This is a genomic window from Klebsiella sp. w6 (assembly GCF_033100215.1).
GTDB lineage: Bacteria > Pseudomonadota > Gammaproteobacteria > Enterobacterales > Enterobacteriaceae > Klebsiella > Klebsiella variicola.
This window is the reverse complement of record NZ_CP136907.1, coordinates 1,890,115-2,005,457: the sequence shown is the minus strand read 5'-3', so window position 1 is coordinate 2,005,457 and position 115,343 is coordinate 1,890,115. Positions and strand designations below refer to the sequence as shown.

Genomic DNA, 115,343 nt, shown 5'->3' with positions numbered 1-115,343 from the left:
GATGGTGACAAACTGGCTCGAGCCGAACGGCGTGGTCATGTCGCAGGGGATCACCGTCAGAAAATCGGCATTGAGTACCAGGTTATAGATCGTCACCACCGAATCGGTATTGACGATATTTTCGCGGCGGATGCCGCTGCGCTGCAGGGTGGCCAGCAGTTCGCTGTAATAGCCCATATTGGTCTCCGGCAGCACCCACTGCTCATGCTGGAGCGAGGCCAGACGGACGGTGCCGTTGCCGATCCGCGCCCGGTTCGCCACCAGCACAAACTCAGACTCAAACAGCGGCTCGACGTGCAGGTCCTGCAGTTTCATCTCATCGCTCAGCGTCCCGATGGCGAAGTCGAGACGCCCGTCGCGGATCGCCGGTAAAAAAGCGGAGAGCTGCGCTTCATACATCGATACCCGCGCCTTCGGGAAGGTCATTTTAAACTGATGCACCATCTCCGACATAAAGGTAAACCCGACCAGCGAAGGGAAACCAAAGGAGACATCCACCACCGCGCTGTTGGTCAGAGCATTCATTTCATTGACCATATTTTTCATTTCACGGGTGATCGCTTCTGACCAGTTGAGAAATACCTGCCCGGCCTCGGTGAGCGAGACGCCGGTATTTCGCCGGACGATTAATTCGCTGCCAAAATAACTTTCCATGTCACCAATGATTTTACTAACCGCCGGCTGAGTGAGTCCTAACGCTTTTGCTCCGGCCCCGATTGACCCACTGCGGATCACTTCCTGGAAAACCACCAGATGCTGTGTTTTAGGCAGAGAAAAAGTATTCATCGCGTCTCACTTTCATTCCTTTGTTGACGGCGGAAAGTGTAACAAATCGCGATCACCGGGTTATGTGAGAGCTCTCACAAAGGCTCCGCCGCGGAGGATAAGCAGGAGCCACGAGTCAGAATAAGTAAATTAAAATCAACAAATTACAAGCATCATAAACGCTATTTGCGCGCCTTTTACTGTGGTCGAATGCGGGGATAAAAATAATTGATGGCGATAACATCGACAGCGAAATGGCGATAAAAAATACGCCTTTTGTACGTTATTCGACCCGCGCTATCAGGGTGAGAAGAAAGCCGAAAATTAAATTAATGCTGTAAACAATAAAAAGCAGACGTAATAAACGCCGTTATTTAACGACAAGCCGGTCGGGCATCACATTTTATCCCCGGCGGTTGGGCAAAATGCGCGGTCATTATTTACACGATAGAAACATTAAATTCACAATCTTGTTTTTGTTTTGCGGCGGACGGCGCTGCTTTTTCCGCCATATCGCAGGCGGTCATACTTTGATTAAAATCAACCCTGGTAATTTATCTTTTACGGTGGCCGCTTGAGAGTCATTTGTGTTGCCGATCACAAATCCATAAAACAACTTCCCGGCCTCTCTTCCATAGCAACTGATTAACCAGCTTTTCACTATGCAAATGCAAATAACGTATTTGCCCTCCCCGCAGGCGCTCTGTAGTTTGAGCCAGGATCCCGGCGCCACTTTATCCGGGTCAGGACTTTATTATTCAGAGTGTTGAATTCCGCCATGATTAAATTAACGCATCTTTTTAAAACCTATCCAGGCAGCGCCCAGCCGGCCATTCGCGACCTCAGTCTGGATATTGATCATGGCGAATTCTGCACCTTCGTCGGCCCGAGCGGCTGCGGAAAAACGACTATCCTGCGGATGATTAACCAGCTGGATATTCCCGACAGCGGCGACGTCTATATTCAGGGGGTCCGCCTCGCTGACGCTGATATTATCCAGATCCGCCGCCAGATCGGCTTCGTGATGCAAAGCGCTGCGCTCTTTCCCCATCGTACCGTGGCGCAAAATATCGCGACCGTGCCGCGGCTGGCGGGCTGGAGCAAAGCGCGGATCCGCGCGCGGATTGACGAACTGGTGGCGCTGATGTCGCTCGATAGTCATCTGCTGCACCGCTATCCGCATCAGCTCTCCGGCGGCCAGCAGGGTCGCGTGGCCATCGCCCGAGCCATCGCCGCCGATCCGCCCATTTTACTGATGGATGAGCCTTTCGCCGCCATCGACCCGGTGGTCCGCGAACGCCTCCAGGATGAGCTCTTGCTCCTGCAGCAGCGGCTGCAGAAAACCATTGTATTAGTGACCCACGATATCAATGAAGCGATCCGTCTCGGCGATAAAATCGCCATTTTCCAGGAAGGCGGCGTGCTGGCGCAGTTTGATACTCCCGACCGTATTCTGGCCCACCCGGCGAGCGAGTTCGTGCGCCGCTTTATCGGCCCGGAACCCAATCTGAAGCGGCTGGGCATGATACAGGTCGGCCAGTTGCCGCGTCACGATGTCCCCCTGCTCGACGAAGCGCTGACGCCGCTCGCCAGCGCCCATCCACCGCTGGCCAGCCCGTTGCGTCTGGTGCTTGACCGCCAGCGACGCCCGCTACACTGGTTCGATCCGCAGCGGGGCCTCACCCTGCCGGTGGAGCGCCCGCTCGCCAGCAGCCACAGCCTGCATTTTGCCTATAGCGCGCTGCTCGACGTGGCGACCGGCGTGCTGGTGCATGTGGATGACGAAGGACAATACCAGGGGGCGGTATCCCACACCCTGCTGCAGCAGGTGCTCGACGGCGCGGTGGGGGTGCGATCTCATGATTGACTGGAGCTGGGTTATCGATAACCGCGCGATGATCGGCGATCTGCTCTGGCAGCATGCGCGGATGGTCCTGCTGGCCCTGCTGTTCGGCTCCCTGCTCACCGGCGGCCTGTTAGCGGTGACCTTACGCTGGCCCGCAACGGCGCAGCCGCTCATCACCCTGTGCGGCGTGCTCTTTACCATTCCCTCGCTGGCGCTGTTTATTTTATTGCTGCCTTTTACCGGGCTGTCGCTGACCACCTCGCTAATTGGCCTGACGCTGTACTCGCTGCTGATCCTGCTGCGCAACGTGCTGGCCGGCATGGAGAAGCTGCCGCAGGCGGCGCTGGAGTCCGCGCGGGCGCTCGGCTATACCCGCGGGTTCCGCTTCTTCGATATCGAGCTGTGGCTGCTACTGCCCTCTCTGTTTGCCGGGCTGCGCATTGCCTCGGTGACGCTGGTCGGCCTGGTCACCGTCACTGCGCTGATCGGCCAGGGCGGGCTGGGGCAGCTGCTGCTGGCGGGTTTTAATCAGGACTTTCTGACGCCGATTGTCGTTAGCCTGGTCCTGAGCCTGCTCCTGTCGCTGGTCTTTGACGGGCTGATTGCCCGTCTTGGCGACTGGCTAACGCCGTGGACCGAATGATGACGCTGCTTCTCGCCACCTTTCACTGGCTAACCCAGCCGGAGCACTGGCTGGGCGACGAGGGCATCTTGCTGCGCCTCGGCCAACACCTTTATTACGTGCTGGTCAGTATGGCCGTGGCCTGCGCCATTGCCCTGCCGCTCGGCATCGCGCTGGGCTACTGGCGCAAAGGCGCCTTCGTGGTGATTAACCTGTTTAATCTTGGCCGCGCCATCCCTTCGTTAGGGCTGATTTTATTATGCATCATCGTTTTTGGCTTTAACGATATCCCGGTGCTGGCGGCGCTTATTGCGCTCTCGATCCCGCCCATCCTCACTAACACCTGGGTGGGGATTTATCACGCCGATCGCCCGCTGTGCGATGCGGCCATCGCGCTGGGCATGACCCCCTGGCAAAGCCTGTGGCAGGTGCGGATCCCCCTGGCGGCGCCGCTGATCCTCGCCGGTGTGCGCACGGCGCTGGTTCAGCTTATCGCCACGGCGGTGGTCGCGGCCTATGCCGGTCTGGGCGGGCTGGGACGTTTTCTGATCGACGGCCTCGGGCAGCGGGATATCCCGCAGGTGATCGGCGGCTCGCTGGTGGTTTCCCTGCTGGCGATAGGCGGTGAACTGCTTTTCGCCCGCTGCGCCGGCCGCCTGGTTCATCGCCGTATTGCCGCGCCTTATTAGCGTGAAACTGACATGACCCCTGCGCCTGGGTCTGATTAACCTGAAAATAAAAGAGGTATTATGAAGCAATTATTTTGCAAGGCCGTCACCGCCCGTCGATTTCGTCTCTCGCTGCTGGCCGCCGGGCTCTTCAGCCTGAGCGTTAGCAGCCTTGCCGCCAGCGTCACGGTGGGCGGGGCCAACTTTACCGAAAGCTCCATTCTCGCCAACATCTACGCCAGCGCGTTAAAGAAAAATCATATCGAGGCCAACACCCGTCTCAACCTTGGCAACCGGGAAATTATTATTCCGGCGCTGCAGAGCGGTGAGATCGATATCGTCCCGGAATATCTTGGCGCCCTGCTCAATTTCTATAACGGCAAGACGGAGGCCACCAGCCAGCAGGCCGTTAGCGCTGAGCTGGCCCAGGCCCTGCCCGCCGATTTCACCCTGTTGACCCCGGCCCCGGCCACCTCGATCACCGCCTGGGCGGTACGTGCCGAGACCGCGGAGAAATACCATCTGCGCACCCTCTCCGACCTGAAGCCCGTCGCCCCGCAGTTGGTGATCGGCGGACCACCGGAGCTGGCGGTACGCGCCCTGGGCCTGCCGGGGCTGAAGCGCGTCTATGGCCTTGAGTTCAAAGCGGTGAAATCGCTGGACATGGGCGGGCCGCTGACCCGGCTGGCGCTCAATTCGGGCAAAATCGACGTCGCGACGGTCGTCTCCACCCAGGGCAACCTGGCGAAGGAGAAATGGGTGGTTCTGGAAGATGATAAACATGAACAACCGAGTCAGAATGTGGTGCCGCTGGTGCGCAAAGCCAGTCTGACGCCGGAGATCAGCGCCGTGCTCAATGAGGTTTCCGGCAAGCTGGACAATGCCACGCTGATTGCCCTCAACCAGCAGGTGGATCTCCAGCATAAAGATCCGGCAGCCGTCGCCGAGCAATGGGTTAATGCTAACCTCCCCCAACACTGACCGTCACCCCGCCACGGATGGCGTTCAGCCGCGAGTCCACGCTATGTCTACCCGACACATGATCCTGAACCTGTTCTTTTATAACCCGCAGGGGGATTACCGTTTCTCCTGGCGTCACCCTGACGCACCAGAAGCGGAAATATTTACCCTCAACTATTACGCCAGTCTGGCGCGCAAGGCCGAAGCGGCGACCCTCGACGCTATCTTTGTCGCCGACCATATCGCGGTGTGGGATACGGTGCCCAGCGGCCTGACCCACTATGCCAACGCCCGGCTTGAACCCCTGACGCTGCTCTCCGCCCTCGCCGCGGTGACGGAGCATATCGGTCTGATGGCCACCGCGTCGACCTCCTATAACGAACCCTATAACCTGGCGCGCTACTTTGCCTCGCTGGATTTCCTCAGCAATGGCCGGGCCAGCTGGAATGTGGTGACGTCGTGGCTGGAAGAAGAGGCGGCAAACTTCGGTCTGGAGCAGCTTCCCCGCCACGGCACCCGCTACCAGCGGGCCAATGAATTCATCGACGTGGTCACTCGCCTGTGGGATTCCTGGGAAGATGGCGCGGCGATCTTCGATAAAGCGCACGGATTATTCGCCGATGCCGGCAAGGTGCATCACCTCGACTATCAGGGCGAGTACTTTCGCGTGCGCGGCCCGCTCAACGTCCCTCGCCCGCCGCAGGGCCATCCGCTGCTGGTGCAGGCCGGCTCTTCAGAGGCGGGAAAAGCGCTGGCCGCCGCCTGGTCTGATATGCACTTCGTGTTTATTCACTCGATCGCCGAAGGGCTGGCCTATCGCGAAGAGATGAACCAGCGGCTGCGCCAGCACGGGCGCGATCCGGCCCATTTCAAAATTATCGCCGGGGTCCTGCCGGTGGTGGTGAACTCCAGCGAGGAAAAGGCGGCCCGCCAGCAGCTTAACGAGCAGCTGATGAGCGACCAGATGGCTATCGACCTGCTCTCCTCTTATCTTCGGATGGATCTCAGCACCCTGCCACGGGACCAACCCCTGCCGCCGCTCCCCGATGAAGAGAGCTTTGATGGCATCCGCACGGCGCTGAAGCTTATCCGCCAGTACGATCCGCGGCTCACCCTGCTGGAGTTGGGGAAATTGTTATTACAGAGTTCCGATAGCTGGCTGCTGCTGGGCAGCGCCGAGGAGATTGCCGCCGCCTTAACGGAGACCTGGCAGGCGGGCGCCGCCGATGGGTTCAACCTGATGTTCCCGCTGCTGCCGGGAGACTTTGACCGCTTTGTTGACCAGGTGGTGCCGATTCTGCAGCGTAACGGCGTCATGCGCGATCGCTACCCGCCCGGCACCCTGCGTGAAAAGCTCGGTCTGCCCGCGGTGGAAAACCGCTTCACCGCGCCGTAGCCCGACGTGGCCCGCCCCGGCACAGACCGCTGGCCGGGGCATTTTACCTATAGCTGGCTGACTCCCAGCGCCGCGGCCTCATCCCGCCACGCCAGCAGCGGCGCATAGGCCTCCCGCGGCATATCGCTATAGCCGCAGATCAGCAAGGCATCGCACAGGGGACGATAGCGCGCATCGCTCACTAACTGCTGGAGCGCCTCGCGCAGGCTATTCAGCGTCGCCGCCGGAGTGGCGCCGGCGGTGATCAGCGGCAGCCCTGGCGCGGCCGGGCTCCAGCCGATCGCCACCAGGCCTGCCAGGGCCTGCGGCTGATGGCGCTGCAGCAGCGCGTAGGTCACGCAGTCGATGGCGGCGATATCGGCGTTTTCCTGCTGCAGCTCGCGCAGCGACTGCCGATGGCTGCCGCTGAACACCACCTCCGAAAAAAATCGCCCCTCCCGGGAGAGCGGCGCGACCATTTTACGCAGCACGTTGTAGCCGGACTGCGAGTGCTCGGCATTGCACGCGGCCCGACGGCCAAAAAAGTCCCCCAGCATCCGATGACTATCCGCTTCGCGGGCCACCAACAGGCTGCGGTAGCGGCGCCCTTCACAACCGGGCGCGGCGTAGTGGAAACAGCCCACCGTCTGCACCTCCGGCAGCTGGGTCACCAGCGGGTAGCCGCAGGTCTGGCTCAGCAACAGCGTCGGCTGGCGCCAGTGGTCCAGCAGATCCTCGGGGTCAGCCGCCGGAGGATCTCCCGTCACGGTCACGCCGCGTTCGGCCAGCAGCGACTGCACCGCCTGCCACAGGGCCTGGGTCTGTTGACGGTGGATGGCATACATCGGAAAGGTCATGCGTTCAGCCATGTTCTCCTCCCGCTTGCGCCTGCTCGCCAAAGCCCGGATGGGCGTTCACCGCCACCGCCCGGCGGCCAAAATGGCGTCGCCACTCGCCGTACCCACGCACCAGGAACCCCTGATTACGCTGCAGATAAGCCGTCTGGCGATGCAGATACAGCTGACGTAAAGCGTACCAGGGGACCCCTGGCAGGTCATGATGCACCGCATGGTAGTTGAGATTGAGGAACAGCACCCGCCAGGGGAGCCCGGCCTCGTTGATCACCGAGCGGGCCAGCGGGTCATCCGCGGCGCGGTGTTCGAGAAAAGAGCGTACTTTGGTCAGGGCCAGCGCCGGGTAGCTCACCGCCAGCACAAACCACAGTGGGGAAAAACCCTGCGCCGCCATCCAGGTCAGCAGGCCCGTCAGCAGCAACAGATGCAGACTCCACATGGCGATAGCGCGGCGGTCACCCTCGCGGAAAGCCCGCAGCGCGCGGTTCAGGGTGTGAATAATATCCATCAGCGGCGCCAGCAGCAGACGCCCCCAGAAGGTGTTGCGCAGGTGGATAAGACGGCGCTGCCAGGCTGAGAAGCGCTGCCAGCTTTCCGCCGTCACATAGTACGATTCGGGGTCGTCCTCGGGGTGCGTCAGCAGATGGTTGCGATGGTGCGCCAGGTGGCTGTCGCGGTAGATGCCATAGGGATACCAGACCGCCAGCGGCAGCGTCCCCAACAGCTGGTTAAACCATGCCAGCCGGGTGGGATGCCCATGGATAAGCTCGTGCTGTAAGGACATATACCAGGTGGTAAACCAGATCAGCAGCAGCGTGGCCGGCATCAAACCCAGCGTCTGCCAGCCCGCCACGCAGGCAAACCAGCCGCCGTAAACCGTCACAATCAGCAGCCATGTCGGCAGCTCGCTGCGCCACAGCCAGCTGCGCGCCAGCTGGCGGATCAGGATGCGCTGTTGATCATCCACATAGACAGCCGTCTTCTTTTCCGTCACTTCCGATACCTTGCCGTGTTGCCTCATTCCCTCCGAAGATGTGAGATAACACGTTAAATAACAAAGTATTTAATTTACTTAGCTTTGCCAAAAAGCGCGTTTGTATTCACCGCTTTCATCAACACCTGAAACTGCGGATTAAATTCATCAAAGATTGGCAGCGCAGCGGCGCCCAGCGCGGCGGTATCGGTGCCGGTCATCCCCATTTTGACACGCTGCGCCGGCAGGTAACGCCCGCGCACAGACTGATACAGCGGCGGCAGCCGCGCCAGCACTTTCTCCAGCAAGGGGGCGGGCATCATACCGCCCACCACAACCGTCTCGGCATCGAAGACGCACTCCAGCAAATTGATCGCCTGACGCAACGGCGCCAGGATGCTGGTGATCCACTGGTCGAAAAGCGCAGCGTCCACCGACAGCAGATCTTCCGGCAGCGCGCGATAGGGGTCGAGGCCGCAAAACTCATAGGCCGCCTGCAGCGAAACATAGCGCTCAAGGCATCCCTCATTCCCGCAATAGCAAGGGCGACCGTTCGGCGCGACCACAATATGCCCGACCTCACCGGCGTTATGGGCATGGCCGGTATACACATGACCATCGGTAAAAATACCGGCGCCCAGACCGGTGCCAATATAGAGATAGACAAAAGAGTTGAGCTGCCGCGCCACGCCGTGAAAGCGTTCGCCAATGGCGGCCACCGTGGCGTCGTTTTCGAGAGTCACCGGCAGGCCGCTGAGTCGCCCGAGCTCCGCCGCTACATCGACCCCTTCCCAGCCGTTGAGCGTCGTGGGCCCCGTCGACGAGATCCCTTCCACGCCAAAGGGCCCCGGCATCACGACCCCCATCCCCAGCACCCGCGACCAGTCCAGCGTCGGCAGCGCACGGATCTCATTCAGCACCTCAGCGAGGCGGGCAAAGGTGGCACCAGGCTGGGGCTTTTGCACCAGAATGAGTCGGCGAAAATGGACCTCGCCGGCCAGATCCACCAGCACCACAATCAGCGTCTGATGATCAAGATGGATGCCAATTGACCAGGCGCTGGCGGGATTGAGGCTCACCGGCACCGCTGGCTGTCCACGGCCGCTGGCGCGCCGCGGTTGGTGGCTGGTCAGGAGATCCATCTGCTCCAGCTCCGCCACAATATTCGACACGGTCTGCGGGGTCAGCGCGGTCAGCCGCGCCAGCTCGGCGCGGGTCAGCTCGCCATGTAAACGCACCGCCTCAATGATCACCCGGCGGTTATGCACCCGGGCATGTTCAAGGTTTGTACCTGATGTTTTCATCGTTTCCCTTCCAGGCTGGACTGGTGAAATTTTAGCCGGCATCACAGATCTGACAACGACCCGCGCAGGCGGGTCTTCGCGATGGCATACCCTTTGCTACGCTTAGTGCTGGGACCACTCGGGAGATGTCGCCGATATTGTCGCCCTGATTAAATCAATCAAATTGATTTAATAAATCATAACCCCTTTCAGTACAGCACAGCGGAGAGCAAAGATGAAATACCACAGCGCACTACGGGTCAACGCCTGTCTGCTGGCGATGCTCGTTATCAGCGGGAGCGTCAGCGCAGCGACCCAGATTAATGCCCTGTTCATGACCCAGGCGGCCTATAGCGAAAACGACATTCGCGCGATGACCAGTGACTTCGAAAAGCAACACCCTGACGTGAAGGTCAATCTCGAATTCGTCCCCTATGAAGCGCTGCACGACAAGATCGTCGCCGCCCGCGGCGCAGGGGGTAACGGCTACGACGTGGTGCTGTTCGACGCGATCTGGCCGGCGGAGTTTAGCCGCTTCGATCTGCTGCAGGATGTCTCCTCACGGATTGCCGCCGACGAGCGCGAGAAGATTTTCCCCGGGGCGATGAATACCGTGGTGTATCAAGGCAAAACCCTCGGCATGCCGTGGATCCTCGACACCAAATATCTGTATTACAACAAAGCCATGCTGGACAAAGCGGGGATCAAAACGCCGCCTGCCAGCTGGCAGCAGGTAATGGACGACGCCAAAGTGCTTAAGGACAAAGGGATTGTTAAATATCCTCTGGTCTGGAGCTGGTCGCAAGCGGAAGCGCTGGTCTGCGATTACACCACCCTCGTCTCCGGCTTCGGCGGGAGCTTCTACCAGAACGGCAAGCTCGATTTTTCGACGCCCGCCTCGCTGAAAGCGGTCACGCTGATGAAAACCTCGCTCGATCAGGGGCTGAGCAACCCGGCATCACGTGAATATCTTGAGGAGGATGTGCGTAAGGCTTTCTCCAATGGCGACGCCGCCTTTGCGCTCAACTGGACCTATATGTACAACATGGCCAACGATCCGAAACAGAGTAAAGTCGCAGGTGATGTTGGCATTGTCCCCGCCCCAGGCGATACCCCGGATAAACCCGGCGCCGTCAACGGTTCTATGGGGCTGGGCATCGCCAAAGCCAGTCAGCATCCGGAAGAGGCCTGGCAGTATATTCACTATCTGACCTCCCAGCCGGTACAGGACAAGTATGCCAAACTGAGCTTGCCGGTGTGGAAAGCCTCGTACCAGGATCCTGCCGTTGCCAAAGGCCAGGAGAGCCTGATCGCCGCCGCCGACAAGTCGTTGAACGTGATGCTCTCTCGTCCCGAAACGGCAGATTACTCGCGCCTGTCAAACACCCTGCAACAGCAGCTTCAGTCGGTACTGCAGGGTAAAGCCACGCCCGACGTCGCCCTCAAGGCGGTCGACACCAGCGCGGCCCGTCTGCGTTAAGGAGGCATGATGCTGAGTCTGCAACGACGCGAGCATCGTCAGGCATGGGTGCTGTTAGCGCCCATGCTTATCGCGATGTTTATCCTCACCGCATGGCCGCTGGCGCGCACGCTGTGGCTGAGTTTTACCGATACCGCGCTGGCGGGAAGCGGCGAGGCGACCCACTACGTCTGGCTGGATAATTATCTTTATGCCCTGACCGACCCGGACTTTCGTGCGGCCTTCGCGCGAACGCTCTATTTCACCGTGGTCTCGGTGGCGATTGAGGGGGCGATCGGCGTACTGGTGGCGCTGTTGTTGAATCAGCGTTTTGTCGGGCGAAATGTCCTGCGGGTGCTGGTGATCCTGCCGTGGGCGTTGCCAACTATCGTCAACGCCATGATGTGGCGGCTTAACTTTAATCCCGACTACGGCAGCGTTAATGCTCTGCTCAGCCAGCTGGGGCTGATTGACAGCTATCGCAGCTGGCTGGGCTCGCCGGATTCTGCCCTGCACGCGGTGATGCTGGCGGATATCTGGAAAAACTACCCGCTGGTCACCCTGCTGGTGCTGGCCGCCCTGCAGTCTGTTCCCGACGATCTGTACGAGGCGGCGCGGCTCGACGGCGCCTCGGCCTGGCGGCGTTTTCGCGCCATTACCTTTCCGGCCATTGTGGGTCCCCTTGGCGTCGCGCTGGTGCTACGCACCATCGATGCCTTCAAAGTGTTCGACATTATCTATGTTATGACCCGCGGCGGCCCGCTCGACAGTACCAAAACGTTGAGCTTTTTTGTCTATCAGGAGTCCTTCAGCTACCTGCGCGCCGGCAGCGGCGCGGCCTACGCCATGCTGATGAGCCTGATGTGCGCCGTACTGATAGCCCTGTATCTGTTTTTGCTGCTGCGTCAGCGGCGCCGGAGTGTTGATGATGAAGCGTAAAGGGTACATCGTACTGCGTTACCTGGCGGCGCTGGCGGTGGCGATCTCGATCCTCGCCCCGATGCTGTGGCTGTTTTTGATGAGCGTCAGCACCACCGCGGACCTCACCCGCGTCCCGCTGGAGTGGCTCCCGCGGCAGTGGGACTTCAGCCGCTATGGCCATCTGCTGTCGCTGGCCCCTGGCGAACCCGGGGCGCTGTTTCTTCCCGCGCTGGGCAACAGCCTGCTGGTGGCCGCCGGGGCGACGCTGGTGTCGTTGTTGCTGGCGATCCCCGCCGCCTTCAGCTTTTCGCGTTATCCCGGCCGCGACGGCTGGCTGTACGCCGGCCTCGGCATCTATATGGTGCCGCCCGTGGCCTTTGTGCTGCCGCTCTATTTTATTCTTGAACACTTTGGCCTGCTCAACACCCGCAGCGGGCTGGTGCTGGTCTACTGCTCGCTGATCGTGCCGTTTCTGACGTGGATGGTCAAAAACCAGTTCGATACCCTGCCGCAGGATATCGAACAGGCGGCCCGGCTTGACGGTCTGCGCATCTGGCAGGTCCTGCTGCGCATCACTCTGCCGCTGGCGAAACCGATGCTTGGCGCCGCCGCGCTGTTCGGCTGGCTGCTGGCGTGGGACGAGTTTTTCTATGCGCTACTGTTCACCAGCAACCTCGCCGCCCAAACGCTGCCGGTGACCATCGCCGGCTTCACCGCCGGCCGCGCCACCGATGACGGGCTGGTGGCGGCGGTGGGCATACTGGCCTCAGTCCCTCCGCTGTTGATTGCTATCTGGCTGCAAAAAACGCTGGTCAGCGGCCTCACTAACGGGGGAAGTAAAGGATAACTATGGATAACACCAGGACACCTGTGCTCTATATCGTGGGCAATTACAATATTGATTTAGTGATGGGAACCCTGACCCACTGGCCTGCCCAGGGGACTGAGATGATGCTCGAGCACAGCGCGCTGCGGCCCGGCGGCTCTGCCGGCAACTGCGCGCTGGCCGCCGCCGCCATGCAGCTTCCGCACTGCACGGTCGGCTGTCAGGGCGACGACGCGTTTACTCCGTGGCTGGCGGCACAGTTTCCCGGCGGCAGCGCACGCTGGCCGCAGTATCCCTGTGAAACTTCGCTGACGGTGGCGATCACCCATCCCAACAAAGAGCGCTCCTTCCTCAGCAACCGCGGACATATTACCCGCCTGACCGCCGGGGATGTGTTGAGCCAGCTGCCGGCCGCCGCTGGCGAGGGCGATATCGTGTTGCTCTGCGGTACCTTTCTCTGTACCGGGCTGCTATCCGACTATCCGCAGCTGCTCTCCACGCTCCGCCAGCGCGGGTTTACCCTTGCCGTCGATACCGGCTGGCCGCCTCAGGGCTGGAGCGACCCGCTGCGTCATGAGGTCGACCGCTGGCTGGGCGACTGCGACTGGCTGTTGCTCAACGACGTTGAAACCCTGCAGCTGGCCGGCCACCCGACCCTCGCCGAAGCCGCCGCAGCCCTGGCGGCACGGCTCAGCGGCCGCGGCGGGTGCGTGGTAAAGCGCGGCGCCGACGGCGCGGACTGCTGGACGACCGACGGCCATCACCATGCGCCGACCCGGCCGGTCACCGTGATCGATACCATCGGCGCTGGCGACAGCTTTAACGCAGGATTCCTTGCCGCGCTGCTGAGCGGTAAACCTGCGGCAGCCGCGCTGCGCTGGGGAAATACCGTCGCCGCGCAGGCGATCGGCACCTCCCCGCGCCGCTATCCCGACTGGCATACCCTGCAACATCACCTTGAGGAGGCCACCGATGGCCAGTGTTGAACTGATCGATGTCGCCAAGCGCTACGGCAAACAGACGGTGCTCCAGCCGCTGGACCTCACCATCCCCGACGGCAGCTTTACCGTACTGGTGGGCCCTTCCGGCTGCGGCAAGTCGACCCTGCTGCGCCTGCTGGCCGGTCTCGAAACGCTTTCCGGCGGCACCATTCTGATGAACAAGCGGCCGGTCAACGATCTGGATCCGGCCGACCGCGATGTGGCGATGGTCTTTCAGAGCTACGCGCTCTACCCCCACCTGACGGTGGCGGAAAATCTCGCCTTTCATATGCAGGTCAAAAAGGTGGATAAGCAGTTACAGAAAAGCAAAGTGCAGCAGGTCGCCAGCCTGCTGGGGATTGATAAACTGCTGGCTCGCTATCCGCGAGCGCTCTCCGGCGGCCAGCGCCAGCGGGTGGCGATGGGCCGGGCCATGGTCAGAAACCCCCAGGTTTTCCTGTTCGATGAGCCGCTGTCGAACCTTGACGCCCAGCTGCGGATGGAGCTGCGCGCAGAGATCAAATCCCTTCACCAGCGCATCAATACCACCATGATCTATGTCACCCATGACCAGGTGGAGGCGATGACCCTGGCCGATCAGATTGTGGTGATGCGCGACGGGCAGATCGTCCAGCAGGGGGCGCCGCTGGCCATTTACGACCAGCCCTGCAATACCTTCGTCGCCCGCTTTATCGGCTCCCCGCCGATGAATCTCCTGCCCGGTCAGCGCGCCGTGCGCGACGGCCAGCCCGGCGTCGCCTGCGGCGCGCTGTGGTTTCCGCTGGCCGAACGCTGGCATCAGGCCGTGGCGCAGCAGGGCGATGCCCCGCTGATTGTCGGTCTGCGCCCGCAGGATATTCTGCCGGATGCGCATGGCGCGCCGGCAACGGTAAACATCATGGAGGTGACGGGGGAATCCACCCTGCTGCATCTCGACTGGCAGGGTTTTCCGGTGCATGTGCAGGTTGCCGGCAGGGTGGCGGTCGCGGCGCAGCAGACGCTGGGGCTGACTCTCCGCCGCGAAAACCTGCATCTGTTTGATGCCGCCAGCGGCGAGCGGCTGGCGGAGACGCGCTAAGGGCGAAGGGAGCCGGTCATCATCCGTGTGGCCGGGCTCCGGGCGAGCTCGTGTTCCAGGGCTACTCCTCTTCCCGCTCCGCTGGGGTCCAGGTCGGCAGCGTCTGGAAGGTGTGCAACAGCCCTTCGGACCACGCCTTGCGGATGCGGTTGAAGTAGGGATCGCTGTCGGTGATGCGATGCTGCCCGGCACTGCTCAGGCTGCCGCTGCGGTAGAGCAGCGTATCCAGCGGCAGGCCGACGGACAGATTACTGCGCAGCGTCGAGTCAATGGAGATCAACGCGCAGCACATCGCCTGCTCCAGCGGCGTATCGATGGTCAGCACCCGATCGATGATCGGCTTGCCGTACTTGCTTTCGCCGATCTGGAAATAAGGTGTGTCGCGGGTGGCTTCAATAAAGTTGCCCTCCGGATAAATATGGAACAGACGATGGGTTTCGCCGGCGATCTGGCCGCCAAGCAGCAGGTTGCAGTTGAAGTTGGTGTTACTGCAGTTCTGCTGGTTGCTGCTGTCGCGCTGGATCACCTCCAGCAGCGTTTTACCGATCAGCATCGCGGCGTCGTAGAGGGAGGTGACCTGCATCAGATTCGGCTCCTGCTGGGTGCGGATGCGCGCGCTGAGCAGGCTTATCACGCTCTGGGTGGTGGCCAGGTTGCCAGCGGATTGCAGCACCAGTACCCGTTCCCCCTCCTGATGGAAAACGTGCAGCTTTTTAAAAGTGGCAATATGGTCGACGCCCGCGTTGGTGCGGGAGTCGGAAGCAAACACCAGTCCATCCGCCAGGCACATGGCCACACAGTAGGTCATTGCGGTTTTTCCCGTATTATTGCTGCTGCGCCTGCTGGCTGTGTTCGCGCACTTCAGCGTTGGTTAACATAATCTCCCCGCCGCCGCCCAGCCGGGTGCCCCGTACCGGGCAGGCGTCGAGATAATCCAGCCCGGTCGCCAGCCGCAAATGCTGATTCAGGCGACGGGTATTATTGGTGATATCAAACGACAGCCAGCGGCCGTCGAGCCAGACTTCCGCCCAGGCGTGCATCGCCACATGCTGAGCGTTATCGCTGTAAACATAGCCGCTGACGTAGCGCGCCGGGATCTCCAGTGCGCGGCAGCAGGCCAGAAAAACATGGGTATGATCCTGGCACACTCCCTTCGCGCGGGCGAAGGCGTCGGCGGCGGAGTCCTGCACCTGGGTCGCGCCGGGGGAGTATGGCATTCTTAACAGCAGATCCGCCATCAGTTGATTCAGACTTTCTTCCGCCGCATCGGGACGATAGAGGCGCTGGGCAAACTCACGGATCGCCGTATCGGCGCGGGTTAGCGGCGTACAGCGCAGAAAAACCAGCGGCGACAGCAGCTCGGCCTCTTCATCACGCGTCTCCTCCCCTTCATCGGCGATATCGACAATCCCGCTGGCGCGGATAGTGATCTCCTTGTGCGGGTTATCCAGCGTCAGCACATGCAGCACATTTCCCCAGCCGTCGGTAGTGGTCACCGCCGCCCCGTCCGGCAGGGTCAGCGTCCAGGCGGTGATGGTCTGCCGGCCGGTACTGCGCGGCGTCAGGCGCAGATACTGGGTGGAAAACTTCACTTCTTCATCGTAGCCATAGCGGGTGAGATGATCGATGACCAGTTTCATAAGGCCTCCAGATAGGTTTGTCTGATGCTGTCGGACAGCGCGTTAATTCTCGCCAGCAGGCCGTTAAGGGTGGTCTGCAGGTCCGCCTGCGCCAGGTCGTCGCGGGTGCTGAAGCGCAGGTCAACGTTGAGCTGATGGGCCAGGCGCAGCGGTTGATAGGAGCGATCGTTGGCGATCTTCTCCAGCTCGCCGACCAGATCGGCAATGCTGGCGCGCAGCGAACGCGGAATATCGTTACGCAGGATCAGCAGCTCCATCACCGTTTCGCGACTGACTGGCTGGCGATAGAGGCTGTTGTAGGCTTCGCGGGCGCTGACCGCATTGAGCAAGGTATCCAGTCGATAGTATTCCCGCACCGGATCCGGGTCGTTGGTCAGTTGTTGATCCTTAATCAGCAGCAGCTGGGTGGTGGCGAAGGCACGCTCTATCAGCGTGCCGATGCCGATAAAGCTCAGCGCGTCGTTGCGCAGCAGCGTGCCAATCACCGCCCCGCGAAACAGATGCACCCGCTCTTTCACCCACTCGAAAAAGCCGTCGCTGCCGAGTTCACCCAGCCCCTGCTGGCGCAGGGTTCGCAGCTCGATTCGGGTGGCGTTGATGCTCTCCCACACCTCGGCCGACAGACTGCCGCGCACCGCGTGCGCATTGTTCCACGCCATCTCCACGCAGCTGTAAATACTGCAGGGGTTGTTGCCATCGAGGGCAAAGAAGTTGAGCAGGTTGCTCATGGTAAAGCGGGCGTGGCGCGCCTGAAACAGCTCGTGGGTCATCGACAAATTCAGCGGCAGCGCCAGATCCCGCGACTGCTGGCTGTGCCGGGGGATCATCGATAATTTCCAGGTCACGTCCAGTACCCGGGCGTAGCTTTCCGCCCGCTCGAGATAGCGGGCCATCCAGAACAATTCACTCGCCGTACGACTTAGCATGATGCGTCATCCTCCATCACCCAGGTATCCTTGGTTCCGCCGCCCTGCGACGAATTGACCACCAGCGACCCTTCGGTCAGCGCCACGCGGGTCAGGCCGCCGGGCACCAGCCGCATCTCCTGCCCGGACAGCACGTAGGGCCGTAAATCGATATGTCGCGGCGACAGACCTTCATCAACGAAGGTGGGGCAGGTCGACAGCGCGAGGGTGTCCTGGGCGATATAGTTGGCCGGATTGGCCAGCAGGCGCTGGCGGAAGGCCTCTCGCTCCTCTTTAGTCGAACGCGGGCCAACCAGCATGCCGTAGCCCCCGGCGCCATGGACCTCCTTGACCACCATCAGCTCAAGGTTACTCAGCACATAGCGCAGGTCCTCTGCTTTCCGGCACTGCCAGGTGGGGATATTGCTGAGGATCGGCTGTTCGCCGAGGTAAAAGCGGATCATTTCCGGAACGTACGGGTAGATTGATTTGTCGTCGGCGACGCCGGTGCCGATAGCGTTGGCCAGCACCACGCCGCCGGCGCGATAGACTGACAGCAGCCCCGGTACGCCGAGCATGGAATCGGCGCGGAAGGCCAGCGGGTCGAGCCAGGCGTCGTCGATGCGGCGATAAATCACATCCACTCGCCGCGGCCCCTCGGTGGTCCGCATATACACCGCGCCGTTCTTAATGAACAGGTCGGCGCTCTCCACCAGCTCGACCCCCATCTGCTGCGCCAGGAAGCTGTGCTCAAAGTAGGCGCTGTTGAAGCGCCCCGGGGTCATCACCACGACGCAAGGGTCATCCACCAGCGAGCTTTCGCGCAGGGTCTGCAGGAGGTAGCTCGGGTAACGCTCCACTGGCGCAATGTGATGCTGCTCGAACATCTCCGGATAGAGGCGCATCATCATCTTACGGTTTTCGAGCATGTAGGAGACGCCGGACGGCGTACGCAGGTTATCCTCCAGCACGTAGTATTGACCGTCGTTATTGCGCACCATATCGACGCCGGTGATATGGGCATAGGTGTTGTTTGGCAGGTTGATGCCCTGCATGCATGGCTGATACTGCTCGTTGGCCAGCACCTGCTCGGCCGGGATCAGCCCCGCGCGCAGAATATTCTGCTCATGATAGATGTCATAGAGGAAGGCGTTGAGCGCTTTCACCCGCTGGCGAATGCCGCGGTCAATGCGCTGCCACTCCCCGGCGGGTATGATCCGCGGCACGCTATCAAACGGGATCAGCCGCTCGGTTCCCTCATCCTCGCCGTACACGTTAAAGGTGATGCCGATACGGTGAAAAAGCAGTTCCGCTTGCGCTTTTTTCTGCCGGATAGAGAATTGATCGGTGTTGCGAAACCATTGCCACCAGGCATTATAGTGCGGCCGCTGTTCACCCTGCGCGGTCAGCATCTCGTCATAATAATGCCCGTCAGGTAGCGTAATTTTAATCATGGCTATCCCCTCCGGTTGTACTCACTTTGTGGTAATCCCGGTAAGAGATAAGCATTAATTATGCCAGGTCATCTACCGCCGCGGCGTTGTGCAAATCTGTTCTGACCCGCCGTCTGATTGTGCAAAAAATCGCCAGAACAGCCGCCCGCGCCCGGCTGCGGTTGCACCGTCGTGAGGCAGCGCTACGATTTTTGCGCCATCGTGGACGCCAGCGCCTTCAGCCAGGCGGCATAGGCCGTGGGCCAGGCGGTCGTCGGCGTTCCCGGGCGCCCCATACCAAAGCCATGGCCACCGCGGGTATAGCGGAAAAGCTGCACAGGAACCTGATGCTGGCGGCAGGCGTCAGCCATCAACAGCGTATTGTGCGGATCGGAAATCGGATCGTCCTGCGCCTGTACCAGAAAACAGGGCGGTGTGGCCGTTGTCACCCAGGTTTGTACCGACCAGGCGCGGTCGGCCGCCTCGCTCGCCTGCGGCCCCACCAGCAGACGATGGGTCGCCGTATGGCTCCAGGGCGGCAGGAGCGTGATCACCGGATAGATCAGCGCGGCGCCGTCGGCGGTGGCGGGCTGGTGGTCCAGCGCATCCTCCGGCGGGTAGCTGGTAAACGCCGGCCGACAGGCGGCCATCCCCAGCAGATGTCCCCCCGCCGAAAAACCGAGCACGCTGACCTGCGATTCCCGGGCGCGGATCAGCCGCAGGGCCCGCTGCGCATCCTGCAGCGGCGCCAGCGCACCGGCCTGCCAGCCCTCCCCCGGCAAGCGGTAGCTCAGGACATAGGCGGTATAGCCGTGCGCCGTCAGCCAGTGCGCCGCAGGCCAGGCCTCACTGCCCATCTCGATCCGCTGGTATCCGCCGCCGGCCGCCACCAGCACTCCGTGGCCAGTGGCCCGGGCGGGTTGCCAGACCGTCAGCACAGGACGAGGGATATGGCTCAGCGCGCCGCGGGCGGATAACCGAGCCTCGCCCCCCGGCCCGCCTCCCCCCGGCGGTTGATCCGGCCACAGCGGCAGCGTCAGCGCCGGAGCAGTGGCCGCCGCGCCCCGCACCGCAGACAGCGCAGCGGCGCTAAACAGCAGAAATTGACGTCGATTCATGACTGGCTCCCGGGCGCGTTGGCTTGCCTGTAAACCTAACCGCTTTGCTGGTGGTTATATCAGAAAACCTGGCAGGTAAATCCTCTGTTTTCGCGCAAAATGTTACCCCTGACACGCGCAGCGGCAGATATTCGTCTAAGGTTTCTGGATGGCCAAACGTCGTGGCCCGCAGTCGATAATGATAAGGAGAACTCCCCATGACGAGTACTGATGCACATCGTCCCGCTGCTTTGCCCTGTACCCTGCGCCTGGCGATCGGCGGCGCCCTGCTCGCCCTGATGAGCCTGAATGTCCAGGCGGAAGACGGCAAAACCGCGCCCCCCCCCTCGCCGGATATTCTGCTGGGCCCGTTGTTCAATGATGTCCAGAGCGCGAAGCTCTTTGCCGATCAAAAAACCTTCGCCGACGCGATCCCTAACAGCGATCCGCTGATGATCCTTGCTGATTACCGGATGCAGAAAAACCAGGCCAGCTTTGACCTGCGCCACTTCGTCGAGCTGAACTTCACGCTGCCGAAAGAAAATGACACCTATGTGCCGCCTAAAGGGCAAACCCTGCGTCAACATATCGATGGCCTGTGGCCGGTCCTGACCCGCAGCACCGTCGAGGTGGAAAAATGGGACTCGCTGCTGCCGCTGCCTAAGCCCTACGTGGTCCCCGGCGGACGCTTTCGCGAAGTCTATTACTGGGACAGCTATTTCACCATGCTGGGTCTTGCCGAAAGCGGTCACTGGGATAAAGTCGAAGATATGGTCGCCAACTTCGCCGCGGAAATTGACACCTGGGGCCATATCCCCAACGGCAACCGCACCTATTACCTCAGCCGTTCGCAGCCCCCCTTCTTCTCCTTTATGGTGAGCCTGCTGGCGACGCACGATGGCGACCAGGTACTGAAAACCTACCAGCCGCAGCTGGAGAAGGAGTATCGCTACTGGATGGCCGGAGCGGACGCGCTGGCCCCCGGCAGCGCTGACAAACGGGCGGTGCGGATGGCGGACGGCGCGCTGCTCAACCGCTACTGGGACGATAACGACACCCCGCGCCCCGAGTCCTGGCTTGACGACGTCAAAACCGCCAAAAGCAACCCGAATCGTCCGGCAACCGAGATCTATCGCGACCTGCGCTCCGCCGCCGCCTCCGGCTGGGATTTCAGCTCCCGCTGGATGGATAATCCGCAGCAGCTCGCCACCATTCGCACCACCTCGATTGTCCCGGTCGATCTCAATGCCCTGATGTTCCATCTGGAGAAAACCCTCGCCCGCGCCAGCAAGGCATCCGGGGACAGCGCCGGCGCTACGCAGTACGATGCGCTGGCTAATGCCCGCCAGCAGGCCATCGAGAAATATCTGTGGAATGATAAAGAGGGATGGTACGCCGATTACGATCTGAAAACCCACAAGGTGCGCAATCAGCTGACCGCGGCGGCGCTGTTCCCGCTGTACGTCAATGCGGCGTCACGCGAGCGGGCGACGAAAGTGGCCGCCGCCGCTGAGTCGCGGCTGCTCAAACCCGGCGGGCTGACCACCACCACCGTCAACAGCGGCCAGCAGTGGGACGCCCCGAACGGCTGGGCGCCGCTGCAGTGGGTGGCGGTCGAGGGCCTGCAAAACTACGGCCAACAAAAGATCGCCATGGAGGTCAGCTGGCGCTTCCTGAGCAACGTTCAGCATACCTATGACAGCAAGCAAAAGCTGGTGGAGAAGTATGACGTAAGCTCGACCGGGACCGGCGGCGGCGGTGGCGAATATCCGCTACAGGATGGCTTTGGCTGGACCAACGGTGTCACCCTGAAGATGCTGGATCTGATCTGCCCGCAGGAGAAACCCTGCGATGCCCTGCCCGCCACGCGCCCGGCGGCGGCCCCTTCCGCGCAGAGCAAGCCAGCCGCCAACGACCCCGCACCGGCGGCAGCGCAAAAAACCGGCGCCTGACGCTTTTCACGCACCCCCTACCAAATTCGGTAGGGGGTAGTCGTCTCCCTGCTGACAACGTCCCCGTGCAGCCCCGCTCTGCGGCCCGCGGGAAGCACGTCACTCCCCCCATCGCCCTGAACCGGTCACCTTTCGCTTGATCACATAAATACAAACAATAATAATTCGCATTACTTTTTAACGAACAATGACAGATTCGTTTTTCCCGCGGCGGCGTACAGGAGTACCAGACCGCGTTGGTTCAGGATGATCTTATGAACGTGGCTATTTCCCGAAAACGCCCGAGGCTGCTGTACGCCCTCGTGGTCGCCCTTCCCCTCACCGCGCAAGCTGAAGAGACCGTGGTGGTCACTGCCAGCCCGCCGGCGTCCGCCAGCGCGCCGACTGAAGGCTACAGCGCCAGCACTTCGCTCGGGGCGACGAAAACCGACCAGCCGTTAATCACCACCGCCCAGTCGGTATCGGTGGTCACCCGCCAGCAGATGGCGGACCAGGGGGCGAATACCATCAGCCAGGCGCTGGAATATACCCCGGGGGTCTACTCCAGCTTCGGCGGCGGCGCGACCCGGTTCGACGCTATCTCCCTGCGCGGCTACCACGGCGGCGACGTCGATAACCTGTTCCTCGACGGTATGCGCCTGATGAGCGACGGCGGCAGTCATAACGTTGTGCAAATCGACCCGTGGTTTATCGAACGCGTCGATGTGATCCGCGGCCCCTCCTCCGCGCTCTACGGGCAGAGCGTGCCGGGCGGCGTGGTCAACCTGACCTCCAAACGCCCGCAGTTTAGCCAGCAGGGCCACGTCCGCCTGACCGGCGGTACGCAAAATACCAAAGGCGCGGCCTTCGATTACACCGACGCCATCAACGAGCAGTGGGCATGGCGGCTGATCGGGATGACCCGCAGCAGCGACACGCAGTATGACCATACCCGCGAAGAGCGCTACGCGATTTCGCCTTCCCTGCTATGGCAGCCGGACAGCGACACCTCGCTGCTGCTGCGCGCCTATCTGCAAAAAGATCCTTCCGGCGGCTACCACGGCTCTTTGCCGCTGGATGGCACCCGCTACGCGCATAATGGTCGTAAGCTCTCCCCCAGCACCAACGAGGGCGATCCGGGAGATGGCTATCAGCGCCGCCAGCAGATCTACAGCTATGAGTTTGACCACCAGTTCACCGACGTCTGGTCGGTCTATTCCGCCGGGAGCTACACCCACACCAACGTCTCCCTCGATCAGGTCTACCAGGTCGGCTGGATAGATGACAGCGACATGCTGACCCGCGGCTACAGCGGTTCGCGCGGTTCGCTGGACGGCTGGTCGACCGATAACCGCCTGCGCGCCGATTTCAATACTGGCGACCTGGCGCATACCCTGATCCTCGGCGCCGAATATCATCGCTTCCGCAACGATCTGTGGACCGGCGCCGGCGGTGCGGCGCCGCTAAACCCGTTTACCGGCTATACCGCGCAGACCGGGCATACAGTTACCTACAGCGACGACAATAATCGCCGCTACTACCAGACCGGGCTGTATCTGCAGGATGAGATGGTCTGGAACCGCTGGCATGTGGATGTTTCCGCACGCTACGACCGCATCGTTTCCCAGCAGGTCAGCGATACCTTCGGCACCTCAAACCGCCGTTCAGACGACCATATCAGCGGCCGCGCCTCGCTGTTGTACGCCCTGGATAATGGCCTTTCGCCTTATCTGAGCTACAGCCAGGCGATCACCCCGGCGATGCTGCCGGGCGCGGACGGCAAACCGCTGAAACCGACCACCGCCGAGCAGGTCGAAGCCGGTCTGAAGTTCCAGCCGCCGGGCAGCCGCGACCTCTATAGCATTGCAATTTACGACTTGACGCAAAAGGATGTCGCCACCCGCGACCCGAACATCGCCACCGCCACCTATATTCCGGCGGGTAAGGTCCATTCCCAGGGCGTTGAGCTGGAAGCACACCACCAGATCACCCCGCAGCTGAGTACTATCGCCTCGTATACCTGGAATCGTCTGCGCTTCCAGGACACCAGGGACGGTACCGATAACAACACGCCGCAGCTGACCCCGGATCAGATGGCCTCCTTCTGGGCGCGCTATCAGTTCCCGGCGGGGATCTCGGTGGGCGCTGGCGTCCGCTACATCGGCAAACAGTGGGCGGATGATGCCAACACCGCGCGGCTGCCGTCGGTCACGCTGATGGATGCCATGATGCGGGCCGACCTCGGTGTCTGGTCGCCAACGCTGAAAGGCGCTTATGTGCAGGTTAACGCCAACAATATCGGCGACCGCGAGTATATTTCCGGCTGCTACGGCACCGGCAACTGCTACTGGGGAGCAGAGCGCAGCGTCATGGCCACCGTGGGCTACGACTTTTAACTGACCGCAGCAATATAAGCCTCCGGCCATGACGGCGGAGGCTTTCATGAAGACTTTTGTCTCGCTTTTATTGCTGAAATTAACTTAAAAATGCCACCCCATTATTTCACTTGCCCCCCGTGGATGAGAAAGCTTACTATGCTGGCGCAAACCGGTTATAGCGCTCACAAGGAATAAAAGTGAACCCCGTCATTAGCTATATCGCCAATTTACACCCGTTATCATTTATGGGTTATTATGTATTATCCACCACAGTGATATATATTCTGCTGAATATGATTATTGTGAAGACCCGCCCCGCTAAAAATACCACCGCCGTTCCGGCGCCCTATTCTATCTCCCCCTCTTTTTTAGCCTGGCTACGTCATCGCGCCACCCGCGTCATTCAGCTGGCCATGTTCCGGCTGTTAAGAAAAAACTATGTCACCCTCATCCATTCTGCTGAAGATATTCAGCTCTGCGCCAATCAGCAGTATGCCGAATGCAAAATGACCTGCGTGGAAAAAATACTGTTTGACCATTTCGCTACGCCAAAATCCTGTCACCAGGATCTCCCGCTTTCTCTGCACGTCGCTGAACAAAACCACTGGGCTACCGATCCCCACTGCAGTGGACTACGGCTAAGCCCAACGCACCAAACGTGGAACATGATAGTGATTGCCGCCCCCTCCCTGCTGTTAATCGCTGTGCTCGTCTGGAAAACACTATTTGATCATCAGGCGATAATTCACTCCAGCGTATTGAGCTGGCTGGTGATGTTTATGGTTTCCGGACTGTGGTGGCTGTGGCTATTATGCATCACCTTAAATGCCACCCGGCTCGACCGGGAGGGGATCGCTATTAATATTCTTCACCACTATATTGATACCCTGAAAGAGACGCTTATTGCTGACGCAGATACCCTGACCGATGAAAACGCCGATTATTGCGTGGCGATTGGTACAACCACCCTGCTTCCCGAAAGATTTGCTGAATATGTAAAAATCATCAACCTTATTCAGTATCCCTTTTGTCTGCAGCGCCTGGATTAACGAGGGGACAGTATGTGGAATTTTATGATGCATCTGCATCCACTGCTGTTTCTTGGCGGATTTATGTTTATCGTCCCGGGTATCTATATTGCTATCGGTACGACGATCGTCGTGACACGGCCAGCGGCTCAGCCCCAGCCGCACGCGACGGAGGTCAGTCCATGGCTGCTGGCCTGGCTGACCGGAGAAGGGACCCGGGTGATCCAGCTGGCGATGTTCAGCTTACTCAGTAAAAAGTATCTGTGGATCCCGGAGGCCGGGCAGGTTTTGGCCAACGGACGCTATGCAAACCAGGAAATGAACGTCATTGAAAGAATACTGTTTGACCATTTTGAGGTGCGAAAGCCGTGTCATGAAGATCTGCCCTGCAGCCTGAGTATTGCCGGACGTAACCTCTGGCAGGAACAGATAGCGAGCGCGGGCTTAGCCTTAAGTCCGCTGCGCCGCGGGTGTAATATGCTGGCCATCAGCATCCCTTCGATCGCCCTCGGCGTTATCGTTGTGAGTAAGACCTTTATCTGGCTCGACTTCACCGCGTACAGCATCTTTAGTTGCCTGCTCATGCCCACGGGTTGCGCTTTGTGGGGCGGGTTATGGATAGAAGCCATTAGCAAAACCATTCGTCTCGATATCTGCGGCATCTCACATCATGACGCCCATGCCTGCATCGATGCGTTACGAGAAGCGTTAGCGCTGAAAGGCGATCAGGAAGATGACGCGACAGCCATACTCTGCGTGGCGGTGAACGGCCCAGGATCCCTTCCCGAGCGCTACCGGGACTATAAAACGCTCATTGCGCCGATGAGCGCTATCACCTCGCTGCGTACCGAGGATTAGGCGAGTGAGAAGCACTCACCCCGCCAGGCCTGCGGGGTGAGCGTAGGCCTACATGGCGTCCAGCGCTTTCTGCAGTTTCCAGATATAGCGCGGCGCCTGCGGTGCCGGGTGTTTCTTCACCACATGCTCGAAGAACTCATCGGCGTCGAGATCGTTAATCTCATCGATGGCGTCCTGGCGATCCGACGAGAAGGTGCGCAGCAGGGCGCCGGCACCGTTGGCATAGGAGACCACCACCGCGTAGCGCATCACCTGCGGGTCTTTGATCCCCGCCAGCGGACCGTTCTCCAGAATGCTCAGATAGGCGGCCCCCATCGAGATATTACGTTCCGGGTTTTTCAGCTCACTGACCGACGGCTCGCCGCGCCAGCCCATCCGCCGGTAGACATCGCGTCCGGAGGTCGACGGCTTGAGCTGCATCAGCCCGACGGCGCCGGATTTACTCACCACCGCTGGATTACCGCCCGACTCGATGGCGATGATCGCCGTGATCAGCTGCGGGTCCACGCCCCAGGCGGCGCCGGCTTTTTCACTGATCGGCATCCACTGCATCGCCCGCTTCACCGGGACCTCGGGGTTCCACGGCGGGTTAGTGTAATCATGTTTCGAACTACAACCGGCCAGAAAAACGACTAAAATAAGCAACCATCTCAATTTCACACATCTATCCTTATCTACCCAAACGCCATCATGCTGCAGAACGACGGCAGCGGTACGTCCCCCGCCGGCCGACAACCTGAAGGATGACGGGTGCGGACTGAAGTTAGCCACCTGGAGATGACAATCGCCATTCCAGGCGGCATCATAACCCTTTCATTCATAGCAAGGAATTATCATGTCTCAGTTTTATCTGGTCGCGCCATCGGGTTATTGCATCAACCAGCAGGCGGCAGCCCGCGGCGTCGAGCGTCTGCAGCAGGCCGGACATGAGGTGGCCCACCAGCAGGTCATTCCCCGCCGGCAGCAGCGTTTCGCCGGGACTGAACAGGAACGCCTGGCCGATATTAACCAGCTGGCCCAGCTGCCCGGGCGCAACCGTATCGTCCTCGCGGTGCGCGGCGGCTACGGCGCCAGTCGCCTGCTGCCGCATATCGACTGGCAGGGACTGATTGCCCGCCAGCAGCGCGACCCACTGCTGATTTGCGGCCACAGCGATTTCACTGCTATCCAGTCGGGCCTGCTGGCTACGGGCAACGTCATCACCTTCAGCGGGCCAATGCTCGCGGGCAACTTCGGCGCGGAGACCCTCGATCCGTTTACCGAGCACCATTTCTGGCAGGCGCTACGCCAGGCGGAATTTACCCTCGAATGGCCGGGCGAAGGGCCGAACTGCCAGGTGGAAGGCACCCTGTGGGGAGGAAATCTGGCGATGCTGACCTCGCTTATCGGCACGCCGTGGCTACCGGCGATCCGCGACGGCATCCTGGTGGTGGAGGATATCAACGAGCACCCGTTCCGCGTCGAGCGCATGCTGCTTCAGCTGTTGCACAGCGGCGTGCTGGCGGCGCAGAAAGCAGTGATCTTCGGCAGCTTCACCGGCAGCGCGCCAAACGACTATGACGCGGGGTACGATTTGCCGCAGGTCTTTGATTACCTGCGCCAGCAGCTCTCCCTGCCGTTGATTAGCGGACTGGAGTTTGGCCACGAGCAGCGCACGGTGACCCTGCCGCTGGGCGCCCGCGCGCGACTGGTGAATCAGGCAGCTACCACCACTCTGACGATCAGCGGCCACCCGGTGCTGACAGAATAAATTTCCCGGACGCATAGGCGGATCCCCTGCGAATTGTTAAAATAGTGTCACTTTTAGCCATTTTTTCACGCCAGTCAGGGAGTACGTGAACATTGGACGCCGCTGCGGTCATTAGTCTGTTTATTCTGGGTTCTGTTTTAGTAACCTGCAGTATCTTATTGAGCTCCTTTTCTTCGCGCCTTGGCATCCCGATTCTGGTCATCTTTCTGGCCATCGGGATGCTGGCAGGCATTGACGGCATCGGTGGCATCCCCTTCGACAACTACCCCTTCGCCTATATGGTGAGTAACCTGGCGCTGGCGGTGATCCTGCTGGACGGCGGGATGCGCACCCAGGCCAGCTCCTTTCGCGTCGCACTATGGCCCGCGCTATCGCTGGCGACGGTCGGGGTACTGATCACCTCGGCGCTGACCGGGATGATGGCTGCCTGGCTGTTCAAGCTGGATATGATCGAAGGCCTGCTGATCGGCGCCATTGTCGGCTCCACCGACGCTGCGGCGGTTTTCTCGCTGCTCGGCGGCAAGGGGCTCAACGAGCGCGTCGGCTCAACGCTGGAGATTGAGTCAGGCAGTAACGACCCGATGGCCGTCTTCCTGACCATCACCCTGATCGAAATGATCCAGCAGCGCCAGACCGGCCTCAGCTGGATGTTCGCCGTGCATATCATCCAGCAGTTTGGTCTCGGGATCGCCATCGGCCTCGGCGGCGGCTACCTGCTGCTGCAGATGATCAACCGTATCGTGCTGCCCGCCGGGCTCTATCCACTGCTGGCGCTGAGCGGCGGGATCATGATTTTTGCCGTCACCACCACCCTCGACGGCAGCGGTATCCTTGCCGTCTATCTCTGCGGCTTTCTGCTGGGCAACCGGCCGATCCGCAACCGACACGGTATCCTGCAGAACTTCGACGGCCTGGCGTGGCTGGCGCAGATCGCCATGTTCCTGGTGCTGGGCCTGCTGGTGACGCCATCCGACCTGCTGCCGATCGCCATCCCGGCGCTGCTGCTGTCGATGTGGATGATTTTCATTGCCCGCCCGCTGTCGGTGTTTGCCGGCCTGCTGCCGTTTCGCGGCTTTAACCTGCGCGAACGGGTGTTTATCAGCTGGGTTGGCCTGCGCGGCGCGGTGCCCATCATTCTCGCGGTGTTCCCGATGATGGCCGGGCTGGACAACGCCCGCTTGTTCTTCAATGTCGCCTTCTTCGTGGTGCTGGTGTCGCTGCTGCTGCAGGGCACTTCGCTGTCGTGGGCGGCGAAGAAAGCCAAAGTGGTGGTGCCGCCCATCAGCTGGCCCATCTCCCGCGTCGGGCTGGATATTCACCCGGAAAACCCGTGGGAGCAGTTTGTCTATCAGCTGGGCGCCGATAAGTGGTGCATCGGCGCGGCGCTGCGCGATCTGCATATGCCGCCGGAGACGCGGATTGCGGCGCTGTTTCGCAACAATGCCCTGCTGCACCCCACCGGCAGCACCCGCCTGCGGGAAGGCGATATCCTGTGCGTCATTGGTCGCGAGCACGACCTGCCGGCACTGGGTAAAATGTTCAGCCAGTCGCCGCCGGTGGCGCTCGATCAGCGCTTTTTCGGCGACTTCATTCTTGATGCCGAGGCCCGCTTCGCCGATGTGGCGCAAATCTACGGCCTCGACGGCGGAGAGGAGTTCCGCGAGCATCAGCAGTCGCTCGGGGAAGTGGTGCAGCAGCTGCTGGGCGCGGCGCCGGTGGTGGGGGACCAGGTGGAGTTCGCCGGGATGGTGTGGACGGTGGCGGAAAAAGAGAACGATCACGTGCTGAAGGTTGGGGTGCGGGTCGCGGAAGACGAGGCGGAGTGATCCGCCCCGGAATAGGTTACAGGGTCACAACCGGCACCCGCGGCGCCAGGGCGCACATCAGCTCATAGCCGACGGTGCCGCTGCTGGCCGCCACGTCGTCGATTTTAATCTCTTTGCCCCACAGCTCGACCGGCGCGCCGATCCCGGCCTGCGGACAAGGCGTTAAATCGACCGCCAGCATATCCATCGATACGCGTCCAACGGTAGTGGTGCGTACGCCATCCACCAGCACCGGCGTGCCGCTCGGCGCCACCCGCGGATAGCCATCGGCATAGCCGCAGGCGACGATGCCGATCCGCTGCTCCTGGCTGGTGCGGTACAGGCCGCCATAGCCAATCGCCTCGCCGAGGCGCAGGTTCTGCACGCCGATGATTTCGCTGCGCAGCGTCATGACCGGCTTCAGCCCGGTGTTCGCGATGTCCTGCCACTGCCCGGAAGGCGACGCGCCATACAGCACGATGCCCGGACGCACCCAGTCAAAATGCGCTTCCGGATGCCAGAGGGTCGCCGCCGAGTTGGCCAGCGAGCGCGGGCAATCCAGCCCCTCCGCCGCCTGTTCGATACGGCGCATCGGCTCGACAATCCCCTGCGGGTTCTCCGCCTCCGCGAAGTGCGACATCAGCGTCATTTCGCCGACGTTGCTTATCGCCCGCAGCTGCTGCCAGACGGTATGCACCCGCTCCGGCATAAAGCCCAGCCGGTTCATACCGCTGTTCACCTTGAGATAGATATCCAGCGGCGCGCGCAGCTTCGCCTGCTGCAGCGCCTTAATCTGCCAGTTGCTGTGGACGCTGGTGGTTAAGCGATATTGATCGAGCACCGCCAGCTCATCGGCATGGAAGAAGCCCTCCAGCAGCAGGATCGGACCTTTCCAGCCCTGCTCGCGCAGCAGGATCGCCTCTTCCAGGTTGAGCAAGGCGAAACCATCCGCCCCGCTTAACGCACTCCATACGCGCGCCACGCCGTGGCCGTAGGCGTTGGCCTTGACCACCGCCCACAGGCGCGACCCAGGGGCCGCGCGACGCACTATCTGTAAATTCTGCCGCAAGGCCAGCAGGTCGATGCTGGCCACTACCGGACGGGTCATGCAAGCTCCTTAGTTGTGTGCGCCATGCAGATGCTGCGGACGCGCCGGGGTGAACCCGGGGCTGTAGCGGGCGACCGCCAGATCGTCGTAAGGGATCGCCGGCGTGCGCCCGGAGATCAGATCGCTGATAAGCTGCCCGGAGCCGCAGGCCATGGTCCAGCCAAGCGTGCCGTGGCCGGTGTTGAGCCACAGATTTTTATACGCCGTGCGGCCGACCACCGGCGTGCCGTCCGGTGTCATCGGCCGCAGGCCAGTCCAGAACGTCGCCTGCTCCACGTGGCCGCCGCGCGGGAACAGATCGCGCACCACCATCTCCAGGGTTTCGCGACGCGGCTGCAGCAGCGCTTTGTTAAAACCGACAATCTCGGCCATGCCGCCGACGCGAATGCGCTGATCGAAGCGGGTAATAGCGATTTTGTATGTTTCATCAAGGATAGTGGAAACCGGCGCGCCGTCCTCCTGGGCAATCGGAATGGTCAATGAGTAGCCTTTCAGGGGATAGACCGGTATATCCACCAGCCCTTTAAGCATCGCCGTTGAGTAGGAGCCGAAGGCCATCACATAGGCATCGCCCTTGATAATCTCATCGCCGCATTTCACCCCGGCAATGCGATCGCCCTCCTGTAGCAGGGCGTCCACTGCGGTGTTGAAGCGGAAAGTGACCCCGGCCTGTTCCGCCATTGCCGCCAGACGGGTGGTAAACAGCTGGCAGTCGCCGGTTTCATCGTTGGGCAGGCGCAGGCCGCCGGTCAGTTTATGGCTGACTTCCGCCAGTGCCGGCTCCACCTCCGCCAGCCGCTTCGCTTCCAGCAGCTGGTACGGCACGCCGGCGTCTTCCAGCACCGCGATGTCGCGGGTGGCATTTTCATACTGTTTGGCGGTCCGGAACAGCTGCATCGTCCCGCCCTGACGCCCTTCATACTGAATGCCGGTGGTGTCGCGCAGCGCTTTCAGGCAGTCGCGGCTGTACTCCGCCAGGCGCACCATACGGCCTTTGTTCTCCATATAGTGGCGGGTGTCGCAGTTACGCAGCATCTGCCACATCCACTTCAGCTGGAACGACGTGCCGTCAAGACCGATCGCCAGCGGCGCATGGCGCTGAAACATCCATTTGATCGCCTTCAGCGGCACCCCCGGCGCCGCCCAGGGCGCCGCATAGCCGGGAGAAATCTGCCCGGCGTTGGCCGCGCTGGTCTCCTCTGCCGGACCAGGCTGACGGTCGATAACCGTCACCTCATGACCCGCCTGACTCAAATACCACGCGCTGGCTACCCCAACCACCCCACTTCCCAGTATGACGACACGCATAGCGACTCCGTAACAGTTAAAGAACAATCATCTAATTACAAATTGATAACTCAGTTGAAAATATTATTCAACATACGCTTTATTTATGGTGACTTAACTCACAGCAAACCGCACCAGCCCTGCGCTGCGAGATTTACGATCTCATGCTGCGCTTTATTTTTACCCAGCATTAAATTCTGTAAATAAGCGCAAAAAACGGCTTTGAGATGGGGAAATCGCGAAGAAAAGAAATTGTCTGACGATACAGTTTGCCATCCGGTGTTCTATGCTTGTTTAGAGGTTTTCCGTTCAGAGAAAACCAACAACAACGAGGGCGCGCTAATGGCTACGATTGACTCCATGAACAGGGACACCACCCGTTTAAGCGATGGACCCGACTGGACGTTCGAGTTACTGGAGACCTACCTGGCCGAAGTGGACCGGGTCGCCAAGCTCTATCGTCTTGACACCTACCCGCACCAGATCGAAGTCATTACTTCCGAGCAGATGATGGACGCCTACTCCAGCGTCGGCATGCCCATCAACTATCCGCACTGGTCGTTCGGCAAGAAATTCATTGAGACCGAGCAGGCCTATAAGCACGGCCAGCAGGGCCTGGCGTATGAGATAGTCATCAACTCCAACCCCTGTATCGCCTACCTGATGGAAGAAAACACCATCACCATGCAGGCGCTGGTCATGGCGCACGCCTGCTATGGGCACAACTCATTCTTTAAAAATAACTATCTGTTTCGCAGCTGGACCGACGCCAGCTCGATCATCGATTACCTGATCTTCGCCCGCAAATACATTACCGAGTGTGAAGAGCGCTATGGTGTCGACGAAGTGGAGAAACTCCTCGACTCCTGCCACGCGCTGATGAACTACGGCGTCGACCGCTATAAACGTCCGCAAAAAATCTCCTTGCAGGAGGAGAAAGCGCGGCAGAAAAGCCGGGAAGAGTATCTGCAAAGCCAGGTGAATATGCTGTGGCGCACCCTGCCGAAGCGCGAGGAAGAAAAAGCGATTGAGTCCGCCCGTCGCTACCCTTCCGAACCGCAGGAGAACCTGCTGTACTTTATGGAGAAGAACGCCCCGCTGCTCGAATCGTGGCAGCGCGAGATCCTGCGCATCGTGCGTAAAGTCAGCCAGTATTTCTACCCGCAGAAACAGACCCAGGTGATGAACGAGGGGTGGGCCACCTTCTGGCACTACACCATCCTCAACCATCTCTATGATGAAGGGAAAGTGACGGAGCGCTTTATGCTGGAGTTTCTCCATAGTCACACTAACGTGGTGTTCCAGCCGCCGTACAACAGTCCGTGGTATAGCGGGATTAACCCCTACGCGCTGGGCTTCGCCATGTTCCAGGACATCAAGCGCATCTGTCAGTCGCCAACCGAAGAGGACAAGTACTGGTTCCCGGATATCGCCGGTTCTGACTGGCTGGAAACATTGCATTTCGCCATGCGTGATTTCAAGGACGAGAGCTTTATCAGCCAGTTCCTGTCGCCGAAGATCATGCGCGATTTCCGCTTCTTTACCGTGCTCGACGACGATCACAACAATTATCTCGAGATCTCGGCGATCCACAACGAAGAGGGCTATCGCGAGATCCGCAACAAGCTCTCGGCGCAGTATAACCTCAGCAATCTTGAGCCGAACATCCAGGTATGGAACGTTGACCTGCGCGGCGACCGCTCGCTGACCTTGCGCTATGTGCCACACAACCGCGTCCCGCTGGACAAAGGCCGGCGCGAAGTGCTGAAACATGTGCATCGTCTGTGGGGATTCGATGTGCTGCTGGAGCAGCAGAACGCCGACGGCAGCATTGAGCTGCTGGACCGCTGCCCGGCGCGCCCGAACGCGCTATAACATTGCGGGACGATGAAAACGACGAAGGGGGCCACTGGCCCCCTTATTGTGTTTATCGATCGCCAATATCCGGCTTAACGCATATTCATGGCTAAATCGCCGGGCAGCGATTTCTGCATCCGGTGCCAGATCTCCCCGCTGTCATGACCGTAGCGACGGACCAGCTCATACACCTGATCGTGCAGACCGCCTTCGCACACCTTCGCCAGCTGATGATAAAACCCCAGCGCCAGGCTGCGCGCTTCCGGGCTGGAGAAATAGTGGCGGCCGATGCGGGTATACAGCCCCTTCATGCCGTTGAGGATCAGACCGTAAATCGGGTTGCCGGAGGCAAACGCCAGACCGCGGAAGATATTGTAATCGAGGTCGGCAAAGGCGTCGGCGTGATCTTCCACTTCCCGGGCGCTGTCCAGTACCGCCAGCGCTTTATCCGGATGCTGACGGAACGCGGTGCGAATAAAAATCGTGGAAATATTGGTGCGTACGGAGAGCAGGTTATCAATCAGCTGCGGCACGCTGTCGTGATCGAGGCGCGCCAGCGTTTCGAGAATATTCAGCCCGGAGGTCTCCCAGAAGTTATTCACTTTGGTGGGCTTGCCATGCTGAATGGTCAACCAGCCGTCACGCGCCAGACGCTGCAACACTTCGCGCAGAGTGGTGCGGGTGACACCGATCAGCTCAGAAAGCTCGCGTTCAGCGGGGAGAATCGATCCAGGTGGGAAGCGGTTATTCCAGATGCTCTCAATGATATACTCTTCCGCGAAACCCGCAGGGCTCTGCGCCTTAATGACCATAATAATATTTCCATTACACATTGTTGCAATTGCACTCATCATACCAGAGCCGCTATAGCGCAGATAGCATCGCAAGTGAATTAAAAAGGGATCGCTGTTTCATTTTCCGTTTTTACTTTGCGCTTTTCCTTATCTCCCGTCACCGCCGCCGCGGTGCGAAGAAAGTTGCTTCTCATTTTGCTCAACTGATACTCTTGCCAATAGTTACGCACAAAATCATGTACTAATTGACGGGGAAGGATTCTGTCGTGGAAATTTCATATGGCCGCGCGCTGTGGCGCAATTTTCTTGGCCAGTCGCCGGACTGGTACAAGCTGGCATTAATCATTTTCTTAATCGTAAACCCGCTGGTGTTTGCCGTGGCGCCGTTTGTCGCCGGCTGGCTGCTGGTGGTTGAGTTTATCTTTACCCTCGCCATGGCGCTGAAGTGCTACCCGCTGCTGCCGGGCGGCCTGTTGGCGATTGAAGCGCTGCTGATCGGCATGACCAGCCCGGCGCATGTGCGGGAAGAGATCGCCGGCAACCTTGAAGTGCTGCTCCTGCTGATCTTCATGGTCGCGGGCATCTACTTTATGAAACAACTGCTGCTGTTCGTCTTCACGCGCCTGCTGCTGGGGATCCGCAGCAAGATGCTGCTGTCGCTGGCCTTCTGCCTGGCGGCCGCTTTCCTCTCCGCCTTTCTCGATGCGCTTACCGTGGTGGCGGTGGTGATTAGCGTCGCCGTTGGGTTCTACGGCATCTACCACCGCGTCGCTTCAGCTCGCCCTGATGATAACGATCTGCTGGACGACAGCCATATCGAGCAGCACTACCGCGAGGTGCTGGAGCAATTCCGCGGCTTTCTGCGCAGCCTGATGATGCACGCCGGCGTCGGGACCGCCCTCGGCGGAGTCATGACCATGGTTGGCGAACCGCAAAACCTGATTATCGCCAAAGCGGCGGGCTGGCATTTTGGCGAGTTCTTTATCCGCATGGCACCCGTCACCTTGCCGGTGATGGTGTGTGGGCTGTTGACCTGTCTGCTGGTCGAAAAGTATCGCCTGTTTGGCTACGGCGAACCGCTGCCGCCCGCGGTGCGGAAGGTACTGCAGGACTTTGACGACCGCAGCCGCGCCCAGCGCAGCCGTCAGGAGCAGTTGCGGCTGATTGCCCAGGCGGTGATTGGTGTCTGGCTGATCGTCGCCCTCGCCTTTCATCTGGCCGAAGTCGGGCTCATTGGCCTGTCGGTGATCATCCTCGCCACCACGTTTTCCGGGGTGACCGATGAGCACGCCATTGGCAAGGCGTTCACCGAGGCGCTGCCCTTCACCGCGCTGCTGACGGTGTTCTTTGCCATTGTGGCGGTGATCATCGACCAGCGGCTGTTCACCCCGGTCATTGAATTTGTGCTGCAGGCCTCGCCGCACGCGCAGCTGTCGCTCTTTTACCTGTTTAACGGCCTGCTGTCGTCCATTTCGGATAACGTTTTTGTCGGCACGGTCTACATTAACGAAGCGAAAACCGCCCTCGAACATGGCGTTATCAGCCTGCCGCAGTTTGAGATGCTGGCGGTGGCGATCAATACCGGCACCAACCTGCCGTCGGTCGCCACCCCCAACGGCCAGGCGGCATTCCTGTTCCTGCTGACCTCCGCGCTGGCGCCGCTTATCCGACTCTCCTATGGCCGCATGGTATGGATGGCGCTGCCCTACACTCTCGTACTGACGCTGGTCGGCCTGCTGTGCGTCGAGTTCACCTTGATGCCGGTCACCAACTGGCTACTGGCGCACGGCTGGGTGACCACGCCCACGCTGCCCTGACCCGATCCTGGCCCGGATTCATCCGGGCCATTCAATAACCCGTTACGTAATATTTTCTGCCGGGCCGCTGGCGTCGGTTCGGTTTTCGTTTACACTGCCATGATTTAGCATCTTCCAGGGAAATGATTATGTTGCAATATTTAAACCAGTGCTCAAGGGGACGCGGTGCCTGGCTCCTGATGGCATTAACCGCTTTTATTCTCGAACTCGTTGCGCTGTGGTTCCAGCATGTGATGCTGCTGCAGCCGTGTGTGATGTGTATTTACGAACGCTGCGCGCTGTTCGGCATCATGGGCGCGGGGCTGGTCGGCGCCATCGCCCCCAAAACGCCGCTGCGCTATGTCGCCATGGTGATCTGGTTGTACAGCGCAATACGTGGACTGCAGCTGGCGTGGGAGCATACGATGATCCAGCTGCACCCTTCGCCGTTCCAGACCTGTGATTTCGCAGCCCGCTTCCCAACCTGGCTGCCGCTGGATAAATGGCTGCCGCAGGTTTTCGTCGCGTCCGGCGACTGTTCAGTGCGTCAGTGGCAATTTCTGTCGCTGGAGATGCCGCAATGGCTGGTCGGTATTTTTGCTGCCTATCTGCTGGTCGCCATCCTGGTGATCATTGCTCAGCCTTTCAAAGCGAAAAAACGCGATCTGTTTGGCCGCTAAGCCGCTGCGAGTACCGCACACAATGAAACGCCCTGCGGGGCGTTTTTTTATGTCTGCTGCGCATCGTTGCATCGTTTCCTGCCTGTGGTTGACCACAGCCCCTAAAAGGTGCATATTAAATACATCTTTTAAAGCCCCACAGGAGCTCACATGTCATCTTTACTGATCCCCGCAGACTGGAAAGTTAAACGCTCCACCCCGTTCTTTACTAAAGAGAACGTCCCCGCCGCCCTGCTGAGCCATCACAACACCGCGGCCGGCGTCTTCGGTCAGCTGTGCGTCATGGAGGGAACGGTCACCTATTACGGTTTTGCCAATGAGCAGGCGACGGAGCCGGAAAAGAAAGTGGTCATTCATGCCGGACAGTTTGCCACCAGTCCGCCGCAGTACTGGCACCGCGTCGAACTCAGTGACGACGCCCGCTTCAATATTCACTTCTGGGTGGCCGAAGAAACCGACGGTGAAAACGGGCAGTTTCACGCGAAGAAAGCGTGATCCGGCGCTTAACGCGCCCTGTCAGGCAGATTGAGGATATGATCCTGCCAGTCGACGACGGTGGACTCGGGCACCGCAATATGGCGAACAGAGATGCGTTCGCCATGCATCGCCGCTTTTGAGCCGGTCAGCAGCGGATGCCAGGCCGGCAGCGATTTGCCCTCCGCCAGCAGGCGATAGGCGCAGGTCGGCGGCAGCCATTCGAAGGTTGGCAGGTTTTCGCGGGTAAGCTTGATGCAGTCTGGCTCGTACTCGAAGCGACGTTCGTAGTTACGGCACTGGCAGGTTTTGATATTAAGCTGACGGCAGGCGACGTTGGTGAAGTAGATCTCATCGGTGTCTTCATCCATCAGCTTGTGCAGGCAACACTGGCCGCAGCCGTCACACAGCGATTCCCACTCCGCGTCGGTCATTTCATCCAGTGTTTTTTGTTGCCAGAAAGGTTGTTCGCTCATCGTAGTGTCCGTCGTTGCCAGTTAAGGGTGCACCTTATAACCAGTCTGGCACGCCGATGCAAGTTTTGCCGCCCCAAGAGGCGGCAAGCAGCGCTTACAGCACGCGGGTGGTGAGCGACAGGCCGTTGAAGCCAACTTCCAGTTCGTCACCGCTATGCAGCGGCCCCACCCCTTCCGGGGTGCCGGTGAGGATCACATCCCCGGCTTTGAGGGTAAAGAAGCGCGACATATAGGCGATCAGCGGCACAATCTTATGGATCATGTCGGCTGTGGTTCCCTGCTGGCGCACTTCACCGTTAATCTTCAGGCTTAACGGCGTATTCTGCGGGTCGCCGTGGAACTCAGCGGCCGGGATAAAGCCGGAGATTGGACTGGCGTTATCGAAGCCTTTCGCCTTCTCCCACGGTTGCCCGGCCTTTTTCATCTTAGCCTGCAGGTCGCGCAGGGTGAGATCCAGCGCGACGCCATAGCCGGCGATCCCTTTCTGCACATGCTCTTCCGTCGCCTGACGCAGCGTGCTGCCGATCAGCACCGCCAGCTCGACTTCGTGGTGCACTGAGCCCAGCCCTTCAGGAAGCACCAACGGCTGACGGAGATCGCACAGCGCGGTCTCAGGTTTAATAAACAGCACCGGCTCTTCCGGCGTCGCACTGCCCATTTCCTTGATGTGTTTTGCATAATTACTGCCGACGCAAACCACTTTGCTCACTGGATAATCCAGTAGCGCACCCTGCCAGTTATGATGTTGGTACATTATTTTCCCTCGTGGGTTAATCGGATTGTTTCCCCTGTTCCGCCAGGTGTTTCTTTAGTAGATTTTCAGATGGCGGGGGAAGTTGCAGGTAATAGCCCTGCTCGCTCAACGCCTGTTTCACTTTTTCCAGGTCGGCGTTAACCAGCTTTTTGCGCCCATCCAGCGGCAGCAGCATCGCCATTTGCGGCGTGCCGAAGCCGCGCATTAGCTCGTCAGGAACGCGTGAGAAATCGTCTTTTTTTTCGACGTATAAATAGGTTTGTTCACGTTTAGTACTTCGATAGATCACACAAAACATAGTTTTACTCGGAATTAGACCCGTGGTCACTTGCCTCAATATATGAGTGACTATAACATGCCTTTTAGTCTTCGGAATATCACCGCACTTCTGCGGTTGATAAACAGCAAATTGAGTAAGGCCAGGATGTCAAATACGCCAATCGAACTTAAAGGCAGTAGCTTCACGTTATCTGTCGTTCATTTGCACGATGCAAATCCCGAGGTTATTCGTCAGGCGTTAGAAGACAAAATCGCCCAGGCTCCCGCCTTTTTACGCCATGCGCCGGTGGTGGTGAATATCGCCAGCGTGGAGGAGGAGGTCGAATGGCGCGCCATTAACGAGGCCATCGCCGCGACCGGTTTACGCATTATGGGCGTCAGCGGATGCAAAATCCCGCGCCTGAAAACCGAAATCGATCGCGCCGGGATCCCGTTATTAACCGAAGGGAAAGAGAAAGCCCCTCGTCCGGCACCGTCCGAACCCACCCCTCCGCCGCCGCCAGTTGCTAACCAGATCACAAAAACGCGTTTGATTGATCAGCCGGTACGTTCCGGTCAGCGCATTTATGCGCCACACTGTGATCTTATTGTTACAAATCATGTGAGTGCCGGTGCGGAACTTATCGCTGACGGCAATATCCATGTATATGGCATGATGCGAGGACGCGCGCTGGCAGGCGCCGGTGGCGACAGAGACGCCCAGATATTTTGTACCCACCTTGCGGCGGAGCTGGTCTCCATCGCCGGGGAATATTGGCTGAGCGATAACATCCCGGCCGAATTTTATGGCAAAGCGGCACGCCTGCGTTTAGGTGAAAGCGCTTTGACAGTTCAACCGTTGAATTAATCCCTTTTTAACAAGGAATTTCTATGGCACGCATTATTGTTGTGACTTCGGGTAAAGGGGGCGTTGGCAAGACCACCTCCAGCGCGGCCATCGCTACAGGTTTGGCCCAGAAGGGAAAGAAAACCGTCGTTATCGACTTCGACATCGGCCTGCGTAACCTCGATCTGATTATGGGCTGCGAACGTCGCGTCGTTTATGATTTTGTCAACGTCATCCAGGGCGATGCCACGTTGAACCAGGCGCTGATCAAAGATAAGCGCACGGAAAATCTCTACATTCTCCCGGCCTCTCAGACCCGGGATAAAGACGCCCTGACCCGCGAAGGCGTCGACAAAGTTCTCGAAGAACTGAAGAAAATGGACTTCGATTTCATCGTCTGTGATTCACCGGCAGGTATCGAAACCGGTGCGCTGATGGCGCTCTATTTTGCTGATGAAGCCATCATCACCACCAACCCGGAAGTCTCCTCCGTTCGCGACTCCGACCGTATCCTTGGCATTCTCGCTTCGAAATCCCGTCGTGCGGAAAATGGCGAAGAGCCGATCAAAGAGCACTTACTGCTGACCCGCTACAATCCAGGCCGCGTCAATAAAGGCGATATGCTGAGCATGGAAGACGTGCTGGAAATTCTGCGCATCAACCTGGTGGGCGTGATCCCGGAAGACCAGTCAGTCCTGCGCGCATCCAACCAGGGTGAGCCCGTGATTCTGGATGCCGCGTCGGACGCAGGCAAAGCCTATGCCGATACCGTTGAACGTCTGCTCGGAGAAGAACGCCCTTTCCGCTTCATTGAAGAAGAGAAGAAAGGATTCCTCAAACGCCTGTTCGGAGGATAAATTATGGCTTTACTCGACTTTTTTCTCTCGCGAAAAAAGAACACGGCTAATATTGCGAAAGAACGCCTGCAAATCATCGTCGCCGAGCGTCGCCGCGGCGACGCGGAGCCGCACTACCTGCCGCAGTTGCGCAAAGATATTCTGGAAGTGATCTGTAAATACGTGCAGATCGACCCGGAGATGGTCAGCGTGCAGCTGGAGCAGCGGGATGGTGATATTTCGATTCTTGAGCTGAACGTGACCCTACCCGAAACGGAAGAGTCGAAACCCTGACCTGCTGTTCCATCCCGAAAAAAAACCGGCTACGCCCTGCGCTGCCGGTTTTTTAATGGCCTGAACCAGACCGCCCGCTAGCGCGGATAGTCGTTTAACAGCGACTTCAGCCGCCCGGCCATCAGTTCGCCACGCCAGCCGGAAATCAGCTCAGGCTCACCGGCTTGCGTTTTCAACTGCCAGTGCCAGTTCAGCAACTGGTTGATCTGCCGACGCGAGGCCAGCAGTTCCGCGCTCACGCCCTTATCGGCGCTCACTTCCTGCACCAGCGCTTTAATATCTTTAAAGGCTTTACGGTAACCCGGCATGTCAATGAGGTTCTGCAGCGGCGCCGGCAGGGCCGACTCCGGCAGCGCCTGGGCTTTCTCGACCAGGCTAATCAACGTTTTGCCGTGGAAGCGAATTTCACTGCCGGACAACCCGAGGCTGTCGAGCTCGCCGAGGCTGGTGGGCATATAGCGCGCCACGCTCCACAGATGCTCTTCCCGCACCACAAAGTTCACCGCCAGGTCGCGCTCACGCGCTTTGCGCAGACGCCACTCTGCCAGCAGCTGCAGGCAGCCCAGCTGGCGGGTACGCAGCTGCCAGGCGTTGCCGATGTCGCGCCAGGCCTCGGCCGGGTCAACCACCTCCTGACGACGCTGCTGCATCAGACGACATTCGTCCAGCGCCGCCGACAGCCAGCCTGCGCGGTCGGTCTCCGCCATTAATTGGCTGGCGATCGGCAACAGGTACCAGACGTCAGCTGCGGCGTATTCACACTGACGCTCGGTCAGCGGGCGCGCCAGCCAGTCGGTGCGGGATTCACTTTTATCCAGCGCCACTCCGGAATACTCTTCCACCATGGAGGCAAAGCCCCAGGACATCGGGCGGCCGCAGAACGCCGCCAGGATCTGGGTGTCGATCAGCGGCTGCGGCATCAGGTTGAACGCATTGAGGAAGACTTCTAAATCCTCGCTACCGGCATGCAGATATTTAGTCACATCCTGGTTGAGCAGCAGCTCACGCATCGGCGCCCAGTCGCTAATCGTCAAGGGATCGATCAGAGAGACCTGGGTGCCGTCGAACAGCTGCAGCAGGCCCAGCTGCGGATAGTAGGTACGGGTACGGACAAATTCCGTATCCAGAGCGACGGCGGAGGCCGCGCTTGCCGCTTCGCAAACAGCGCGCAGGCCATCGTCGGTGGTGATCATCTGATAGTTCAAAGCATACTCTCTTAACTTGCGCCCATAAAAAACGCCGGCGTAGCCGGCGTCAGGCGACTCATTCGTTACTTAGCCTTTATTGTCCACTTTAGCGCGCGCTTCGTCACGCAGTTCTCGCCGCAAAATTTTCCCGACATTGGATTTCGGCAGTTCGTCACGGAATTCCACCAGCTTCGGCACTTTGTAGCCGGTGAGATGGCGGCGGCAGAACGTAATCAGCGCCTCTTCGGTTAACGCGGCATCTTTCTTGACCACGAAAATCTTCACCGCTTCACCGCTGCTGCCGGACGGCACGCCGATGGCCGCCACTTCGAGGACGCCGCTGTGCTGCATAACCACATCTTCGATTTCATTCGGATAGACGTTAAAACCCGACACCAGGATCATATCTTTTTTCCGGTCAACGATGCGCAGGAATCCCTCTTCATCCATCACCGCGATATCCCCGGTGTGCAACCAGCCGTCTTTGATAATCTCATCCGTCGCGTCAGGACGCTGCCAGTAGCCCAGCATCACCTGCGGCCCCTTGATACAGAGCTCGCCCGGCTGACCCGGCGCCACTTCGTTATCGTCGTCGTCCACCAGTTTGGCTTCTGTGGAAGGCACCGGCAGGCCAATGCTGCCGCTGTGGTAGTCGATGTCGTGCGGGTTGACGCTGACCAGCGGCGAACACTCGGTCAGGCCGTAGCCCTCCAGCAGATATTGTCCGGTCAGTTTTACCCAGCGCTCGGCCACCGCCTGCTGCACCGGCATCCCACCGCCGGCGGAGAGGTGCAGCGAGGAGAAATCAAGCTGCTGAAACTCTTTGTTGTTCAGCAAGGCGTTGAACAGGGTATTGACCCCGGTCATGGCGGTGAAAGGATATTTCGCCAGCTCCTTCACCAGCCCGGGAATGTCGCGTGGGTTGGTGATCAGCAAATTTTGCCCGCCCAGTTCGATAAACAGCAGGCAGTTCATGGTCAGGGCGAAAATGTGATACAGCGGCAGCGCGGTCACCACGAACTCTTTGCCGCGATGCAGCAGCGGGCCGTAGGTGGCATTGACCTGCTCGAGGTTCGCCAGCATGTTGCGGTGGGTCAGCATCGCCCCTTTGGCCACGCCGGTGGTGCCCCCGGTGTACTGCAGAAACGCCAGATCTTCCGCAACGATCTCCGGCTTCACGTACTGCATGCGGTAGCCATGCTGCAGCGCGCTGCGAAACGAGATGGCATCCGGCAGGTGGTACTTCGGCACCAGGCGCTTGATGTACTTGACCACGAAGTTCACCAGCGTGCCTTTGGCGGTGGAGAGCTGATCGCCCATGCGCGTCAGGATCACGTGCTTAACCTGAGTTTTCGCCACCACTTTTTCCAGGGTATGGGCAAAGTTGGAGACGATGACGATCGCCGCCGCGCCGCTGTCGTTGAGCTGATGCTCCAGTTCACGCGGGGTATATAAGGGGTTGACGTTAACCACGATCATCCCGGCGCGCAGGATGCCAAACAGAGCCACCGGATACTGCAGCAGGTTAGGCATCATCAGGGCCACGCGATCGCCCTTCTGTAATCCTAACCCCTCCTGAAGGTAAGCGGCAAAGGCGCGACTACGCTCTTCCAGCTTACGGTAGGTCATCACTTCACCCATATTGATAAACGCCGGTTGGTCAGCGTAGCGGGTGGTGGCATGCTCAAACAGTTCAACCAGGGATTGATAGCGGTCAGGGTTTATCTCCGCAGGAACATCTGCGGGATAACGGTTTAGCCAAACCTTTTTCACTGCATCACCTCTGAAATAGTTATTCGTCGTCATCACAGCCCCTGGTAAATACATTTTGTTAACATTATATTAACTCAGCGTACCAGTTTATTAATTAGGCAATGAGCAGGTTGCGAAGCGCGTCACTATTTTTTTTCTTATTCGACTGAAAACAAAGAAACAGCGGACCGGCCGCTGTTTCTTTGAACTAACATAAACAACAAAATCATTCGGTTACGACGTTTCTCACCTCAGCAGGGCCGGGGTTGTACCAGCCCCAGCCGCCATAGCCGTAACCCCAGGGGCGCGGACCCAGCATCCACGGATCGATGGGCTGCGGGGGCATCACCACCTGCTGCACCACGTTCCAGCGTTTGTAACCGATGGCGTTCATCAGCATAAATTTATACGGCGTGCTGCCCACTTTGCCGTCGACCACGCCGGCAATCGGCCCGACCACGGTGACCAGCTGGCCGCGGTAGTCGACCGGATCGAGGAAGCCGTTAACGTCGGCATAGATCCGCCCACGAGACGGTTCGCCCAGCACAGGCCGTGCGCCGCTGTCCAGCGGTACGGTGGCGATTTCTAAGCGGGTTTTACCCTGCTGGTTCTGCACATTGACCACTTTGCCGCCAAAGCGTGCTTCCTGGCCAACGTACAGCTGCGGGGCGTTCATCACCCGCACTAAATCCTGCTGCGGCGTAGGGCTGGTGCCTTTGATGGCATCCGGCACTGACACGCAGCCGCTTAGCGCAACGGCAACCGCCGCGGCTAACAGCCAGCGAACGCCCTGTTTTTGACCCGCCATGATGCGACTCCTTTTCTCAGTCTTCTTGTTACTGAGATTCACTCGCGGCCTGGAAGTTTCTTCCACGCCACCTCGTTTCGCAAATAAACCGGCTCCGCTTTCTCCACGGCCACGATTTTCCCCGCCGCCAGCAGGTAACAGGCTAACGGCAGCATATCCTCCGCCGCCGGCAGTTCAATTTCGCCGCTGCTTAAGGTCAGTCCGCTCGCTTTCGCCAGATCCGGCCACGCCTGCCAGCCGGTGCCGACGGTGGCCCATTCGCCGGAAAGCTGTGCCAGCCGTTCGGCTACCGCTTCCGGTTTGAGCACCGCTTCCGTCTCTTCGCCATGCCAGACGCCCTGCTCGTCACGCTGGTACTCGGCCCAGTAGACTTCGCCCATTCGTGCGTCAATGGCCGCCAGCACGCGGGTGGCGCCGGTTTTGCGCCAGGCGCCCTGCGCCATGGTGGCCAGCGTCGAAACGCCGATCATTGGCAGCTCAGCGCCCAGCGCCAACCCCTGAGCGATACCGATGCCGATGCGCACGCCGGTAAAGCTACCCGGACCGCGGCCAAAGGCCAGCGCGTCCAGCTCGGTCAGCGTGGCGCCGCTCTCGGTGAGGACCTCCTGCACCAGCGGCAGGATACGTTGGGTATGTTCGCGGGGACAAATTTCGAAATGAGCACTAAGGGTGCCATCATTCCACAGCGCCGCGGAGCAGGCCTCTGTGGCGGTATCGATAGCCAAAATTCGCATGGGTGGTCACGCTCTCGTTACATAGTTCAGGCCTTCAGGCAGCCTGTTTTCCGGCAAACGGCCAACCCGCCGCCATACCGCCCGAAGTCTATTGGGAACCGCTAATTAACAAAATGGCGCGCAGCTTAACACATTTTAGTGCGGATTACCTTGCCGGCGGCACGGCGAGGAAGCGCACCGCCCGGCGGATATCGCGGGTCCGCGGCGCGGGCGGCAGGCTGGCCAGGAACACCGCGCCGTAGGGGCGCATCACCAGCCGGTTGTCGCAGATCACCAGCACCCCGCGATCGTCGATATCGCGGATCAGACGCCCCACCCCCTGTTTGAGGGTGATGACGGCTTCCGGGAGCTGTACTTCATCGAACGGATCGCCGCCGCGCAGCCGACAATCTTCCATGCGCGCTTTCAGCAGCGGGTCGTCCGGCGAAGTAAACGGCAGCTTATCGATAATCACCAGCGACAGCGCATCACCGCGCACGTCGACCCCTTCCCAGAAGCTGCTGGTGGCCACCAGCAGGGCGTTGCCGGCGCTGACGAATTGCTGCAGCAGTTGGCCTTTGCTGGTTTCCCCCTGCAGCAACACCGGTAGCGTCATGGTGGCGCGGAACTGCTCCGCCAGATCGCGCATCATGGCGTGCGAGGTACACAGCATAAAGCAGCGACCGTCGTTGGCCTCGATCAGCGGCTTGAGCATCGCCGCCAGGTGGCGCGCCGCGCCAGGCTGGTTCGGCAGCGGCAGATTGCGCGGCACGCAGAGCAGCGCCTGATGTTGATAATCAAAGGGGCTCGGCAGCAACAGGCACTGCGCCTCGTCGATCCCCAGCCGGGCAGTGAAGTGATGCAGATCGTCGTTCACTGACAGCGTCGCCGAGGTAAAGATCCAGCTCCCCGACTTCTGCGCCATCACCTCTTTAAACTTCTCGGCCACGGTCAACGGCGTCAGGGCGAGAGTAAAGTGGCGCGAGGTGCACTCATACCAGTAGCTGTAGCCCGGCTGGTTAATCTCTTTCAGCCGCTTTAAGCGCCCGCGATAGAGGGTGGCGCGCTCAAAGGCGGCATCGAGCAGCGCCGAGCGGCCCAGCGAAAGTTTGGCGACGTCATAGCATAGCTCGAGCGCGTCATCGAGCAGCAGCAGCGCGCGCTGAATGTGGCTATCCGCCAGCAGTTCGCGCAGGTTGCCGCGATAGCCGGGATCCCCCAGCTGCAGGCGAAAATCCTGAGCGCTTTGCGCCAGGCGGTCGGCGCATTTTTGCAACTGCTGGGTGTCTTTCAGTTCGGTGCGGTAGGCAATGGTGATGTCTTTCGCCAGATCCAGCAGCTGGCGGCTGGAGAGCGACTGACCAAAGTACTGACTGGCGATATCCGGCAACTGATGGGCTTCATCGAAGATCATCACTTCCGCCTCGGGGATCAGCTCGGCAAAGCCGCTCTCTTTGACCACCATATCGGCCAGGAACAGGTGATGGTTGACCACCACCACGTCGGCGTCCATCGCTTTTTTACGCGCCTTCACCACGAAGCAATCTTTATACAGTGGGCAGTCGCTACCGAGACAGTTATCGTTGGTGCTGGTGACCAGCGGCCAGGCCTGGGAGTCTTCCGCCACGCTGGCGCAGGTGCTGATATCGCCATCCTGGGTTTGGTTCGACCAGGAGCGCAGGAGGATCACATCGCTGAGGGTTTGTACCGGCAGATCGCCGCCCGCCAGCGCCTGCTGCTCAAGACGTTCAAGGCACAGGTAGTTGGAGCGCCCTTTAAGCAGCGCCAGTTTACCGGTGAATTTGAGCGCCTTGGCGACGGTGGGCAGATCGCGGCTATAGAGCTGATCCTGCAGCGCTTTCGAGCCGGTGGAGATAATCACCTTTTTTTTCGCCCGCAGCGCAGGCGCCAGGTAAGCGTAGGTTTTACCGGTTCCGGTCCCCGCTTCCACCACCAGCGGTCGGGAGGCCTCAATCGCTTCGCTCACCGCTTTCGCCATCTGGCGCTGCGGCTCGCGCGGCTTAAATCCCGGTATGGCTTTGGCTAACTGGCCGTCTGCTGCAAAATCGTCGATCACATTGCCCCCTGGTTATTTGGACAGTGATTATGTCAGGGAGGACGGCGTTTCGCCAGTCCAGGTAGTGACGCGAGCGGAACATTATGGCAGTCTTGCCGCAGCCGAATGGAATGCTCAAAGAGGAAAAAGAAATGACAATTACGCGTATTGATGCCGAAGCCCGTTGGTCAGACGTGGTGATCCACAACCAGACCCTGTACTACACCGGCGTGCCGGCAAATCTTGATGCCGACGCCTTCGAGCAGACCGCCAATACCCTGGCGCAGATTGACGCGGTGCTGGAAAAACAGGGCAGCGACAAGTCGCGTATTCTTGACGCCACCATCTTCCTCGCCGATAAAAGCGACTTTGCGGCGATGAATAAAGCCTGGGACGCGTGGGTGGTGGCCGGTCACGCCCCGGTGCGCTGCACGGTGGAAGCGACGCTGATGAACCCGCAGTATAAAGTTGAGATCAAAATTATCGCCGCGGTGTAACTCGTTATACCGTGCCTCCCGAGGTCGGCGAGACACGGTATCTGTAGGCCGTATAAGGCGGCACGCCGCCATCCGGCAACGTGCACCTAATGCCTGATGGCGCTGCGCTTATCAGGCCTACAAACCCGGACACCACATCAGTTGTTCCTTCAACTGCAGCGTCTCCTGCGGCAGGCATTTCAGCACATCGCGATAGCTGGCGGATTGTTTTGCATAACCACGGGCTGACTGCAGCAGCACCCGCAGCGCGCTATCCCACACAATGCCCTGCAGGTCACTGTACGGCCAGAGATCGGGTTCACGGATAAACGGCACCAGGTAATCTATCCCCTGCTTCACTCCTCGCCCGTCGCGGATGGTGTTCCAGCGATCGAATTCGACATGCTCGGCATAGCGATTCAGCAGCAGATGCGCCTCCAGATTAAACAGCGAGTAATGGAAAGGAATGGTGCGCTCAAGCTCCATGGTCTGCTTGCCATCCTGGTCAATCTGCGCCGCCATTCGCTGGGTGATCCCCTGCGCAATGATCCGCGCCGCCAGTCCTTTATCGCCGTAGAATAGCGCGTTAACCGTCCGCTGGGCGTCGTACCAGGTGCCGTGGTTGTTGTGCCAGACATACTCTGAATGGCCGATTTCGCTGTAGTACATCCAGTGGTTAAAATCCCGGAACCACTGGTGCAGGCCGATAATATCGTCGGTATCCAGCACGTTCGCCGGGCTAATCAAGCCGATGGTATCGACCACCATCCACATTAATCGGGTATCTATCAGCCCGGTGCCGCGACCGGAGACAATCCCCGGAATTGCCTGACCATAGTTCAGATGCGGGTTCATTCGCGTCTCTGGATCCAGGAACCAGCAGCGGATCTGCGCGGCCGCCGCCTGGGCATAGTGGCGCTGGCCAGTGAAGTACCACGCCAGCCCCAGGGTCAGGCAGCGTTCGCACATGCGGATAATGCGCGAGGTGTCGGTATCATTATTTTCACACTGCGGATTGATATGTCCGTCGCGGCGAATATACGGTAGCCCGTTGGGACGCCGTGGGTTCGGCCACCAGTAGGTACCCAGGCTGTAGTAATCGTGCGCGTCGCCGCTCGCCGGCCGCAGTTTTTTATGCACAACGCTTTCCGGCGCTTCACGACGCAGAATATCGGCCTGCGAAACCAGCTTGCTCAGCGCCAGCTGCAGCGGCGAGAACGGCTGTTTTAATCCCGCACGCGCGTTTTCCAGACAGCTTTCGTCAAGGGTGTACAACTTCATCGCCACGTCAGACGCCCTCCCGGCAGGCTATACGTTGACCGCTTTGCGCATCGAACAGATGCACGCCAGAAAGCTTCGGCTGCAGCCAGATGCTGTCGCCCTCTTTCACCGCCAGTCGCTGTTTAAATACCGAAGTAAACGCCCCGCCGCCGGTATCGCAGAACAACTGCATATCCGAACCGGTGTTCTCTACCGCCGTGACCTTCGCCGCCAGCGCATCATCGCGGGCCTCATGCACCACGTTGACCTGCTCAGGGCGAATGGCATACACCACCTGTTGACCATTGGTGACCGCTAACCCCGCAGGTAATGCCAGAAGCGAACCATCTTTCAGCCGCAGACTGGTCGCCTCTCCGTTCAATACGACCTCGCCGGGCAGCTGGTTAATCTCCGGCGAACCAATAAACCCGGCAACAAACAGATTCGCCGGCTGGTCGTACAGCTCCAGTGGGGTACCCGCCTGCTCGATGCGCCCATCGCGCAGGACCACAATCATCTGCCCCATGGTCATGGCTTCGATCTGATCGTGGGTGACGTACACCGAAGTGGTTTTCAGCCGGCGATGCAGTTCGCGGATCTCACCCCGCACCTGGGTACGCAGCTTGGCGTCGAGGTTGGATAGCGGTTCATCAAACAAAAACACCTGCGGTTTACGCACGATGGCACGTCCCATCGCCACGCGCTGCCGCTGGCCGCCGGAGAGATCCTTTGGTAAGCGCTCCAGCAGGGGATCCAGCCCCAGCAGCGCAGCGGCTTCATTTACCTTCTGGTTAATCTCCGCTTTCGGCAACTTAGCCATCTTGAGCGCAAAGCCCATATTTTCCCGCACCGTCATCTGCGGATAGAGGGCGTAGCTCTGGAACACCATGGCAATGTCGCGCAGCTTCGGCTCGACGTCGGTAACATTGCGTTCATTGATATGTACTTCCCCGCCGGAAATCTCCTCCAGGCCGGCAATCATGCGCAGCAGCGTCGACTTGCCGCAGCCGCTGGGCCCGACAAGCACGCAGAACTCGCCGTCCGGAATGGTCAGCGACACATCCTTTATCACGTGCGCATCACCATACGATTTACGTACGCTATTCAGTACAACAGATCCCATGGGTAACTCCTTATCCTTTGACCGCGCCGGACATAATCCCGCGATTGAAATGTTTTTGCAGACCGAGATAGACGATGATGCTGGGCAGCATCGCCAGCAGCGTAATGGCGATAAAAATGTTTGGCGTGATGCTCTCGTCGGTACGCAGCGTGCCGAGGATCACCGGAATGGTGTTCAGGCTGTCGTGATTGACCACAATCAGCGGCAGCAGGTACTGGTCCCAAATCATAATGAAGCCGAAGGTGACTACCGTGCCAAGCGCCGGTTTCACCAGCGGCAGGATCACGTGAAAGAAAATCTGCCATTCGTTGGCGCCATCAATGCGCGCCGCCTCTTCCAGCTCTTTCGGGATCGCCGACATAAATTCCGTGAGCACAAAGATGGAAAACGCCCAGCCAACGACCGGCAGTATCATCCCGAGATAGCTGTTGTAGAGTGAGGCATCGATCAGCGGCAGCCGCCAGTTGATGATCATGTACAGCGGGATCGCAATCACCTCTTCCGGCAGCATCATGGTCGACAAAATAATCAGACTGACCAGCGCCACGCCGCGAAACTTCTTACGGGCCAGGGCATACGCCGCCAGCGCGCTGACCGACACCTGCAAAACGGTGCCGAAGAACACCACCAGGATGGAGTTCAACAGATACTGCCAGACACCGATATCCCGCCAGGCGAAGATGAAATTTTCAAACGAGAACTGATTCGGCCAAGCCAGCAGCTCACCCGGTTTCACCGGCGCACCGCTGAATGCCGTGGCGACGATGCCCCAGAACGGTCCGACAAAAACGATCAGCAGCAGCGCGTAGATGCACCAGCGCCCTGCGGTATCCCAACGTTGACTTAACATCGCGGCTCCTTAGTAACGTGCAATACGTTTTTTCAGCGTCAGATGACAGATGGTTAAGAAAACCGTGAAGGCGAACAGCAGAAACGACACCGCCGACGCGTAGCCATAGTCAAACTGCTCAAACCCCAGTTTGTAGATATGGGTCATGACCATTTCCGTCGCGTTAGATGGCCCGCCGCCGGTGGTGGCGTACACCTCGGCAAACACGCGGAAACCGCGGATAAAGGAGAGCATCAGCACCACCGAGAGCGCCGGGATCATGCCGGGCAGCGTGACGTAGCGCAGACGGTTCCACCAGTTAGCGCCGTCGACGTTCGCCGCATCGTATAAATCGCGGCTGATCCCCGCCAGACCGGCAATAAAGATCACCATGTTATAAGGCACCGCTTTCCAGATGTGCAGCAGCATGATGACCCACAGCGCCTGGTCGGAACTGGCAAGAAAGCCTTGGTCGGCCACGCCAAACCAGCTGAGAATGTGGTTAACCACGCCGTTGGGCGTCGGGTTGAATAAAATACGCCACATTTCGGCGACGATCGCCGCGCTGGTGACGGCGGGTAAAAAGATGGCGGTGCGAATAAAACGCAGGTGGCGCGCCGGGCCTTCCAGCAGCATCGCAAGGAAGAACGCCAGGATAGCCGCAGCGAACATCGTGACTACCACATACAGCAGCGTATTCACCACCGCCGCGTGCAGCTCGACGTCGGCAAAAGCACGGGTAAAGTTATCGAGTCCTACCCACTCGTTCGGCTGATTAAAGTTGACCTTGTAAAAGCTCATCACCAGACCCTGAATCATCGGGATGAACTTAAACCAGCTAAAAATAATTAACGCAGGCGCTAAAAACAGCCACGGGATCAGCGCCCGCTTACGCTTTGCGCTCAGCCATCCGATCGAGTCAGGCGACGCGGCCTGCTTCATCGGCGAGGACTTCGTCTCATGCAGCGTCATCACGGTTGTCCTCAGTTAGCCAGCACATTTTGTTTTTTCAGCTCAGCGTTCACCTTGCCGTCGATACTCTCCAGCTCGCCGGCGATCGGGCTGTTGCAGTCGGCAAAAATACGGTTAAAGCCCTCGGCGACCACCTGACGCACCGGCGTCCAGTTGGGAATTTGCGGCACATAGCGTCCCTGTTGATTGTAAAGCCTGGCGAAAGTCTCCCAGCGGGCGTCCTGATAGACGGCTTTGACGTCGACGTTCTTATTCACCGGCAGGCGCACCACCGGAATATGCTGGCTGCCTTTACCCATGCCGATTTCCTGACCTTCCGCCGAGATCATAAATTCGATAAATTTACGCGCGGCGTCTTTTTGTTTGCTGCTCTTCATCATAAAGACCGTGGTGCCCTCCGCGAGCGTGGCCTCACCTTTTGGCCCTGCTACCGGAACCACTTCAAAATTGTCTTTACCCGGGTCTTTATCAAACAGCGCGATATGGTACGGGCCGCTAAAGAACATGCCGCTTTGCCCGGAGCGGAAAGACGGGATGACGTCGGCGGTGGTGGCATTGATCGCCCCCGGCTGGGTGACTTTTTCGCACATCATGGTGCGTATAAAGGTCATCGCCTGAACCACTTCTGGCGTATTGAGCGACGCGCGGAATTTGCCGCCCTCTTCTTTGACGAAATCCCCTCCCGCCTGCCAGATAAAGCTGCTCATAAACCAGCTGGCGTAGCCGCGCGTCGTGGAGGCGGGGACGATAAAGCCGTAGGTATCGTTTTTACCGTTGCCGTCAGGATCCTGGGTGGTAAAGGCTTTCGCCAGGGTCTGAATATCTTCCCAGCTTTTAGGCTGTGGCAGCCCCAGCTTTTCCCGCCAGTCTTTGCGTATAAACAGGGCGAAGGTTTGGGCGGAGGTCGGCACACCGTAGTACTTACCGTCGATATAGCGGGTACTCTTCCATGCGGTTGGGAAGAGCTGGTCGCCGCCGGAGATCGACTGCGGATCTATTTCCTCAGCAATACCCAACTGGATAAACTGCCCCAGCGAAGCCGCGTCGTTAAAAATCAGATCGGGCAAAGCGTTACCCGCCGTGGCGCGCGCCAGGCGCTGTTCAAAGTCAGTAGTGGCGTTGAAGTACTCAATTTTGATACCGGTTTTTGCTTCAAATTTCTCCGCCTCTTGCTTGTATATATTTTTCGAGTCGTTGCTGGCGCGGATCCAGACGTTGAGGGTCGTGGCGGCATAGCTTTGGCTCACGCCGAGTCCAAGCGCGGTGAGTAGTAATAATGAGCGGAATTTATTCGCAGACATGATTGCATATCCTTTATTGTTGGACACAAAGGTAATTAAATTCTCAATTAATACGCAGGAATTAATTTGAATATCGCTCAGGCGTTAAAACAGCTGACGCAAGAAATATTTCCATTCATTAGATAGAAATACACCCATCAATACAACCACAGTAAAAAGAAATTGCGTTTCAAAAACAAAAAAGTTGAATCAGATCACATGGAAAAGTGACAATGAAAGTTACACCACAAAAATAAACATTAAAATCAATTAATTATAAATTTACATTTTTTGTTGAAACAATCAAAAAATATAGAAAAACGCTGAATTCCGTGATGAACATAACATTAAAAAGGTCATTATCCATCGATAGCGATAAATTTGATGAGCGTCACACAAAAAATAACTTTGTCTTTTACACTGCTCGCCACTGTATATTCAAATATATTCTTTTTAATTAAATCGCCTGTTTTACGCGTTATTTAAATACGCGACAGGCTTAAATCCGTTGTTATCTTTTCTCACACTTGCAGAAGGGTTATCACCATGAACGCAATACCTCGCCGAGGTTGGTTATGCGTTGCGCTATTTTGTTCCAGCCTTAGCGCTTCTCTGCATGCCGCCGAGCCGTACACGCTGGACGAAAAGGATTTAGCCTTTAGCCGCCAGCAAATTGCCGCCAAAGATCCGTTGTTTGTTCTGGCCCAGGCGGCCTTGCTAAAAAAAGCCGATCTGGCGCTCACGCATCCGCTGCGCTCAGTGATGGACAAAACGCTGGTCGCTGCCAGCGGCAACAAACACGACTACTATAGTTTCCCCCCTTACTGGTGGCCGAATCCCGATACCAAAGACGGGCTGCCGTATATCCGCAAAGATGGGCAAACCAACCCGGACGCCAATAGCGATGCCACCGATAAAAACCGCCTGGTGAAGATGAGTCAGGATGTATCAACCCTGGCGCTGGCATGGTACTTCTCCCACGACGCTCGCTACGCACAAAAAGCGGCAGCCCAGTTGAAGGCCTGGTTTCTCGACCCACAGACGCGTATGAACCCCAATCTGCAATACGCCCAGGCCATTCCCGGCATTAACAACGGGCGCGGTATCGGCATTATTGATAGCCGGGCGCTGGTTGAGGTGGTGGACGCTATCGCCCTGCTGCAATCCTCTGCGGTGCTTAGCGAGAAGGACGTGAGTGCGTTGAAGCAGTGGTTTGGCGAGTACTATCACTGGATGACCACCAGCCAGAATGGTTTCGAAGAAGATAACTGGCACAACAACCACGGCAGCTATTTTGACATGCAGGCCGTCACCTTCGCCCTGTTTAGCGGCAAAACCGACGAGGCGAAACAGCGCCTGTATCTCACCCAGCTACGGCGCATTGCCGGTCAATTTGATATCGAAGGCCGTCAGATGGCCGAGCTGGAGCGTACGCGGCCCTGGCACTACAGTAATTTCAACCTTGAAGCCTACAACCGCCTCGGGCGACTGGGCGAGAAAGCGGGCGTCGATATCTGGAACTTCACCCTTGATGACCATAGTCTGCGCAAAGGCTATCAGTACATCGCCGGATTTATTAACAGCGATACCCCATGGCCATGGAAAGACATCGATAACATGGATGACCAAAAAGCGCTGCGCAATATCGCCACTGCCGCCCACGCCTGGCCGGAAGATCCACTGTTCCGTAACAAAGCGCAGTGGCTACGGGCGAAATATCCCGACGATATCACCACTCTTATCGCCCCGCTTTTACCATCCTCAGAGGTCAGGGAAAACCGCTAATGAAACAATTTACTGGGCTCTGGCCCAATATTGTCGAACGTGCCGCAGCCCATAGCGGGCTGCTCGAACGGCTCGTGAAGGATGCGCAGCCGGTACTACATGCCGCATTACGCATTCCGCAGACCGGGATTGCCAGCTGGAATCTCTACTACTTTTGCCCGCACCACGGCGTACGATTAACGTGGCGAGCGGACATGCCCCTCCAGCATGCCTGCCCGGTCGATAATGAAATTTTGCGCGGCGAACCGTGGGACAGCGCGTGGTGGCGCGAAATGAACGGGCGTAATGCCAGCGCATGCCAGCAGCTCGGCCTGCTATGGCAACTGACCGGTGAGAGAGCCTGGCGCGATAAAGTACGCGCCTTACTGATGGGCTACGCGGATGTTTATCCGGGCTATGAAGTCCACGGTGATATTCCCAACAACGGGCCGGGTAAAATGAATGCCCAGACCCTGTGCGAAGCCAACTGCATTCTGGACATGGCGCTGGGTTACGATTTTATTAGCGACAGCCTGACGCCTGGCGAACAGCAGCACATCAGGGAAAACTTGTTGCGCTGTGCGGCCACGTTTTTGCGGCAGCATCGCACGCCGCAGATCCATAACCATGAAGTCAAAATCAATGCGGCGCTGGCTGTACTTGGCTTCATCCTCGAAGATGAGGATCTACTGGAGTTTGCAGTTTTTCAGCCGTACGGCTTGCGCTGGCAACTGGAAAATGGCCTGCTGGCAGAGGGGCTATGGTTTGAGGGGTCGATTCACTACCACTACTACGCGCTGCAGGGCTTTTTCGCCTTTGAGAAGCTGGCGCGCGGCACCCGCTGGAGCCTGCTGGATGGCCCCTGGTATCAGCCGATGCTGAAATTCCCGCTGTCGCTGCTGCTGCCGGATGGCACATTCCCGCGGCTGAATGACTGTCTTGCCGGGCAGGAAAAGCTGCAGCACCGGGATCTGTACGAATTCGCCTGGTTTATCTGGCGCGATCCGCTGTATGCCGCCGTGCTGCAATTCACCGAAACGGAGCCTGACGAGGGTGAGACGTTGCTGTGGCGCCATCATCCGCTGCCTGAGTCACCGCTGACGCCGATCCCCCAGCAATCCTTTTTTGCACCTGGCGCGGGGTTGACCCTGTGGCGACGTCCGAAGCAACAGCTGGCGGTGCTGATTAAACACAGTCCCTGGGGAGGGGAACACGACCACTACGACAGACAAAGCCTGATGCTATGGCAGCGCGACGGCTGGTTGTTGCCGGATCCTGGCACCACCGGCTACGGGGCGGAGATGCATTATGACTATTATAAAAACAGCGCCACGCATAATACGCTGTCAGTTAACCAGAGCAATCAGCCCCCTGCCATCCCGACGGTGCTGGGCTGGCATATGGCTGACGACGTTTTCTGGCTGGATTGTGAGACCGACTGGGGTAAACCGCCGCCTGCGCTCGACAGTCATAGTCGAGTCGAATGGGACCAGGAGTCCTGGCGTGACGTACGCTTTCGCCGCCGCCTGTTGTGGCTTGAAGAGGTTTTGATCGATCTCTCAACGGTGGAAAACCCGCATCGCCAGCAGCTCGACTGGACGCTGCATCTGGCTGCCGAGGCACTGGATCAGAACGGTACACCGCAGCCTTTTTCGCTCAGCGGACCGCTGCGGCATATGAAGAAGGCAACGATGACGTCGCTGAATGGCTGTCAGCCGCGCCACTTTGTGCGGGACGGCAGCACTATCGCGCTTTGGCTGGCGGGCGACGGCGAGCTTTGGCAAGGGCAGGCCCCTGATAACCCGGCAATAACCGACCTTAGCTATCTGGTTATCCGCAATCATCTTCCACAGGCGCGTTTTGTCGGTCTGTGGGATCTGGCCAACGGTAACCCGCTTACCGAAGCTCATGTGGATCCCACGCCAAAGGGAACCCGAGTGACCTTCTGGCGCAGTCATCACATGACGCAGGTGATGCTATATGACGAACCCGGACGGGCCCCTGATGTGATCCTGCAGAGGAGGTAAGGTTTCTCACCCGAGCAAGACGAAACGGATTTACTGGTCTTCGTCCTCATCTTCGTCTTGATCTTCATCCTCATCTTCAAAGCGCGCGACGATCTGCTCGCCGGTATGCGTTGCGCGCAGTTCTTCCGCCACCAGGGCAATCGCCTGACCGCTGCTCATCCCCTGGGCCATTAGCTCATGGATACGTTCGACCGCTTTTTGCTGTTGCTCGTGGCTCAGCGAAGGTAAACCTGCAAACATCTTTTACTCCTGCTACATTGTGGGGCGTAATTATTTCACGCCGTCCCCGCCTACGCCAGAGGGACGGCAACGTTCAGGATCGAGAAAGATGTTGTCCCCCGCGATTATTACCCTGCCCTGGCGCCCGGATGCGGCCGAACACTATTTTGCGCCGTTAAGCGCCCTGCCCTGGGCGATGCTGCTGCATTCCGGCTTTGCCGACCATCCGCATAACCGCTTTGATATTCTGGTGGCTGCCCCGCGCGCCACGCTGCTGACGCGCGGTGAACAGACGTGGGTCGATGACGGCGAAACCGCTTTTGTCTCCGCGGAAGATCCGCTGCAACTGCTTCAACAGCAGTTGGATCGTCAGCCGTTCACGCCGCAGCCCCATGACGATCTGCCGTTTCTTGGCGGCGCGCTGGGACTATTCGGGTACGATCTGGGCCGCCGCTTTGAGCGACTTCCAGCTCATGCCCAGGCCGATATCGCGCTGGCGGATATGGCGGTGGGGATCTATGACTGGGCGCTGGTCGTCGACCACCAGCGCCAGCAAATTTCGCTGCTCAGCTATGACGATCCGCAGCAGCGCCTGCAGTGGCTGCAGGCGCAATCCCGTCCGGCGATGAAACCGTTCGCCCTGACCTCTGCCTGGCAGTCAAATATGAGCCGCCAGCAGTACGGCGAGAAATTTCGCCAGGTGCAGGCCTATCTGCACAGCGGCGACTGCTATCAGGTCAACCTCGCCCAGCGTTTTCAGGCCCGCTACGTCGGTGATGAATGGCAGGCCTTCCGCCAGCTGAATACCGCCAACCGCGCCCCCTTTAGCGCCTTTATTCGCCTCGAGGAAGGGGCGATTTTAAGCCTGTCGCCGGAGCGCTTTATTCAGTTGCGCCAGGGAGAGATCCAGACGCGCCCGATAAAAGGCACCCTGCCACGGCTCGATTCGCCGCAGGAAGATGCGCGGCAGGCTGAGAAGCTGGCGAACTCCCCGAAAGACCGCGCCGAGAATTTAATGATTGTCGACCTGATGCGCAACGACATCGGCCGCGTCGCCGTGCCGGGCAGCGTGCGGGTACCCGAGCTGTTCGTGGTGGAGCCGTTCCCGGCGGTCCATCATCTGGTCAGCACCATCACCGCCCGCTTACCGGCGATGCTGCACGCCAGCGATCTGCTGCGCGCCGCCTTCCCCGGGGGGTCTATCACTGGCGCCCCGAAGGTCCGGGCGATGGAGATTATCGATGAACTGGAACCTCAGCGACGTAACGCCTGGTGCGGGAGCATTGGCTACCTGAGCTATTGCGGCAATATGGATACCAGCATCACCATTCGCACCCTGACGGCCTGGCAGGGGCAACTGTATTGCTCCGCTGGAGGCGGTATCGTCGCGGACAGCGAGGAAGATGCGGAATATCAGGAAACTTTTGATAAAGTTAATCGTATCCTGCACCAACTGGAGAACTAGACCATGGCGGACCACGCCCTCAATCTGGATGATTTTCTGTCCCGCTTCCAGCTGCTGCGCCCCCAGCCTTCGCGCCATGCGCTCAATCAGCGGCAGGCGGCGGTGCTGGTGCCGATCGTGCGCCGGCCGCAGCCCGGCCTGCTGCTGACCCAGCGTTCGCCGCTGCTGCGCAAGCACGCCGGTCAGGTCGCCTTTCCCGGCGGCGCGGTAGATAATACCGATGCGACGCTTATCGCCGCCGCCCTGCGCGAAGCCCAGGAAGAAGTCGCGATCCCCCCGGAAGCCGTCGAGGTGATCGGCGTTCTGCCGCCAGTGGACAGCGTCACCGGTTTTCAGGTGACGCCGGTGGTGGGTATTATTCCCCCCAATCTGCACTATCACGCCAGTCAGGACGAAGTCTCAGCGGTATTTGAAATGCCGCTCGCCGAAGCCCTGCGCCTGGGGCGCTACCATCCGCTCGACATCCACCGTCGGGGTAACGACCACCGCGTCTGGCTCTCCTGGTACCAGCATTATTTTGTCTGGGGAATGACCGCCGGGATCATTCGCGAACTGGCGCTGCAAATTGGCGCTCGACCTTAGCTATACTGTTTATGAGAGAGCGCTCTCACTATTAGTAAAATCGCGGTTATCCATTAGTTTAATTCATGTGAATAGTTCAACTGGCAGCGCGCTTCCCTCTTACACTATGCGCAGTTATTACATCGTTACCGCACCCGCGGTAACCCTGTCAGGAGTATTATCGTGATTAGTCTATTCGACATGTTCAAGGTGGGGATTGGTCCCTCATCTTCCCACACTGTTGGCCCGATGAAGGCCGGTAAACAGTTCGTCGATGACCTGGTCGAAAAAGGATTGCTTAATGCGGTGACCCGTGTGGCGGTTGACGTCTACGGCTCGCTGTCATTAACCGGCAAAGGCCACCATACGGACATCGCCATTATCATGGGACTGGCGGGCAATCAGCCCGATACGGTCGATATTGACGCGATCCCGGCATTTATCCGTGACGTCGAGGCGCGCGGCCGACTGCTGCTGGCCAACGGCCAGCACGAGGTCGACTTCCCGGCGGATGACGGCATGCGTTTTCGCAGCGACAACCTGCCGCTGCACGAAAACGGCATGACCATTCATGCCTGGGCCGGCGAGAAAGAGATCTACTGCAAGACCTATTACTCGATTGGCGGCGGCTTTATCGTCGATGAAGAGCACTTCGGCAAAGAAAACGCCAATGAATTGCAGGTGCCCTACCCGTTTAAATCGGCGCAGGAAATGTTGGCGTATTGTAAAGAGACCGGCCTGTCGCTCTCCGGGATGGTGATGCAAAACGAGCTGGCGCTGCACAGCAAAAAAGAGATCGAGGACTATTTCGCCAACGTCTGGCAGACCATGCGCGCCTGTATCGACCGCGGGATGAACACCGAAGGCGTGCTGCCTGGTCCGCTGCGCGTGCCGCGTCGCGCCTCGGCGCTGCGTCGTCTGCTGGTGGCCAGCGATAAGCTCTCCAGCGATCCAATGAATGTCGTTGACTGGGTCAATATGTTCGCACTGGCGGTCAATGAAGAGAACGCCGCCGGCGGTCGCGTAGTGACCGCGCCGACCAACGGCGCCTGCGGCATCGTTCCAGCGGTACTCGCCTATTACGACCACTTTATCGAATCCGTCAGCCCGGAAATTTATATCCGCTACTTTATGGCCTGCGGGGCGATCGGCGCGCTGTACAAGATGAATGCCTCCATTTCCGGGGCGGAAGTCGGCTGTCAGGGTGAAGTGGGCGTTGCCTGCTCGATGGCGGCGGCGGGCCTGGCTGAACTGCTCGGCGCCAGCCCGGAACAGGTTTGCGTGGCGGCGGAGATCGGCATGGAACACAACCTCGGCCTGACCTGCGACCCGGTCGCCGGCCAGGTGCAGGTGCCATGCATTGAACGTAACGCCATCGCCTCCGTCAAGGCAATCAACGCCGCGCGAATGGCGATGCGCCGTACCAGCGAACCGCGCGTCTCGCTCGACAAAGTGATCGAGACCATGTACGAAACCGGTAAAGACATGAACGCCAAGTACCGCGAAACCTCCCGCGGCGGCCTGGCGATTAAAGTTCAGTGTGACTAAACTGTTCGTCCCCCCCTGCGCCCGCAAAGCGCGCAGGGGGATAACCCTGGTGACTGAAATCTCCCTGATGCGCCTTCAACGGCGCATTTTCTTTTTTCTATACTTGGCGATATTCTGCCACTACAATTGCTCTATTAAATAAGCCACGCTTAACCACTCGTCCTGTCGACAGGGTGTCGCACATGCAGACTGCACAAAAAGTCATTACGGCCTATCGTCGCAAACGCATTATTGTCTGCCTGCTGGTAGCCCTGCTAACCCTGGGTACCACCTTAGCTATCCGATTTATTTCACAGCGTAGCGTAAATGAAGAGTACATTCGCACTGCCGCCAGCCAGCGGGTCACGGCGCTGGATAACATCCTGCGTCCACTGAGCGCAGAGCGGGCGACGCTACTCTCCCTGGTCGACAAACCCTGCATGGATATTCATCTCACACTGCGCAAAATGGCGGCCTCGTTGCAGACGGTCCGCTCCGTCGCGCTGGTGGCGTCAGGGATGATCTACTGTTCCAGTATCTTTGGGCAACGGCAGGCGGATCTGCACCAGCTGCAGCCCGCGCTTCCGGCTCACCACCCCTTACTGCTCTTTTCTACCGACAACTCACTGCTCAAAGGCACACCGGTGCTGATCCAGTGGTATCCAGCCTCGGAAAGCGGCTTCGACGGCGTGATGTTAATTGTCAATATCGAACTGCTGGGAACCTTAATTCTTAAAGAAAAATCGCCCCTGATCAGCGACGTCAGCCTGCAGGTCGGCGACCATTATTTTATCAGCGGCCTCGGCCTGATTGACAAAGCGCACGCCCCGCAGGCGTCGGTGATTTATCGCCAGCGCTCTACAGAATTTCCCTTTACCATCAATATTAACGGTCCGGGCGCCGCGACTATCGCGCTGGAGGAGCTGCCCGGTGAGCTGCCGCTGGCCCTCATCTTCAGCCTGTTGATGACCGGCATCGCCTGGCTGGCCACCGCCGGCAGAATGAGTTTCTCGCGAGAGATAAGTCTCGGCATCACGGCCCGGGAATTTACCCTCTGGTGCCAGCCGCTGCAGGATGCGCGCAGCGGACGCTGCTGCGGGGTTGAGATCCTGCTGCGCTGGAACAACCCCCGCCGCGGCGAGATTTCGCCCGAGGTATTTATTCCCATCGCCGAAGGGGACAATCTGATTATTCCCCTCACCCGCTATGTGATCGCCGAAACCGCCCGCCGCCTGGATGCCTTCCCCAGCGAGCCGCATTTTCATATCGCGATTAATGTCGCTGCCCGTCACTTTGCCCACGGTTTGCTGCTGCATGACCTGCACAATTACTGGTTTAGCGTCAATCCGGTACAACAACTGGTGGTTGAACTCACCGAACGCGATGTCCTGCAGGATGGCGACCAGCACATGGCCGAACATTTGCATTTAAAAGGGGTCCAGCTGGCGATAGATGATTTTGGCACCGGTAACAGCTCGCTCTCGTGGCTGGAAAAACTGCGGCCGGACGTGCTGAAGATCGACCGCTCGTTTACCAGTTCCGTCGGGATAGACAGCGTCAATGCCACGGTGACGGATATTATTATAGCCCTCGCCGACCGTCTGAATATCGTTACCGTGGCCGAAGGGGTGGAGACGCTGGAGCAGGAAAGCTATCTCCGGGGCCACGGCGTCGATGTGCTGCAGGGATTTTATTATGCCCGGCCGATGCCGATAGAGGCGTTTCCGGCGTGGCTGGCAGACAGAGAGGGGCAGAAAAGCGAGGGGGGAGAATAGCTCGCCGGCCACAGGGGCCGACGAGCAGGGCAATTACTCTTCTTCGTCGCTCAGCGGACGGGTGACCACCGCGCGGACCAGGTCGACCCGGTAATCATTCGCTTCCACCACGGTAAACTGCAGCGGCGGTAGCGACACGGTGTCGCCAATGCGCGGGATATGGCCATTGACGGCGATCACCAACCCGGCCACCGTGGCAATATCCTCATCTTCATTGACCAGCACATCCAGTCCAAGCGCCTGCTGCAGCGCATGCAGGTCGGTCGAGCCTTTGATCAGCCAGCCATCGCCGTCAATGACGATCTCCGGCGTCTCATCGGCATCCGGGAATTCACCGGCGATGGCTTCCAGGACGTCCAGCGGCGTCACCAGCCCCTGTACCATGCCAAACTCGTTGGTCACGATGACAAAGCTGCCGCGCGCGCGGCGCAGAACGCCGAGCAGATTGATCGGGTCCAGCGTTTCCGGGACGACAATCGCCGGGGAGGCAGAGGCCAGCGCCGCAACGTTTTCTCCCGCCTCAAGGGCCACCAGCAACTCTTTCGCCCGCACGATACCGATGATTTCATCCAGCTCTCCGCGGCAGACCGGGAACAGACTGTGCGGCGACGAGAGCAGCTGACGACGAATTTCGTCATCACTCTGTTCGGCGTCGACCCAGCTGATTTCACCGCGCGGGGTCATAATACCGCGCAGGGAGCGCTGGGCCAGCGTCAGCACGCCGTTAATCATGTAACGTTCTTCTTCGGCAAACGCCCCTTCCGGCACCGGTATGGCTGCCGGGCTGTCGGCGTCATGGCTGACGGAGGTCTGTTTCCGGCCGCCCATCAGGCGCAGGATCGCATCCGCGGTACGGGCACGCAGCGGCAGCGTCGACTGATGTCGGACAAAGTTGCGTCGCGCCACCTGGTTAAAGAACTCGATGATGATCGAGAAACCGATCGCCGCGTACAGATACCCTTTCGGAATATGGAAGCCAAACCCTTCCGCCACCAGGCTCAGGCCGATCATCAACAGGAAGCTCAGACAGAGCACCACCACCGTCGGGTGCTGGTTGACAAAGCGCGTCAATGGCTTCGACGCCAGCAGCATCATGATCATGGCGATCACCACCGCCGCCATCATCACCGGCAGATGGTTAACCATCCCGACCGCCGTGATCACCGCATCCAGAGAGAAGACGGCGTCCAGCACCACGATCTGCAGTACCACCACCCAGAAACTGGCATACCCTTTACCGTGACCGCTATCGTGCTGGCGGTTTTCCAGCCGCTCATGCAGTTCAGTCGTCGCCTTAAACAGCAAGAAGATCCCGCCGAGCAGCATGATAAGGTCGCGCCCGGAAAAGGAGAAATCAGCGATAGTAATCAGCGGCTTCGTCAGGGTCACCATCCAGGAGATCACCGACAGCAGCCCCAGGCGCATCACCAGCGCCAGCGACAGGCCGATCAGTCGCGCTTTATCGCGCTGCTTCGGCGGCAGTTTGTCCGCCAGGATGGCAATAAACACCAGGTTGTCGATACCGAGCACAATCTCCAGAACGATAAGCGTCAACAGGCCAGCCCAGATTGAGGGATCCATTAACAATTCCATGTACGACTCCGGTTAGCGGCAAGCTGAGTCATCGCCATGTCATGCATGGGCGCGACAATAGGTGCTGAGAGAAAAGCGTGATGCGTGGAGGTGGCAACCAGGTGCCAGAAAGTGAAAAGACGTCGATGACGGTCCATACTGCGGGCTATGCCCTATACTCCTGAGTAATTAAACGGAAGTTAAACATAGCAAAATATAGATCGAAATTGGAAAAAATTTACCTGAATTTGCAATAACTAAGGCTATTTTTTGCGCTGCAAAATTATTACCAGGCGATGCCTGATTAACGGATCTTCATCACATTAATTATTTTTTCACTGTCTAAAATAATTCGCGGTAGTAACTATTTTCTATCTTACACCCTAACTGAATCGATTTTGTCCTCAAGAGTGATTCAGGATGTATCAAAGCAGATGATGCATTCACGATAATAAAGGAGGTAGCAAGTGACGATTGCTATTGTAATAGGCACACATGGTTGGGCTGCAGAACAGCTGCTGAAAACAGCAGAGATGCTGTTGGGCGAGCAGGAAAACGTTGGCTGGATCGATTTCGTTCCGGGTGAAAACGCCGAAACGCTGATCGAGAAATACAATGCCCAGTTGGCAAAACTGGATACCAGTAAAGGCGTGCTATTTCTCGTCGATACATGGGGAGGCAGCCCGTTCAACGCTGCGAGCCGCATTGTCGTCGATAAAGAGCATTACGAAGTTATCGCTGGCGTCAACATCCCGATGCTGGTGGAAACCTTCATGGCCCGCGATGATGACCCTTCGTTTGATGAACTGGTCGCCTTAGCGGTGGAGACCGGTAGCGAAGGCGTGAAAGCGCTGAAGGCCAAACCGGTGGAAAAAGCGGCTCCCGCGCCAGCCCCTGCCGCGGCGCCAAAAGCCGCCGCGCCGGCCAAACCGATGGGCCCGAACGACTACATGGTGATTGGCCTCGCGCGCATTGACGACCGCCTGATCCATGGTCAGGTCGCCACCCGCTGGACCAAAGAGACCAACGTCACCCGCATCATCGTCGTCAGCGACGAAGTGGCCGCGGATACGGTGCGCAAAACCCTGCTGACCCAGGTTGCACCACCGGGCGTCACCGCCCACGTGGTGGACGTCGCCAAAATGATCCGCGTTTACAACAACCCGATGTACGCCGGGCAGCGCGTCATGCTGCTGTTTACTAACCCGACCGACGTTGAGCGTATCGTCGAGGGCGGCGTGAAAATCACCAGCGTCAACATCGGTGGTATGGCGTTCCGCCAGGGCAAAACCCAGGTTAACAACGCGATTTCGGTCGATGCCAAAGATATTGAGGCGTTTAACAAGCTGAACGCACGCGGTATCGAGCTGGAGGCACGTAAAGTGTCCACCGACCCGAAACTGAAAATGATGGATCTGATCGCCAAGGTTGATAAATAACCCGGCCGATCGCGCCCCAGTTTTCACTTTAAGACTTAATCAACAGGAGAAGTACAATGGAGATTACCCTTCTTCAGATTGTGCTGGTGTTCATCGTCGCGTGTATTGCGGGTATGGAGTCGGTGCTTGATGAATTTCAGTTCCACCGTCCTCTGGTCGCTTGTACGCTGATCGGTGCCGTTCTCGGCGATATGAAAACCGGTATTATCATCGGCGGTACGCTGGAAATGATCGCTCTGGGTTGGATGAACATCGGTGCGGCGGTTGCCCCTGATGCCGCGCTGGCGTCCATTATTTCCACCGTTCTGGTTATTGCCGGCCATCAGAGCATCGGTGCCGGTATCGCGCTGGCTATCCCGCTGGCGGCGGCAGGCCAGGTGCTGACCATTATCGTTCGTACCATCACCGTAGCCTTCCAGCACGCGGCAGATAAAGCGGCGGAGAATGGCAACCTGACCGCACTGTCGTGGTTGCACGTCTCGTCCTTGTTCCTGCAGGCGATGCGTATCGCTATCCCGGCCGTCATCGTCGCCATTTCCGTCGGTACCAGCGAAGTCCAGGGCCTGCTGAACGCGATCCCTGAAGTGGTCACCAGCGGTCTGAACATCGCCGGCGGTATGATCGTGGTTGTCGGTTATGCGATGGTCATCAACATGATGCGCGCAGGCTACCTGATGCCGTTCTTCTACCTCGGCTTCGTCACCGCCGCCTTCACCAACTTCAACCTGGTAGCCCTGGGTGTGATTGGTGCGGTCATGGCTATCCTCTACATCCAGCTGAGCCCGAAATATAACCGCGTCGCCGGTGCGCCGGCTCAGGCGGCTGGTAACAACGATCTCGATAACGAACTGGACTAACAGGTGAGCGAAATGGTTGATATGACTAAAAATACCACCGAGAAAAAACTCACTCAGAGTGATATTCGTGGCGTGTTCATTCGTTCTAACCTGTTCCAGGGGTCATGGAACTTCGAACGTATGCAGGCGCTGGGCTTCTGCTTCTCTATGGTTCCGGCAATCCGTCGCCTGTACCCGGAGAACAATGATGCGCGTAAGCAGGCGATTAAACGTCACCTTGAGTTCTTCAACACCCATCCTTACGTTGCCGCTCCGGTACTGGGCGTAACCCTGGCGATGGAAGAGCAGCGCGCCAATGGCGCAGAGATTGACGATGGCGCCATCAACGGCATCAAAGTCGGTCTGATGGGGCCGCTGGCCGGCGTGGGCGACCCGATCTTCTGGGGTACCGTGCGTCCTGTGTTCGCGGCCTTAGGCGCTGGGATCGCGATGAGCGGTAGCCTGCTCGGTCCTCTGCTGTTCTTTATCCTGTTCAACGCAGTGCGTCTGCTGACCCGTTACTATGGCGTCGCCTATGGTTACCGCAAAGGCGTGGACATCGTTAAAGATATGGGCGGCGGTTTCCTGCAGAAACTGACTGAGGGGGCGTCAATCCTCGGCCTGTTTGTCATGGGGGCGCTGGTTAACAAGTGGACGCACGTGAATATTCCGATGGTGGTGTCAAAAATCACCGGTTCTGACGGACAGGTTCACGTCACCACGGTGCAAACCATCCTCGACCAGTTGATGCCGGGCCTGGTACCGCTGCTGTTGACCTTCGCCTGTATGTGGCTGCTGCGCAAGAAAGTTAACCCACTGTGGATCATCGTTGGCTTCTTCGTCATCGGTATCGCGGGCTACGCTGTCGGCCTGCTGGGTCTGTAATTTCCAGGTTGTACGCCGGGGGCTTGCCCCCGGCTTTTTTTTATCAGGAGGAACGCAAAGCAATGACATTCACGGACCTGGTGATCATCCTGTTTATCCTTGCGCTACTGGCCTACGCGGTGTATGACCAGTTCATTATGCCGAGGCGGAACGGCCCGGTGCTGCTGGCCATCCCCCTGCTTCGCCGCAGCCGCGTTGACGGTCTGATCTTTGTCGGCCTCACCGCCATTCTGATCTATAACAACATTACCCAGCACGGCACCCCGATCACCACCTGGCTATTATCTGCCCTGGCGCTGATGGGTCTCTATTTATTCTGGATCCGTACGCCGAAAATCATTTTTAAACCGCGCGGTTTTTTCTTCGCCAACGTGTGGATAGAATATCAGCGAATTAAAGAGATGAATTTATCCGAGGACGGCGTGCTGGTGATGCAATTAGAGCAACGGCGGCTGCTTATTCGCGTACGAAATATCGACGACCTGGAGAAAATCTACAAACTTCTCGTTTCAACTCAATGAGTTATAAATATAGCCAGCGCTATATTTTCCAGTTTTTCTCTGGAAAAACATATAGCCATGGCTATATTTCCCCTGCCTCCTCTTCCCTTTTTTATTAACTATTTATTTACTTATAAATTCAAATGAAAATCGTTATCATTTGGTTATTAAAATAGCCGTCTTCTGTTATTGTTTTATATTCTAAAAATATGTTAAGGTTGCGCCCGTCGTTGGGGAGTAGCCGATTTCCTGTTTGCCAGGAAATGTACGTGTCAACATACTCGTTGCAAAACGTGGCACGTACGGGTTGAAGTGATTCAATCAGGCGAGACCATAGATACATCACTGCTGTACGTATTGCTCAGCCATTGAGCGGCTCCGCGTATATTTACTGGGGGCAGCGATGTGTCATATGGATTATCCCCGGTCAGGACACGCACATGAATTTATCCGCTACCATTCTTCTCGCCTTCGGCATGTCTATGGACGCCTTTGCAGCCTCTATCGGCAAGGGTGCCACCCTGCACAAACCTAAATTCTCAGAAGCCGTCCGCACCGGGCTGATTTTTGGCGTGATTGAAACCCTGACCCCGCTGGTTGGCTGGGGACTCGGCATGTTGGCCAGCCAGTTTGTCCTCGAGTGGAACCACTGGATTGCCTTTATTCTGCTGGTGTTTCTCGGCGGGCGAATGATCGTGGAAGGTGTTCGCGGCGACAGCGACGAGGCGTGCGACGCGCCTCGCCGTCATGGTTTCTGGCTGCTGGTCACCACCGCCTTCGCCACCAGCCTTGACGCGATGGCCGTTGGTGTGGGTCTGGCCTTCCTGCAGGTCAGCATTGTGACCACCGCGCTGGCGATCGGCTGCGCGACGTTTCTAATGTCGACACTGGGGATCATGGTCGGTCGCTTTATTGGCCCGCTGTTGGGCAAACGGGCCGAAATCCTCGGCGGTATTGTGCTGATTGGCATCGGCAGCGAAATCCTCTGGAGCCATTTCTCCGGTTAAGCCTTACGCCTCGCGCTGCCAGCAATGGATCATGAAGTCGGTCTGGCAGCCAAACGTCGCCTGCTGACGCAGCGCGGCGTGCACCTCAGGCTTAGCCCGCCACGCGAACGGCGTCATCTGCAGCAGCGCCTGCGCTTCACTTCCCGTCAGGGTCATCGGATAGGCCAGCTGCTGCTGAGCGTCCAGGCGGAATCCCGGCATCGCTTCCGTCTTCAGCTCATGCAGGCGTACCTCATCGTAAATCAGCCCTTTTAGCTCCAGCAGATGGCGGGGTCCCGGCGTGGCGGTGATCACCCATCCGCCAGGCCGCACCACCCGCGCCAGCTCTTCGGCGTTGCAGGGGGCGTAAATGCGCACTACCGCATCGAAGCTGTTATCGGAGAACGGCAGACGCTGGCTGGAGGCGACGCAAAAACTGACCTGCGGGTAGCGTTTTGCCGCCGCGCGGATCGCTGGCTTCGACACGTCCAGCCCCCAGCTATGGCTGGCGATGGTGGCAAACGCGTGGGTGTAATACCCTTCGCCACAGCCGATATCCAGTAAATCCGCAGGGGCGTAGTGCCGCAGCCGTTCGGCGATCGCCTCCCGTAGCGGCTGATAATGACCCGCATCCAGAAACGCCCGCCGGGCCTGCATCATCTCAGCGCTATCGCCGGGATCGCGCGACCGCTTGAACTGCACCGGTAGCAGATTGACGTACCCCTCTTTCGCCAGATCGAACTGGTGCCGCTGCGGGCAGGAATAGTGGTTGTCGCCGCGGCTTAACGGCGCGTGGCAAAGGGGGCAACTGTATGACATGACGGCTCCGGTGTTGCTAAAGGGCGAAAGTGTAGCGCTATTCGCCCCTGCAGACCACTGTTACAGCGCCGGCGCCAGCGGATGGCTGTCGTGCATCACGATCAGATTCTCCGCCCCTTGCGGCATGCCGTCCGGCATGACGTTCTCCAGCCGCAGGACATCCCCCATGATCTGGCTGAAGACCGGCGCGGACACCGCCCCGCCGTAATAGGAGCCATTACTCGGATCGTTCATCACCACCACCAGCGCAAACTGTGGACGACTGGCGGGCGCCACGCCGGCGGTGTAGGCCACATATTTATCGATATATTTGCCGTCCGGACCGATTTTCTTCGCCGTCCCGGTTTTTACCGCCACCCGGTAGTCGCGCACTGCCGCTTTGGTCCCGCCCCCGCCCGGGAGCGCCACGCTCTCCATCATATGCTCTACGCTGTGCACGATGTTCTCCGGCATCACCCGCGTACCTATCACCGGCGGATCGATGCGGGTTATCGATAACGGTCGTTCAATACCGAAACCGCCGATAGTCGCGTAGACGTGCGCCAGCTGGAGCGGCGTCACCATTAACCCATAGCCGAAAGCGAAGGTAGCGCGATCCAGCTGCCCCCAGTAGCGACGATGCGGCATCAGCCCGGCGCTTTCCCCGGTCAATCCCAATCCGGTCGGCTCGCCGAACCCAAATGCCTGATAGGTATCAAGCAGATGCTGCACCGGCATAGCGAGCGAGAGATGCGACACGCCGGTATCACTGGATTTTTGCAGGATCCCGGTCAGACTCAGCTCCGGATAATAGCCCACATCGCGGATGCGGTGGCCGTCGAGGACAAACGGATGGGTGTCCACCACGCTATCCGGCTGGACAATCCCCTGCTGGAGCGCGGTCATGATCACCAGCGGTTTGACGGTCGACCCGGGTTCGAAGGTGTCGCTGATGGCGCGGTTGCGGAAATCATCCAGCGTCGCGCTGTCGCGATTGTTCGGATTGAAGTCCGGGTAGCTGGCCATCGCCAGAATCTCACCGGTATCAATTTTGATCAATACCGCCGCCCCGGATTCCGCCTTATTCCAGCGAACGGCATTATCCAGCGCATCTTCGGTCACCGTCTGCAGACGTTCATCAATACTCAGCTGCAGATTATGCGCCGGGACTGGCGGCACTTCGGTAATATTTTCAATAACATTGCCATGTTTATCTTTGCGCACCAGGCGTCGTCCGGGTTTGCCGGTCAGCTGGGCATTAAAGCTTTTCTCCACCCCTTCGATGCCCTGATTATCGACGTTGGTAAAGCCCAGCAGATTGGCAGCCACATGACCAGCCGGATAGAAACGTCGCGATTCATCGCGCAGATAGACGCCCGGGAGATGCAGTTTATCAATCCACTCCGCCTGCTCCGGATTGATCTGACGCGCCAGATAGAGAAAACGGGCGTGAGGATGACTTTGTACCCGTTGGGCCAGCTCCCCGAGGTTGAGATGCAGTGCTTCGGCCATTGCCTGCCAGCGAGGACCATAACCAACCCCGCCCTTCTCCATGGTGGTCTGCGGGTCGATCCAGATAGCGCTGACCGGTACGCTCACCGCCAGCGGTCGTCCTTCGCGGTCGCTAATCATGCCGCGCTCCACCGCCACAGGCTCTTCGCGCAGAGAACGCATGTCTTCTTGTTTTACCAGGTTATCGGGAGAGACAATTTGCAGCCAGCCCACGCGGGCCAACAGCAGTCCCAGACAACCAAGAATGGCCACACAGAGTAACCCGAAGCGAATCGGGGTAAAGCTGGCGGCGGACTTCATTTTTTTCTTTAGCACCATAGCTCCGGCATCATTTTGCAACCATCTGATTTAACAGAAAATTAGCAAAACAGACTGCTACACAATGCTAATAAAGTTGACTATTTGCAACAAGACGCGACGGAAGGGGGTAAAATGACATGCTTTGCAATAAAAACGCAAAAGCCCCGCGCAGGCGAGGCTTTTATACAAGAAGAGTGGTCTTGTATCAGATAGCAGTTACGTTAACTGCAGCCGGACCTTTCTGGCCGTCCTGAATTTCGAACTCAACGTTCTGGCCTTCAGCCAGAGTTTTGAAGCCGTTACCCTGGATAGCGGAGAAGTGTACGAACACGTCTTTGCTGCCATCAGCCGGAGTAATGAAACCAAAACCTTTAGACTCGTTGAACCACTTAACTTGACCTTTAATCTTTGCCATTTGCAAAATTCCTTAGACTGTTTTCTTCGCCTGCTGGCGTTTACATAGATAAAACTGACACATAACTGCATGAGGCACTAATTTAAGGTTCGGCAGAGAAGCGGTATTCAACGACAACGTGTTTACTCAGGACTTCTTTACTGAAAATGCCACACATAAACAGAACTGTACCTCGTTTAACCCGAAACGTGTTATCACATACTACGTAAATAATGGCAAGCCATTTTTAAACGTGTCACGATCGTTCGCACAAATTATAAGGTAATCATTTGATCGCCTGCACATTTATGCGTCTTTGCCGCTCCTGGCAAGGCGTTACAGCATTCGCTAATATCACCTGGTTGCTGCCTCATTACTGCAACTTTTTTACCATAGCTCAACAACTTCGCTTCGTCCAGGTATGTACGTATACGAACCGCCATGCTGACGGCGCTTCGCTGAAGGCGATGAATATTGATGCGCATAATTACTCATAACAGCAGACGAAAAATCGCTAAAGCCGTACCAGTGTAGTGATAATAAAACCTGTTAGTCGTCACGCTAAAAATAGTGCTAATTCTGCACCTTAATAATGAAAAAATGATGACAGTGTCACATTCCAGGGCAATAAACGCGGCGGGAATGACTTTATTTACAGCGTGTAAAAAAGGGAATAATGCGCGGGGAAAGGAATAATGGAATAAGAATAAGCTATTACTGCCAGCTATCATGCAGGTGCGCATCTTATGATGCACACCTGTGGAGGTACTTAGCGCTCTGCCACCAGGCGGATAAACTCATCCTCTCCTTTCGCCTTGCCTGCGACGGTCGGCTCGGCCACGTCCTCTTTTTCCGGCGCATTAGCTTCGCAAAGGCGACGTAACAGCGCATTCTGCCGCTTTTGCTGATCCAGCAGCGCTTGCAGCAGTTCTATCTGCTCGTTCGCCCGCGAACTGGCGCGGTTGACGAAGAACCATAACAACAGACCGACAAGCAGCAACGCGACGGATACAGCCAGCGAAGCCAGATTTAAGATCCCAGGATTTAGTAACTCACTCATTTCACCACCTCAAAGAGAAGGCGTTCATTCTACCACCCACACCGCAGAAGGAAATCAGTCGTCAGAAAAATGTCTTACCACGGGATGAATTTATTGATAGTGCAAATGCCGCTGAAAAACTGAACATCCTGGTCGCACATTACGTTAAGCATCTGAGTCCACAGCAACAGGCAGCCTGCTATGATGACTATCAGTAAAACCCACCGTAATTTTTTCACTCCACTCTCCGCATTAGTACTTTATCTCACCAGGATAACACGGCCTTCTTAAACCGCGGCTAACTGTAATACGAACGGCAAGTTTAGGAATCATCGACTTGTTTCAAAACGTGTTCGTGTCAAAATCACGGCAAGGATCATACAAATAATGAGGCATCAATGCGATTAATCATTCGTACTATTGTCGTCGTGGCTATCTTATGGATTGGCGTATTATTAAGCGGCTATGGCGTATTATTCCACAGTGAAGAAAACGTCGGTGGTCTGGGTCTTAAGTGTCAGTATCTCACCGCCCGCGGGGTCAGTACCGCACTTTATGTGCATTCCAACAGCGGTGTGATCGGCGTCAGTAACTGTCCCATTCTGCGCAAAAGCGCAACCGTGGTTGATAACGGTTAAAATCACTCCGGCGAGCGCGACAATAGCACCGCGCTCGCCGGATGTTTCAGCTACCGCGTCAGAACGGGTAGTCGTTGTATCCCATTTGCTCAGAAATCTTGCGCGCCGCCTGATGCAGCATCGCCACATATTCATGCAAACGTTCTTCTGAGAAACGTAGCGTCGGGAAAGAGATGCTCAGTCCGGCGATAACCACGCCGAAACGATCGAACACCGGTACCCCGATGCAGCGTAGTCCCTCTTCCTGCTCTTCGTTATCTTCGCCATATCCCTGCTCGCGTACGCCATCCAGCACCTTCAGCAGCGCTTCCGTGCTGGTGATGGTCCGCTCGGTGCTGCGTTTATACTCCACGCCCTCGAGGATCTGCTCCACTTCGCTGCGATCGCGCCACGCCAGCAGTACCTTACCAATCGCGGTACTGTACAGCGGATTGCGACGGCCGATACGCGAGTACATCCGCAGATTGTACATCGAGTCAATCTTGTGGATGTAGACGATGCTGTCTTCATCCAGCGCCCCGAGGTGAATAGTCTCTTTCGTCAGCCGGGAGAGTTCGCGCATCTGAATATCGGCGCTGCGTACCAGGTCGACGTTCTGCAGCGCACGAGCGCCCAGCTCGAACAGCTTGAGCGTGAGGGAGTATTTCTCTGACTCGCCTTCCTGCGCCACATAGCCCAGTGATTTCATGGTCTGTAAAAAGCGATAAACGGTGCTTTTCGACATCATGACGCGCTGGGACAGTTCGGTAATGCCAATTTCACGCTCTTCACCCAGCGCCTGTAAGATGCCAAAAACCTTCAATACCGAAGAGACAGAATCTGGCTGTTTATCCAAATCTGCACCTGCCATTTATCACCTCGCCGTAACTGTTTTATAAAATTTAGAACCGGTTTTTATTATAAATTCGCCGCCACTGCGCCGCAATCATTCTTCTGCCACTTCGTTACAAATCTGCGACATACTGCGGAATAATCAATGCTAAACTCATCATTAAAAAAACCGTTTCATTTAAGACTTATATTCACCATGGATAAAAATTCTTCCGATGGCGTGCCGCTGCCGCAACGCTATGGCGCCATTCTGACCATCGTGCTGGGGCTGACCATGGCCGTGCTCGACGGGGCTATCGCCAACGTCGCGCTCCCGACCATCGCCAGCGATCTTAACGCCTCGCCGGCGGCCTCAATCTGGATCGTTAACGCCTACCAAATCGCCATTGTCATCGCCCTGCTACCGCTCTCTTTCCTCGGCGATATGGTCGGCTATCGCCGCATCTATAAGATAGGCCTGGTGGTGTTTATCTTTACCTCGCTGGCCTGCGCCCTGTCGCGCAGTCTCGACATGCTGACCTTCGCCCGCGTCGCCCAGGGGCTGGGCGGCGCCGCGCTGATGAGCGTGAACACCGCGTTGATCCGCCTGATTTATCCGCAGCGCTTTCTCGGCCGCGGCATGGGCATCAACTCCTTTGTCGTCGCCGTCTCTTCGGCAGCAGGCCCGACGATCGCCGCGGCGATCCTCTCCCTTGCCTCATGGCAATGGCTGTTTTTAATTAACGTTCCCCTCGGGATCGTCGCTTTTGTTCTGGCCATGCGCTTTCTGCCACCCAACAGCGCGCGCAGCAAAATCATCCGCTTCGATCTACCGAGCGCCATCATGAACGCCCTCACCTTCGGGCTGCTGATCACTGCGCTCAGCGGGTTCGCCCAGGGACAGTCTGTTCAGCTGGTGCTGGCGGAAGTGGCCGCCATGCTGGTGGTGGGCTTTTTCTTCGTTCGCCGCCAGCTCAGCATGCCCGTCCCCCTGCTGCCGGTCGACCTGCTGCGCATCCCGCTCTTCTCACTCTCTATCTGCACCTCCATCTGCTCCTTCTGTGCGCAGATGCTGGCGATGGTCTCCCTGCCCTTCTTCCTGCAGACGATGATGGGGCGCAGCGAAGTGGAGACCGGCCTGCTACTGACGCCCTGGCCGCTGGCGACCATGGTGATGGCGCCGCTGGCCGGTTATTTGATTGAGAAATGCCATGCGGGGCTGCTGGGGGCCATTGGGCTGCTGGTTATGGCCTGCGGCCTGTTCGGCCTGGCGCTGCTGCCCGAGTCGCCTTCCGATCTGGATATTATCTGGCGTATGGCGCTGTGCGGCGCCGGTTTCGGGCTGTTTCAGTCGCCGAATAACCACACTATTGTCGCCTCGGCTCCGAGCCATCGCAGCGGTGGCGCCAGCGGGATGCTGGGTACCGCTCGCCTGCTCGGTCAGAGCACTGGCGCGGCGCTGGTCGCCCTGCTGTTCAACCTGCTCGGCAACAGCGGCACCCATACCGCCCTGCTGCTGGCCGGCATTCTGGCGACCGTTGCCGCACTGATTAGCGGTCTGCGCGTCACCCAGCCGCGCGCGGCCTGATAAACGGCGGCAAAAAAAATCCGCAGCTTTCGGGCTGCGGATTTTTATTTTTAGCGTCGAACCGACGGATTACTTCAGATACTCACCGCTACGCAGGGCTTCAATACGTTTATCCAGCGGCGGGTGAGTCATAAACAGCTCGCTCATGGATTTCGCTTTACCATTGATGCAGAACGCCATCATGCTGCTGGCTTCCTGTGGCTCATAGCTGGTTTTCAGACGCTGCAGGGCAGCAATCATCTTCTCGCGGCCCACCAGTCGCGCCGAGCCGGCGTCAGCGTGGAACTCGCGATGACGAGAGAACCACATGGTAATAATGCTGGCCAGAATACCGAACACCAGTTCCAGCACCGTGGCGACAGCGAAGTAGATCAGCGGGTTACCATTGCTGCTCTCCCCTTCATCTTCCCGGTTGCCGCCGAGGAAACCGGCCGCAATCTGGGCAATCACGCGCGAGATAAAGATAACGAAGGTGTTCACCACCCCCTGAATCAGCGTCATGGTCACCATATCGCCATTAGCGATGTGGCTGATTTCATGGGCAATGACCGCCTCCGCTTCATCACGGCTCATGTTTTGTAGCAGCCCGGTGCTGACGGCGACCAGCGAGGCGTCGCGACGCGCGCCGGTAGCAAAAGCGTTGATATCAGGCGCGTGATAGATAGCCACCTGCGGCATGGCAATGCCCGCCTGCTGCGCCTGTTGGGCGACGGTGTGCATCAGCCAGCGTTCCGTTTCGTTGCGCGGCTGCTCGATCACTTCCCCACCCACAGACTTCAGGGCCATCCATTTCGACATCATCAGCGAAACGATAGAACCACCGAAGCCGAACAGCAGGGCCATAATCAACAGACCGGTCATGCTGCTGGATTGGATCCCCGTGAGGCTTAACACCAGCCCGAACACGACCATTACTGCCAGGTTCGTCAGCAGGAAAAGCGCGATTCGCATCATAATTTTCTTTTTACCTCAATTTAACAAAACGCACTAAGCGATTACCCACATCGTATGGGTCAGGCTGCAATTTTCAACCATCAACCCCCGCTAAGTCACGATAAAAACACAACTTTACATTTTGTAGCATCTTGCTGACAGCGGCCGGACAGGTTGACATTTTGTTAGTTGAGCTGAAAGGTGATGACAAAAGCACAAAATAAAACGGGCACCCTCTGAGGTGCCCGTTTGTTATTTATTTACTGGCTGGCGGTTCCACCGCCGGGCGCGCTTTTTCAAGATGCGCCAGGTCTACCGCGATATGGACCGTTTCATCAAGATACGGATCCGGCTCCTGGTAATCCTTCGGCAGGTCATCCAGTTTTTTCAGCAGCGGTTTGCCTTCGCGTTTCAGGCGATCGTTAATCCGCGCCAGACGAATCGCATCATCCTCTTCGTTCTCTTTCTCACGCTGGGCGTAGTTCAGAGAGACGATGTTACGCTTGTCCTTCATCGCGTTATAACGGGCAATATCCTTCATGATGTACTGGAACTCTGGATCCTGCGCGATACGCTCATCATGGCGCTTGAGCAGTTCCGGTCCAAACGGGGTCAGATCCCCGGACTTCACGTAGGTGGCTGCGTTGATGCTATCCCACGGCAGTGCGTTGTCTTCATACTGCTCGCCGGTCTCACGATCTTCATTACCGGTTGGCATCATGATATCCGGCGTCACGCCTTTACGCTGCGTACTGCCGCCGTTAATACGGTAGAACTTCTGGATGGTGTACTGGACGGAACCTAACGCCGGCCAGTCCGGACGCAGCATCTGATCGTAGATACGATTCAACGAGCGATACTGCTGTACCGTCCCTTTACCGAAGGTCGGCTCGCCAACGATCAGCGCGCGGCCATAATCCTGCATCGCCGCGGCGAAGATTTCAGACGCCGAGGCGCTAAAGCGGTCAACCAGCACCACCAGCGGCCCTTTGTAATAGACCACGCCATCGTTGTCGCTGTCTTCGCGGACCTTGCCATTGTTATCACGAACCTGCACTACCGGGCCGGACGGAATAAACAGACCCGAGAGCGATACCGCCTCGGTCAGCGCCCCGCCGCCGTTGCTGCGCAGATCAATGACGATGCTGCTGACGTTCTGTTTTTCCAGCTTCTGCAGTTGCACCTTCACATCATCGGTGAGACCAACGTAAAAGCCCGGAATATCCAGCACGCCGACTTTTTCTTTACCAACGGTTTTCACCGACATCTTCACCGCACGGTCTTCCAGACGGATCCGCTCGCGGGTCAGGGTCACGATACGCGTCTTGGCCCCTTTGCCTGCCGGCAGGATCTCAAGGCGCACTTTGCTGCCCTTCGGTCCTTTAATCAGCGCGACCACGTCATCCAGACGCCAGCCGATGACATCAACCATCGGCTTCCCGGTCTGGCCAACGCCAACGATACGGTCGCCGACGCTGATCGCTTTGCTCTTCGCGGCCGGGCCGCCCGCCACCAGCGAATTGATGACGGTGTAGTCATCATCCATTTGCAGGACAGCGCCGATCCCCTCAAGAGAGAGGCTCATCTCAGTGTTGAACTGCTCGGTATTACGTGGAGACAGGTAGTTGGTGTGCGGGTCGATTTCGCGAGCGAAGGCGGTCATCGCCAGCGAGAAGACATCTTCGCTGTTGGTTTGCGCCAGACGACGGATCGCGAACTTATAGCGACGCGTTAAGGTGTCGCGGATCTCTTTATCGTCTTTACCCGCCAGCTTCAGGCTTAACTGGTCAAACTTCACCTTGGCGTCCCACAGCGTGTTCAGCTCGGCCTCATCTTTTGGCCACGGTGCTTTGGAGCGATCAAGGTTAAAATTATCGTTGCCGGTAAAGTCCATCGGACGTTCCAGCACTTTGAGCGCATACTGATAGCGCTCAAAGCGACGCTGCTGCGCCAGGTTGTAAAGGTCGTAGAAGACGTCCAGTTTCCCGGTGCGCAGTTCGTCGCCGATTTGGTCTTTTTTGGCCGCGAACTTCGCCACATCGCTGGCCAGCAGCACATTGTGGCTGTAGTCCAGCAGGTTCAGATAACGGTCAAAAATCTTTGCCGAGAAGGCGTTGTCGAGATCAAACTGACGGTAGTGAGAACGGGTAAAGCGCGACGTCACGCGCTCGCTCACCGTCGCGTGCTGCGGCTCTTCTTTCAGCACGGGTATTTGATCTGCACGGGTTATTTCATCAACAGCGAAAGCATGGCCTGCTATTGCCAGCAGGCCCGCAAGCGCGGTGATTTTAAAAAATGTGTTCATGCCTGGCCCGGCCTCCGTTTCAGAACACCAGGTGTTCTGCGCGTACAATCATTGACATACCAGAAGTCAGCTGTACACGAACGCCATCTTTGGTGATTTCCAGAACGGTGGCGTCCATTGCGTTATTGCCTGCTTTTACCTTCAGCGCCTGGCCGACGGTCAGAACGGAAACATCCGAAACCGGAGTATGACGCTCTTCACGCGGGGCTTTGGCCGCAACAGGACGCGGTTTACGCTGTTCAGCGCCTTCTTTACGACGCGGCTGCTGAGGACGTGGTTTACGCTCGCGGCGAACCCCTTCATCCTGCTGACCTGCGGCGGCGGCGGCTTCGCGTTTTTTCGCCTGCTGGGCAGCGCGCTGCGTCTGAACGCGAGCTTTCGCTTCTTCCAGCTGCTGGCGCGCATGGGCAATGTGCTGTTCTTCCAGTTCGCCGCACGGGTTGCCGTCCAGGTCAACGCGGATAGCGCCGGCTTTCACGCCGTACAGATAACGCCAGCTGGACGTGTAGAGACGTAATGCAGCGCGAAGCTGGGTTTTGCTGAGATTCATCTCACCACCCACTCGCTCAACGAGATCCTGAAAAATACCAATTTTCAGGGGGCGCGCTTCGCCTTCAGCGCTAAAGCACTGCGGGAAACGTTCGGCCAGAAAGGCGATAACTTCTTTACTGCTATTCAACTTAGGTTGATTTTCCATGAAATTTCCTGATTACAACGGACGTAGCCAACAAGCCGCAGGCATGAACAGGCGACATTATAATGACGTCCTCGCTAAATGCTACGTTATCCGTTGATTATCCCACGACACGGGTAAAGATTTTTTGATAATCAGTGGCCGCGATAAGTTTTTCCAGTTGCTCGACCAGCGTGCGCAACCCCTGCTCATCTTCAGCTGTGAAGCGGCCGTACGCCGTGCTGTCGATATCCAGCACGCCGATAATCTGGTCGTTCACGCGCAGGGGAAAGACAATTTCTGAATTACTGGCCGCATCGCAGGCAATGTGACCATCAAACGCATGCACGTCCTCTACGCGCTGGACCTGGGCTTGCGCCACCGCGGCGCCGCAGACGCCGCGACCAACCGGAATGCGCACACAGGCCAGTTTGCCCTGGAACGGCCCCAGTACCAGGGTATCGCCTTCCAGAAGATAGAAACCGGCCCAGTTGACCTCGCTCAGCCGCTCGAACAGCAGCGCGCTGGTATTGGCGATCATCGCCAGAAAACTGGTTTCACCTGCCATTAATGCCTGGAAATCGCGGTTCAGATCCGCGTAAAATTCTGTTTTGCTCATTATATCTTCACTTGGTTGTCTTACTGCCTGATACGTACAGCCTACTAAAATAAGCATTAAATGCGCTTAGGCTCAAGATGAATTCATTCATAGGTTAAGATAGTGGGATACATTCATTCCTGTACGTAATAAATGCCGATAAAAACACCAACGATTAAACCTGCGAAGAAGTTGGTCGTGCATGCCGTCAGCACACCGCTTCCCTATGCGCATTATCAGCGCTGTACGCAGTGTGACATGCTCTTTCGCTTACCGGTGCTTAAACGCAACCAAAGCGCCTGGTGTCCACGCTGCAACGCCAAGGTGCGCGATGGGCGCGACTGGTCGCTGACGCGTTTGGGCAGCATGGCCGTTGCGATGCTGCTGCTCATGCCTTTTGCCTGGTCGGAGCCTCTGCTGCGCCTGCACCTGCTGGGCGTGCGCATCGACGCCAACGTCCTGCAAGGGATCTGGCAGATGACCGCGCAGGGTGACCCGCTTACCGCCGCCATGGTGCTGTTTTGCGCGGTGGTCGCCCCGGTGCTGCTGGTGGTCTCGATTAGCTATCTCTGGCTGGGCAACGTGCTGGGGATGAACCTGCGCCCGGTGCTGCTGATGCTCGGCAAGCTCAAAGAGTGGGTGATGCTGGATATCTATCTGGTGGGTATTGGCGTCGCCTCCATCAAGGTGCAGGATTACGCCTTTCTGCAGCCCGGCATCGGCCTGGTGGCGTTTATCTCGCTGACGCTGCTGAGCATCCTGACGCTTATTCACATGAACGTCGAAGAGCTGTGGGAGCGTTTCTATCCTGAACGGCCGGCGACCCGCGCCGATAACAATTTACAGGTATGCACCGGCTGCCACTACACCGGCTACCGCGACGCGCGTGGCCGCTGCCGACGCTGCCACTCCCCGCTGCATCATCGCCGGCCGCAGAGCCTGCAGCGCAGCTGGGCGGCGCTGATTGCCTCGCTGATATTTCTCTTACCAGCCAACCTGCTGCCGATCTCGATCATCTATGTTAACGGTGCGCGCCAGGACGATACGATCCTTTCCGGGATCATCTCCCTTGCCAGCAGCAATATCGCCATCGCCGGAGTGGTATTTATCGCCAGTATTTTGGTGCCATTCACCAAAGTTATAGTGTTATTTACCCTATTGGTCAGCATACAATTCAAGTGCGAGCAAGGCTTGCGCACCCGCATCCTGCTGCTGCGGCTGATAACCTGGATTGGCCGCTGGTCGATGTTGGATCTGTTTGTTATTTCACTCACCATGTCGCTAATCAATCGCGATCAGCTCCTCGCTTTCACCATGGGGCCGGCGGCGGTTTACTTCGGCGGTGCGGTAATTTTAACTATTCTTGCAGTTGAATGGCTGGACAGCCGCTTACTTTGGGACGCACATGAGTCAGGAATCGCCCGCTTCGCAGACTGAAGCCAGAATAAAAACTAAACGCCGTATTTCGCCATTCTGGCTGTTGCCGGTCATCGCGCTGCTGATTGCCGCCTGGCTCATCTGGACCAGCTTTGACGACCGCGGATCGACGATTACCATCGATTTCCAGTCCGCTAACGGCATTGTGCCGGGGCGGACGCCTATCCGTTATCAGGGGGTCGAGGTCGGCACCGTCCAGGATATTAGCCTCAGTAAAGATCTGAGTAAGATTGAGGTTTCCGCCAGCATCAAACGCGATATGAAAGATGCGCTGCGCAAAGAGACCCAGTTCTGGCTGGTCACCCCAAAAGCCTCTCTGGCGGGGGTCTCCGGGCTGGATGCGCTGGTGGGCGGGAATTACATTGGCATGATGCCTGGCAAGGGTGAGCCCGAAGATCACTTCGTGGCCCTCGACACTCAGCCGAAATACCGCATCAACAACGGCGAGCTGATGATCCACCTGCAGGCGCCGGACCTTGGCTCCCTGAACAGCGGCTCGCTGGTCTATTTCCGCAAGATCCCGGTCGGGCGCGTGTATGATTTCACCCTGAATGCCAATAATCAGGGGGTCACCATCGATGTCCTGATCGAGCGCCGGTTTACCAACCTGGTGAAAAAAGGCAGCCGATTCTGGAACGTCTCCGGGATCAAAGCCGACGTCGGCCTGAGTGGGGCAAAAGTGCAGCTGGAGAACCTTTCTGCGCTGGTGAACGGCGCTATCGCCTTCGATTCACCTGCCGATTCGCAGGTTGCGGCGCAAAACGATGACTATCATCTGTACGAAGATCTGGCGCATAGCCAGCGCGGTGTGCTGGTCACCCTCGACCTGCCCGACGGCGATGGGCTGAAAGCAGGCTCGACGCCGCTGATGTATCAGGGGCTGGAAGTGGGTCAGTTAAGTAAGCTGAATCTTAACCCCGGCGGCAAAGTGACCGGCGAGATGACCGTCGACCCGAGCGTGGTGACGCTGCTGCGTGAGAAGACGCTGATTCAGATGAAGAAGCCGAAAATTTCCCTCGATAACCCCAGCGTCAGCGCCCTGCTCACCGGCAATACCTTTGAACTGGTACCCGGTGAAGGCGAGCCGCGCAACCACTTCTCCGTCATGCCAGCAGATAAAGCGCTGCTGGAGGAGCCCAACGTCGCCACCGTCACGCTCTCGGCGCCGGAAAGCTACGGCATTGACGGCGGCCAACCGCTGGTGCTGCACGGAGTAAAAGTCGGCCAGGTGCTGGAGCGCAAACTGACGGCCAAAGGGGTGACCTTCCAGGTCGCGATTGCCCCCGAATACCGCGATCTCATTCGCGGTGACAGTAAGTTTGTGGTTAACAGCCGTCTGGATGTCAAAGTCGGACTCGATGGCGTGCAGGTGCTGGGGGCCAGCGCCAGCGAATGGGTTAATGGCGGGATCCGGGTCATTCCGGGAGAAAAAGGCGAAATGCAGAGCAGCTACCCGCTGTACGCCAACCTCGAAAAGGCCCAGGAAAACAGCCTGAGCGAAGTGCCGACCACGACCTTAAGCCTCTCAGCCGAGACCCTGCCTGACGTTCAGGCCGGCTCGGTGGTGCTGTATCGTAAATTCGCCGTCGGCGAGATCATCGCCGTCAAACCGCGCAAAGACGCTTTCGATATCGATTTGCATATCAAGCCGGAGTACCGCTACCTGCTGAGCAACAACAGCGTCTTCTGGGCCGAAGGGGGGGCGAAGGTCAAACTTGACGGCAACGGACTCACCGTTCAGGCCTCGCCGCTGGCGCGCGCCATTAAAGGGGCGATCAGTTTCGATAACCTCAATGGCAGCAGCGCCAACGCGCGGCTGAATAACAAACGTATCCTTTACGCTTCGGAAACGGCGGCGCGCGCCGTGGGCGGCCAGATCACCCTGCACGCGTTTGACGCCGGGAAGATGGCGGCCGGGATGCCGATTCGTTATCTCGGCATCGATATCGGTCAGATCCAGTCCCTGGAGCTGATCACCGCCAAAAACGAAGTGCAGGCGAAAGCGGTGCTCTACCCGGAATACGTCGGTACCTTCGCCCGGGCCGGGACCCGCTTCTCGGTGATCACCCCGCAAATCTCCGCCGCGGGCGTCGAGCATCTCGACACCCTGTTCCAGTCCTATATTAACGTTGAGCCGGGACGCGGGCCGGCGCGCCGCGACTTTGAGATCCAGGATACGACGATCAGCGACTCACGTTATATCGACGGCCTGAACATCGTGGTGGAAGCGCCGGAGGCGGGGTCGCTTGGCATCGGTACGCCGGTCCTGTTCCGCGGCCTTGAGGTGGGGACGGTCACTGGCCTGTCGCTGGGGTCAATGTCCGATCGGGTGATGGTGAAACTGCGTATCAGCAAGCGCTACCAGTATCTGGTACGCAATAACTCGGTGTTCTGGCTGGCCTCAGGTTACAGCCTCGACTTCGGCCTGATTGGCGGCGTGGTGAAAACCGGGACCTTCAACCAGTTTATCCGCGGCGGGATCGCCTTTGCCACGCCACCGGGGACACCGCTGGCGCCGAAGGCCCAGGATGGCAAGCACTTCCTGCTGCAGGAGAGCGAGCCGAAAGAGTGGCGGGAATGGGGCACCGCCCTGCCGCAGTAACCCTCACAACGCCTTCTCCCGCACCGGCCAACGCCGGGGGCGGGAAGATGACTCACCGCACGCCCCGGTGTCCTGCACCGGGGCGTTTGTGCTAAACTGCGCACCCTTTTTTTCTGTGGTGCGCTGCCTGTGGCTGAAAATACTGTCTATTTCCCTGAAGCGTTTCTCGCTCAAATGCGTGCGGCAATGCCCGCGCATCTCTCTTTCGACGACTTTATCGCCGCCTGCCAGCGCCCGCTACGCCGCAGTATTCGCGTCAACACGCTGAAAATCAGTGTGGCCGATTTTCTGTCTCTGGTCGCCCCGTATGGCTGGCAGCTGACGCCGGTCCCCTGGTGTGAAGAGGGATTCTGGATCGAGCGGGACGGCGACGATGCCCTGCCGCTGGGCAGCACCGCCGAACATCTCAGCGGGCTGTTCTATATTCAGGAGGCAAGCTCGATGCTGCCGGTCGCCGCTCTGTTCGCCGATAACCCGCAGCCTGAACGGGTGATGGATGTTGCCGCCGCGCCGGGGTCTAAGACCACCCAGATTGCCGCCCGAATGGGTAACGCGGGCGGCATTCTGGCCAATGAGTTCTCCGCCAGCCGGGTGAAGGTGCTGCATGCCAACATTAGCCGCTGCGGCATCAGTAACGTCGCCCTGACTCACTTCGACGGCCGGGTTTTCGGCGCGGCGCTACCCGAAGCTTTCGATGCCATCCTGCTTGATGCCCCCTGTTCGGGCGAAGGCGTGGTGCGTAAAGATGCTGACGCACTGAAAAACTGGTCGCCGGAGAGCAACCTCGACATTGCCGCCACCCAGCGCGAACTTATCGACAGCGCCTTCCATGCCCTGCGTCCTGGCGGGACGTTGGTGTATTCGACCTGTACCCTGAATCGCGAGGAAAACCAGTCGGTTGTTCAGTGGCTGCTGTCCCGTTATCCACAGGCGGTGGAGATCCTGCCGCTGGGAGATCTGTTTTCCGGCGCGGCCGATGCCTTAACCGCAGAAGGATTTTTGCACGTGTTCCCGCAGATCTACGATTGCGAAGGCTTCTTTGTCGCTCGCCTGCGCAAGACCGCGGCGATCGATCCGCTCCCGGCGCCAGGCTATAAGGTCGGCAAATTCCCGTTTACGCCGCTGAAGAGCCGGGAGGCCGCCGCGGTAACTGCCGCCGCCAGCGCTGTTGGCCTGGTGTGGGACGCAGGTCATACGCTGTGGCAGCGGGATAAAGAGCTGTGGCTGTTCCCGCAGGCTATGGAGCCCCTGTTTGGTCAGGTGCGTTTTTCACGCATCGGCGTACGCCTGGCAGAGGTGCACAATAAGGGGTACCGCTGGCAGCATGAGTCGGTTATCGCCTTTGCCGCGCCGCAGCGCGCCTTCGAGCTGACCCAGGAGGAAGCGGAGGAATGGTATCGCGGACGCGACGTCTATCCGCAGACCGCGCCGCAGCAGGATGAGGCCATCGTGACCTTCCAGGGTGTCCCGCTGGGTCTGGCCAAGCGCGTCGGCTCCCGTCTGAAGAATAGCTACCCGCGCGAACTGGTGCGCGATGGGAAACTTTTTGCCGGCAAGGTGTGACGCCGCGCAAAAAACGCGCACTTTTTGACTGGCGGTTTTCACCCCATTGACTACGCTGAAAAATGACGGCCTCAACTGGTCGTACCACAACTCAGCTGAAAAATGGGGTGAAGCGATGAGTAAAACCAATGTCCGCATCGGCGCGTTTGAGATAGACGATGCCGAACTGCACGGTGAACATCAGGGAGAGCGAACGTTAAGTATTCCCTGCAAATCCGATCCAGATTTATGTATGCAGCTTGACGCCTGGGATGCCGATACCAGCGTGCCCGCTATTCTCAATGGCGAACATTCCGTGCTCTACCGTAAACATTACGACCGCCAGTCTGATGCCTGGGTCATGCGCCTTGCCTGACTCAAATGAACCCGTCGCCTGAGACGGGTTATTTATTTCCCCGTCCCGCCGTCATCCCCTACACTAAAGAGTATGTGAACCCGAGCATGAGGCCAGGATGTTTGCCTTGGTGTTGTTTATTTGCTATCTGGATGGCGGCTGCGAGGACATTGTGGTTGACGTCTACCGCGAGGAAACGCAGTGCTTAGTGGCGATGGAGGATCAGCGGATCCGCCACGGCGGCTGCTATCCGATAGAAGATTTTATTGATGGCTTCTGGCAACCCGCCAGCGAATACAGCGATTTTTAACCTGCCGATTGTAGCGCCACCAGCGTCAGCGTTCCGCCAAACACGGCGCCCGTATCAATATAGTGTTGATTATCGCGTTCATAAGGCGTGCGAAGCGGCGTATGGCCAAACCAGAAATGGTCTGCTCCGGCGATGGCGCCATGACGTCCCGCCAGATGTTCGCTCAGGCGATGACGGCTCCATAACACCCGCTGGGGATCCACCGGCTGCTGCCAGCGATAGACTGGCGCCGGATAATCGGCATGGGCGATCACATGCCGGGCATCTGCACACCCAACTTCAATAATCAACGGTAGCCGCTGACAACGCGCTAACAGCCGGTCGGCTTCGGCCCGCTGCTGCGCGGTGCCCCGGCCATACCAGTCGCCGCCATTCATCTGCCAGAGTGCCATATCCCCGCTCTCCAGCGCCTCCAGCGCCATCTGTTCATGATTCCCCCGAACGGCCCTGAACCAGCGGCAGCGCAGCAGGCCGAGGCAGTCAGCGCTCTGCGGTCCGCGATCGATCAGATCGCCCACGGAAATGAGCAGATCGGCCCAGGGATCAAAGCGCAGCTGACGCAGGCGGCCCATCAGTAGCGCAAAGCAACCATGCAGATCGCCCATCAGCCAGATATTACGCCAGTCGCTACCATTAATACGTTGATACATATAATTACCTCTCTGCTGTAATTATAGGTAATTGCGCCGAATCCCCCGTGATTTTTATTTACACCTCAATCGATTTTAAACAAACGGGAAATATAGTCGGCCAGAGGATTAAGCTTATCAGAAGCTCGCTTTAAAATAGGAGGAAATAACAACGAGGTGTTTATCGTGACAGACAATAGCCTGCATTCAACCAGCGTGCTTGCGCCGCGCTCGCATCTTATTGCCGATCTGGTGATGGGCAGACTAATACCTGCACCTATCTGGCGGCAGAAAAATTTTCGCCTTAAATTTCTGCTGCGTACGGCGTTATTTTATAGCCCCACCAAAGCAATGCTTGAGTCGCTTAGCGCCCGTGATGATTTTAATCAGCTTCTGACCGCGCAGGCGACCTTGCCGGGGAAAGTGCACCGTCAGTACCTGACGCGCGATCTTAACGCCTGGCAGCGGGCGATGGCGGTGATAAGTCATTATCGCTACATCGATACCCTGCAGGGGTCGCTGCTGGCGCATGCCATGACCGCGGTGAGCGAGGTCCCGCTGCTGACGCTGAACGGAAAAGACGACAGCCCGTTCACTCTCTCCGCCTCCTCAGCCGGGAAGGCTGAGCGCGAGGGCGAAACCACATTATGGCTACGCGACGGCGATCACACCCTGTTGGCCAGCGCAACCTTTAGCGTGACCTGGGACGGTGAAGCCTGGCAACTGGTCATCGGCGGCCTGCAGGGGCCACGGCGCCACGTTTCCCATGAGGTGATTAAGCAGGCCACTCGCGCCTGCTTCGGCCTGTTCCCGAAGCGCCTGCTGCTGGAGTTCATTTGGCTACTGGCCGCTCGCAGCGCTATCGAGTCGATTTATGGCGTCAGCGATAACGGCCATGTGTTCCGTGCCCTGCGCTATCGTCTGAGCAAGGGCCGCCATTTCCACGCCAGCTACGACGAGTTCTGGCAGTCCATCGATGGTAAGCCGGAAAGCGCATGGCGCTGGCGGCTGCCGCAGCGTCTGGAACGAAAATCACTGGAGAGTATCGCCAGCAAAAAACGGGCCGAATACCGGCGTCGGTTCCAGCTGCTGGATCAGCTGGCTGAGCAGGTGGACATCCTGACGCAACCGCGCCATGGTGCGTAAATGTCGCTGCGGATAGCGCCGCGCTGACACGCGGCGTTTGCTTATTCGGTCGTTATTTCGCTACTATCATGGCCCCTGGCGCCATTGGATAGTGGTTGGCATGATGAGTAAAACCGAAATTTTCCTGCTGATTATTCTTGCGGTCATTCTGCTGGGCTGCGTATGGTTTATTTTTAGCGATGAAATTTGGCTTTTGCTCTGCTATCTCGAAAGTAAGATATATCCCTCCTTTAGCGTCCCTGAATAATTTCAGCCCCTGTACATAGCGGCGCATTCGCTTATTATTTTTAGCGATACGGTCGTTCATTGATAGCTAATCGCATGAATTGCCAAACCTATTAGACTTTGCTTATTTTATTTGTCATACAAATGTGTATACTAGCAGGCTTCCGATGTTGGCCCGCCAGTTAACCTGCACGCCGGGCCTGGTTAGGTGCAGGTTTTTTCTTTTCTCTTTCCACCCCAGCTTCAGATCTCTCCTTCCCGACGCAACCCTTCCTCAGGATGCGATTTGTGTGTAAATGGATTGTGTATGCTAAAAACGGTGTGCTATAACGGGACATCCAGAGGCCAGCCTGGGGTTTGACTGACATGATGTCGCTGGCTATTGCGAAAGCAGAAGGTTACCGATAAAAAGAGACCGAATACGATTCCTGTATTCGGTCCAGGGAAATGGCTCTTGGGAGAGAGCCGTGCGCTAAAAGTTGGCATTAATGCAGGCTAAGTCGCCTTGCACTATAAGAATAGTTTAACGCGTCAGCTTTTCCAGTCCGTGGCCAATGTGGTCGTATAATTCCTGGGAAACGGCTGTCAGCCAGTAAAAAACCGCCACTGCCGTTATCCGGCAAGGGCGGTTTTTTTTATGCTATTACAGTAAGATAACGCGGAACGCTAGCAGAGCTTCTGCGCTCGCTCGATAAATGGCGCAAGGCTCATTTTTTGTCCCGGGTGCTGCGGATCGTCGATCTGGATCACCGAGATCGGCTGCGCGGTCGTCTTGCCGGCTTTAACCTGCTGTTCCGCGACGTCATTGAGCGGATACTGGACCAGCGTACTCGGGTTGATGGCGTAAAGCGCGTTACCCGGACGGCAGGTCAACATCACCTCTTCACGGTTGAACGCCCAACTCTCCTTCCCCACTTCAAAGCGGCTCACGGTGATAATTTGCGGCGCCGCCAGAGCAGCCCCGGAGCTTGCCAGTAACAACATGGTCAGAACAATTTTTTTCATGATTTTGCCAGTTAATTCAATAAGGTTCCCAGGTGGCAAACAGACTGACGGCCAGCAGCGCCAGCGCGCCCAGCCCTATCTCAGCCTGCGTGGTTCGCAGGATCAGGCTTTCCGCCCGCGAACCGCTTGCCGACATGCGCGGTACCAGAACATACCTGTTCACTAAGGCAATTACCACCATCCCGGCGACCAGCGCACATTTGATCAACAGCATGCGTCCCCAGGGCGAGGTTCCGATCACCGCCCCCTGGATCAACAGCGCATTGACCACGCCGCTGGCAAGGGTGCCGGCCACCGCCAGATGTCCATAACGCGAAAAGCGCGCCATGGTATAGACCGCAGCCTGACGCCAGCGCCCCTGCGCCAGACGCAGGCAGTAGATGAAGGGCAACAGGCCGCCGAACCAGCTGGCGACGCAGAAGAGGTGGACGGCATGATTAGTCCGCTGCAGGGCGCCGAGTAAGCCATCGTGCATAGCAGCATGCCCAACCCCGGCGGAAAGCAGCAGCTGGGCCGCCAGCAGGGCCATCAGTTGCCTGGCGGCGTGATGGGGGCGGATCCACACCACGGCGAGAGCAGTCAACGCCAGCAGGATCTGCCAGATCCACACCCCGCCGAAGCGGGTACCCGCTACCGCCTGCCAAACGGCGGGCTGCCAGACATCCGCCCAGCCGTCGCCCATTATCCCCCCCTGCAGCAGATACAGCGCCACGGTTGAGAGCGCGCCAATCAACATCAGGGGGCGTAATAGCGGATAAAAGCGGTGCATCAGCACGCGCCTCAGCGGTACCGGCGCCCACCAGGCGCCATACAGCACGCAGCCAAAAGCCAACATCAGGGTGATAAAGTGCCCAAAACGCAGCGTGATATAGAGCCCGGTCAACATCGATCACTTCACGCTAAAAGTGTATTGCCCTTTGGTTTTATGGCCGTCAACCGAGACCACATGCCATGCTACGGTGTACTCCCCCGGAGGCAACGTTTCCGCCAGGGGTAAGGTGACCTGAGCGGGGTTGTCAGCGCTGCGGGTCAGTTTACCGGCGGCTACCGCGTGCTGCTGCGGACCGGTGACGGTCACGCCGCTGAAGGCCGGTTCGATCCCTTCTGAGAAACTGAGCGTCAGCGTCTGAGGGGGCGCGGTCAGTTGGGCACCCGCGGCGGGGATCTGCTGTTGCAGGTGAGCATGGGCGAAGGCGCCTGCCGCGGTTAACATACCGGCAAACGCAACGGAGAGGCGCAACGCGCGTCCAGCGAGGAGTCGCATATTCGTCATTCCCTTTTGTTATGTCTGTAGGACAGAGAATAACCCTGTATAATGGCAGAGTCGAGCTAAGCGTCAGCGCCTCGACCGGGTTTACCAGCACACTGGAGTTAATAATGGAAAGAAATCTGGCCAAAATTTCGCAAGCTGAGATGGATAAGGTCAACGTCGATCTCGCCGCCGCCGGCGTCGCCTTTAAGGAGCGATACAACATGCCGGTGGTCGCTGATTTGGTCGAGCGTGAGCAACCCGCCCATCTGCGCGACTGGTTCCGCGAACGACTGATCGCCCATCGGCTGGCCTCTGTCTCGCTTTCCCGACTGCCCTGGGAGCCGAAGCAGAAATAATGCGCGCCCGTCTGCTCCCCATCGGTTGGCAAGACCACCCAATTCCTTTACGCTTGTTGTTTTGCTCTGGAGCGAGCCATGCTGCGCGTCATTGATACCGAAACCTGCGGCCTGCAGGGGGGCATCGTCGAAATCGCCTCGGTCGATATTGTCGATGGGCGAATCACTAACCCGATGAGCCATCTGGTGCGTCCTGATCGCCCCATTACGCCGCAGGCGATGGCTATCCACCGTATAACGGAAGAGATGGTCGCCGATAAGCCGTGGATTGAAGAGATTATTCCGCATTATCTTGGCAGCCCCTGGTATGTCGCGCACAACGCCAGCTTTGACCGCCGGGTGCTACCGGAGATGAGCGGCGAGTGGATTTGTACCATGAAGCTGGCCCGCCGCCTGTGGCCGGGGATCAAATACAGCAATATGGGGTTATATAAATCACGTAAGCTGAATGTGGCGACCCCGCCGGGGCTGCATCACCACCGCGCGCTGTATGACTGCTATATCACCGCCGCGCTGCTGCTGGATATCATTAACGTTTCCGGCTGGACGCCTGACGAAATGGCCGATATCACCGGCCGCCCGGCGCTGCTCACCACCTTTACCTTCGGCAAATACCGGGGTAAAGCGGTGGCCGAAATTGCTGAAAACGACCCCGGCTACCTGCGCTGGTTATTCAACAATCTCGACCGGATGAGCCCCGAACTGCGTCTGACCCTCAAACACTACCTCGGGGAATAATCGTCACACAGCCGCTTTTCCCGGCAGTGTCCCCTGCGCCAGGGCAATGAAAAAGGCATACTCCAGGGCCACCCCTTCATAGCTTTTAAAGCGCCCGGATTTGCCGCCATGGCCGGAATCCATATCGGTACAGAGCAGCAGCAGGTTATCGTCGGTTTTCAGTTCCCGCAGTTTGGCCACCCATTTCGCCGGCTCCCAGTATTGCACCTGGGAATCGTGCAGTCCGGTGGTGACCAGCATATGCGGATAAGCCTGCGCCCGGACGCCGTCGTAGGGGCTGTAGCTTTTCATGTAGTGGTAATAGGTTTCATCCTGTGGATTCCCCCACTCTTCAAATTCCCCGGTGGTCAGTGGAATAGATTCGTCCAGCATGGTGGTCACCACATCGACGAACGGCACCTGGGCTATCACGCCATGAAACAGCTCAGGACGTTCGTTAACGGCCACGCCCATCAGCATCCCGCCGGCGCTGCCCCCCATGCCATAGCAGAGCTGCGGATCGCCGTACCCCTGGGCCAGCAGCGCGTCACAGACGTCCAGATAGTCGTTGAAGGTATTTTTCTTACACAGAAATTTGCCGTCCTCATACCACTGCTGCCCCAGCTCGCCCCCGCCGCGGACATGGGCGATGGCGTAGACAAAGCCGCGGTTGAGCAGGCTCAGCCGGCTGGCGCTGAAATCGGCATCGATACTCTCGCCATACGAGCCGTAGCCATAGACCAGCAGCGGATTGCTCCCTTTGCGGAAATGGTCGCGATGGTAGACCAGCGAGACCGGAACCTCGACGCCATCGCGGGCGGTCACCCACAGGTGTTCGCTCTGGTAGCAGCTCGTGTCCAACCCCTTCACCTCCTGCTGCTTGATAACCCGCCGCTCGCCGGTATCCATGTCCAGTTCAAACAGGGTGTCTGGCGTGGTCATGGAGGAATACCCGTAGCGCAGGCGCGACGTTTCAGGTTCCGGATTATAGGCAAGCCAGGTGACATAGGCCGGATCGTCAAAGGCGATCCCTACCACCTCCCGGGTCTTGCGGTTAATTTGCCGCAGGCTGGTCAGGCCGCGCTGGCGCTCCTCGACGACCAGCCAGTCAGTAAACAGGGTAAATCCTTCGAGCATCACGTCGTGACGCGGTGGGATCAGCGTGGTCCACTGATCTTCATCGCGCAGCACAGTACGGTAGAGGCCAAAATTCTTCCCCTCGCGGTTGGATCGCAGATAGAACGCGTGCTGATAGTGATCGAGGCTGTATTCGTGATCTTTCCGCCGCGGCAGGAAGCAGACCGGCTCGGCGTCAGGCAGTTCGGCGTTGAGCAGTAATGCTTCACTGGTGGTGGCGCTGGAGAGATAAATCACCACGAACTGCTGGGAAGTGGTCTTATGTACGCTGACGTAGAAGGTCTCATCTTTTTCTTCATAGACCAGCACATCACTCTGCGCCGCGGTACCCACCGTGTGGCGCCAGACCTGATAAGGCAGCAGCGTGGTGGGATGTTTACGCACGTACCACACAAAGCGGGAATCATTGCTCCAGGCAAACCCGGAGGTAACATTTTCCAGGATCTCCGGGTACCATTCACCGCTGCTAAGGTTGCAGAAGCGCAGGCCATACTGGCGGCGGGAAAGATAATCCTCCGCCACCGCCATCAATTGGTTATTCGGCGCGACGCCCAGTCCGCCAAGGGTGTAGAACTCACTTTTCGCCGCCCGCTGGTTGCCGTCGAGCAGGATCTCCCACTCGTCCCACTCCTCTTTGAGCACCGACTGGCGCTGATAGATGGCGTATTCACAGCCCGGCTCGTAAACCTGACGGTAGCGAAAACCATTTTTACTGTAAGGGGCGGAGACTTCCCGTTGCGGAATGCGGTCGATAATTTCTTTCAGCAGACGTTCCTGCAGGCTGAGCTGCGAATCCATCACCCGCTTGCCGTAGGCGTTCTCCGCGTGCAGGTACTCCAGCACGTCAGGTCGCGCGCGCTCATCGTCGCGCAGCCAGTAATAGTTATCGATGCGTGTATCGCCATGCAAGGTCATGGCGTGAGGGATCCGTTTGGCTTTAGGTGGCATGTTGTTCTTCTGCTGCTTTATCGTGACACAAGAGCATTCAGGTCACACGGCGGCGCCTGAATGATGACGTGTCTATAAGGGTGGCAAAAGACGCGGGCGATGCAAGCGAAACGTGATAATTTAGACGCTTAGCGCTTGTTTTTGTGACTGGATATCCTGTTCTATATCGGCCCGGACATCCTTTGGCAGTGACAAAGCGTCTCCCAGCGCGTTCAGATAGCTGCGTTCCATAAAGTGGTCGATATCAATGACCGCGCAGCTGACGTAGTAGATCTCCAGTGCCTCCTGCGGATCAACGATGCCCTCCGCCAGACGCTGAGGATCCAGCGGTTGGGCCAGCGCCTGGTCGATCAGCACCCGGGCCTGAACGTCGATATTGGCCGCCCGCAGCTGGGCTTCAATATTAGCCCGTTCGTGGTCATCTATATGACCATCGCTCCTGGCGGCAAAAACCAGCGCGGTGATCAGTCGCACGCTACGCGGATCAACGTCCGCCGGCACGGCAGCCGGCGTGTTCGCCCCGGGGACAGGCGCGTTTTGAGCGCGCATCTTCTGCTGATACTTGTTCCATAACACCGTACCCGCCACCGCCCCACCGCCAGCCAGCAGCGCGCTGGTGCCGTACTTCGCCAGCAGTTTGCGTGAGGATTTACTGGCCACCAGCAACCCGGCCAGCCCGCCAATCGCGCCGGGCAGCAGTGCGCTCCCTTTTGACGACTCGCCTGTCGATGACGCGCCCTGCTGCCCGAGCAGCGACTGCAGTTGATTAAGCCAGTTAGCCATGGTTTTCCTCTCAGGTGATAAAACACTGCTATCAGCCTAAACGACGCGATGTCAGGAAATGTTAGATCTGGCTAAAGATGCGCAAAGGTGGGCGCGGCAGACAAATCCCTGCCCAGCCAGGCCATAGCTGGCTGCCGCCAGTCAGGCCACTTTCGCCTTACGCGCTTTGGTCGCTGGCGCCGCGGCGTCTTCCGCTGGAGAAGCCTCTTCTGCCGCCGACGGCGCGGGTGAGTCGTGCGCGGACGCATCCTGCTCCGGCAATCGGCCGACGCGCAGGATATGCTGCAGCGCCTCTTTTCGCTCTGCCAGCCACATCGCCATGGTGTCACGCTGGGCATCATCCATCTCCAGCGGCGATGCCACCAGCCAGTCATTCAGCACCTCTGCCAGATCGAGCATTTTGTCGTAAGCGTCGGCCTCTTTTTTGCTGGCAAAAGACATTTTTTCCTCACCTTCGCGGATCACAACATATTTAATTTCAACCGCCATGCTGCAGCCTCTCAATACTGTATTTTTATACAGTATAACAAATTTCCTCTCCGGACTCAACTCACGCGCGTAAAGACAGACGCAAACGTTTTCGTTTATAATCGGCAGCATCTTTTTTTACTGCGGAAGAGAGTTATGACTGTATTAGGCACCGCGCTGCGCCCGGCAGCCACCAAAGTAATGCTGTTAGGTTCCGGCGAGCTGGGCAAAGAAGTCGCTATTGAATGTCAGCGTCTGGGCATTGAAACTATCGCCGTCGACCGCTACCCCGATGCCCCGGCGATGCAGGTCGCCCACCGCGCCCATGTCATCAATATGCTGCATGGCGAGAGCCTGCGCGCTCTGATTGAACAGGAAAAACCCGATTACATCGTGCCGGAGATCGAAGCTATTGCTACCGATACCCTGGTTGAACTAGAACAGGCCGGGCAGAAAGTGGTCCCCACGGCGCGGGCGGCAAAGCTCACCATGAACCGCGAAGGCATTCGCCGCCTGGCGGCAGAAGAGCTGCAGCTCCCCACCTCCAGCTATCGCTTCGCCGACAGCGAAGAAGGCTTCCGCGCGGCGGTCACCGACATCGGTTTGCCGTGCATCGTCAAACCAGTGATGAGCTCCTCCGGCAAAGGTCAGAGCTTTATCCGCTCGGCTGACCAGCTCAGCGAAGCCTGGCGCTATGCGCAGCAAGGCGGCCGCGCCGGCGCCGGGCGGGTGATCGTCGAGGGGGTGGTGAATTTCGATTTCGAAATCACCCTGCTCACCGTCAGCGCCGTCGACGGCGTGCATTTCTGCGCCCCGGTTGGCCATCGCCAGGAAGACGGCGATTACCGTGAGTCCTGGCAACCGCAGCAGATGAGCGACCTGGCCCTCGAACGTGCCCAGGCCATCGCCCGCAAGGTAGTGCTGGCGCTGGGGGGTCATGGCCTGTTTGGCGTGGAACTGTTCGTATGCGGCGACGAGGTGATCTTCAGCGAAGTTTCCCCGCGCCCACACGACACCGGCATGGTAACGCTGATCTCGCAGGATCTCTCGGAATTCGCCCTGCACGTTCGTGCCTTTCTTGGACTGCCCGTCGGCGCTATCCGCCAGTATGGTCCGGCCGCTTCCGCAGTGATCCTTCCGCAGCTGACCAGTCAGAACGTCAGCTTTGGCCAGCTGCAATCGGCCGTCGGGGCTGGCCTGCAGCTGCGACTGTTCGGCAAGCCCGAGATTGACGGTACCCGCCGCCTGGGGGTGACCCTCGCCGTTGCCGATTCGGTTGAAGAGGCCGTAGCGCGGGCTAAAACCGCCGCCGCTGCGGTCATCGTCGAAGGCTAAAGACAAAAAAACCCGGTCGCGTTGCCGCTGACCGGGTTGTCGACCCTGAGGCGCGGTTTACTTCGCGCCTTCCACCGCTTCACGCGCCAGGGTGGTGATGCGATCGTAGTCGCCGGCCTCCAGCGCGTCGGCTGGCACCAGCCAGGAACCGCCGATGCACAGCACGCTATTCAGCGCCAGGTAGTCACGGTAGTTGGCCGGAGAAATACCGCCGGTAGGGCAGAAACGAATGTGGCCGAACGGACCAGCAATCGCCTGCAGGGCTTTCACGCCGCCGTTGGCTTCCGCCGGGAAGAATTTAAACTCTTTCAGACCATACTGCATACCCAGCATCAGCTCGGAAACCGTGCTGATCCCCGGGATCAGCGGAATGGTGCCGTCTTCGGTCGCCGCTTTCAGCAGGGATTCGGTCAGTCCCGGGCTGATAGCGAACTGCGCGCCAGCTTCCGTTACCGCTTTCAGTTGCTCGACGTTGGTGACCGTGCCCGCGCCGACAATCGCGTCCGGCACTTCTTTAGCAATCGCGCGGATCGCTTCCAGGGCGCACTCGGTGCGCAGGGTGACTTCCAGCACGCGCACGCCGCCCGCGACCAGCGCTTTCGCCATCGGTACCGCATGCTCCAGCTTTTTCACCACGATAACCGGGACAACCGGACCGGAGGTGAGGATTGCTTCTGCTGTTGTTTTCCAGTTTTTCATCAGGATTTTCTCTCGCCAGATCTAGAAATAAAATCGTCTTAAAAAGTGATGCAGGTTGCGCCCTGCTCCGCGCCAGAGAGCTTCTCACGCAGCGCCCCAAACATCTCCCGACCAGTTCCCACGCGCGACGCGCTGAGGTCAGGGATATGCGGCTGACGCGCCGCCAGTTCGGCATCGTCCACCAGCAGCGTCAGTTCTCCCGTCTGCCCGTTCACGCGAATCACATCGCCATCGCGCACCTTCGCCAGCAACCCACCATCATAGGCTTCAGGCGTGACATGGATTGCTGACGGGACTTTACCGGAGGCGCCAGAGAGTCGGCCATCGGTCACCAGCGCTATTTTGAAACGGCGGTCCAATAATACACCAAGTGGCGGCATAAGTTTATGTAATTCTGGCATCCCGTTCGCTTTTGGCCCCTGATGACGGACCACCACCACACAATCTTTATCCAGCAGGCCCGCTTCAAAGGCCGGCAATACGTCGTGTTGGCTCTCGAACACCACCGCCGGCGCTTCGATCACCTGATTCTCCACCGGGACCGCCGAGGTTTTCATTACCGCGCGCCCCAGGTTGCCGCTCAGCACCTTGGTGCCGCCGTGACGGGAGAACGGTTTCTCGAAGGTCGCGATGACCTGATCGTCAAGCGGCGCTGTCGCCCCTTCACGCCAGTCCAGCTCGCCGTTGTTGAGCCACGGCTCCAGGGTATAACGCGACAGACCAAAGCCAGCGACGGTGTGAACATCCTCATGCAGCAGGCCGCCTTTCAGCAGCTCGCGCACCAGTACCGGAACGCCGCCCGCCGCCTGGAAGTGGTTGATATCCGCCGGGCCGTTGGGATAGAGGCGCGCCAGCAGCGGCACCACGTCTGACAGGTCGGAGAAATCGTCCCAGTTAATGATGATCCCCGCCGCGCGGGCCATCGCCACCAGGTGCATGGTATGGTTGGTAGAGCCACCGGTCGCCAGCAGCGCCACGATGCCGTTGACCACCACTTTTTCGTCGAACATTTTCCCCAGCGGCATCCACTCGTTGCCATTGCCGGTCATGCGGGTGACCTGGCGTGCGGCAGCGGCGGTCAGTGCGTCCCGCAGCGGGGCATCCGGATGGACAAAAGAGGAGCCCGGCAGTTGCATGCCCATAAACTCGACCACCATCTGGTTGGTGTTCGCCGTCCCGTAGAAAGTACAGGTCCCCGGCGCGTGATACGAGGCAGCTTCAGACTCCAGCAGCGCCATACGATCCACTTTACCTTCCGCGTACAGCTGGCGAATGCGGACCTTCTCTTTATTAGCCAGGCCGCTGGCCATTGGACCGGACGGAATAAAGACCGACGGCAGATGGCCGAAAGAGAGTGCCGCCATGGTCAGGCCAGGAACAATTTTATCGCACACCCCGAGGTACAGCGCACCGTCGAACATGTTATGCGACAGACCGATAGCGGCGGACATGGCGATCACTTCGCGGCTCAGCAATGAGAGCTCCATACCGTCCTGCCCCTGGGTTACGCCGTCGCACATTGCCGGCACGCCGCCGGCCACCTGGCCGACCGCATTGGCGCTATGCAGCGCTTTACGGATGATGTCCGGATAGTGTTCGTAGGGCTGGTGAGCGGACAACATATCGTTGTAGGAGGTAATGATGGCGATATTGTTGCGCAACATGCTTTTCAGAGAGGCTTTGTCGTCAGCCTGACAGGCCGCGAAACCGTGAGCCAGATTGCCGCAGGCCAGTTGCGCACGATGCACGGTGTCGGTTTTGGCCTGGTTAATCCTTGCGAGGTAAGCCGCGCGGGTGTCACGCGACCGTTCGATAATGCGATTTGTTACCCGTAACATTGTCGAATTCATAAAGGCTCCTCAAATTTGTATCTGTCCGGCCGCTGCGTGATGACGTATTTTTGTGCTAAAGGCCACCAACACCAGCGCTCAGGGGCAAAATGTCTGAAAGCAGTGTAATAAAAAAAGCCCCGTGGGTGAATCCTCACGGGGCTTAAAAGATTAAAAAGCGTGCGACTTTCTGCGTCAGATCATGTTACCGGTAAAATAACCCTGACGGATTAGGCGGCGAGCTTACTCGAACTCGTTCCATGAGCGGCCGTCACGGGTGATCATCGCCACCGACGCAACCGGTCCCCAGGTCCCTGCCTGATACGGTTTCGGCGCATCGCGGTCGGCAGCCCAGGCTTCGGTGATGGAATCCACCCATTTCCACGCCTCTTCCACTTCATCACGGCGCACGAACAGCGCCTGGATACCGCGCATGGTCTCCAGCAGCAGACGCTCATAAGCATCGGCCAGGTGCGTCTGGTTGAAGGTCTCGGAGTAGCTCAGATCCAGCTTGGTGATCTGCAGATTATGCTTATGGTCGAGGCCCGGCACTTTGTTCAGCACCTGGATATCCACCCCTTCGTCCGGCTGCAGACGAATGGTCAGCTTGTTCTGCGGCAGCTCCTGCCAGGTCTCTTTAAACAGGTTCAGTTCCGGGGTTTTGAAGTAAACCACTACCTCAGAGCATTTGGTCGGCAGACGTTTGCCGGTGCGCAGATAGAACGGTACGCCGGCCCAGCGCCAGTTATCGATATCGACGCGGATCGCCACGAAGGTTTCGGTGTTACTGGTTTTGTTGGCGCCCTCTTCTTCCAGGTAACCCGGGACTTTTTTGCCCTGGGCAAAGCCGGCGGTGTACTGGCCGCGAACGGTTTTCTCACGCACGTTGGAGCGATCAATGCGGCGCAGGGATTTCAGGACCTTGACCTTTTCATCACGGATGCTGTCGGCGCTGAGATCGGACGGCGGTGACATGGCAATCATGCAGAGGATCTGCAGCAGGTGGTTCTGGATCATGTCGCGCATCTGCCCGGCCTGGTCGAAGTAACCCCAGCGCCCTTCAATACCCACCTCTTCCGCGACGGTGATTTCGACATGATCGATAGTGCGGCAGTCCCAGTTATTGACGAACAGGGAGTTAGCAAAGCGCAGCGCCAGCAGGTTGAGGACCGTCTCTTTACCGAGGTAGTGGTCGATACGGTAGACCTGGCACTCTTCAAAAAACTCGCCGACCTGGTCATTGATTTCACGCGAGGTTTCCAGCGAGGTACCCAGCGGTTTTTCCATCACCACGCGCGCAGGCTTGGCATTGAGCTTCGCTTCGCCCAGACCTTTGCAGATCGCGCCAAAGGTGCTCGGCGGCATGGCGAAATAGTTGATGGTGACACGGTTCTGTTGATCCAGCATCTCACCCAGACGCGTGAAGCCGCTGGTGTCATTGACGTCAAGATTACAGAACTCCAGGCGTCCGCTCAGGGAATCCCACAAACCCTCATCAATTTTTTCCTTCATGAAGGTTTCCAGCGCTTCGCGCACGACTTTGGTGTAAGCCGCTTTATCCCAATCGGCACGGCCGACGCCAATGATGCGGGTGTCGGCGTGGATCTGGCCCGCTTTTTCAAGCTGATACAGGGAAGGCAACAATTTACGTCGCGCCAGGTCGCCCTTCGCGCCGAAAATGACCAGGTCGCATGCCTGGGCCGTTTGCGTTACCGCCATGTCATTCTCCTCAGTTGATAGTCTGGTGCTTCTGCCAGGCTATATTTGTAATTTTCTTACACTGCACTGTACTGTGTTTACGTATTTCCCGAAAGCCTTCCCCTTCGTTTGCGGCGGTAAAACCGCACAGGGTGAAAACATTCGGCGATGATTTGGGCATCTGGCTGATATTGTTCGTTGTTTGTACCTGTTTCAGGTCAGTAAAATACGACTCTGATCATGTAATGAAAAAAAACAACATTATTTCACGTCATTCCTCACCGCTTGCGCTTGCGGAGGGGTATATTCTTGCTAAAACGCCCGATGATTTCACCCATTAATGAAATCGTTTCCATTGATGAGCGCCCTGTTACTAATGAACATGCTGGAAAAAATCCAGTCCCGACTGGAACACCTTAGCAAATCTGAACGCAAAGTGGCGGAAGTGATCCTCGCCACCCCCGCGCAGGCCATTCATTCGAGCATCGCCGCCCTCGCCCTTGAGGCCGGGGTGAGCGAACCGACCGTCAATCGCTTCTGCCGCAGTCTCGAAACCCGCGGGTTTCCTGATTTTAAACTGCACCTTGCCCAGAGCCTCGCGCACGGCACGCTCTATGTTAACCGGAATGTTGATGAAGACGACAGCGTTGAGTCATACACGGGAAAAATATTCGAATCGGCCATGGCGAGTTTAGATCAGGTCCACCATTCTCTCGACATGTCGGCGGTGAATCGCGCGGTGGATCTGCTGACTCAGGCCAAAAAAATCGCCTTTTTCGGCCTCGGTTCCTCGGCGGCGGTCGCCCATGATGCGATGAACAAATTTTTCCGCTTTAACGTGCCGGTCATCTATTCCGACGACATTGTCCTGCAACGCATGAGCTGTATGAATTGCGATGACGATGATGTGGTGGTGATTATCTCGCATACCGGAAGAACCAAGAGCCTGGTGGAGCTGGCGCAGCTGGCCCGTGAAAACGATGCCATGGTGATCGCCCTCACCTCCGCCGGTACCCCCCTGGCCCGGGAAGCCACGCTCGCCATCACCCTCGATGTCCCGGAAGATACCGACATCTATATGCCGATGGTCTCCCGTCTCGCCCAGCTGACCGTCATCGACGTATTGGCGACGGGGTTTACGCTGCGTCGAGGGGCAAAATTCAGAGATAACTTGAAGAGGGTCAAGGAAGCGCTGAAGGAATCGCGTTTTGATAAAGAACCGTTCGTACCCAGTGATAATCAATAAAAGTTGATAACAAGCAGTACCCCATTACACCTTCGATAACGATCCGGCTGTGCGACGTTGCAGGCTGGCGCTACCGAATCCATGTTCACGCAACACCAAAGTTGTATCAGTCAACGGAGTATTACATGTCCAGAAGGCTTCGCAGAACCAAAATCGTTACTACCTTAGGCCCAGCAACTGACCGCGATAACAACCTGGAAAAAGTTATCGCCGCGGGCGCAAACGTAGTGCGTATGAACTTCTCTCACGGCACCCCGGAAGATCATCAGCTCCGTGCCGACAAAGTGCGTGAGATTGCGGCAAAACTGGGCCGTCACGTGGCCATCCTCGGCGACCTCCAGGGACCAAAAATTCGCGTATCGACCTTCAAAGAAGGCAAAATTTTCCTCAACGTCGGCGATAAATTCCTGCTCGACGCTAACCTTGGTAAAGGTGAAGGCGACAAAGAGAAAGTCGGGATCGACTACAAAGGCCTGCCGGCGGATGTCGTGCCGGGCGATATCCTGCTGCTCGACGATGGTCGCGTGCAGCTGAAAGTCCTCGAAGTTCAGGGGATGAAAGTGTTCACTGAAGTGACCGTCGGCGGCCCGTTGTCCAACAACAAAGGGATCAACAAGCTGGGCGGCGGCCTGTCTGCCGAAGCGCTGACCGACAAAGACAAGGCCGATATCGTCACCGCCGCCAAAATCGGCGTCGACTACCTGGCGGTCTCTTTCCCGCGCTGCGGCGAAGACCTGAACTACGCCCGTCGCCTGGCGCGCGATGCCGGCTGCGATGCGAAAATCGTCGCCAAAGTTGAGCGTGCGGAAGCGGTCTGCGATCAGGATGCGATGGACGACGTGATCCTCGCCTCCGATGTGGTCATGGTTGCGCGCGGCGACCTCGGCGTCGAAATCGGCGATCCAGAGCTGGTGGGTATCCAGAAAGCGCTGATTCGTCGTGCCCGTCAGCTGAACCGTTCCGTCATTACCGCCACCCAGATGATGGAGTCGATGATCACCAACCCGATGCCGACTCGTGCGGAAGTCATGGACGTGGCCAACGCCGTGCTGGATGGTACCGATGCGGTGATGCTCTCCGCAGAAACCGCTGCCGGTCAGTACCCGTCGGAAACCGTGGCCGCGATGGCGCGCGTGTGTCTGGGCGCCGAAAAAATCCCCAGCCTCAACGTCTCCAAACACCGTCTGGACGTCCAGTTTGACAACGTAGAAGAAGCGATTGCTATGTCGGCGATGTATGCCGCCAACCACCTGAAAGGCATCACGGCCATCATCACCATGACCGAATCGGGCCGCACCGCGCTGATGACCTCGCGCATCAGCTCCGGTCTGCCGATTTTCGCCCTTTCCCGCCACGAGCGCACCCTGAACCTGACCGCACTCTACCGCGGGGTGACCCCGGTGTTCTTCGACAGCCAGAATGACGGGGTAGCCGCTGCGCACGATGCCGTCAATCTGCTGCGGGACAAAGGCTACCTGGTCTCTGGTGACCTTGTGGTCGTTACCCAGGGTGACGTGATGAGCACCATCGGCAGCACCAACACCACCCGTATCCTCACCGTCGAGTAAGCCTCGGTGTCGACCTGCCAGCGATGCGCTGGCAGGTTTTTTTTTGCCCACTATCTGGCAGATTACACCACCCAGCTCAACAACAGCGTCGCGGCGATCACCGTCGACGCCCCGCCGATCCGCGTCGCAATCTGGGCAAACGGCATCAACCCCATCCTGTTTGACGCCGAGAGGATGGCCACATCTCCGGTTCCTCCAAGGCCGCTATGGCAGCTGGTCACGATAGCGGCTTCCACCGGATACATATTCAGGCGAGCAGCGATAAAGAAACCGCTCAGCGCCATGGCAATAACGATGGAGCCGCAAACCACGACGTAACCAACGGAGAAGACCGAGACCACGCTCTCCAGCGGCACATACAGCATGCCCAGGCCGATCATCAGCGGCCACACCAGCGCGGCGGAGACAAACTTGTAGCAGCTGTGCGCCCCCAGCTCCATCGCCGCCGGGATAACGTTGGTATATTTGCAGAAGACGGCCGCCAGAATCATCAGCACCGGCCCGGGAATATGCACCACCTTCTCCAGCAGACCACCGACGATGAAAAATGCACAAATCATCAGCAACCCGGCGCCCATCAGCTGAAAATCGGTGGGCTGGGTACTCTGATGCTGCGCAAAGACGCTATTATCGTCATGGCTGCGGATCAGCATCCCATTGCCGGAGAGCGCCGGACGACGTGCGCCCATGCGCGCCAGAAAACCAGCGCAGATAATGGCGAAAATATTCCCAACCACCGCGGCCGGCGCCAGCTGGGCAACATAGACATCAGGTGTTTGCCCGAGAATGGCCGAATAAGCCAGCGACAAAGGCAGGATCCCTTCGCCGATGCCGCCGCCGATAATCGGCACGATGATAAAAAAGAAGGTGTGGTAAATACTGTAGCCAAATAAGCTGCCCACCAGCAGGCCGATTAATATTGCCGCCCCGGTCCCGGCCACCAGCGGGACAAACATACGCACCATCCCCTGGATCAGAATAGTGCGGTTCATTCCCAGAATACTCCCGACAACCAGACAGGCGATGACGAAATAGAGGAGATTGGCCTCTTTCATCAGCAAGTGCACAGTATCGAGCGTATGAGCTTCAAACACGCCAAAGTAGACCAATACTGAGGGCATCATCAGACACAATATGGCCGGCCCGCCAATGTCTTTTAGTACTGGCACCATGCGGCCAATCTTAGCCAGCGCGAATCCCAGGGTCATAATGACCGCCAGTCCGCCAATCATATTTTTCGGCAGCAGGCCCGCGCTCGCAGAGAGCGCGACGATCGCAGCGATACCAATAAAGAGCGTTAACGGTACGGCACCAACGTCGATATTGGATAAAAGTCGTGTCGATTGGCCGTTCGGTTGCGTTTTATCTATCGGGTGGTTGAGTGAATTATTTTCCATATTTTTACCTGAATGATAAGGAGGTAGCGTAGGGTAGTAACGCAATATTAAAATTTGCGTAGCAACATAAATGAAATAGCACTAAACACCGGCTCACCAAAATACACTCAAAACGGTAGCACAGGCGTTTAAAACAAAAAATGACAAACGGATTTCTTCTGTTGGCTTTGTGACTAAACTATAAAATTGATTTTAAGTAATTTAATTTATCGTCATAAAGCTAAAGTTTTCATCAATGGTGAAATTTAAATGCCTTAGATACAACCCCATGATTTAACCCTGTTTTCTTTATTTGTAAGTAAAGTATCCGAGACGAAATTATTTAAAGGCAGGCGACTGTGATGACTATCACCTTTTAAATATTACGGGATCGCTAGATTGGCGACACAACAACCCGATAAAATATGTCAGGACATCTTATGCCTTCACTACTCTTACAATCTCTTTTCCCATTGGTATTTATCATGCTGCTGGGATGGCTTAGCGGTAAACTAGGCTATACCCGGCGCGAGGATGCCTCCGTTCTGGCCACGGTGGTGATCCGCTTTGCGCTTCCGTTCCATCTTTTTATCGGCGCGTTAAATACCCATCCCGATAAAATTAAAAACTTCACCTTTATGGCGGTGTTAGTCATTGGCCTGATGGGGTCCTATTTTCTCACGCTGCTGATCTCACGCTATGTTTTCCGTCATGATATTAAAACCAGCGCGATTCAGTCGCTGGTTTGCGCCTTCCCCGATATGGCCTACTTTGGCGCGCCCGTGCTGGCGGTACTGATAGGTCCGGAGGGTTTTCTCGGCGTGCTTATCGGAAACCTGGTGACCAGCGTATTGATGATCCCCCTGACTATTATCCTGATTCGCATGGGAGACAAGCACCGGAGCGCGGATGAACCCCAGCTTCACGCCGGGCAGCTGATCCTGCAAAACCTACTGAAGGCCGTGAGAAACCCCATCGTCTGGATCCCAATTTCCGGCGTATTGCTCAGCCTGGCGGGAGTCCAGCTGCCACCTATGCTCAGTATGCCTATTGAAATGGTGGGTAAAATCGCCGGCGGTCTGTCACTGTTCGCCCTGGGACTGCTGTTTTACGGCGAACGCCCGACGGTCAATATTCAAACCTGTACCAATATCAGTATCAAAAATCTGATCCAACCGGCAATGATGGCCCTGGCCGGACTGGCCTTTGGGCTCAGTCATACCTTAATGCAACAGGTTATTATCATCGGCGCGACGCCTTCCGCCATCGCGGCAGGGATGTTTGCGCTGCGCAGCGATACCTATATTGAGCCGGCCTCATCCTCTATTTTGCTGGGTACCGCCATCGGCGTCGTCACCGAAGGCATCATGATTTATCTCATTTCGTAATCACGGAAATAAAACACCAAGACATCAGGCAATGTTTTAATTTGATATTCAGGAGTCATCCAATGTTAGCCACAGAAACCTTATACACTCCCTATAACGGTGCCGTCCTGCTGGAAAATCCGTTATTAAATAAAGGCCTTGCTTTTACCGAAAGTGAACGCACGGCATTTAATCTTCAGGGACTGTTACCCCATAATGTTGAAACCATTGAAGAACAAACCGAGCGCGCATGGGGCCAGTTTTGCCAGTTCAAAAAGAGTATTTCGCGCCATATCTATCTCAGGAATATTCAGGATACTAACGAGACATTATTCTATAACCTGCTGCGTAGTCATATGAAAGAAACGCTGCCGGTGATCTATACCCCGACGGTGGGTGAAGCGTGTGAACATTTCTCAGAAATATATCGCCGGGGACGCGGTTTGTTTATTTCCTGGCCCAACCGTCACCAGATTGACGAAATGCTGCAGGGATTTTCCCGCAATGATATCAAAGTCATTGTCGTGACCGATGGCGAGCGCATTCTGGGGCTGGGCGACCAGGGGATTGGTGGCATGGGGATCCCCATTGGCAAACTCTCGTTATATACCGCCTGCGGGGGCATTCACCCGGCATCCACGCTGCCTATCATGCTAGATGTCGGCACCAACAACCCGCAGCATCTGGAGGATCCGCTGTATATGGGCTGGCGCCATCCGCGCATCAGCGACGAGCAGTACCTGGAGTTTATGGACATGTTTGTCCATGCCATTCAGCAACGTTGGCCGAATGTATTACTTCAGTTTGAAGACTTTGCCCAAAAGAATGCCACGCGACTGCTCAACCGCTATCGTCACCAGCTGTGCTGTTTTAACGATGATATCCAGGGCACCGCCGCCGTGACCTCAGGGACGCTGATCGCCGCCGCGGCCGCGGCCGGGACGCCGATCCGCGACCAGCGGGTAGTTTTCCTTGGCGGCGGTTCGGCCGGATGCGGCATTGCGGAAAAAATCATTGCGCTGATGGTGGATGATGGGCTTTCGCAGGAGGAAGCACGCCGCCGTATCTTTATGGTTGACCGCTTTGGCCTGCTGACGGATGAGATGCCCAATCTGCTCGATTTTCAGCGCGACCTCGTCACGCCGCGAGCCAGTATTGCCCACTGGGATACCGAGTCCGCCCAACTGTCGCTGATGGATGTCGTACGCAACGTCCACCCTACCGTACTGATTGGCGTGTCTGGCCAGCCGGGGTTATTTAGCGAAGAGATAGTGAAGGAGATACATCGGCACTGCCCGCGTCCGATTATTATGCCGCTCTCTAACCCCACCTCCCGGGCCGAAGCCCAGCCGAAGGATTTGCTGGAGTGGACCCGGGGAAGCGCGCTGATCGCCACCGGCAGCCCGTTCGAACCCGTCTTCTACGACGGCAAAACCTACGATATCGCTCAGTGCAACAACGCCTATATTTTTCCCGGTCTGGGGCTGGGGATCCTCGCCAGTAAAGCGCAGCGCGTCACCGAAGCGATGCTGATCACCTGCAGTAAAACCCTCGCAGCCCACTCGCCTTTGGCGAGCCGTGAAACCGGTGCTTTACTGCCGCCGGTTGAAGAGATCGAAATGATTTCCCGGGCTATTGCCGCAGAGGTCGCTCGCACCGCGCAGCGGGACGGCGTTGCGCCGCAGATTGACGAGGCACAGCTGGCAGCGAATATCGATAAAACCTTCTGGCGAGCGCGCTACACCGCCTATAAACGATCGTCATTCTGATCGCCATTGCTCCGCTCATCTTACTGGAAGCCGGCTGGCTTCCCGCCACACCGGGGAACCACGCATGTTCAATGTGCTGATCGTCGATGATGATCCCATGGTAGCCGACCTGAACCGGCTGTTTATCAGCCGGGTAGCTGATTTTCACTGCTGCGGGGTGGCGGCGACGATCGGCGACGCCAAAGCGATGCTAAGCCATCTGGCGCAGGTCGATCTACTGCTGCTGGATGTCTATATGCAACAGGAGAATGGCCTGGACCTGCTGCCGGCGCTTCGCGCAGATGGGCGGAATATTGACGTCATCATGATGACGTCTGCCGCCGATACGCTCACGCTACAAACGGCGCTGCACTATGGCGTGGTGGATTACCTGATTAAACCGTTTCAGTTTCCGCGCTTTGAGGAGGCCCTGCAGGCATGGCGCAAAAAGCGTGAGGTGACGCAGGCGAAATCCTGTTATGCCCAGGCGGATATCGACACCCTGCTGCGCCGCGGGATCCCGCAACAGGAAAGCGCCCGCCGCCTGCCGAAAGGGCTGACGCCGCAAACCCTTCGCCTGGTGTGCCAGTGGATTGACGACCATCAGGCGCGCGATTTTTCGACCAACGAGCTGGCGGCGGCGCTGCAGATATCCAGGGTGTCATGCCGTAAATACCTGATTTGGCTGGAGCAGATAAACGTGCTCTTCACGACCAATCACTACGGTATCACTGGCCGCCCGGAGTATCGCTACCGGCTTGTCGTCGAGAACCTGATGTTACTGACGCAATATAGCCAGTGAGCCAGGAACGCCCACTGGCTCTCTTTTAGACTACTTCTTTGGGAACAGCTCTTTGCGTTTGTAGGGCTCGATTTCACCCGGCTTGCGCGTTTTCAGCAGCTTCAGGATCCAGGTGTACTGCTCGGTGTGCGGCTTAACAAACACTTCCACTTCTTCGTTCATCCGCCGGGCGATCGTCGTATCGTCTGCGTCCAGCAGGTCGTCCATCGGCGGGCGGACCAGCACCGTCAGGCGATGCGTTTGGCCATCATAGACCGGAAACAGCGGTACGACGCGGGCGCGGCATACCTTCATTAAACGGCCAATCGCGGGCAGCGTCGCCTTGTAGGTGGCAAAGAAATCCACAAATTCACTGTGCTCAGCGCCGTGATCCTGATCGGGCAGATAGTAACCCCAGTAGCCCTGGCGCACCGACTGAATAAACGGTTTGATCCCGTCGTTGCGCGCGTGCATACGCCCGCCAAAACGACGGCGCACGGTATTCCACACGTAATCAAAGACCGGGTTACCCTGGTTGTGGAACATCGCCGCCATCTTCTGCCCACCGGAGGCCATCAGCATCGCCGGGATATCCACGCCCCAGGCATGCGGAACGAGGAAAATCACTTTCTCGTTATTACGCTGCATCTCGTCGATGATCTCTTTCCCCTGCCAGTCGACGCGGGCAAGGATTTTCTGCGGATCGCGCAGGCCCAGCTCGGCCATCATCACCATCGCCTGCGGCGCCGAGGCATACATGGCGTCGATGATCGCTTCCCGTTCGTGCTCGCTTTTTTCCGGAAAACAGTAGAGCAAATTAATCTGCGCCCGGCGCCGCGAGCTTTTCGCCAAACGCCCTACGAAGCGGCCGAGTTTTCCGAGGATCGGATCGCGAAAGGAAGGCGGCGTCAGCGCGATGCCTGCGAAGGCAAAGACGCCCAGCCACGCGCCCCAGTAGCGCGGCAGTAAAAAGGATTTCTCAAACTTAGGGATAAACTCAATATTATTTTTTTTCGTTTCCATGCCCAATCCGCAGGTCGACTGCTTAATCAAGATAATGGGATAGTGTAGCGAGACGTTAGGTAACCTACAAAAGAAAAAGCCGGCGCCCTGGGGCACCGGCTTTCCACTGACCGGTGGTTAGTCAAACCGCAGCTGCGGGACGACCTCTTTGACCTGCGCCAGGTAATCGGTACGGTCGGAACCGCTCAGCCCTTCGGTACGCGGCAGCTTAGCCGTCAGCGGGTTGACCGCCTGCTGGTTGATCCACACTTCATAGTGCAGGTGCGGCCCGGTAGAACGGCCGGTATTCCCCGACAGCGCGATACGATCGCCGCGCTTCACTTTCTGCCCCGGTTTCACCAGCAGCTTACGCAGGTGCATATAGCGGGTGGTATAGGTGCGACCGTGGCGGATAGCAACATAATACCCGGCAGCGCCGCTGCGCTTGGCCACTACCACTTCGCCATCACCCACTGCCAGCACCGGCGTCCCCTGCGGCATCGCGAAATCGACGCCACGATGCGGCGCGACGCGCCCGGTGACCGGATTCAGACGACGCGGGTTAAAGTTAGAGGAAACGCGGAACTGACGCGCCGTCGGGAAGCGCATAAAGCCTTTCGCCAGCCCCGTCCCGTTACGATCGTAGAATTTGCCGTCTTCGGCACGGATAGCATAGTAATCCTTACCGTCGGAGCGCAAACGCACGCCCAGCAGCTGACTTTGCTCGCGCTTGCCGTCGAGCATTTCGCGCGACATCAATACCGAGAACTCGTCGCCTTTTTTCAGCTTACGGAAATCCATCTGCCACTGCATGGCCTTGATCACCGCGCTGATTTCGGTACTGGTCAGGCCGGCATCGCGCGCGCTGGAGACAAAGCTGGCGCCGACGGTGCCCTTCAGCACATTGTTGACCCAGTCGCCTTTCTGCAGCTCGCTGCTCATTTTAAAACCGTTGTCCACACGGGTATAAGTGCGGGTTTCGCGGCGGGACATCTCCCAGGTCAGACTCTGCAGATCACCGTCCGCGGTCAGGGTCCAGGAGAGCTGCTGGCCAATCTTCAGATTACGCAGCTCTTTATCGGCGGAGGAAAGCTGGGCGATATCGCCCATATCGATACCGTACTGGTTCAGAATGCTGCTGAGCGTATCGCCAGTCGACACCACATATTCATGACCGCCGGCATCGGTATCGGCCTTCTCGTCGAGTTCATCCTGAGGAATGGCTTCTTCTTCCTGCGGGGCCTGGTCGATCGGCTCGGAGGCTTCCGGCAGCAGGGAACGGATCTCGCTTTTTTCCAGTTCAATGGTTCTGACGATGGGGGCGGATTCCGGGTGGTAAATGTAGGGTCGCCAGACGGCGACCGCTAAGGTAAGAACGCTAAGCGACCCCAACATGACGCGATGAGGTCGTGGCAGATTGTTGAATGCCTGAGTGACAGCGCGGGCTATCTGTTGCACGTATTCACTTCCTCGTTAATCTCCTTTCAGGCAGCTCGAATACTGATTCGCCAGCTGGGTCAGGAATTGCGGGTAACTCGCTTTACCCAACGTAATTCCAGTACCCAGCGGATCCAGGGTTCCCATGCGCACAGACGTGCCCCGGGCAACAGCTTCGATAACCGCTGGCCTGAACTGTGGCTCAGCAAAAACGCACGTGGCCTTCTGCTCAACCAGTTGTGTTCTGATTTCGTGTAAACGCTGCGCACCAGGCTGTATTTCAGGGTTGACGGTAAAGTGCCCCAGCGAGGTCAAACCGTAGTGTTTTTCAAAGTAACCGTAGGCGTCATGAAAAACGAAATAGCCCTTCCCTTTCAGCGGTGCCAGCTCATTGCTAACCTGATTGTCAGTCGCCGCCAGCGCGGCCTCGAACTGCTGCAGGTTGCTGTCGAGTTTGGCTCGACTCTGCGGCATAAGTTCTAATAATTTATCGTGGATTGCAACCGCCGAAAGCCGCGCTATCTCTGGGGATAACCACAGATGCATATTGTAAATACCGTGATGGTGATCGCCGTCACTTTTTTCTGCTGCGCCGTGGTCATGACCATCATGATCGTCATCGTCATCCGCCCCGGTCATCAGCAGCGGCTTCACCCCATCCAGCTCCGCGATGGTCACCTTTTTATTCGCCGCAATGCTTTGCGTCGACCTATCCATAAAGGCTTCCATTTCCGGCCCAATCCATACCACTAAGTCTGCGTTCTGTAAGCGTTTTACATCAGAAGGCCGCAGTGAATAGTCATGCTCTGAGGCACCGTCGGGCAATAGCACCTGAGTATCTGTCACCCCATCGGCGATGGCGGCTGCGATAAAGCCCAGCGGTTTCATGGAAGTCACTACGGCGGCGCTGGCCAGCGGAACCTGCGCGAACAAAAAAACAGCGCCAAGTCCAGCGCAAAGAAGCGTATTTTTATGTAACATAATGCGTCTAGTCATCGAAACGAGTGAATGTGATGTGATATTATAACATTCACTAGCTTGTGCAACCCTAAATTACTATGACAAACCTTGTTACGCTGGAAAATGTGTCGGTGGCCTTTGGCCAACGCCGCGTGCTGTCTGACATTTCGCTGGCACTCACGCCAGGCAAAATATTAACCCTGCTGGGCCCGAACGGCGCCGGTAAATCGACCCTTGTGCGAGTGGTTCTGGGGCTGGTAGCACCAACAGAGGGTGTCATCAAGCGGGAAGACCGCCTGCGGATTGGCTACGTGCCGCAGAAGCTGCATCTTGACGCCACGCTGCCGCTGACCGTCAGCCGCTTCCTGCGTTTGCGCCCGGGTACCCGCAAAGACGACATCCTGCCGGCACTGAAACGTGTGCAGGCCGGGCATCTGATCGACGCGCCGATGCAAAAACTCTCCGGCGGCGAAACCCAGCGCGTACTGCTGGCCCGCGCCCTGCTCAACCGCCCACAGCTGCTGGTGCTGGATGAACCGACCCAGGGTGTTGACGTCAATGGCCAGGTGGCGCTTTACGATCTTATCGACCAGCTGCGCCATGAACTGGACTGCGCAGTGCTGATGGTATCGCACGACCTGCATCTGGTGATGGCCAAAACCGACGAAGTCCTGTGCCTGAACCAGCATATCTGCTGCTCCGGCGCGCCGGAGGTGGTCTCCATGCATCCGGAGTTTATCTCCATGTTCGGCCCGCGCGGCGCGGAACAGCTGGGGATTTACCGCCACCACCATAATCACCGCCACGACCTTCAGGGGCGAATTGTACTGCGTCGGGGAAACAGCCGCTAATGATTGAACTTCTGTTACCTGGCTGGCTGGCCGGGATGATGCTGGCCTGCGCCGCCGGTCCGCTGGGCTCCTTTGTGGTCTGGCGCCGCATGTCCTATTTCGGCGACACGCTGGCGCATGCGTCGCTGCTCGGCGTCGCTTTCGGCTTATTACTTAACATCAATCCGTTTTATGCGGTGATCGCCGTGACTTTGCTGCTGGCCGGCGGGCTGGTGTGGCTGGAAAAACGCCCCCATCTGGCGATCGATACCCTGCTGGGCATCATGGCGCACAGCGCACTGTCGCTGGGGCTGGTGGTGGTCAGTCTGATGTCTAACGTCCGCGTCGATCTGATGGCGTACCTGTTCGGCGATCTGCTGGCAGTGACGCCGCAGGATTTGATTGCCATCGCCATTGGCGTAGTGATTGTGATTGGTATCCTACTCTGGCAGTGGCGACCGCTGCTGGCGATGACCATCAGTCCGGATCTGGCGTTTGTCGATGGCGTGAAGCTGCAGCGCGTGAAGTTGCTGTTGATGCTGGTCACCGCTCTGACTATCGGCGTGGCGATGAAGTTCGTCGGCGCGCTGATCATCACTTCCCTGCTGATTATCCCGGCCGCCACCGCCCGCCGTTTTGCCCGCACGCCGGAGCAGATGGCCGCCGTGGCGGTGGGCGTGGGCATGCTGGCCGTTACCGGCGGGTTAACCTTCTCGGCCTTCTACGACACCCCGGCCGGGCCGTCGGTGGTGCTGTGCGCCGCCGTGCTGTTTATTCTCAGCATGACAAAAAAAGCCGCCAGCTGAAAATGAAAAAGCCCGGTCGCGCTGCTGACCGGGCCTCATAATGAACGAAACATCCGTCGCGAACTACGGCATTTCCGGCGGCGTGATCCCGAAATGATTCCAGGCGCGCACCGTCGCCATTCTTCCCCGTGGCGTACGCTGCAGAAAACCCTGCTGAATTAAGTAGGGCTCCAGCACATCTTCAATGGTTTCCCGCTCTTCGCCGATCGCGGCGGCGAGGTTATCCAGCCCCACCGGCCCACCAAAGAATTTATCTATCACCGCCAGCAGTAGTTTACGGTCCATATAGTCGAACCCTTCCGCATCGACATTAAGCATATCCAGCGCCTGGGCAGCAATGTCGGCAGAGATGCTGCCGTCGTGGCGCACTTCCGCGAAGTCGCGCACCCGGCGCAGCAGACGGTTGGCAATACGCGGCGTGCCGCGTGAACGACGGGCCACTTCCAGCGCGCCTTCGTCGCTCATCTCCAGCCCCATATGGCGGGCGCTGCGGCTGACGATATGCTGCAGATCGGGTATTTGATAGAACTCCAGACGCTGCACGATGCCAAAGCGGTCGCGCAGCGGCGAGGTCAATGAACCGGCCCGGGTGGTGGCGCCGATCAGGGTAAACGGCGGCAGATCGATTTTGATGGAGCGCGCCGCCGGACCTTCGCCAATCATAATATCCAGCTGATAGTCTTCCATCGCCGGGTAGAGCACCTCTTCCACCACCGGCGAGAGGCGATGGATCTCATCGATAAACAGCACGTCGTGCGGTTCGAGGTTGGTGAGCATCGCGGCGAGATCGCCCGCTTTCTCCAGCACCGGGCCGGAGGTGGTGCGCAGATTCACCCCCATCTCATTGGCGACAATGTTCGCCAGGGTGGTTTTCCCCAACCCAGGCGGGCCAAAAATCAGCAGGTGATCGAGGGCGTCGCCGCGCAGTTTCGCCGCCTGGATAAAGATCTCCATCTGCGAGCGCACCTGCGGCTGGCCGACATACTCTGCCAGCAATTTTGGGCGGATGGCGCGGTCAACGGCCTCTTCTGCGCCGCTGCTGTCTGCCGATACCAGCCGGTCTGCTTCAATCATCCCTTACCTCACAACGCGGCGCGCAGCGCTTCGCGGATTAGCGTTTCACTGTTGGCGTCCGGACGGGCAATCTTGCTTACCATCCGGCTGGCCTCCTGCGGTTTATAGCCCAGCGCGACCAGCGCGGCAACCGCTTCCTGTTCGGCATCATCTGCCGTCGGGCCTGCCGGCGAGGTCAG

At 58.0% G+C, this 115,343-nt stretch carries 109 protein-coding genes, 3 pseudogenes and 1 riboswitch (2 of these 113 only partly in view); of the genes and pseudogenes, 55 read left to right on the top strand and 57 right to left on the bottom strand.

The genetic code is table 11. From position 1 onward, the window contains the following. Positions 1-786, bottom strand: partial view of a transcriptional regulator TdcA gene (gene tdcA, locus R0140_RS09660; RefSeq protein WP_008804334.1) — the 5' portion only. It extends 153 nt beyond the left edge of the window; the window shows 786 of its 939 coding nt (coding positions 1-786); its start codon is at positions 784-786; its stop codon lies beyond the left edge, outside the window. 179 nt (positions 787-965) lie between these two features. On the opposite strand from tdcA, the gene R0140_RS09655 reads away from it, so the two are divergent. The 6 genes from R0140_RS09655 (at position 966) to R0140_RS09630 (ending at position 6,257) form a co-directional block, all read left to right on the top strand. Beyond that, positions 966-1,106: a hypothetical protein gene (locus tag R0140_RS09655; protein WP_162494490.1), complete on the top strand. Its 141-nt coding sequence runs from the start codon at positions 966-968 to the stop codon at positions 1,104-1,106. A 437-nt stretch (positions 1,107-1,543) separates the two neighbouring features. Beyond that, complete coding sequence (locus R0140_RS09650) at positions 1,544-2,632, top strand: ABC transporter ATP-binding protein (RefSeq protein WP_317703973.1); 1,089 nt, start codon at positions 1,544-1,546, stop codon at positions 2,630-2,632. Continuing rightward, positions 2,625-3,254: an ABC transporter permease gene (locus R0140_RS09645; RefSeq protein ID WP_023341812.1), complete on the top strand. Its 630-nt coding sequence runs from the start codon at positions 2,625-2,627 to the stop codon at positions 3,252-3,254. Before R0140_RS09650 ends, R0140_RS09645 begins: the two co-directional genes overlap by 8 nt. Further along, complete coding sequence (locus tag R0140_RS09640) at positions 3,254-3,922, top strand: ABC transporter permease (protein WP_004203269.1); 669 nt, start codon at positions 3,254-3,256, stop codon at positions 3,920-3,922. The genes R0140_RS09645 and R0140_RS09640 overlap by 1 nt, the downstream gene beginning before the upstream one ends. A gap of 60 nt (positions 3,923-3,982) precedes the next feature. Then, positions 3,983-4,882, top strand: a complete 900-nt coding sequence (locus tag R0140_RS09635; protein WP_080923656.1) for an ABC transporter substrate-binding protein — start codon at positions 3,983-3,985, stop codon at positions 4,880-4,882. Then, positions 4,860-6,257 carry an LLM class flavin-dependent oxidoreductase gene (locus R0140_RS09630; protein ID WP_309145977.1) on the top strand — a complete coding sequence of 466 codons (1,398 nt, stop codon included), beginning with the start codon at positions 4,860-4,862 and terminating at the stop codon, positions 6,255-6,257. The genes R0140_RS09635 and R0140_RS09630 overlap by 23 nt, the downstream gene beginning before the upstream one ends. A 47-nt stretch (positions 6,258-6,304) precedes the next feature. Here the strand turns inward: R0140_RS09630 and R0140_RS09625 are convergent, their stop codons facing one another. From R0140_RS09625 to R0140_RS09615, 3 genes are all read right to left on the bottom strand, one after another. Further along, positions 6,305-7,105: a phosphate/phosphite/phosphonate ABC transporter substrate-binding protein gene (locus tag R0140_RS09625; protein WP_032741198.1), complete on the bottom strand. Its 801-nt coding sequence runs from the start codon at positions 7,103-7,105 to the stop codon at positions 6,305-6,307. Next, positions 7,098-8,084 carry a fatty acid desaturase gene (locus R0140_RS09620; protein WP_008804327.1) on the bottom strand — a complete coding sequence of 329 codons (987 nt, stop codon included), beginning with the start codon at positions 8,082-8,084 and terminating at the stop codon, positions 7,098-7,100. The genes R0140_RS09625 and R0140_RS09620 overlap by 8 nt, the downstream gene beginning before the upstream one ends. 74 nt (positions 8,085-8,158) lie before the next feature. Further along, entirely contained in the window at positions 8,159-9,367 is a 1,209-nt protein-coding gene (locus R0140_RS09615; protein WP_008804326.1) for an ROK family transcriptional regulator, read from the bottom strand. A 214-nt stretch (positions 9,368-9,581) separates the two neighbouring features. Here R0140_RS09615 and R0140_RS09610 point away from each other — a divergent pair, with 214 nt between their 5' ends. From R0140_RS09610 to R0140_RS09590, 5 genes are read left to right on the top strand one after another with little or no spacing between them, the layout of a single operon-like run. Further along, a complete protein-coding gene (locus R0140_RS09610; RefSeq protein ID WP_008804325.1) occupies positions 9,582-10,826 on the top strand; it encodes an extracellular solute-binding protein in 1,245 nt (414 codons plus the stop codon). 9 nt (positions 10,827-10,835) lie between these two features. After that, a complete protein-coding gene (locus tag R0140_RS09605; RefSeq protein ID WP_012541290.1) occupies positions 10,836-11,744 on the top strand; it encodes a carbohydrate ABC transporter permease in 909 nt (302 codons plus the stop codon). Continuing rightward, complete coding sequence (locus tag R0140_RS09600; RefSeq protein WP_032738925.1) at positions 11,734-12,573, top strand: carbohydrate ABC transporter permease; 840 nt, start codon at positions 11,734-11,736, stop codon at positions 12,571-12,573. The genes R0140_RS09605 and R0140_RS09600 overlap by 11 nt, the downstream gene beginning before the upstream one ends. Positions 12,574-12,575: 2 nt before the next feature. After that, positions 12,576-13,538: a carbohydrate kinase family protein gene (locus R0140_RS09595; protein WP_048268558.1), complete on the top strand. Its 963-nt coding sequence runs from the start codon at positions 12,576-12,578 to the stop codon at positions 13,536-13,538. After that, positions 13,525-14,610, top strand: a complete 1,086-nt coding sequence (locus tag R0140_RS09590; RefSeq protein ID WP_008804321.1) for an ABC transporter ATP-binding protein — start codon at positions 13,525-13,527, stop codon at positions 14,608-14,610. The genes R0140_RS09595 and R0140_RS09590 overlap by 14 nt, the downstream gene beginning before the upstream one ends. 61 nt (positions 14,611-14,671) lie before the next feature. On the opposite strand, the gene R0140_RS09585 is transcribed toward R0140_RS09590, so the two are convergent. From R0140_RS09585 to R0140_RS09565, 5 genes are all read right to left on the bottom strand, one after another. Continuing rightward, a complete protein-coding gene (locus R0140_RS09585) occupies positions 14,672-15,418 on the bottom strand; it encodes a proteasome-type protease (RefSeq protein WP_008804320.1) in 747 nt (248 codons plus the stop codon). A 16-nt stretch (positions 15,419-15,434) separates the two neighbouring features. After that, on the bottom strand, positions 15,435-16,250 hold the full coding sequence (locus R0140_RS09580) for a transglutaminase family protein (protein ID WP_008804319.1): 816 nt from the start codon (positions 16,248-16,250) through the stop codon (positions 15,435-15,437). Continuing rightward, positions 16,247-17,176, bottom strand: a complete 930-nt coding sequence (locus R0140_RS09575) for an alpha-E domain-containing protein (protein ID WP_002910835.1) — start codon at positions 17,174-17,176, stop codon at positions 16,247-16,249. Before R0140_RS09575 ends, R0140_RS09580 begins: the two co-directional genes overlap by 4 nt. Further along, positions 17,170-18,609, bottom strand: coding sequence for a circularly permuted type 2 ATP-grasp protein (locus R0140_RS09570; protein WP_004180417.1), 1,440 nt, complete (start codon positions 18,607-18,609; stop codon positions 17,170-17,172). Before R0140_RS09570 ends, R0140_RS09575 begins: the two co-directional genes overlap by 7 nt. A 182-nt stretch (positions 18,610-18,791) precedes the next feature. After that, entirely contained in the window at positions 18,792-19,706 is a 915-nt protein-coding gene (locus R0140_RS09565) for an alpha/beta hydrolase (RefSeq protein WP_023340387.1), read from the bottom strand. Between the two features lie 197 nt (positions 19,707-19,903). On the opposite strand from R0140_RS09565, the gene R0140_RS09560 reads away from it, so the two are divergent. The 4 genes from R0140_RS09560 (at position 19,904) to R0140_RS09545 (ending at position 25,880) form a co-directional block, all read left to right on the top strand. Beyond that, positions 19,904-21,637: an alpha,alpha-trehalase gene (locus R0140_RS09560; protein WP_008804317.1), complete on the top strand. Its 1,734-nt coding sequence runs from the start codon at positions 19,904-19,906 to the stop codon at positions 21,635-21,637. A 254-nt stretch (positions 21,638-21,891) separates the two neighbouring features. Beyond that, positions 21,892-24,012, top strand: a complete 2,121-nt coding sequence (locus tag R0140_RS09555; RefSeq protein WP_032741200.1) for a TonB-dependent siderophore receptor — start codon at positions 21,892-21,894, stop codon at positions 24,010-24,012. A 179-nt stretch (positions 24,013-24,191) separates the two neighbouring features. Beyond that, positions 24,192-25,043, top strand: a complete 852-nt coding sequence (locus R0140_RS09550) for a DUF2207 domain-containing protein (protein WP_012541282.1) — start codon at positions 24,192-24,194, stop codon at positions 25,041-25,043. A gap of 12 nt (positions 25,044-25,055) precedes the next feature. Then, positions 25,056-25,880: a TIGR04222 domain-containing membrane protein gene (locus tag R0140_RS09545; RefSeq protein ID WP_008804314.1), complete on the top strand. Its 825-nt coding sequence runs from the start codon at positions 25,056-25,058 to the stop codon at positions 25,878-25,880. 48 nt (positions 25,881-25,928) lie between these two features. On the opposite strand, the gene emtA is transcribed toward R0140_RS09545, so the two are convergent. Further along, positions 25,929-26,540: a membrane-bound lytic murein transglycosylase EmtA gene (gene emtA / locus R0140_RS09540; protein ID WP_008804313.1), complete on the bottom strand. Its 612-nt coding sequence runs from the start codon at positions 26,538-26,540 to the stop codon at positions 25,929-25,931. A 175-nt stretch (positions 26,541-26,715) separates the two neighbouring features. On the opposite strand from emtA, the gene ldcA reads away from it, so the two are divergent. Then, positions 26,716-27,630: a muramoyltetrapeptide carboxypeptidase gene (ldcA, locus tag R0140_RS09535; RefSeq protein ID WP_008804312.1), complete on the top strand. Its 915-nt coding sequence runs from the start codon at positions 26,716-26,718 to the stop codon at positions 27,628-27,630. Positions 27,631-27,722: 92 nt separating this feature from the next. Further along, positions 27,723-29,456, top strand: coding sequence for a potassium/proton antiporter (locus tag R0140_RS09530; protein WP_317703972.1), 1,734 nt, complete (start codon positions 27,723-27,725; stop codon positions 29,454-29,456). A 16-nt stretch (positions 29,457-29,472) separates the two neighbouring features. Here the strand turns inward: R0140_RS09530 and dadX are convergent, their stop codons facing one another. From dadX to R0140_RS09515, 3 genes and pseudogenes are all read right to left on the bottom strand, one after another. Continuing rightward, positions 29,473-30,543, bottom strand: a complete 1,071-nt coding sequence (dadX, locus tag R0140_RS09525) for a catabolic alanine racemase DadX (protein ID WP_317703971.1) — start codon at positions 30,541-30,543, stop codon at positions 29,473-29,475. Positions 30,544-30,552: 9 nt separating this feature from the next. Further along, the gene (locus tag R0140_RS09520) at positions 30,553-31,851 is read right to left on the bottom strand and encodes a D-amino acid dehydrogenase (protein WP_317703970.1); all 1,299 of its coding nucleotides are present in this window, start codon (positions 31,849-31,851) and stop codon (positions 30,553-30,555) included. 98 nt (positions 31,852-31,949) lie between these two features. Then, a pseudogene (locus R0140_RS09515) lies at positions 31,950-32,084 on the bottom strand (hypothetical protein); the annotation flags it as partial. Positions 32,085-32,172: 88 nt separating this feature from the next. On the opposite strand from R0140_RS09515, the gene R0140_RS09510 reads away from it, so the two are divergent. Beyond that, positions 32,173-33,705 (top strand): SpoVR family protein, encoded by a 1,533-nt coding sequence (locus R0140_RS09510; protein WP_004203310.1) that lies wholly within the window; start codon positions 32,173-32,175, stop codon positions 33,703-33,705. Positions 33,706-33,779: 74 nt separating this feature from the next. Here the strand turns inward: R0140_RS09510 and fadR are convergent, their stop codons facing one another. Then, the gene (gene fadR, locus R0140_RS09505) at positions 33,780-34,499 is read right to left on the bottom strand and encodes a fatty acid metabolism transcriptional regulator FadR (RefSeq protein WP_012541278.1); all 720 of its coding nucleotides are present in this window, start codon (positions 34,497-34,499) and stop codon (positions 33,780-33,782) included. Positions 34,500-34,747: 248 nt separating this feature from the next. Between fadR and nhaB the strand changes: the two genes are divergently transcribed. The 3 genes from nhaB (at position 34,748) to R0140_RS09490 (ending at position 37,452) form a co-directional block, all read left to right on the top strand. Then, a complete protein-coding gene (gene nhaB / locus R0140_RS09500; RefSeq protein WP_048268561.1) occupies positions 34,748-36,298 on the top strand; it encodes a sodium/proton antiporter NhaB in 1,551 nt (516 codons plus the stop codon). A 128-nt stretch (positions 36,299-36,426) separates the two neighbouring features. After that, complete coding sequence (gene dsbB, locus R0140_RS09495) at positions 36,427-36,957, top strand: disulfide bond formation protein DsbB (protein ID WP_008804305.1); 531 nt, start codon at positions 36,427-36,429, stop codon at positions 36,955-36,957. A 150-nt stretch (positions 36,958-37,107) separates the two neighbouring features. Further along, complete coding sequence (locus R0140_RS09490) at positions 37,108-37,452, top strand: TehB family protein (protein ID WP_032741211.1); 345 nt, start codon at positions 37,108-37,110, stop codon at positions 37,450-37,452. An 8-nt stretch (positions 37,453-37,460) separates the two neighbouring features. Here the strand turns inward: R0140_RS09490 and R0140_RS09485 are convergent, their stop codons facing one another. From R0140_RS09485 to R0140_RS09475, 3 genes are all read right to left on the bottom strand, one after another. After that, entirely contained in the window at positions 37,461-37,907 is a 447-nt protein-coding gene (locus R0140_RS09485; RefSeq protein ID WP_008804304.1) for a YcgN family cysteine cluster protein, read from the bottom strand. 94 nt (positions 37,908-38,001) lie between these two features. Then, entirely contained in the window at positions 38,002-38,661 is a 660-nt protein-coding gene (locus R0140_RS09480) for a fumarylacetoacetate hydrolase family protein (protein ID WP_012967776.1), read from the bottom strand. 16 nt (positions 38,662-38,677) lie between these two features. Further along, complete coding sequence (locus tag R0140_RS09475; protein ID WP_004203320.1) at positions 38,678-38,959, bottom strand: YcgL domain-containing protein; 282 nt, start codon at positions 38,957-38,959, stop codon at positions 38,678-38,680. 126 nt (positions 38,960-39,085) lie between these two features. Between R0140_RS09475 and minC the strand changes: the two genes are divergently transcribed. Genes minC through minE form a run of 3 tightly spaced genes read left to right on the top strand, consistent with a single transcriptional unit; the run spans position 39,086 to position 40,896 of the window. Further along, positions 39,086-39,787, top strand: coding sequence for a septum site-determining protein MinC (gene minC, locus R0140_RS09470; RefSeq protein ID WP_008804301.1), 702 nt, complete (start codon positions 39,086-39,088; stop codon positions 39,785-39,787). A gap of 23 nt (positions 39,788-39,810) precedes the next feature. Next, positions 39,811-40,623 carry a septum site-determining protein MinD gene (gene minD / locus R0140_RS09465; RefSeq protein ID WP_008804300.1) on the top strand — a complete coding sequence of 271 codons (813 nt, stop codon included), beginning with the start codon at positions 39,811-39,813 and terminating at the stop codon, positions 40,621-40,623. 3 nt (positions 40,624-40,626) lie between these two features. Then, entirely contained in the window at positions 40,627-40,896 is a 270-nt protein-coding gene (gene minE, locus R0140_RS09460) for a cell division topological specificity factor MinE (protein WP_004103270.1), read from the top strand. A gap of 77 nt (positions 40,897-40,973) precedes the next feature. On the opposite strand, the gene rnd is transcribed toward minE, so the two are convergent. The 5 genes from rnd to R0140_RS09435 form a co-directional block, all read right to left on the bottom strand. Further along, positions 40,974-42,089 (bottom strand): ribonuclease D, encoded by a 1,116-nt coding sequence (rnd, locus tag R0140_RS09455; RefSeq protein ID WP_004175459.1) that lies wholly within the window; start codon positions 42,087-42,089, stop codon positions 40,974-40,976. Between the two features lie 81 nt (positions 42,090-42,170). Next, complete coding sequence (gene fadD, locus R0140_RS09450; RefSeq protein ID WP_025999236.1) at positions 42,171-43,856, bottom strand: long-chain-fatty-acid--CoA ligase FadD; 1,686 nt, start codon at positions 43,854-43,856, stop codon at positions 42,171-42,173. Positions 43,857-44,061: 205 nt separating this feature from the next. Then, positions 44,062-44,643 (bottom strand): Slp family lipoprotein, encoded by a 582-nt coding sequence (locus R0140_RS09445; RefSeq protein WP_008804297.1) that lies wholly within the window; start codon positions 44,641-44,643, stop codon positions 44,062-44,064. Positions 44,644-44,681: 38 nt separating this feature from the next. Next, complete coding sequence (tsaB, locus tag R0140_RS09440; protein ID WP_012967772.1) at positions 44,682-45,377, bottom strand: tRNA (adenosine(37)-N6)-threonylcarbamoyltransferase complex dimerization subunit type 1 TsaB; 696 nt, start codon at positions 45,375-45,377, stop codon at positions 44,682-44,684. Positions 45,378-45,522: 145 nt separating this feature from the next. Continuing rightward, positions 45,523-47,433: an ATP-dependent DNA helicase gene (locus tag R0140_RS09435; protein ID WP_032741215.1), complete on the bottom strand. Its 1,911-nt coding sequence runs from the start codon at positions 47,431-47,433 to the stop codon at positions 45,523-45,525. Between the two features lie 131 nt (positions 47,434-47,564). On the opposite strand from R0140_RS09435, the gene R0140_RS09430 reads away from it, so the two are divergent. Then, the gene (locus R0140_RS09430; RefSeq protein WP_002910910.1) at positions 47,565-47,909 is read left to right on the top strand and encodes a RidA family protein; all 345 of its coding nucleotides are present in this window, start codon (positions 47,565-47,567) and stop codon (positions 47,907-47,909) included. 117 nt (positions 47,910-48,026) lie between these two features. Here R0140_RS09430 and R0140_RS09425 read toward each other — a convergent pair whose 3' ends face one another. From R0140_RS09425 to R0140_RS09405, 5 genes are read right to left on the bottom strand one after another with little or no spacing between them, the layout of a single operon-like run. After that, on the bottom strand, positions 48,027-49,169 hold the full coding sequence (locus R0140_RS09425; protein ID WP_032741301.1) for an alginate lyase family protein: 1,143 nt from the start codon (positions 49,167-49,169) through the stop codon (positions 48,027-48,029). A gap of 7 nt (positions 49,170-49,176) precedes the next feature. Continuing rightward, positions 49,177-50,271 (bottom strand): ABC transporter ATP-binding protein, encoded by a 1,095-nt coding sequence (locus R0140_RS09420; protein ID WP_012967769.1) that lies wholly within the window; start codon positions 50,269-50,271, stop codon positions 49,177-49,179. 10 nt (positions 50,272-50,281) lie between these two features. After that, the gene (locus R0140_RS09415) at positions 50,282-51,121 is read right to left on the bottom strand and encodes a carbohydrate ABC transporter permease (RefSeq protein WP_032741217.1); all 840 of its coding nucleotides are present in this window, start codon (positions 51,119-51,121) and stop codon (positions 50,282-50,284) included. A gap of 9 nt (positions 51,122-51,130) precedes the next feature. Continuing rightward, positions 51,131-52,042, bottom strand: coding sequence for a carbohydrate ABC transporter permease (locus tag R0140_RS09410; protein WP_048268690.1), 912 nt, complete (start codon positions 52,040-52,042; stop codon positions 51,131-51,133). 41 nt (positions 52,043-52,083) lie between these two features. Continuing rightward, entirely contained in the window at positions 52,084-53,373 is a 1,290-nt protein-coding gene (locus R0140_RS09405; protein ID WP_048268565.1) for an ABC transporter substrate-binding protein, read from the bottom strand. 525 nt (positions 53,374-53,898) lie between these two features. Here R0140_RS09405 and R0140_RS09400 point away from each other — a divergent pair. Both R0140_RS09400 and R0140_RS09395 read left to right on the top strand, forming a co-directional pair. Next, positions 53,899-55,137, top strand: coding sequence for an alginate lyase family protein (locus R0140_RS09400; protein WP_048268566.1), 1,239 nt, complete (start codon positions 53,899-53,901; stop codon positions 55,135-55,137). Beyond that, the gene (locus R0140_RS09395; protein ID WP_032741220.1) at positions 55,137-57,143 is read left to right on the top strand and encodes a heparinase II/III domain-containing protein; all 2,007 of its coding nucleotides are present in this window, start codon (positions 55,137-55,139) and stop codon (positions 57,141-57,143) included. Before R0140_RS09400 ends, R0140_RS09395 begins: the two co-directional genes overlap by 1 nt. A 30-nt stretch (positions 57,144-57,173) precedes the next feature. Here the strand turns inward: R0140_RS09395 and R0140_RS09390 are convergent, their stop codons facing one another. After that, positions 57,174-57,383: a YoaH family protein gene (locus tag R0140_RS09390; RefSeq protein WP_012967763.1), complete on the bottom strand. Its 210-nt coding sequence runs from the start codon at positions 57,381-57,383 to the stop codon at positions 57,174-57,176. A gap of 88 nt (positions 57,384-57,471) precedes the next feature. Between R0140_RS09390 and pabB the strand changes: the two genes are divergently transcribed. From pabB to R0140_RS09370, 4 genes are all read left to right on the top strand, one after another. Beyond that, positions 57,472-58,827, top strand: coding sequence for an aminodeoxychorismate synthase component 1 (gene pabB, locus R0140_RS09385; protein ID WP_032741222.1), 1,356 nt, complete (start codon positions 57,472-57,474; stop codon positions 58,825-58,827). A 3-nt stretch (positions 58,828-58,830) separates the two neighbouring features. Further along, positions 58,831-59,409, top strand: coding sequence for a CoA pyrophosphatase (locus R0140_RS09380; protein WP_008804292.1), 579 nt, complete (start codon positions 58,831-58,833; stop codon positions 59,407-59,409). A gap of 162 nt (positions 59,410-59,571) precedes the next feature. Next, complete coding sequence (sdaA, locus tag R0140_RS09375; RefSeq protein WP_004151445.1) at positions 59,572-60,936, top strand: L-serine ammonia-lyase; 1,365 nt, start codon at positions 59,572-59,574, stop codon at positions 60,934-60,936. 182 nt (positions 60,937-61,118) lie between these two features. Further along, positions 61,119-62,690, top strand: a complete 1,572-nt coding sequence (locus R0140_RS09370) for an EAL domain-containing protein (protein ID WP_012967761.1) — start codon at positions 61,119-61,121, stop codon at positions 62,688-62,690. A 33-nt stretch (positions 62,691-62,723) separates the two neighbouring features. Here R0140_RS09370 and yoaE read toward each other — a convergent pair whose 3' ends face one another. Beyond that, on the bottom strand, positions 62,724-64,283 hold the full coding sequence (gene yoaE / locus R0140_RS09365; protein ID WP_129675484.1) for a CNNM family cation transport protein YoaE: 1,560 nt from the start codon (positions 64,281-64,283) through the stop codon (positions 62,724-62,726). A gap of 446 nt (positions 64,284-64,729) precedes the next feature. Between yoaE and manX the strand changes: the two genes are divergently transcribed. From manX to mntP, 5 genes are all read left to right on the top strand, one after another. After that, positions 64,730-65,701: a PTS mannose transporter subunit IIAB gene (gene manX / locus R0140_RS09360; RefSeq protein ID WP_008804289.1), complete on the top strand. Its 972-nt coding sequence runs from the start codon at positions 64,730-64,732 to the stop codon at positions 65,699-65,701. Between the two features lie 56 nt (positions 65,702-65,757). Next, positions 65,758-66,558: a PTS mannose/fructose/sorbose transporter subunit IIC gene (locus R0140_RS09355; RefSeq protein WP_004203359.1), complete on the top strand. Its 801-nt coding sequence runs from the start codon at positions 65,758-65,760 to the stop codon at positions 66,556-66,558. 12 nt (positions 66,559-66,570) lie between these two features. Continuing rightward, positions 66,571-67,422 (top strand): PTS mannose transporter subunit IID, encoded by an 852-nt coding sequence (locus tag R0140_RS09350; RefSeq protein WP_004145526.1) that lies wholly within the window; start codon positions 66,571-66,573, stop codon positions 67,420-67,422. Between the two features lie 62 nt (positions 67,423-67,484). Then, positions 67,485-67,943, top strand: a complete 459-nt coding sequence (locus R0140_RS09345; RefSeq protein WP_008804288.1) for a DUF986 family protein — start codon at positions 67,485-67,487, stop codon at positions 67,941-67,943. 199 nt (positions 67,944-68,142) lie between these two features. Beyond that, positions 68,143-68,245, top strand: a riboswitch (yybP-ykoY riboswitch). Between the two features lie 117 nt (positions 68,246-68,362). After that, complete coding sequence (gene mntP, locus R0140_RS09340) at positions 68,363-68,929, top strand: manganese efflux pump MntP (protein WP_049153564.1); 567 nt, start codon at positions 68,363-68,365, stop codon at positions 68,927-68,929. A gap of 3 nt (positions 68,930-68,932) precedes the next feature. Here mntP and rlmA read toward each other — a convergent pair whose 3' ends face one another. The 6 genes and pseudogenes from rlmA to mgrB form a co-directional block, all read right to left on the bottom strand. Further along, positions 68,933-69,727, bottom strand: a complete 795-nt coding sequence (rlmA, locus tag R0140_RS09335) for a 23S rRNA (guanine(745)-N(1))-methyltransferase (RefSeq protein WP_012541271.1) — start codon at positions 69,725-69,727, stop codon at positions 68,933-68,935. A gap of 60 nt (positions 69,728-69,787) precedes the next feature. Further along, complete coding sequence (gene ftsI, locus R0140_RS09330) at positions 69,788-71,536, bottom strand: peptidoglycan glycosyltransferase FtsI (protein ID WP_008804285.1); 1,749 nt, start codon at positions 71,534-71,536, stop codon at positions 69,788-69,790. 187 nt (positions 71,537-71,723) lie between these two features. After that, positions 71,724-71,933: a transcription antiterminator/RNA stability regulator CspE gene (cspE, locus tag R0140_RS09325; RefSeq protein ID WP_001062678.1), complete on the bottom strand. Its 210-nt coding sequence runs from the start codon at positions 71,931-71,933 to the stop codon at positions 71,724-71,726. Between the two features lie 85 nt (positions 71,934-72,018). Next, positions 72,019-72,090: pseudogene (locus R0140_RS09320) on the bottom strand (DUF2627 domain-containing protein); the annotation flags it as partial. Between the two features lie 591 nt (positions 72,091-72,681). Beyond that, the gene (locus tag R0140_RS09315; protein WP_002911374.1) at positions 72,682-72,972 is read right to left on the bottom strand and encodes a YebO family protein; all 291 of its coding nucleotides are present in this window, start codon (positions 72,970-72,972) and stop codon (positions 72,682-72,684) included. A gap of 74 nt (positions 72,973-73,046) precedes the next feature. Next, positions 73,047-73,190, bottom strand: a complete 144-nt coding sequence (gene mgrB / locus R0140_RS09310) for a PhoP/PhoQ regulatory lipoprotein MgrB (RefSeq protein ID WP_002911375.1) — start codon at positions 73,188-73,190, stop codon at positions 73,047-73,049. 159 nt (positions 73,191-73,349) lie between these two features. Between mgrB and R0140_RS09305 the strand changes: the two genes are divergently transcribed. Further along, entirely contained in the window at positions 73,350-73,589 is a 240-nt protein-coding gene (locus R0140_RS09305) for a YobH family protein (protein WP_008804283.1), read from the top strand. Between the two features lie 58 nt (positions 73,590-73,647). Here the strand turns inward: R0140_RS09305 and kdgR are convergent, their stop codons facing one another. Further along, positions 73,648-74,439 (bottom strand): DNA-binding transcriptional regulator KdgR, encoded by a 792-nt coding sequence (kdgR, locus tag R0140_RS09300; RefSeq protein ID WP_008804282.1) that lies wholly within the window; start codon positions 74,437-74,439, stop codon positions 73,648-73,650. Positions 74,440-74,616: 177 nt separating this feature from the next. On the opposite strand from kdgR, the gene R0140_RS09295 reads away from it, so the two are divergent. Next, positions 74,617-75,987: an MFS transporter gene (locus R0140_RS09295; protein WP_032731027.1), complete on the top strand. Its 1,371-nt coding sequence runs from the start codon at positions 74,617-74,619 to the stop codon at positions 75,985-75,987. 69 nt (positions 75,988-76,056) lie between these two features. On the opposite strand, the gene htpX is transcribed toward R0140_RS09295, so the two are convergent. The 4 genes and pseudogenes from htpX to R0140_RS09275 form a co-directional block, all read right to left on the bottom strand. Then, positions 76,057-76,941, bottom strand: a complete 885-nt coding sequence (gene htpX, locus R0140_RS09290) for a protease HtpX (protein WP_008804280.1) — start codon at positions 76,939-76,941, stop codon at positions 76,057-76,059. A gap of 235 nt (positions 76,942-77,176) precedes the next feature. Then, positions 77,177-79,225 carry a carboxy terminal-processing peptidase gene (gene prc / locus R0140_RS09285; RefSeq protein WP_008804279.1) on the bottom strand — a complete coding sequence of 683 codons (2,049 nt, stop codon included), beginning with the start codon at positions 79,223-79,225 and terminating at the stop codon, positions 77,177-77,179. A 19-nt stretch (positions 79,226-79,244) separates the two neighbouring features. After that, positions 79,245-79,922 carry an RNA chaperone ProQ gene (gene proQ, locus R0140_RS09280; protein ID WP_008804278.1) on the bottom strand — a complete coding sequence of 226 codons (678 nt, stop codon included), beginning with the start codon at positions 79,920-79,922 and terminating at the stop codon, positions 79,245-79,247. Positions 79,923-80,003: 81 nt separating this feature from the next. Further along, positions 80,004-80,517: pseudogene (locus R0140_RS09275) on the bottom strand (GAF domain-containing protein). Between the two features lie 132 nt (positions 80,518-80,649). Here R0140_RS09275 and yebS point away from each other — a divergent pair. The 5 genes from yebS (at position 80,650) to R0140_RS09250 (ending at position 86,742) form a co-directional block, all read left to right on the top strand. Next, a complete protein-coding gene (gene yebS / locus R0140_RS09270) occupies positions 80,650-81,933 on the top strand; it encodes a membrane integrity lipid transport subunit YebS (RefSeq protein WP_008804276.1) in 1,284 nt (427 codons plus the stop codon). Continuing rightward, the gene (locus tag R0140_RS09265; protein WP_016161386.1) at positions 81,902-84,535 is read left to right on the top strand and encodes a PqiB family protein; all 2,634 of its coding nucleotides are present in this window, start codon (positions 81,902-81,904) and stop codon (positions 84,533-84,535) included. Before yebS ends, R0140_RS09265 begins: the two co-directional genes overlap by 32 nt. A gap of 129 nt (positions 84,536-84,664) precedes the next feature. Then, entirely contained in the window at positions 84,665-86,098 is a 1,434-nt protein-coding gene (rsmF, locus tag R0140_RS09260; protein ID WP_032754740.1) for a 16S rRNA (cytosine(1407)-C(5))-methyltransferase RsmF, read from the top strand. A gap of 115 nt (positions 86,099-86,213) precedes the next feature. Continuing rightward, positions 86,214-86,453, top strand: coding sequence for a YebV family protein (locus R0140_RS09255; RefSeq protein WP_002911393.1), 240 nt, complete (start codon positions 86,214-86,216; stop codon positions 86,451-86,453). 97 nt (positions 86,454-86,550) lie between these two features. Next, positions 86,551-86,742 carry a YdfD/YebW family protein gene (locus R0140_RS09250; protein WP_002911395.1) on the top strand — a complete coding sequence of 64 codons (192 nt, stop codon included), beginning with the start codon at positions 86,551-86,553 and terminating at the stop codon, positions 86,740-86,742. Here R0140_RS09250 and pphA read toward each other — a convergent pair. Then, the gene (gene pphA, locus R0140_RS09245; protein ID WP_008804273.1) at positions 86,739-87,392 is read right to left on the bottom strand and encodes a protein-serine/threonine phosphatase; all 654 of its coding nucleotides are present in this window, start codon (positions 87,390-87,392) and stop codon (positions 86,739-86,741) included. The two genes, R0140_RS09250 and pphA, sit on opposite strands and share 4 nt — an antisense overlap. A gap of 156 nt (positions 87,393-87,548) precedes the next feature. Between pphA and R0140_RS09240 the strand changes: the two genes are divergently transcribed. Together R0140_RS09240 and R0140_RS09235 are read left to right on the top strand one after the other, a co-directional pair. After that, positions 87,549-88,517 carry a VirK/YbjX family protein gene (locus R0140_RS09240; protein ID WP_162493241.1) on the top strand — a complete coding sequence of 323 codons (969 nt, stop codon included), beginning with the start codon at positions 87,549-87,551 and terminating at the stop codon, positions 88,515-88,517. Positions 88,518-88,620: 103 nt separating this feature from the next. After that, positions 88,621-88,764 (top strand): Ecr family regulatory small membrane protein, encoded by a 144-nt coding sequence (locus R0140_RS09235; RefSeq protein WP_046878768.1) that lies wholly within the window; start codon positions 88,621-88,623, stop codon positions 88,762-88,764. 644 nt (positions 88,765-89,408) lie between these two features. Here the strand turns inward: R0140_RS09235 and R0140_RS09230 are convergent. Genes R0140_RS09230 through yobA form a run of 3 tightly spaced genes read right to left on the bottom strand, consistent with a single transcriptional unit; the run spans position 89,409 to position 91,011 of the window. Beyond that, positions 89,409-89,747 (bottom strand): YebY family protein, encoded by a 339-nt coding sequence (locus tag R0140_RS09230; RefSeq protein ID WP_008804271.1) that lies wholly within the window; start codon positions 89,745-89,747, stop codon positions 89,409-89,411. A gap of 16 nt (positions 89,748-89,763) precedes the next feature. Continuing rightward, complete coding sequence (gene copD / locus R0140_RS09225; RefSeq protein WP_032754744.1) at positions 89,764-90,633, bottom strand: copper homeostasis membrane protein CopD; 870 nt, start codon at positions 90,631-90,633, stop codon at positions 89,764-89,766. A 3-nt stretch (positions 90,634-90,636) separates the two neighbouring features. Further along, positions 90,637-91,011: a CopC domain-containing protein YobA gene (yobA, locus tag R0140_RS09220; protein WP_016161388.1), complete on the bottom strand. Its 375-nt coding sequence runs from the start codon at positions 91,009-91,011 to the stop codon at positions 90,637-90,639. A 113-nt stretch (positions 91,012-91,124) separates the two neighbouring features. Between yobA and R0140_RS09215 the strand changes: the two genes are divergently transcribed. Together R0140_RS09215 and exoX are read left to right on the top strand one after the other, a co-directional pair. Next, positions 91,125-91,355, top strand: coding sequence for a DNA polymerase III subunit theta (locus R0140_RS09215; protein ID WP_012541260.1), 231 nt, complete (start codon positions 91,125-91,127; stop codon positions 91,353-91,355). A gap of 78 nt (positions 91,356-91,433) precedes the next feature. Continuing rightward, complete coding sequence (exoX, locus tag R0140_RS09210) at positions 91,434-92,093, top strand: exodeoxyribonuclease X (RefSeq protein ID WP_008804267.1); 660 nt, start codon at positions 91,434-91,436, stop codon at positions 92,091-92,093. A gap of 3 nt (positions 92,094-92,096) precedes the next feature. Here the strand turns inward: exoX and ptrB are convergent, their stop codons facing one another. The 3 genes from ptrB to R0140_RS09195 all read right to left on the bottom strand — a co-directional run bounded on the left by ptrB (position 92,097) and on the right by R0140_RS09195 (position 95,429). Beyond that, positions 92,097-94,157, bottom strand: a complete 2,061-nt coding sequence (ptrB, locus tag R0140_RS09205) for an oligopeptidase B (RefSeq protein ID WP_012541258.1) — start codon at positions 94,155-94,157, stop codon at positions 92,097-92,099. A 120-nt stretch (positions 94,158-94,277) separates the two neighbouring features. Next, a complete protein-coding gene (locus R0140_RS09200; RefSeq protein ID WP_012541257.1) occupies positions 94,278-94,940 on the bottom strand; it encodes a tellurite resistance TerB family protein in 663 nt (220 codons plus the stop codon). Between the two features lie 141 nt (positions 94,941-95,081). Next, on the bottom strand, positions 95,082-95,429 hold the full coding sequence (locus R0140_RS09195) for a YebG family protein (protein WP_012967680.1): 348 nt from the start codon (positions 95,427-95,429) through the stop codon (positions 95,082-95,084). A gap of 135 nt (positions 95,430-95,564) precedes the next feature. On the opposite strand from R0140_RS09195, the gene purT reads away from it, so the two are divergent. After that, positions 95,565-96,743: a formate-dependent phosphoribosylglycinamide formyltransferase gene (gene purT, locus R0140_RS09190; protein ID WP_012541255.1), complete on the top strand. Its 1,179-nt coding sequence runs from the start codon at positions 95,565-95,567 to the stop codon at positions 96,741-96,743. Between the two features lie 57 nt (positions 96,744-96,800). Here the strand turns inward: purT and R0140_RS09185 are convergent, their stop codons facing one another. The 4 genes from R0140_RS09185 to R0140_RS09170 all read right to left on the bottom strand — a co-directional run bounded on the left by R0140_RS09185 (position 96,801) and on the right by R0140_RS09170 (position 101,150). Beyond that, positions 96,801-97,442 carry a bifunctional 4-hydroxy-2-oxoglutarate aldolase/2-dehydro-3-deoxy-phosphogluconate aldolase gene (locus R0140_RS09185; protein ID WP_002911423.1) on the bottom strand — a complete coding sequence of 214 codons (642 nt, stop codon included), beginning with the start codon at positions 97,440-97,442 and terminating at the stop codon, positions 96,801-96,803. A gap of 38 nt (positions 97,443-97,480) precedes the next feature. Further along, positions 97,481-99,292, bottom strand: a complete 1,812-nt coding sequence (gene edd / locus R0140_RS09180) for a phosphogluconate dehydratase (protein ID WP_008804261.1) — start codon at positions 99,290-99,292, stop codon at positions 97,481-97,483. 222 nt (positions 99,293-99,514) lie between these two features. Further along, positions 99,515-100,990, bottom strand: a complete 1,476-nt coding sequence (zwf, locus tag R0140_RS09175) for a glucose-6-phosphate dehydrogenase (protein ID WP_008804260.1) — start codon at positions 100,988-100,990, stop codon at positions 99,515-99,517. Positions 100,991-101,000: 10 nt separating this feature from the next. Continuing rightward, the gene (locus R0140_RS09170) at positions 101,001-101,150 is read right to left on the bottom strand and encodes a hypothetical protein (protein ID WP_004145554.1); all 150 of its coding nucleotides are present in this window, start codon (positions 101,148-101,150) and stop codon (positions 101,001-101,003) included. Between the two features lie 159 nt (positions 101,151-101,309). On the opposite strand from R0140_RS09170, the gene R0140_RS09165 reads away from it, so the two are divergent. Continuing rightward, positions 101,310-102,215 carry a MurR/RpiR family transcriptional regulator gene (locus R0140_RS09165; protein ID WP_162493240.1) on the top strand — a complete coding sequence of 302 codons (906 nt, stop codon included), beginning with the start codon at positions 101,310-101,312 and terminating at the stop codon, positions 102,213-102,215. Between the two features lie 125 nt (positions 102,216-102,340). Beyond that, positions 102,341-103,783, top strand: a complete 1,443-nt coding sequence (gene pyk, locus R0140_RS09160) for a pyruvate kinase (RefSeq protein ID WP_002911440.1) — start codon at positions 102,341-102,343, stop codon at positions 103,781-103,783. Positions 103,784-103,845: 62 nt separating this feature from the next. On the opposite strand, the gene R0140_RS09155 is transcribed toward pyk, so the two are convergent. Next, positions 103,846-105,180, bottom strand: coding sequence for a 2-hydroxycarboxylate transporter family protein (locus tag R0140_RS09155; RefSeq protein ID WP_032754748.1), 1,335 nt, complete (start codon positions 105,178-105,180; stop codon positions 103,846-103,848). 419 nt (positions 105,181-105,599) lie between these two features. Here R0140_RS09155 and R0140_RS09150 point away from each other — a divergent pair, with 419 nt between their 5' ends. From R0140_RS09150 to dcuR, 3 genes are all read left to right on the top strand, one after another. Next, a complete protein-coding gene (locus R0140_RS09150) occupies positions 105,600-106,547 on the top strand; it encodes an AEC family transporter (protein ID WP_012541253.1) in 948 nt (315 codons plus the stop codon). Positions 106,548-106,609: 62 nt separating this feature from the next. Continuing rightward, positions 106,610-108,295 carry an NAD-dependent malic enzyme gene (locus R0140_RS09145; protein ID WP_317703969.1) on the top strand — a complete coding sequence of 562 codons (1,686 nt, stop codon included), beginning with the start codon at positions 106,610-106,612 and terminating at the stop codon, positions 108,293-108,295. 64 nt (positions 108,296-108,359) lie between these two features. Further along, a complete protein-coding gene (gene dcuR / locus R0140_RS09140; RefSeq protein ID WP_008804254.1) occupies positions 108,360-109,076 on the top strand; it encodes a two-component system response regulator DcuR in 717 nt (238 codons plus the stop codon). 30 nt (positions 109,077-109,106) lie between these two features. Here dcuR and lpxM read toward each other — a convergent pair whose 3' ends face one another. From lpxM to znuA, 3 genes are all read right to left on the bottom strand, one after another. Further along, positions 109,107-110,078, bottom strand: a complete 972-nt coding sequence (gene lpxM / locus R0140_RS09135; protein ID WP_008804253.1) for a lauroyl-Kdo(2)-lipid IV(A) myristoyltransferase — start codon at positions 110,076-110,078, stop codon at positions 109,107-109,109. Between the two features lie 117 nt (positions 110,079-110,195). Further along, a complete protein-coding gene (gene mepM, locus R0140_RS09130; RefSeq protein WP_012541251.1) occupies positions 110,196-111,515 on the bottom strand; it encodes a murein DD-endopeptidase MepM in 1,320 nt (439 codons plus the stop codon). A gap of 15 nt (positions 111,516-111,530) precedes the next feature. After that, positions 111,531-112,475, bottom strand: coding sequence for a zinc ABC transporter substrate-binding protein ZnuA (gene znuA / locus R0140_RS09125; protein ID WP_032741238.1), 945 nt, complete (start codon positions 112,473-112,475; stop codon positions 111,531-111,533). Positions 112,476-112,585: 110 nt separating this feature from the next. On the opposite strand from znuA, the gene znuC reads away from it, so the two are divergent. Then, positions 112,586-113,305: a zinc ABC transporter ATP-binding protein ZnuC gene (gene znuC / locus R0140_RS09120; protein ID WP_229531798.1), complete on the top strand. Its 720-nt coding sequence runs from the start codon at positions 112,586-112,588 to the stop codon at positions 113,303-113,305. Next, on the top strand, positions 113,305-114,090 hold the full coding sequence (gene znuB / locus R0140_RS09115; RefSeq protein WP_008804249.1) for a zinc ABC transporter permease subunit ZnuB: 786 nt from the start codon (positions 113,305-113,307) through the stop codon (positions 114,088-114,090). Before znuC ends, znuB begins: the two co-directional genes overlap by 1 nt. 63 nt (positions 114,091-114,153) lie before the next feature. Here the strand turns inward: znuB and ruvB are convergent, their stop codons facing one another. Continuing rightward, positions 114,154-115,164 carry a Holliday junction branch migration DNA helicase RuvB gene (gene ruvB, locus R0140_RS09110; RefSeq protein WP_012541250.1) on the bottom strand — a complete coding sequence of 337 codons (1,011 nt, stop codon included), beginning with the start codon at positions 115,162-115,164 and terminating at the stop codon, positions 114,154-114,156. Between the two features lie 8 nt (positions 115,165-115,172). Next, on the bottom strand, positions 115,173-115,343 hold the 3' end of the coding sequence (gene ruvA / locus R0140_RS09105) for a Holliday junction branch migration protein RuvA (protein WP_002911454.1). Its footprint extends 441 nt past the window's final position; only the last 171 of its 612 coding nucleotides appear in the window; the start codon falls outside the window, past its right edge; it ends in the stop codon at positions 115,173-115,175.

Coding starts and splice junctions, on each gene's coding strand:
- copD (WP_032754744.1), bottom strand. CDS start 90,633: ATGTTGACCGGGCTCTATATCACGCTGCGTTTTGGGCACTTTATCACC.
- R0140_RS09430 (WP_002910910.1), top strand. CDS start 47,565: ATGACAATTACGCGTATTGATGCCGAAGCCCGTTGGTCAGACGTGGTG.
- R0140_RS09170 (WP_004145554.1), bottom strand. CDS start 101,150: ATGCCCAAATCATCGCCGAATGTTTTCACCCTGTGCGGTTTTACCGCC.
- ldcA (WP_008804312.1), top strand. CDS start 26,716: ATGTCTCAGTTTTATCTGGTCGCGCCATCGGGTTATTGCATCAACCAG.
- minC (WP_008804301.1), top strand. CDS start 39,086: ATGTCAAATACGCCAATCGAACTTAAAGGCAGTAGCTTCACGTTATCT.
- zwf (WP_008804260.1), bottom strand. CDS start 100,990: ATGGCGGTAACGCAAACGGCCCAGGCATGCGACCTGGTCATTTTCGGC.
- R0140_RS09565 (WP_023340387.1), bottom strand. CDS start 19,706: ATGAATCGACGTCAATTTCTGCTGTTTAGCGCCGCTGCGCTGTCTGCG.
- kdgR (WP_008804282.1), bottom strand. CDS start 74,439: ATGGCAGGTGCAGATTTGGATAAACAGCCAGATTCTGTCTCTTCGGTA.
- R0140_RS09635 (WP_080923656.1), top strand. CDS start 3,983: ATGAAGCAATTATTTTGCAAGGCCGTCACCGCCCGTCGATTTCGTCTC.
- R0140_RS09480 (WP_012967776.1), bottom strand. CDS start 38,661: ATGTACCAACATCATAACTGGCAGGGTGCGCTACTGGATTATCCAGTG.
- R0140_RS09510 (WP_004203310.1), top strand. CDS start 32,173: ATGGCTACGATTGACTCCATGAACAGGGACACCACCCGTTTAAGCGAT.
- R0140_RS09595 (WP_048268558.1), top strand. CDS start 12,576: ATGGATAACACCAGGACACCTGTGCTCTATATCGTGGGCAATTACAAT.
- pabB (WP_032741222.1), top strand. CDS start 57,472: ATGTTGTCCCCCGCGATTATTACCCTGCCCTGGCGCCCGGATGCGGCC.
- R0140_RS09200 (WP_012541257.1), bottom strand. CDS start 94,940: ATGGCTAACTGGCTTAATCAACTGCAGTCGCTGCTCGGGCAGCAGGGC.
- R0140_RS09640 (WP_004203269.1), top strand. CDS start 3,254: ATGACGCTGCTTCTCGCCACCTTTCACTGGCTAACCCAGCCGGAGCAC.
- minE (WP_004103270.1), top strand. CDS start 40,627: ATGGCTTTACTCGACTTTTTTCTCTCGCGAAAAAAGAACACGGCTAAT.
- R0140_RS09195 (WP_012967680.1), bottom strand. CDS start 95,429: ATGGCGGTTGAAATTAAATATGTTGTGATCCGCGAAGGTGAGGAAAAA.
- fadR (WP_012541278.1), bottom strand. CDS start 34,499: ATGGTCATTAAGGCGCAGAGCCCTGCGGGTTTCGCGGAAGAGTATATC.
- R0140_RS09605 (WP_012541290.1), top strand. CDS start 10,836: ATGCTGAGTCTGCAACGACGCGAGCATCGTCAGGCATGGGTGCTGTTA.
- R0140_RS09600 (WP_032738925.1), top strand. CDS start 11,734: ATGAAGCGTAAAGGGTACATCGTACTGCGTTACCTGGCGGCGCTGGCG.
- R0140_RS09490 (WP_032741211.1), top strand. CDS start 37,108: ATGTCATCTTTACTGATCCCCGCAGACTGGAAAGTTAAACGCTCCACC.
- rnd (WP_004175459.1), bottom strand. CDS start 42,089: ATGATCACCACCGACGATGGCCTGCGCGCTGTTTGCGAAGCGGCAAGC.
- R0140_RS09185 (WP_002911423.1), bottom strand. CDS start 97,442: ATGAAAAACTGGAAAACAACAGCAGAAGCAATCCTCACCTCCGGTCCG.
- znuA (WP_032741238.1), bottom strand. CDS start 112,475: ATGTTACATAAAAATACGCTTCTTTGCGCTGGACTTGGCGCTGTTTTT.
- R0140_RS09425 (WP_032741301.1), bottom strand. CDS start 49,169: ATGAAGTTGTACACCCTTGACGAAAGCTGTCTGGAAAACGCGCGTGCG.
- R0140_RS09610 (WP_008804325.1), top strand. CDS start 9,582: ATGAAATACCACAGCGCACTACGGGTCAACGCCTGTCTGCTGGCGATG.
- R0140_RS09405 (WP_048268565.1), bottom strand. CDS start 53,373: ATGTCTGCGAATAAATTCCGCTCATTATTACTACTCACCGCGCTTGGA.
- prc (WP_008804279.1), bottom strand. CDS start 79,225: ATGAACACATTTTTTAAAATCACCGCGCTTGCGGGCCTGCTGGCAATA.
- R0140_RS09615 (WP_008804326.1), bottom strand. CDS start 9,367: ATGAAAACATCAGGTACAAACCTTGAACATGCCCGGGTGCATAACCGC.
- R0140_RS09250 (WP_002911395.1), top strand. CDS start 86,551: ATGTTTGCCTTGGTGTTGTTTATTTGCTATCTGGATGGCGGCTGCGAG.
- R0140_RS09590 (WP_008804321.1), top strand. CDS start 13,525: ATGGCCAGTGTTGAACTGATCGATGTCGCCAAGCGCTACGGCAAACAG.
- dcuR (WP_008804254.1), top strand. CDS start 108,360: ATGTTCAATGTGCTGATCGTCGATGATGATCCCATGGTAGCCGACCTG.
- R0140_RS09390 (WP_012967763.1), bottom strand. CDS start 57,383: ATGTTTGCAGGTTTACCTTCGCTGAGCCACGAGCAACAGCAAAAAGCG.
- R0140_RS09305 (WP_008804283.1), top strand. CDS start 73,350: ATGCGATTAATCATTCGTACTATTGTCGTCGTGGCTATCTTATGGATT.
- R0140_RS09145 (WP_317703969.1), top strand. CDS start 106,610: ATGTTAGCCACAGAAACCTTATACACTCCCTATAACGGTGCCGTCCTG.
- dsbB (WP_008804305.1), top strand. CDS start 36,427: ATGTTGCAATATTTAAACCAGTGCTCAAGGGGACGCGGTGCCTGGCTC.
- R0140_RS09410 (WP_048268690.1), bottom strand. CDS start 52,042: ATGAAGCAGGCCGCGTCGCCTGACTCGATCGGATGGCTGAGCGCAAAG.
- R0140_RS09235 (WP_046878768.1), top strand. CDS start 88,621: ATGAGTAAAACCGAAATTTTCCTGCTGATTATTCTTGCGGTCATTCTG.
- yebS (WP_008804276.1), top strand. CDS start 80,650: ATGCCGATAAAAACACCAACGATTAAACCTGCGAAGAAGTTGGTCGTG.
- ptrB (WP_012541258.1), bottom strand. CDS start 94,157: ATGCCACCTAAAGCCAAACGGATCCCTCACGCCATGACCTTGCATGGC.
- R0140_RS09580 (WP_008804319.1), bottom strand. CDS start 16,250: ATGAAACTGGTCATCGATCATCTCACCCGCTATGGCTACGATGAAGAA.
- R0140_RS09355 (WP_004203359.1), top strand. CDS start 65,758: ATGGAGATTACCCTTCTTCAGATTGTGCTGGTGTTCATCGTCGCGTGT.
- lpxM (WP_008804253.1), bottom strand. CDS start 110,078: ATGGAAACGAAAAAAAATAATATTGAGTTTATCCCTAAGTTTGAGAAA.
- R0140_RS09585 (WP_008804320.1), bottom strand. CDS start 15,418: ATGACCTACTGTGTGGCCATGTGCCTGGCGGATGGACTGGTGTTTGCT.
- R0140_RS09315 (WP_002911374.1), bottom strand. CDS start 72,972: ATGAGTGAGTTACTAAATCCTGGGATCTTAAATCTGGCTTCGCTGGCT.
- R0140_RS09380 (WP_008804292.1), top strand. CDS start 58,831: ATGGCGGACCACGCCCTCAATCTGGATGATTTTCTGTCCCGCTTCCAG.
- R0140_RS09485 (WP_008804304.1), bottom strand. CDS start 37,907: ATGAGCGAACAACCTTTCTGGCAACAAAAAACACTGGATGAAATGACC.
- R0140_RS09630 (WP_309145977.1), top strand. CDS start 4,860: ATGCTAACCTCCCCCAACACTGACCGTCACCCCGCCACGGATGGCGTT.
- R0140_RS09415 (WP_032741217.1), bottom strand. CDS start 51,121: ATGTTAAGTCAACGTTGGGATACCGCAGGGCGCTGGTGCATCTACGCG.
- R0140_RS09345 (WP_008804288.1), top strand. CDS start 67,485: ATGACATTCACGGACCTGGTGATCATCCTGTTTATCCTTGCGCTACTG.
- tsaB (WP_012967772.1), bottom strand. CDS start 45,377: ATGCGAATTTTGGCTATCGATACCGCCACAGAGGCCTGCTCCGCGGCG.
- R0140_RS09520 (WP_317703970.1), bottom strand. CDS start 31,851: ATGCGTGTCGTCATACTGGGAAGTGGGGTGGTTGGGGTAGCCAGCGCG.
- yoaE (WP_129675484.1), bottom strand. CDS start 64,283: ATGGAATTGTTAATGGATCCCTCAATCTGGGCTGGCCTGTTGACGCTT.
- R0140_RS09475 (WP_004203320.1), bottom strand. CDS start 38,959: ATGTTTTGTGTGATCTATCGAAGTACTAAACGTGAACAAACCTATTTA.
- rlmA (WP_012541271.1), bottom strand. CDS start 69,727: ATGTCATACAGTTGCCCCCTTTGCCACGCGCCGTTAAGCCGCGGCGAC.
- R0140_RS09395 (WP_032741220.1), top strand. CDS start 55,137: ATGAAACAATTTACTGGGCTCTGGCCCAATATTGTCGAACGTGCCGCA.
- R0140_RS09555 (WP_032741200.1), top strand. CDS start 21,892: ATGAACGTGGCTATTTCCCGAAAACGCCCGAGGCTGCTGTACGCCCTC.
- htpX (WP_008804280.1), bottom strand. CDS start 76,941: ATGATGCGAATCGCGCTTTTCCTGCTGACGAACCTGGCAGTAATGGTC.
- R0140_RS09150 (WP_012541253.1), top strand. CDS start 105,600: ATGCCTTCACTACTCTTACAATCTCTTTTCCCATTGGTATTTATCATG.
- R0140_RS09370 (WP_012967761.1), top strand. CDS start 61,119: ATGCAGACTGCACAAAAAGTCATTACGGCCTATCGTCGCAAACGCATT.
- cspE (WP_001062678.1), bottom strand. CDS start 71,933: ATGGCAAAGATTAAAGGTCAAGTTAAGTGGTTCAACGAGTCTAAAGGT.
- proQ (WP_008804278.1), bottom strand. CDS start 79,922: ATGGAAAATCAACCTAAGTTGAATAGCAGTAAAGAAGTTATCGCCTTT.
- R0140_RS09295 (WP_032731027.1), top strand. CDS start 74,617: ATGGATAAAAATTCTTCCGATGGCGTGCCGCTGCCGCAACGCTATGGC.
- yobA (WP_016161388.1), bottom strand. CDS start 91,011: ATGCGACTCCTCGCTGGACGCGCGTTGCGCCTCTCCGTTGCGTTTGCC.
- edd (WP_008804261.1), bottom strand. CDS start 99,292: ATGAATTCGACAATGTTACGGGTAACAAATCGCATTATCGAACGGTCG.
- R0140_RS09560 (WP_008804317.1), top strand. CDS start 19,904: ATGACGAGTACTGATGCACATCGTCCCGCTGCTTTGCCCTGTACCCTG.
- dadX (WP_317703971.1), bottom strand. CDS start 30,543: ATGACCCGTCCGGTAGTGGCCAGCATCGACCTGCTGGCCTTGCGGCAG.
- pyk (WP_002911440.1), top strand. CDS start 102,341: ATGTCCAGAAGGCTTCGCAGAACCAAAATCGTTACTACCTTAGGCCCA.
- mntP (WP_049153564.1), top strand. CDS start 68,363: ATGAATTTATCCGCTACCATTCTTCTCGCCTTCGGCATGTCTATGGAC.
- znuB (WP_008804249.1), top strand. CDS start 113,305: ATGATTGAACTTCTGTTACCTGGCTGGCTGGCCGGGATGATGCTGGCC.
- R0140_RS09645 (WP_023341812.1), top strand. CDS start 2,625: ATGATTGACTGGAGCTGGGTTATCGATAACCGCGCGATGATCGGCGAT.
- R0140_RS09155 (WP_032754748.1), bottom strand. CDS start 105,180: ATGGAAAATAATTCACTCAACCACCCGATAGATAAAACGCAACCGAAC.
- R0140_RS09255 (WP_002911393.1), top strand. CDS start 86,214: ATGAGTAAAACCAATGTCCGCATCGGCGCGTTTGAGATAGACGATGCC.
- R0140_RS09625 (WP_032741198.1), bottom strand. CDS start 7,105: ATGGCTGAACGCATGACCTTTCCGATGTATGCCATCCACCGTCAACAG.
- R0140_RS09650 (WP_317703973.1), top strand. CDS start 1,544: ATGATTAAATTAACGCATCTTTTTAAAACCTATCCAGGCAGCGCCCAG.
- R0140_RS09400 (WP_048268566.1), top strand. CDS start 53,899: ATGAACGCAATACCTCGCCGAGGTTGGTTATGCGTTGCGCTATTTTGT.
- minD (WP_008804300.1), top strand. CDS start 39,811: ATGGCACGCATTATTGTTGTGACTTCGGGTAAAGGGGGCGTTGGCAAG.
- exoX (WP_008804267.1), top strand. CDS start 91,434: ATGCTGCGCGTCATTGATACCGAAACCTGCGGCCTGCAGGGGGGCATC.
- R0140_RS09350 (WP_004145526.1), top strand. CDS start 66,571: ATGGTTGATATGACTAAAAATACCACCGAGAAAAAACTCACTCAGAGT.
- R0140_RS09575 (WP_002910835.1), bottom strand. CDS start 17,176: ATGCTAAGTCGTACGGCGAGTGAATTGTTCTGGATGGCCCGCTATCTC.
- R0140_RS09570 (WP_004180417.1), bottom strand. CDS start 18,609: ATGATTAAAATTACGCTACCTGACGGGCATTATTATGACGAGATGCTG.
- pphA (WP_008804273.1), bottom strand. CDS start 87,392: ATGTATCAACGTATTAATGGTAGCGACTGGCGTAATATCTGGCTGATG.
- R0140_RS09265 (WP_016161386.1), top strand. CDS start 81,902: ATGAGTCAGGAATCGCCCGCTTCGCAGACTGAAGCCAGAATAAAAACT.
- ruvB (WP_012541250.1), bottom strand. CDS start 115,164: ATGATTGAAGCAGACCGGCTGGTATCGGCAGACAGCAGCGGCGCAGAA.
- purT (WP_012541255.1), top strand. CDS start 95,565: ATGACTGTATTAGGCACCGCGCTGCGCCCGGCAGCCACCAAAGTAATG.
- ftsI (WP_008804285.1), bottom strand. CDS start 71,536: ATGGTGCTAAAGAAAAAAATGAAGTCCGCCGCCAGCTTTACCCCGATT.
- R0140_RS09545 (WP_008804314.1), top strand. CDS start 25,056: ATGTGGAATTTTATGATGCATCTGCATCCACTGCTGTTTCTTGGCGGA.
- R0140_RS09420 (WP_012967769.1), bottom strand. CDS start 50,271: ATGGGATCTGTTGTACTGAATAGCGTACGTAAATCGTATGGTGATGCG.
- R0140_RS09445 (WP_008804297.1), bottom strand. CDS start 44,643: ATGGCGGGTCAAAAACAGGGCGTTCGCTGGCTGTTAGCCGCGGCGGTT.
- R0140_RS09230 (WP_008804271.1), bottom strand. CDS start 89,747: ATGAAAAAAATTGTTCTGACCATGTTGTTACTGGCAAGCTCCGGGGCT.
- R0140_RS09165 (WP_162493240.1), top strand. CDS start 101,310: ATGAAATCGTTTCCATTGATGAGCGCCCTGTTACTAATGAACATGCTG.
- R0140_RS09215 (WP_012541260.1), top strand. CDS start 91,125: ATGGAAAGAAATCTGGCCAAAATTTCGCAAGCTGAGATGGATAAGGTC.